The organism is Spirosoma gilvum, from assembly GCF_054776815.1.
This window is the reverse complement of sequence record NZ_BAAHBH010000001.1, coordinates 1-115,343: the sequence shown is the minus strand read 5'-3', so window position 1 is coordinate 115,343 and position 115,343 is coordinate 1. Positions and strand designations below refer to the sequence as shown.

General features: G+C 48.5%; 91 protein-coding genes (1 of these 91 running past the window's edge). 37 read left to right on the top strand and 54 right to left on the bottom strand.

Going from position 1 to position 115,343, the window contains the following annotated elements; genetic code table 11:
• The 16 genes from tssD (ACYVFD_RS00455) to ACYVFD_RS00380 form a co-directional block, all read right to left on the bottom strand.
• Positions 1-434 carry the 5' portion of a type VI secretion system tube protein TssD gene (gene tssD / locus ACYVFD_RS00455; protein WP_461087419.1) on the bottom strand. It extends 70 nt beyond the left edge of the window, so only the first 434 of its 504 coding nucleotides appear in the window; it begins with the start codon at positions 432-434; the stop codon falls past the left edge of the window.
• A gap of 25 nt (positions 435-459) precedes the next feature.
• The gene (gene tssD / locus ACYVFD_RS00450; RefSeq protein WP_461087417.1) at positions 460-831 is read right to left on the bottom strand and encodes a type VI secretion system tube protein TssD; all 372 of its coding nucleotides are present in this window, start codon (positions 829-831) and stop codon (positions 460-462) included.
• An 18-nt stretch (positions 832-849) separates the two neighbouring features.
• The gene (gene tssD / locus ACYVFD_RS00445) at positions 850-1,401 is read right to left on the bottom strand and encodes a type VI secretion system tube protein TssD (protein ID WP_461087414.1); all 552 of its coding nucleotides are present in this window, start codon (positions 1,399-1,401) and stop codon (positions 850-852) included.
• A gap of 32 nt (positions 1,402-1,433) precedes the next feature.
• Positions 1,434-1,835, bottom strand: coding sequence for a type VI secretion system tube protein TssD (gene tssD / locus ACYVFD_RS00440; RefSeq protein ID WP_461087412.1), 402 nt, complete (start codon positions 1,833-1,835; stop codon positions 1,434-1,436).
• Between the two features lie 45 nt (positions 1,836-1,880).
• Complete coding sequence (tssD, locus tag ACYVFD_RS00435; RefSeq protein ID WP_461087410.1) at positions 1,881-2,438, bottom strand: type VI secretion system tube protein TssD; 558 nt, start codon at positions 2,436-2,438, stop codon at positions 1,881-1,883.
• A 30-nt stretch (positions 2,439-2,468) separates the two neighbouring features.
• A complete protein-coding gene (gene tssD, locus ACYVFD_RS00430) occupies positions 2,469-2,843 on the bottom strand; it encodes a type VI secretion system tube protein TssD (RefSeq protein WP_461087408.1) in 375 nt (124 codons plus the stop codon).
• Positions 2,844-2,883: 40 nt separating this feature from the next.
• Positions 2,884-4,245 carry a DUF5458 family protein gene (locus ACYVFD_RS00425; protein ID WP_461087406.1) on the bottom strand — a complete coding sequence of 454 codons (1,362 nt, stop codon included), beginning with the start codon at positions 4,243-4,245 and terminating at the stop codon, positions 2,884-2,886.
• Between the two features lie 88 nt (positions 4,246-4,333).
• Positions 4,334-4,780 (bottom strand): hypothetical protein, encoded by a 447-nt coding sequence (locus tag ACYVFD_RS00420; protein ID WP_461087404.1) that lies wholly within the window; start codon positions 4,778-4,780, stop codon positions 4,334-4,336.
• 69 nt (positions 4,781-4,849) lie between these two features.
• Positions 4,850-5,152 carry a PAAR domain-containing protein gene (locus tag ACYVFD_RS00415; RefSeq protein ID WP_461087402.1) on the bottom strand — a complete coding sequence of 101 codons (303 nt, stop codon included), beginning with the start codon at positions 5,150-5,152 and terminating at the stop codon, positions 4,850-4,852.
• A 70-nt stretch (positions 5,153-5,222) separates the two neighbouring features.
• On the bottom strand, positions 5,223-7,793 hold the full coding sequence (locus ACYVFD_RS00410; RefSeq protein ID WP_461087400.1) for an ATP-dependent Clp protease ATP-binding subunit: 2,571 nt from the start codon (positions 7,791-7,793) through the stop codon (positions 5,223-5,225).
• Positions 7,794-7,962: 169 nt separating this feature from the next.
• Positions 7,963-8,886, bottom strand: coding sequence for a hypothetical protein (locus ACYVFD_RS00405; RefSeq protein WP_461087398.1), 924 nt, complete (start codon positions 8,884-8,886; stop codon positions 7,963-7,965).
• A 213-nt stretch (positions 8,887-9,099) separates the two neighbouring features.
• Positions 9,100-10,257 (bottom strand): hypothetical protein, encoded by a 1,158-nt coding sequence (locus tag ACYVFD_RS00400; RefSeq protein WP_461087396.1) that lies wholly within the window; start codon positions 10,255-10,257, stop codon positions 9,100-9,102.
• 101 nt (positions 10,258-10,358) lie between these two features.
• Positions 10,359-11,294, bottom strand: a complete 936-nt coding sequence (locus ACYVFD_RS00395) for a hypothetical protein (protein ID WP_461087394.1) — start codon at positions 11,292-11,294, stop codon at positions 10,359-10,361.
• 67 nt (positions 11,295-11,361) lie between these two features.
• Positions 11,362-13,224: a type VI secretion system baseplate subunit TssF gene (locus ACYVFD_RS00390; protein WP_461087392.1), complete on the bottom strand. Its 1,863-nt coding sequence runs from the start codon at positions 13,222-13,224 to the stop codon at positions 11,362-11,364.
• 117 nt (positions 13,225-13,341) lie between these two features.
• Entirely contained in the window at positions 13,342-13,773 is a 432-nt protein-coding gene (locus ACYVFD_RS00385) for a GPW/gp25 family protein (RefSeq protein ID WP_461087390.1), read from the bottom strand.
• Positions 13,774-13,785: 12 nt separating this feature from the next.
• Positions 13,786-14,730 (bottom strand): hypothetical protein, encoded by a 945-nt coding sequence (locus ACYVFD_RS00380; RefSeq protein ID WP_461087388.1) that lies wholly within the window; start codon positions 14,728-14,730, stop codon positions 13,786-13,788.
• A gap of 468 nt (positions 14,731-15,198) precedes the next feature.
• Between ACYVFD_RS00380 and ACYVFD_RS00375 the strand changes: the two genes are divergently transcribed.
• Positions 15,199-16,182, top strand: a complete 984-nt coding sequence (locus ACYVFD_RS00375; protein ID WP_461087386.1) for a hypothetical protein — start codon at positions 15,199-15,201, stop codon at positions 16,180-16,182.
• Position 16,183: 1 nt separating this feature from the next.
• On the opposite strand, the gene ACYVFD_RS00370 is transcribed toward ACYVFD_RS00375, so the two are convergent.
• The 4 genes from ACYVFD_RS00370 to ACYVFD_RS00355 all read right to left on the bottom strand — a co-directional run bounded on the left by ACYVFD_RS00370 (position 16,184) and on the right by ACYVFD_RS00355 (position 22,219).
• Positions 16,184-17,506 (bottom strand): MFS transporter, encoded by a 1,323-nt coding sequence (locus tag ACYVFD_RS00370; RefSeq protein WP_461087384.1) that lies wholly within the window; start codon positions 17,504-17,506, stop codon positions 16,184-16,186.
• Between the two features lie 39 nt (positions 17,507-17,545).
• A complete protein-coding gene (locus ACYVFD_RS00365) occupies positions 17,546-18,331 on the bottom strand; it encodes an SDR family NAD(P)-dependent oxidoreductase (RefSeq protein WP_461087382.1) in 786 nt (261 codons plus the stop codon).
• 110 nt (positions 18,332-18,441) lie between these two features.
• Entirely contained in the window at positions 18,442-19,500 is a 1,059-nt protein-coding gene (locus tag ACYVFD_RS00360) for a sugar phosphate isomerase/epimerase family protein (protein ID WP_461087380.1), read from the bottom strand.
• A 157-nt stretch (positions 19,501-19,657) separates the two neighbouring features.
• A complete protein-coding gene (locus tag ACYVFD_RS00355; protein ID WP_461087378.1) occupies positions 19,658-22,219 on the bottom strand; it encodes a DUF7133 domain-containing protein in 2,562 nt (853 codons plus the stop codon).
• A gap of 178 nt (positions 22,220-22,397) precedes the next feature.
• Here ACYVFD_RS00355 and ACYVFD_RS00350 point away from each other — a divergent pair, with 178 nt between their 5' ends.
• Positions 22,398-22,979: a Uma2 family endonuclease gene (locus tag ACYVFD_RS00350; RefSeq protein WP_461087376.1), complete on the top strand. Its 582-nt coding sequence runs from the start codon at positions 22,398-22,400 to the stop codon at positions 22,977-22,979.
• 137 nt (positions 22,980-23,116) lie between these two features.
• On the opposite strand, the gene ACYVFD_RS00345 is transcribed toward ACYVFD_RS00350, so the two are convergent.
• From ACYVFD_RS00345 to ACYVFD_RS00335, 3 genes are all read right to left on the bottom strand, one after another.
• Positions 23,117-23,572 (bottom strand): hypothetical protein, encoded by a 456-nt coding sequence (locus ACYVFD_RS00345; protein ID WP_461087374.1) that lies wholly within the window; start codon positions 23,570-23,572, stop codon positions 23,117-23,119.
• 36 nt (positions 23,573-23,608) lie between these two features.
• Positions 23,609-24,058 (bottom strand): hypothetical protein, encoded by a 450-nt coding sequence (locus ACYVFD_RS00340; RefSeq protein ID WP_461087372.1) that lies wholly within the window; start codon positions 24,056-24,058, stop codon positions 23,609-23,611.
• A gap of 338 nt (positions 24,059-24,396) precedes the next feature.
• Positions 24,397-26,169 (bottom strand): ABC transporter ATP-binding protein, encoded by a 1,773-nt coding sequence (locus ACYVFD_RS00335; RefSeq protein WP_461087370.1) that lies wholly within the window; start codon positions 26,167-26,169, stop codon positions 24,397-24,399.
• A gap of 202 nt (positions 26,170-26,371) precedes the next feature.
• On the opposite strand from ACYVFD_RS00335, the gene ACYVFD_RS00330 reads away from it, so the two are divergent.
• A complete protein-coding gene (locus ACYVFD_RS00330) occupies positions 26,372-26,899 on the top strand; it encodes a hypothetical protein (protein WP_461087368.1) in 528 nt (175 codons plus the stop codon).
• Between the two features lie 490 nt (positions 26,900-27,389).
• Here ACYVFD_RS00330 and acs read toward each other — a convergent pair whose 3' ends face one another.
• Positions 27,390-29,285 (bottom strand): acetate--CoA ligase, encoded by a 1,896-nt coding sequence (acs, locus tag ACYVFD_RS00325; RefSeq protein ID WP_461087366.1) that lies wholly within the window; start codon positions 29,283-29,285, stop codon positions 27,390-27,392.
• A 213-nt stretch (positions 29,286-29,498) separates the two neighbouring features.
• Between acs and ACYVFD_RS00320 the strand changes: the two genes are divergently transcribed.
• The gene (locus ACYVFD_RS00320; protein WP_461087365.1) at positions 29,499-30,392 is read left to right on the top strand and encodes a sterol desaturase family protein; all 894 of its coding nucleotides are present in this window, start codon (positions 29,499-29,501) and stop codon (positions 30,390-30,392) included.
• A gap of 217 nt (positions 30,393-30,609) precedes the next feature.
• On the top strand, positions 30,610-30,909 hold the full coding sequence (locus tag ACYVFD_RS00315) for a hypothetical protein (RefSeq protein ID WP_461087363.1): 300 nt from the start codon (positions 30,610-30,612) through the stop codon (positions 30,907-30,909).
• A 137-nt stretch (positions 30,910-31,046) separates the two neighbouring features.
• On the opposite strand, the gene ACYVFD_RS00310 is transcribed toward ACYVFD_RS00315, so the two are convergent.
• A complete protein-coding gene (locus tag ACYVFD_RS00310) occupies positions 31,047-32,369 on the bottom strand; it encodes a TolC family protein (RefSeq protein ID WP_461087362.1) in 1,323 nt (440 codons plus the stop codon).
• Positions 32,370-32,589: 220 nt separating this feature from the next.
• Here ACYVFD_RS00310 and ACYVFD_RS00305 point away from each other — a divergent pair, with 220 nt between their 5' ends.
• Together ACYVFD_RS00305 and ACYVFD_RS00300 are read left to right on the top strand one after the other, a co-directional pair.
• A complete protein-coding gene (locus tag ACYVFD_RS00305; protein ID WP_461087360.1) occupies positions 32,590-33,291 on the top strand; it encodes a hypothetical protein in 702 nt (233 codons plus the stop codon).
• An 81-nt stretch (positions 33,292-33,372) separates the two neighbouring features.
• A complete protein-coding gene (locus ACYVFD_RS00300) occupies positions 33,373-33,480 on the top strand; it encodes a hypothetical protein (protein WP_461087358.1) in 108 nt (35 codons plus the stop codon).
• A gap of 249 nt (positions 33,481-33,729) precedes the next feature.
• Here ACYVFD_RS00300 and ACYVFD_RS00295 read toward each other — a convergent pair whose 3' ends face one another.
• Both ACYVFD_RS00295 and ACYVFD_RS00290 read right to left on the bottom strand, forming a co-directional pair.
• Positions 33,730-34,344 (bottom strand): polysaccharide deacetylase family protein, encoded by a 615-nt coding sequence (locus ACYVFD_RS00295; RefSeq protein ID WP_461087356.1) that lies wholly within the window; start codon positions 34,342-34,344, stop codon positions 33,730-33,732.
• A gap of 2 nt (positions 34,345-34,346) precedes the next feature.
• A complete protein-coding gene (locus ACYVFD_RS00290) occupies positions 34,347-34,646 on the bottom strand; it encodes a GNAT family N-acetyltransferase (RefSeq protein ID WP_461087354.1) in 300 nt (99 codons plus the stop codon).
• Positions 34,647-34,819: 173 nt separating this feature from the next.
• Between ACYVFD_RS00290 and ACYVFD_RS00285 the strand changes: the two genes are divergently transcribed.
• The 3 genes from ACYVFD_RS00285 to ACYVFD_RS00275 all read left to right on the top strand — a co-directional run bounded on the left by ACYVFD_RS00285 (position 34,820) and on the right by ACYVFD_RS00275 (position 37,148).
• Positions 34,820-35,779 (top strand): helix-turn-helix transcriptional regulator, encoded by a 960-nt coding sequence (locus tag ACYVFD_RS00285; protein ID WP_461087352.1) that lies wholly within the window; start codon positions 34,820-34,822, stop codon positions 35,777-35,779.
• Positions 35,780-35,822: 43 nt separating this feature from the next.
• Entirely contained in the window at positions 35,823-36,566 is a 744-nt protein-coding gene (locus tag ACYVFD_RS00280; protein WP_461087350.1) for a hypothetical protein, read from the top strand.
• Between the two features lie 144 nt (positions 36,567-36,710).
• Positions 36,711-37,148 (top strand): SRPBCC family protein, encoded by a 438-nt coding sequence (locus ACYVFD_RS00275; protein WP_461087348.1) that lies wholly within the window; start codon positions 36,711-36,713, stop codon positions 37,146-37,148.
• A gap of 98 nt (positions 37,149-37,246) precedes the next feature.
• Here ACYVFD_RS00275 and ACYVFD_RS00270 read toward each other — a convergent pair whose 3' ends face one another.
• The gene (locus tag ACYVFD_RS00270; RefSeq protein ID WP_461087346.1) at positions 37,247-38,455 is read right to left on the bottom strand and encodes an acyl-CoA dehydrogenase family protein; all 1,209 of its coding nucleotides are present in this window, start codon (positions 38,453-38,455) and stop codon (positions 37,247-37,249) included.
• A 125-nt stretch (positions 38,456-38,580) separates the two neighbouring features.
• On the opposite strand from ACYVFD_RS00270, the gene ACYVFD_RS00265 reads away from it, so the two are divergent.
• The gene (locus ACYVFD_RS00265; RefSeq protein WP_461087344.1) at positions 38,581-39,129 is read left to right on the top strand and encodes a P-loop NTPase family protein; all 549 of its coding nucleotides are present in this window, start codon (positions 38,581-38,583) and stop codon (positions 39,127-39,129) included.
• 28 nt (positions 39,130-39,157) lie between these two features.
• Positions 39,158-40,870: a GMC oxidoreductase gene (locus ACYVFD_RS00260; protein WP_461087343.1), complete on the top strand. Its 1,713-nt coding sequence runs from the start codon at positions 39,158-39,160 to the stop codon at positions 40,868-40,870.
• 101 nt (positions 40,871-40,971) lie between these two features.
• On the opposite strand, the gene ACYVFD_RS00255 is transcribed toward ACYVFD_RS00260, so the two are convergent.
• Positions 40,972-42,936, bottom strand: a complete 1,965-nt coding sequence (locus tag ACYVFD_RS00255) for a glycoside hydrolase family 88 protein (RefSeq protein WP_461087341.1) — start codon at positions 42,934-42,936, stop codon at positions 40,972-40,974.
• 199 nt (positions 42,937-43,135) lie between these two features.
• On the opposite strand from ACYVFD_RS00255, the gene ACYVFD_RS00250 reads away from it, so the two are divergent.
• From ACYVFD_RS00250 to ACYVFD_RS00240, 3 genes are read left to right on the top strand one after another with little or no spacing between them, the layout of a single operon-like run.
• Entirely contained in the window at positions 43,136-44,719 is a 1,584-nt protein-coding gene (locus ACYVFD_RS00250; protein WP_461087339.1) for an NAD(P)/FAD-dependent oxidoreductase, read from the top strand.
• 9 nt (positions 44,720-44,728) lie between these two features.
• Positions 44,729-45,922, top strand: coding sequence for a hypothetical protein (locus ACYVFD_RS00245; RefSeq protein ID WP_461087337.1), 1,194 nt, complete (start codon positions 44,729-44,731; stop codon positions 45,920-45,922).
• A gap of 14 nt (positions 45,923-45,936) precedes the next feature.
• Positions 45,937-46,566, top strand: coding sequence for an NUDIX hydrolase (locus ACYVFD_RS00240; RefSeq protein WP_461087335.1), 630 nt, complete (start codon positions 45,937-45,939; stop codon positions 46,564-46,566).
• Here ACYVFD_RS00240 and ACYVFD_RS00235 read toward each other — a convergent pair.
• The 7 genes from ACYVFD_RS00235 to ACYVFD_RS00205 form a co-directional block, all read right to left on the bottom strand.
• Positions 46,561-48,048 (bottom strand): reverse transcriptase family protein, encoded by a 1,488-nt coding sequence (locus ACYVFD_RS00235; RefSeq protein ID WP_461087333.1) that lies wholly within the window; start codon positions 48,046-48,048, stop codon positions 46,561-46,563. The genes ACYVFD_RS00240 and ACYVFD_RS00235 overlap by 6 nt on opposite strands.
• A 411-nt stretch (positions 48,049-48,459) precedes the next feature.
• Positions 48,460-50,097, bottom strand: coding sequence for an SWIM zinc finger family protein (locus ACYVFD_RS00230; RefSeq protein WP_461087331.1), 1,638 nt, complete (start codon positions 50,095-50,097; stop codon positions 48,460-48,462).
• Positions 50,098-50,110: 13 nt separating this feature from the next.
• Positions 50,111-51,553, bottom strand: a complete 1,443-nt coding sequence (locus ACYVFD_RS00225; RefSeq protein ID WP_461087329.1) for a WGR domain-containing protein — start codon at positions 51,551-51,553, stop codon at positions 50,111-50,113.
• A gap of 30 nt (positions 51,554-51,583) precedes the next feature.
• Complete coding sequence (locus tag ACYVFD_RS00220) at positions 51,584-54,748, bottom strand: hypothetical protein (RefSeq protein ID WP_461087327.1); 3,165 nt, start codon at positions 54,746-54,748, stop codon at positions 51,584-51,586.
• A gap of 333 nt (positions 54,749-55,081) precedes the next feature.
• Entirely contained in the window at positions 55,082-56,515 is a 1,434-nt protein-coding gene (locus ACYVFD_RS00215) for a TolC family protein (protein ID WP_461087325.1), read from the bottom strand.
• Complete coding sequence (locus ACYVFD_RS00210) at positions 56,512-57,870, bottom strand: HlyD family secretion protein (RefSeq protein ID WP_461087323.1); 1,359 nt, start codon at positions 57,868-57,870, stop codon at positions 56,512-56,514. The genes ACYVFD_RS00215 and ACYVFD_RS00210 overlap by 4 nt, the downstream gene beginning before the upstream one ends.
• A 13-nt stretch (positions 57,871-57,883) precedes the next feature.
• Positions 57,884-58,882 carry an ABC transporter transmembrane domain-containing protein gene (locus tag ACYVFD_RS00205; protein ID WP_461087321.1) on the bottom strand — a complete coding sequence of 333 codons (999 nt, stop codon included), beginning with the start codon at positions 58,880-58,882 and terminating at the stop codon, positions 57,884-57,886.
• 143 nt (positions 58,883-59,025) lie between these two features.
• On the opposite strand from ACYVFD_RS00205, the gene ACYVFD_RS00200 reads away from it, so the two are divergent.
• Complete coding sequence (locus tag ACYVFD_RS00200) at positions 59,026-59,703, top strand: TetR/AcrR family transcriptional regulator (protein ID WP_461087319.1); 678 nt, start codon at positions 59,026-59,028, stop codon at positions 59,701-59,703.
• Positions 59,704-59,858: 155 nt separating this feature from the next.
• On the opposite strand, the gene ACYVFD_RS00195 is transcribed toward ACYVFD_RS00200, so the two are convergent.
• Positions 59,859-62,027: a hypothetical protein gene (locus ACYVFD_RS00195; RefSeq protein WP_461087318.1), complete on the bottom strand. Its 2,169-nt coding sequence runs from the start codon at positions 62,025-62,027 to the stop codon at positions 59,859-59,861.
• Between the two features lie 463 nt (positions 62,028-62,490).
• Between ACYVFD_RS00195 and ACYVFD_RS00190 the strand changes: the two genes are divergently transcribed.
• The 3 genes from ACYVFD_RS00190 to ACYVFD_RS00180 all read left to right on the top strand — a co-directional run bounded on the left by ACYVFD_RS00190 (position 62,491) and on the right by ACYVFD_RS00180 (position 68,249).
• On the top strand, positions 62,491-63,657 hold the full coding sequence (locus ACYVFD_RS00190) for an efflux RND transporter periplasmic adaptor subunit (RefSeq protein ID WP_461087316.1): 1,167 nt from the start codon (positions 62,491-62,493) through the stop codon (positions 63,655-63,657).
• A 112-nt stretch (positions 63,658-63,769) separates the two neighbouring features.
• A complete protein-coding gene (locus ACYVFD_RS00185) occupies positions 63,770-66,883 on the top strand; it encodes an efflux RND transporter permease subunit (protein ID WP_461087314.1) in 3,114 nt (1,037 codons plus the stop codon).
• Positions 66,884-67,067: 184 nt separating this feature from the next.
• Positions 67,068-68,249, top strand: a complete 1,182-nt coding sequence (locus ACYVFD_RS00180) for a glycoside hydrolase family 88 protein (RefSeq protein WP_461087312.1) — start codon at positions 67,068-67,070, stop codon at positions 68,247-68,249.
• A gap of 171 nt (positions 68,250-68,420) precedes the next feature.
• Here ACYVFD_RS00180 and ACYVFD_RS00175 read toward each other — a convergent pair whose 3' ends face one another.
• Positions 68,421-69,125, bottom strand: coding sequence for an SGNH/GDSL hydrolase family protein (locus tag ACYVFD_RS00175; protein ID WP_461087310.1), 705 nt, complete (start codon positions 69,123-69,125; stop codon positions 68,421-68,423).
• Between the two features lie 307 nt (positions 69,126-69,432).
• On the opposite strand from ACYVFD_RS00175, the gene ACYVFD_RS00170 reads away from it, so the two are divergent.
• The gene (locus tag ACYVFD_RS00170) at positions 69,433-70,041 is read left to right on the top strand and encodes an RNA polymerase sigma factor (protein WP_020595710.1); all 609 of its coding nucleotides are present in this window, start codon (positions 69,433-69,435) and stop codon (positions 70,039-70,041) included.
• The gene (locus ACYVFD_RS00165; protein ID WP_461087307.1) at positions 70,031-71,740 is read left to right on the top strand and encodes a hypothetical protein; all 1,710 of its coding nucleotides are present in this window, start codon (positions 70,031-70,033) and stop codon (positions 71,738-71,740) included. Before ACYVFD_RS00170 ends, ACYVFD_RS00165 begins: the two co-directional genes overlap by 11 nt.
• A 73-nt stretch (positions 71,741-71,813) precedes the next feature.
• Here ACYVFD_RS00165 and ACYVFD_RS00160 read toward each other — a convergent pair whose 3' ends face one another.
• From ACYVFD_RS00160 to ACYVFD_RS00150, 3 genes are all read right to left on the bottom strand, one after another.
• On the bottom strand, positions 71,814-73,130 hold the full coding sequence (locus tag ACYVFD_RS00160; protein WP_461087305.1) for a PQQ-dependent sugar dehydrogenase: 1,317 nt from the start codon (positions 73,128-73,130) through the stop codon (positions 71,814-71,816).
• Positions 73,131-73,197: 67 nt separating this feature from the next.
• Entirely contained in the window at positions 73,198-73,554 is a 357-nt protein-coding gene (locus tag ACYVFD_RS00155; RefSeq protein WP_461087303.1) for a DUF3471 domain-containing protein, read from the bottom strand.
• A gap of 79 nt (positions 73,555-73,633) precedes the next feature.
• On the bottom strand, positions 73,634-74,080 hold the full coding sequence (locus ACYVFD_RS00150; RefSeq protein ID WP_461087301.1) for a GNAT family N-acetyltransferase: 447 nt from the start codon (positions 74,078-74,080) through the stop codon (positions 73,634-73,636).
• Positions 74,081-74,315: 235 nt separating this feature from the next.
• Between ACYVFD_RS00150 and ACYVFD_RS00145 the strand changes: the two genes are divergently transcribed.
• Together ACYVFD_RS00145 and ACYVFD_RS00140 are read left to right on the top strand one after the other, a co-directional pair.
• On the top strand, positions 74,316-75,653 hold the full coding sequence (locus tag ACYVFD_RS00145; protein ID WP_461087299.1) for a Gfo/Idh/MocA family protein: 1,338 nt from the start codon (positions 74,316-74,318) through the stop codon (positions 75,651-75,653).
• A gap of 176 nt (positions 75,654-75,829) precedes the next feature.
• Positions 75,830-78,487, top strand: a complete 2,658-nt coding sequence (locus ACYVFD_RS00140; RefSeq protein WP_461087297.1) for a DUF7133 domain-containing protein — start codon at positions 75,830-75,832, stop codon at positions 78,485-78,487.
• A gap of 85 nt (positions 78,488-78,572) precedes the next feature.
• Here the strand turns inward: ACYVFD_RS00140 and ACYVFD_RS00135 are convergent, their stop codons facing one another.
• Entirely contained in the window at positions 78,573-80,048 is a 1,476-nt protein-coding gene (locus tag ACYVFD_RS00135; RefSeq protein WP_461087295.1) for a sigma-54-dependent transcriptional regulator, read from the bottom strand.
• 84 nt (positions 80,049-80,132) lie between these two features.
• Positions 80,133-80,507 carry a response regulator transcription factor gene (locus tag ACYVFD_RS00130; protein ID WP_461087293.1) on the bottom strand — a complete coding sequence of 125 codons (375 nt, stop codon included), beginning with the start codon at positions 80,505-80,507 and terminating at the stop codon, positions 80,133-80,135.
• A gap of 467 nt (positions 80,508-80,974) precedes the next feature.
• Between ACYVFD_RS00130 and ACYVFD_RS00125 the strand changes: the two genes are divergently transcribed.
• The 4 genes from ACYVFD_RS00125 (at position 80,975) to ACYVFD_RS00110 (ending at position 83,659) form a co-directional block, all read left to right on the top strand.
• Positions 80,975-81,142 carry a lmo0937 family membrane protein gene (locus tag ACYVFD_RS00125; protein ID WP_420149484.1) on the top strand — a complete coding sequence of 56 codons (168 nt, stop codon included), beginning with the start codon at positions 80,975-80,977 and terminating at the stop codon, positions 81,140-81,142.
• 428 nt (positions 81,143-81,570) lie between these two features.
• Positions 81,571-81,822 (top strand): YtxH domain-containing protein, encoded by a 252-nt coding sequence (locus ACYVFD_RS00120; protein ID WP_461087291.1) that lies wholly within the window; start codon positions 81,571-81,573, stop codon positions 81,820-81,822.
• Between the two features lie 55 nt (positions 81,823-81,877).
• Positions 81,878-82,219 carry a YtxH domain-containing protein gene (locus ACYVFD_RS00115; protein WP_461087289.1) on the top strand — a complete coding sequence of 114 codons (342 nt, stop codon included), beginning with the start codon at positions 81,878-81,880 and terminating at the stop codon, positions 82,217-82,219.
• 204 nt (positions 82,220-82,423) lie between these two features.
• Positions 82,424-83,659, top strand: coding sequence for an efflux RND transporter periplasmic adaptor subunit (locus ACYVFD_RS00110; protein ID WP_461087287.1), 1,236 nt, complete (start codon positions 82,424-82,426; stop codon positions 83,657-83,659).
• A 287-nt stretch (positions 83,660-83,946) separates the two neighbouring features.
• Here ACYVFD_RS00110 and ACYVFD_RS00105 read toward each other — a convergent pair whose 3' ends face one another.
• Entirely contained in the window at positions 83,947-86,625 is a 2,679-nt protein-coding gene (locus ACYVFD_RS00105; RefSeq protein ID WP_461087285.1) for a sodium-translocating pyrophosphatase, read from the bottom strand.
• 505 nt (positions 86,626-87,130) lie between these two features.
• On the opposite strand from ACYVFD_RS00105, the gene ACYVFD_RS00100 reads away from it, so the two are divergent.
• Positions 87,131-87,493 (top strand): hypothetical protein, encoded by a 363-nt coding sequence (locus tag ACYVFD_RS00100; RefSeq protein ID WP_461087283.1) that lies wholly within the window; start codon positions 87,131-87,133, stop codon positions 87,491-87,493.
• Positions 87,494-87,603: 110 nt separating this feature from the next.
• Positions 87,604-90,156, top strand: a complete 2,553-nt coding sequence (locus ACYVFD_RS00095) for a PIG-L family deacetylase (RefSeq protein WP_461088598.1) — start codon at positions 87,604-87,606, stop codon at positions 90,154-90,156.
• A gap of 152 nt (positions 90,157-90,308) precedes the next feature.
• Here ACYVFD_RS00095 and ACYVFD_RS00090 read toward each other — a convergent pair whose 3' ends face one another.
• Both ACYVFD_RS00090 and nudK read right to left on the bottom strand, forming a co-directional pair.
• The gene (locus tag ACYVFD_RS00090; protein WP_461087281.1) at positions 90,309-90,656 is read right to left on the bottom strand and encodes a DUF4406 domain-containing protein; all 348 of its coding nucleotides are present in this window, start codon (positions 90,654-90,656) and stop codon (positions 90,309-90,311) included.
• 1 nt (position 90,657) lies between these two features.
• Positions 90,658-91,245 carry a GDP-mannose pyrophosphatase NudK gene (gene nudK / locus ACYVFD_RS00085; RefSeq protein WP_461087279.1) on the bottom strand — a complete coding sequence of 196 codons (588 nt, stop codon included), beginning with the start codon at positions 91,243-91,245 and terminating at the stop codon, positions 90,658-90,660.
• 54 nt (positions 91,246-91,299) lie between these two features.
• On the opposite strand from nudK, the gene ACYVFD_RS00080 reads away from it, so the two are divergent.
• The 3 genes from ACYVFD_RS00080 to ACYVFD_RS00070 all read left to right on the top strand — a co-directional run bounded on the left by ACYVFD_RS00080 (position 91,300) and on the right by ACYVFD_RS00070 (position 97,455).
• Complete coding sequence (locus ACYVFD_RS00080; RefSeq protein WP_461087277.1) at positions 91,300-92,052, top strand: DeoR/GlpR family DNA-binding transcription regulator; 753 nt, start codon at positions 91,300-91,302, stop codon at positions 92,050-92,052.
• Positions 92,053-92,207: 155 nt separating this feature from the next.
• Positions 92,208-96,044, top strand: a complete 3,837-nt coding sequence (locus ACYVFD_RS00075; RefSeq protein WP_461087275.1) for a hydantoinase B/oxoprolinase family protein — start codon at positions 92,208-92,210, stop codon at positions 96,042-96,044.
• Positions 96,045-96,222: 178 nt separating this feature from the next.
• Complete coding sequence (locus ACYVFD_RS00070; RefSeq protein ID WP_461087274.1) at positions 96,223-97,455, top strand: ROK family protein; 1,233 nt, start codon at positions 96,223-96,225, stop codon at positions 97,453-97,455.
• A gap of 72 nt (positions 97,456-97,527) precedes the next feature.
• Here the strand turns inward: ACYVFD_RS00070 and porX are convergent, their stop codons facing one another.
• From porX to ACYVFD_RS00050, 4 genes are all read right to left on the bottom strand, one after another.
• Positions 97,528-99,093 (bottom strand): T9SS response regulator signal transducer PorX, encoded by a 1,566-nt coding sequence (gene porX / locus ACYVFD_RS00065; protein WP_461087272.1) that lies wholly within the window; start codon positions 99,091-99,093, stop codon positions 97,528-97,530.
• A gap of 1,348 nt (positions 99,094-100,441) precedes the next feature.
• Positions 100,442-100,960 carry a DUF1735 domain-containing protein gene (locus ACYVFD_RS00060; RefSeq protein ID WP_461087270.1) on the bottom strand — a complete coding sequence of 173 codons (519 nt, stop codon included), beginning with the start codon at positions 100,958-100,960 and terminating at the stop codon, positions 100,442-100,444.
• A 55-nt stretch (positions 100,961-101,015) separates the two neighbouring features.
• Complete coding sequence (locus ACYVFD_RS00055) at positions 101,016-102,521, bottom strand: SusD/RagB family nutrient-binding outer membrane lipoprotein (protein WP_461087268.1); 1,506 nt, start codon at positions 102,519-102,521, stop codon at positions 101,016-101,018.
• 21 nt (positions 102,522-102,542) lie between these two features.
• Positions 102,543-105,836 carry a SusC/RagA family TonB-linked outer membrane protein gene (locus tag ACYVFD_RS00050; protein ID WP_461087266.1) on the bottom strand — a complete coding sequence of 1,098 codons (3,294 nt, stop codon included), beginning with the start codon at positions 105,834-105,836 and terminating at the stop codon, positions 102,543-102,545.
• Positions 105,837-106,252: 416 nt separating this feature from the next.
• Between ACYVFD_RS00050 and ACYVFD_RS00045 the strand changes: the two genes are divergently transcribed.
• From ACYVFD_RS00045 to ACYVFD_RS00025, 5 genes are all read left to right on the top strand, one after another.
• The gene (locus ACYVFD_RS00045) at positions 106,253-107,278 is read left to right on the top strand and encodes a ScyD/ScyE family protein (RefSeq protein WP_461087264.1); all 1,026 of its coding nucleotides are present in this window, start codon (positions 106,253-106,255) and stop codon (positions 107,276-107,278) included.
• Positions 107,279-107,536: 258 nt separating this feature from the next.
• On the top strand, positions 107,537-108,703 hold the full coding sequence (locus ACYVFD_RS00040; protein ID WP_461087262.1) for a LysM peptidoglycan-binding domain-containing protein: 1,167 nt from the start codon (positions 107,537-107,539) through the stop codon (positions 108,701-108,703).
• 7 nt (positions 108,704-108,710) lie between these two features.
• Positions 108,711-108,923: a hypothetical protein gene (locus ACYVFD_RS00035; RefSeq protein ID WP_461087260.1), complete on the top strand. Its 213-nt coding sequence runs from the start codon at positions 108,711-108,713 to the stop codon at positions 108,921-108,923.
• Positions 108,923-109,747, top strand: coding sequence for a TIGR02757 family protein (locus ACYVFD_RS00030; RefSeq protein ID WP_461087258.1), 825 nt, complete (start codon positions 108,923-108,925; stop codon positions 109,745-109,747). Before ACYVFD_RS00035 ends, ACYVFD_RS00030 begins: the two co-directional genes overlap by 1 nt.
• Positions 109,748-109,872: 125 nt before the next feature.
• Positions 109,873-110,922 carry an aldose epimerase family protein gene (locus ACYVFD_RS00025; RefSeq protein WP_461087256.1) on the top strand — a complete coding sequence of 350 codons (1,050 nt, stop codon included), beginning with the start codon at positions 109,873-109,875 and terminating at the stop codon, positions 110,920-110,922.
• A 185-nt stretch (positions 110,923-111,107) separates the two neighbouring features.
• Here the strand turns inward: ACYVFD_RS00025 and ACYVFD_RS00020 are convergent, their stop codons facing one another.
• From ACYVFD_RS00020 to ACYVFD_RS00005, 4 genes are all read right to left on the bottom strand, one after another.
• Positions 111,108-111,569 carry a DUF3828 domain-containing protein gene (locus tag ACYVFD_RS00020; protein WP_461087254.1) on the bottom strand — a complete coding sequence of 154 codons (462 nt, stop codon included), beginning with the start codon at positions 111,567-111,569 and terminating at the stop codon, positions 111,108-111,110.
• Positions 111,570-111,661: 92 nt separating this feature from the next.
• Complete coding sequence (locus ACYVFD_RS00015; RefSeq protein WP_461087252.1) at positions 111,662-112,054, bottom strand: hypothetical protein; 393 nt, start codon at positions 112,052-112,054, stop codon at positions 111,662-111,664.
• 928 nt (positions 112,055-112,982) lie between these two features.
• The gene (locus tag ACYVFD_RS00010; protein ID WP_461087250.1) at positions 112,983-113,756 is read right to left on the bottom strand and encodes an alpha/beta hydrolase family protein; all 774 of its coding nucleotides are present in this window, start codon (positions 113,754-113,756) and stop codon (positions 112,983-112,985) included.
• A 625-nt stretch (positions 113,757-114,381) separates the two neighbouring features.
• Positions 114,382-114,930, bottom strand: a complete 549-nt coding sequence (locus ACYVFD_RS00005; RefSeq protein ID WP_461087248.1) for a hypothetical protein — start codon at positions 114,928-114,930, stop codon at positions 114,382-114,384.
• Between the last annotated feature and the right edge of the window lie 413 nt (positions 114,931-115,343).

Below are 115,343 nucleotides of genomic sequence, written 5' to 3'. Positions count from 1 at the left end.
CTGATTCGTGTACGTTCGGCAAATTTGACCAGGGCTCTCCTATTGACTATAACTCGTCGCTCATCCTCACTTTCCGTTGATATATCCAGAATGAAATAATCTTCAATAGCGGTTAAAACACTATCAGTACTAACATGGCTGGATGTCATAAACTCGAAGTACTGAGTCAGGTACGCTTCCTGAAATTCCAGTTTTTGCAACGAAGACTGCTGGTCGACCCGATCAAAGACAATCTCGCCATCTTTTTTAACCGTAGGACCAGTTGCCCAGCTACCCAGCAGGGGGTCATCGCTGCTATCCAGAATGACAATAATACGACCGCCTAACACCCCTGATGTGGCCCTACCCTTCTTATACTTTTGATCCATAAGATGGGTGCATTGCAACACATTGAATTCTTTACCTTCGACTGTTAATGTGGCTTTAAAGGACATCTGACCTATGGTTTAAAAAATGAAACTAAACCCGAAGTGTAGCGTCATTGATCATAACCTCGCCACCCGTAATGTTGATGATGGTGTTGAGGTATTCAACGTCAGCGAAAAATTCATCTATATAACTGGTGCAGATGGCCTGTTTAAACTCGATTTCTTTGAAGGTAGCGTCTTCATCAATCCGATTCAGAACAATCTTCCCGTCTTTTTGCATATTCGGATCAATCATCCAGCTTTTAATGGTACTATCGTCCATAGCATCTAAGCTGATCACGATGCTCCATTCGGGCCGAGATGCCGGTATGCCTTTCTTGTCCTCATTACGCGCTATCTGCATGAGCATCCAATTGATAGCGAAGTCTGTACCATCTACGCTGAGTTTGCCTTCGTACGCCATAGCTAACTAGATATAAGGTTATTCGAGTTTACCATTCCATTTATTTTCAAACTGAGTGTCCTGGATTTTCAGCTTTTCGCACGACATGGTGACGAATAGACAATAGGGGTTGTTGGTTCGCTCCTGAAATTTCCGTACCCGGCTCCACATATTTTGCAACAGGGTATTATCCTTTCGACCTAATCGAAACCCTCTATACTGATAATCGATCACATCATCACTCAAATCCTCGCCCGAACTAACCCGCTTGTAACTCACGTTTGGGTTCCCTACATTTTCATAAAAGCTTTCCGAAACATCCGTCACAAACGCATTCTCAAATTCATAGGTCAGCATAACCGAATCCTGATCGTCGCGGTAGGTTTTAATGGTACCGCTCTCAAAGCGGGTTTTATCGATCATCCATTCAAAAAACAGATCCGTTCCGCCTTCCATAATCAGGTAGAAATCGCCAAGCTTCACGCCAGAAGCAGGCTTACCCTGATCATCGCGGGACTGCTTGAACGCCACGGAGAACTCAAGAACTGGAATATCTTCACCGGAAACACTTAAAATTGCTTTATGAGCCATGATACTAATTCGTTAATGTTCAGAGTAACATTTTATTCTAAGTCCCATTCGTGCTCCATCGTCGCATTGCCGTTGGATACTTCTTTGCCCGTAAAGAAAAGATTGGTTGTCTGGTAGGAAGCATCTCCCGCAAACATCTCCAGCATACCAACACAGAAGGTGCCGTTATACGACCACTCCTTCAGTTTGGTTTCGCCTTCTCCTTCATCGTCAGTTTTGTAAAAGGTAACAACAACGTCTTTTTGCATCGATTCATCGAACATCCATTCGCTGAAGGTAAATTGCTCCTGCACATCAATCGAGGCAAATAACAGCCAATTCACTCCAGAAGACGGTTTCCCTTTCGAGTCTCGACTGCGGGAAGCGGTAAAAAAGATTCGGCGCAGTGGTAATTCGGTATTATCTACAGTTAGAGAAGTGCGATACGAGGCCATTCGCAAAAAAGATTAAAAGTGAAAAACATAGATCAGCCAATAAGTTTACCGTCCCCACTGATTTTTGTGGTCCACATCGCGAATGGTAATTTGCATGCAGGACATCGAAATCATTAGCACGTAGGATATACCGGTTCGTTTCTGAAACGTCCGGGTTTTTGCAATCGAATTTCCCAGCACGTGTGCACCGATATCGGACTCGCCATTATCCCGCTGGAACGTGACGGCATTAATCCATAGCTCAAAATCTTCACCATCGCTTTCGATATCACTGACCGTATTGAAGGAGTTTTGCATGTCCGCCGTGTAGTAATAGTTTTCCAGTATAGACGAGAGAAAACCCTGCACGAATGAGTACTCAACAAACGGAGTATTATCCTGGTCGGCTCGGAAGGTTTTCAACACACCACTTTCCATCCGGGTCGGTTCGCTGATCCACTCGAAGAAGGTGTCATTCCCCCCGCGAATGATCATGAAGAAATCACCAAAAAAAACGCCAGAAGCTGGTTTGCCCTCATTGTTAGTCTGCTGATAAAGCGACACTTTAAATTCAAGCACATTGAAGTCTCTTCCGCAGACGGATAAGATTGCTTTGTTTGCCATAGTAATAAAGGAGTTAGCTTGACTAGACGGTTAGGTCGTCCAGTTGTTATTTATGGTGGCATTTCCATTTTCAACGGTCGTACCCGAAATGATAAGCTGAGTCTCCATCACACCGGCGTCGGCCACAAAGTTTTCCTGGAATCCAACACAATATGCTTTGGCGAATTGCCATTCTTTTTTAGTATCACCGCCTTCGTAGAACTTGAGCGATACGTCTTTCTTCTTAGTCGGATCTACCATCCATTCGGTAAAAAGTGACTCATCGGTGGTATCCATGTGGATATTTACCGTCCAGGCAGATTCCGAGATCGGGCGACCATTTTTATCTGACTTTCGGGCCACATAGAAGTTGACCCGATTCAGAATATATTCCATATCGTCAATCTTTAGCGTAACTACGTACATAAGCTTAAGAGTAAAGAGTGAACAGATAATCGACAACAGACTATTGCTGATCGTAGTCAGCTTTCCATTCCGCCGAATCTGGATCATCGCCTTTCTGCCCGTCGAGTTTAAGCAGGAAGGTTTTGGCGGGGAAATACGGTACCATGTGAATGTCGAGCAGGATACGATCTTTCTGTTTAGGGTCTCGCTCGAAACGTAGTAGCTTGAACTTCTCGATGAGCTTACCCGGCCCCGTTACACTATCCAGAAACTTCACAATCTGCTTCTGAATGTCCATCCGGGTATTCGTATTGAAATTTTCGAACGCCCGACGATTCAGGAAATCAATCAGCACTTTGGTGATGTAATCGAATACCCGAACGACTGAATACGTTTGCAGACCGAGGTTATCACCGTTGAAAAGCGTTTTGGCCGAGAACGGCATTACTTTCCCGTACTCGTTCACCATTGGAATGAGGCCCATCTTTTCCAGTGTCGAAATCTCGCTTTTCTTCAGCGGGAACCGTACGCCGTCAGCCTCGTTCAGGGCACCATGCTTCCGGCCAGCCGATACCTGCGACATAACGGTTGCGTACAGCTTACCGGCCAGCGCTGCCGACCCAGGCACATACAGGTCTTCTTCTTCGCCCACATCCTGGTGCTTTCCTCGTCCGGCCAGCCAGTTGCAGGTCATCATCACATTGGAGAGATACGCATCGCCCCCCGTCAGATCGGCCGACTCAAACAGGTCGATCACATCGTCGGGAGCGTCCAGGTGCTGGAAATCCGTGACGAGCATCACCTTATTTTTATGAGCGATCTGCGCCCACTTGTCCACAACTTTTTTCGATCCTAGGTAACCAGGCAGGACGAGCAGTGAGTAACTATCCCGTAAGTCAAGGCGGTCGAAGGTACGGGCAAACTCTTCGGCCACGGCATCAATAAATGTCGTATTGTCGAGGTCCGTAAGTTGATCAGGCTCGGCGTTCATAATGTTGACATTCTTCGCCTTATCCTGCTCCGTATTGGCATAGAAACTAGCTACCGACCGATACGACTGCTCCAGCCCTCGGTTTGCTTCGTAGGCCCGTAATAAGTTTTGGGCAAGGAGTTCCTGGGCTGATTCAGCCTTGTTCTGAGCCGTTTCAGCCAGTTCGCCTACGGTGTCGGCACTTCCCAGCAAATCCAGCATCAGTTCCAGCCGTTTTTTCAACTCAGTTCGCTCAGTAGCCTTTGACTGCTCGGTCAGAAAGATTTTTTTGCGGGCTTTTTTATCCGGGTTCATATTCTGAACACCTTCGATGGTGGTTTCCAGGATAGAAAAGCCGCCGTACTTAGCCAATTTGGCTGAACTGCTCTCAAGTGAGGGTATATCTTCGGCGAGTTTTTCGCCTGTTTTAAGTGGTTTATTCTGTGCTTCCATGTTGTGAGTTTTCTGTTTACAGTTTTCTGTTTTTAGTTGGCTGACGCGTCAGCAACTGAAAACAGAAAACAGAGGACTGTAAACTATTTTATTGCGCTTCTTCCAGTTCGCGAATCATAGCCTGAATAGCCGCGACATAGGCTGCTTTTCCGTCAGGATTTTCGAGCATGGCTTTCAAAATCTTGTTCGACTTCAATTGCTTCACATACCGCTGAAAATCTTCGAACGTCATGTTCAGTTGCTGTAGGTACTCGCTCTGGGCAACGATCCCTTTCTTACCAAAATCGGCCAGGGAGTTAAAGCGAAGCGTTTCGCTGATGGAGCTGCCATCTTCGGTCGTAAACTCGACCTCCTGCTCCGGTTTGAAATAGGCAAATACTTCTCCTACCGTTTTAAGCCCTTCAACCACCTGCGGGGTAAACGATGGATCGGCCGTCAACTTCTCAACAAGGAGGGTTTTATTCTGTGGGATGTCGACAATACTCTCGCTGACGTTGAGCTTTCGCTCCTGCCCACCAATTCCGTAATCGAACATAATGTATACTCAGTTAAACGGTTAGAATTCAACTCTTTCAGTTTACAGTCTTGTAGATTCAACTTACACCTATCCCCCAATCAGTACGGTTGGGCAACCGACTACAATGCTCCCTCCGTGAGCGGTTGTATCCCCCATGCGGGCAGCCGGTTTTCCACCAATGAGCACCGATGTAGATCCCATGGCGATCACGTCAGGAGGGCCGACACAGACACACATATCACCTACAACAGCAGCGGGTTGTCCGCCAATCAATACGGTTGGCATACCTGGTCCGGTGATAGGTCCCCCAACGTGCGGAATCGGTACTACGGCTGGGGTTTGCATCGGGCAAACGTGCATATCGGCTAAGCGTGCGGCTGGTTGTCCCATAATTAGATCGTCAGATTGGGTCAGAACTTGTCAGGGTTGGTCAGATAGGGTCAGGAGTAGTCAAGGTTGGTTAGGAAAGGTCTTTTGCTACCAATTCCTGACCATCCTTGACCGTATTTGACGGTACCTGGCTAGTTGTTTCTTCGTGTGTAATGGTCCATTGCAACTCTTCGTCTTTCACATCGACATGAATGGTGGAACCTTTGGTCACTTCACCGGCAATAATCATCCGGGAAATGGGTCGACGAAGCTGATTCCGAATTACTCCTTTCAGTTGCCGGGCTCCATACTGCGGTGTAAATCCTGATAACGCCAGATGCTTACGTGCTTCCGGTGTCAGATCGAGCGAAATACCCTGCTTGGCCAACTGCTCAGTCAGGCTACGAAGATGGAGCGTAAAAATCCGAATGGCGTTCTCCTCGGAGATTGGCGCAAAGGGGACAATTTCGGTCAGGCGAGCCAAAAACTCCGGCCGGAAGTGGCGGCTCATGGTCTCCATCAACTCGGTGTTGGTTGGAATCTGCCCCTCGCCAAATCGCTGGATAACCAACTGACTGCCAATATTTGAGGTGAACAGTACGACAGCATCTGAGAAATCACCTTCTTTGCCCAATCGGTCATGCAGTCGGCCTTCGTCCAGAATTTGCAGGAAGATGTCGAACACCGACGGGTGAGCTTTCTCAATTTCATCGAACAGGACCACCGAATAGGGTTTTTCGCGGATCTTATTCACCAGCAATCCCCCCTCTTCGTAGCCCACATAGCCCGGAGGAGCCCCGTAGAGCAAAGCTGCCGAATGCTCTTCCTTGAACTCCGACATATCGAACCGGATCAGGAAGGACTCATCATTGAACAGGAAATCAGCCAGGGATTTAGCCAGCTCCGTTTTTCCGGTTCCGGTTGGTCCCAGCAAAAAGAAAGAGCCGATGGGTTGACCTGCTTTGGTCAGGCCGGAGCGCGACTCCAGAATAGCATCGGCAACGGCTTTGACGGCATGATCCTGCCCGATAACGCGCTGCTTCAATACCTCATCCATCGCCAGCAGTTTGTCCCGCTCTTTGCTTTGGATTTTACCCAGTGGAATCCCCGTTTTATGCGAGATCACAGCCGCTACATCATGCCGATCGACAGTTGTTTTTTGAACATCGGTCAATGTCGAGAGTCGGGTCAGTTTCTGTTGAATGTGCTCTGCCAGCGTCGAGACGGATTCAAATGGGTCTTCTGCCGACTCATCTTCTCCTTCAGTTTCTGCAGCCAGGTTAGCCAGCAGAATCGGGCTGATCTTCGCTTCCAGTTCCTGATGCAGGTAGCGTAAATTGCTCAACGAGCCGCTACCATCAAACGAATTGGCCAATTGATTCAGTTGTTCAGTCAATTGGGCTACTTCAGCGGGAGTCCGCTCGCTGATCATCCGAACCGCCGACAGGGTTCGGTCGAGCAGGTCGACGGCGGCATCGGGCAACCGACGATTGCGGCTATAGCGCTTGGCAAGCGTAACGGCTTCCGAAACGGCATCGACCCCAACCGTAAGCTGGTGATGACTCTCATAAAACGGCACCAAACGTTGTACCATTCGAATGGCCATTTCGACCGAAGGTTCTTCTACCCGTAACACATCGAACCGACGGCTAAACGCTTCGTCCGTTTCAATGTATTTTCGGTATTCATCCAGCGTGGTAGCCCCAATCACGGTCAGATTCCCCTTAGCCAGTTCGGGCTTGAGCAGATTGGCAACTCCCGTACCGAGTGGTCCCCGGCTGTCCAGTAGTTGGTGGATTTCGTCGATGAACAGAATGATTTTGGCATCCTGTTTTAACTCTTTCAGAATGCTTTTCAGCCGATCTTCAACCTCGCCTTTATAGGATGCACCCGCTACCAATGCTCCCAGATCGAGTTCGAGCAATCGGGCATTTTTCAGGTGGCCCGGTACATCACCCGCAATAATATTGAGCGCAAAGCCATCGGCCAATGCCGTTTTACCAACCCCCGGCTCGCCGACCAGAATTACATTGGGTTTGGTTCGTCGCCCCAACGTCTCGGTCATCATCCTTACTTCGCGGTCCCGGCCCAAAATCGGGTCTAGACGACCTTCGATGGCCATAGCGGTTTTATCAACACAATACCGCAACAACGCCTGTTCCGGTGCCGGTTTAGTAGCTCCTGCCGGTCGTGACCCCGTCTCCGAACCGGCTGTTGGCGCTACGGCCGTTTGCACATCGGCATCAGCCAGTGCTGCCTGCATCAGTTCAGCCTGTGTCAGCGGGAAGCTTTTTAGTTGCTCTACCGTAAAAGCCACACCCGGTTTTAGCAAAGCCGCCAATACGCAAACCGGATCCGTCTGTACTTTTCCTAACTGAATGGCAACCAGATCGGCCAGCTCCATGGTAGCTTTCACCTGTTCATCGCCCGGTGGATTAGTCGATAGACGGCTGGCTTTGGGGCTGGCTTCAATCCGAACCTCTGCCCACTCCCGCAGGTAAGGCACATCCTGCCCCAGCACACCCAGCCAGGAAGCCAGTCCAACTTCATTGTGGAGCAAGCCCATTAGGAGATGCGCTGGAGCGAACATCTCATTCTGATACTCCTTCGAAAGGGCCTGGGCAATCTGTATAGCCCGTTTTACTTCTTCAGTGTATGCCATCAGAATCGGGGTTTAAGAAAATGTGGCAAGGGTAGCCAGGTATTGTCAAGAGTGGTCAGGCTTCGTCAAGTGTAGTCAGAGGTGGTCAAGGGTAGTAAGTCTGATGCTTATAAGTATACCAGACAACGCTTAACCACACCTGACCACATTTGACAATGCTTGACCTTCTTCAATCGGACCCCAATCGGCGCAGCTTGGCATTGATTGCGGTAATACGCTGCTGCGCATCGGGCCGGGTATTTTTTTCCAATGTTTCTACCGCAAATTCATACAGCGGTCGACGCCAGAGAGGTGGGCGATTGGTAGCATCCGCTTTTTTCTCGCACCGATCAACAATATCCATTTCTACATCAGCCCGCGATACACCCGCTGACGTTGGAGCCGATACGGTAGGCGCTGGAGCACTACCAGCCGCTTTCAATTGGGCCGTTAACTCATTAATTCGATTTTTGGCCGTAACCAGATCACTGGTGCACTGCTGAAACTGCGACAGGTAGTTCGGCCCTCCACCACCCGATGGAGCTGGAGCGGCTGCAGGGGCAGAAGATTTGGCTGCCAGTAGTTTCAGCATTTCGTTTTCCTGACGAGCCTGAGTCAGTGCGGCCGTTAGCTTGTCAATCTGGCTGGCATCAATGCCCTTCTTGTCCAGCAGATCACGTAAGTAACTAATGCTATTACGGTAGGTCAGCACGGCATCATAGGCATTGATGACCCCATGCGACAGTTGCTTATTGACAGGCTGTAATTGCACCGTATCGGCTTTCAGGCTATTTACCTGCTGCTGAATACCACTTTCCAGACCAGAGAGTTGCGTTTTTAAACTACCCCTTTCGATATCAGTTGCTTTCAAATAGGCCTGATCAGTGATTTGTAGCGTTTTCAGGTTAGCCGTTACACCATCCATTGGCTTCATCAGCTTTTGGGTTTGCTCATTCAGCGTTTCGGTCAGTCGGGCGTTTTCCTGCTTCAGCACATAGTTTGGCGCACTGAACAACAGATATACAGCCAGTAAGGGTACACTGAGCGAAAGACAATACACCCCAAGGAAGCGGCTGAAGGCTTGCTGGCGTTCGGGTTTATTGAGAGGTTCCATCGATTATATAGAGAGGATTTTTTTATTTGCCAGGTGTTTCAGGTTTAATGTTTCAAGTTAACTGATGCAAGAGATAATAAGGCATTCGTAATTCTTGCGTCAGCCAGCTGCTACAACAATTCGTTTGAAACCTGAACCATTAAACTTGACACGTATCTTAGTCAATGTTAACTTATTTTCAGACAGTTACTTAGAACGACTTATTTAGCGGTCCTACCCAAGCGGACTCCAACGCGAACGGGGTTTTTCGGGGGGTGTTTCCTTCACTTCATGTTCGATGATGAATACGTTTTGCCCCTTGCGTTTTCCGATAAAATCTAGTTGAGCCAGCTTGTAGAACACATTCGAGATGGTTCGGTAAAAGGTATCCAGTTCGGCCAGCAGATTGGTCAGTTCGGTGTGCTCATACGGGAGTTGCAGCACAGCATTGAGTTGGGCTTCCAACGCTCCAGGCGTCAGGTCGGCCCATTCGCTGATGTAGCCAATAAACTCTTCCCGCTCGCGTCCGCTAAGCATGGTCATGACTACCCGCATGGCCTGAATGGGGCGTAAAAGCGTTTCAGCCATGTATACCGGTGGTTCATAGGGAACAATCCAGCTATAGCGCGTACTGATATCGCCAAGGGTAAATGCAATGCGCTCGGCCATGAGTAAGGTGCTGGTTTGCAGTGCATTTCGTGGGTCCCGCTCTTTGGTACGCTGCAAAATTTTATACGCATTCGTTTCCAGCGATTCCAGGTGTTTACCAAACTGCTGGTGCCACTGCTGGAGCCGAGGTAAGCTGTAGACCGACGTGCAGGCCGGAATGTAATCGGGGTCCTGCTGCACCTCGCCATTACCGTACCGTAGCCGCCCAATAATCAACTGGTAACTTAGTTCACCGGGCCGTACCTGCAATGAAGGAACCACATCGAGCCGGTACTCAGGACGGGTATGCGGATGTCGAGGTGGGGTTTCGGTCAGGATGGGTTCGCCAGCAGGTACCCGTTTGAACGGATCTACTGTCAGCAAGACATCGAAGGTTTGTGGCTTACCCGTCTGTAGGCCGTACGTAGCTGCCAGCGTCGAAAACGAGGTCGTACACGTCAGTGAATCGGAGGGGTTATGATAGTCGATTCGCCCCCCATGCGGACTGACGGCCCGACAGGTACGAAGCTGGACCTTTATATTCTGATTGTAATCGCATTGAATTTGCATGTCGAGGGCGTTCGTAGCGGGCAGAATGCCATAGCGAAACCGCGACAGACCCATTGCATTGTTATCCCGCAACTGGTCGTGCATGAAATTTTCCCACTCTGTAAAATGGCGCCGGGCGATCTTCATGCCATCGACCCAGTTTACAGGAAGATACGAGAGTTCTGGTATTGTCATAGTAGAGAGGGTTAAATCAATGATGAATGATAAATGATAAGCTTCTTATTAGAGAAAACTGGCTACGCTAATTCATCATTCATCATTTATAATTCATCATTCTATACGTTTGTTGTAAAGTCAAGTCGGCCAAATACCTCATCTTCAGTCAGTAAAAAAGTATCTTTTAAAGCGGATGTATCCAGTTCAATACCTATTGCCGCATCCAGAGGCACCAGATACCCTGTCAGCCATTCGATCATCCGACGACCATTGTTGCCCGGCAGGTAATAGGATACCCGCTCTGGGCGATCAAGATGTACGGTAATTCGCAGCAAGGGTTCTTCATCGCGCAACCAACCATCAAACACGGAGCTTTCGCCTAGCTGCCATTCACCCAGTGGCGCGGTATCAGCCTCTATCAGGGTCATACCAGCCGGGTCAAGCTGTAGACTCACCCGCTCTTCCAGCAATTGTTCGAAACAGGCCATCATGGCAGTCAGGTCGCCGACCATCTGATGGACTACGGGTAAGATGTACAACAGGCGTTTTACCTGCAACGACGTGAGGAAATTGGGGAGGTTCCAGAACCAGCTTAATACCTCATTCGGTTGATCAGTATCGGTATGAATCGGATACGCTCGTTGCTCCTGTTCAAGGCGAAGCCGTTGTCGGAAAAACTCCTGTTCAAAGGGTAGGAAAAACTTCCGGGCCTCCTGTTCACGCTGACGCTGAATGCTTATCTCGTTCAGGATAACTTCTTTGGAAGTTGCCACCTCATTGGCCGTTGGCTGATGGAAAACGCCTTCGGGCAAGAGATCGTAAAGGCTGCTGCGATTCAGGTCGATCTGCAACCATCGCTTCGACATGTGCTGGGCTTCTTTCCATTCGGTTTGGCTAATGTCGCGTCCAAACGCCCGCCTGGCCAATCCGACCGGATTCAGAATCAGTTCATCGAGCGAAATCCCATCTTCGAGCATATCCGCCAGTATTACCTCAGCCTTCAGGTCGATGGGCAGATGTTTAATTCGTTCGGCGTAGATAGGAAGCAGATCCATAAAGCACTGAAATACAATCGGTTCAACTGATTTTGTTTACTGGATGCTGGGCTGGTCTACCTCGCTGTTAGCCCGACAGTACAACGACCTCATACGGTAATGCCGAAACGGATTGTGCTTCGAGCTTTCGCTGTAACAATATGGCCTGCTGTTGCCAATCGGCAGGCGAATAGCTGCTTCGGCCAGCGGGTTGTAAACCGACCCGAATGCACCGCTGAAAGCCATTGGTGGGTAGTGGGTCGATCCGAAACGCTCGTTCGATCCGTACCGATTGGAGGTGAGTTCCAAATTCAGCCTGACAGGCAGCCCGCACATCCTCCAGCGTTACGATCCGATTGCGGGTCAGCAACGCCCGTTTATACTGGGTTATTTTTTCCGACTCTTTCGGCCGTTCGCGTCCACCTGTCGTAGTTGTGATCAAAAAGCCACCATCTTTTCGAAGATTATTGTCGGCATACGGAGTCAGGCGGCTACCTACCGGAAGTCGATTAGCAGCTTCTCCGTCGCAGGTCCAGTATTCAATGAAAACTGTGTCGCCAGTCTGTTTCGGTTTGATGATCAGGTAGGGAATCGAATCTCGTTTCTGGGTTTTCTGATCAACTTTTGCTTCGAGCCGGGCCAGTGCCTGATTCAATTCGCGAATCACTGACGTCAGGAAATCCTCACCCAGAGCGGCAAAGGAAGCACTTTCATCGCGCAATAAGTCCTGCAAATTGGTCAGTGTTTGTCGTGCATCCCGATCATCGAAACGACTTACCCCATATTGTATCGTGTAGGTTTCGGCTTCAACGTCGGACATGGTTCCCAGGGGAATTGCCGTTAACTGACGATTCTGGCTGGTTCGCACGTCACGTACGGCTAAAAAACACCGATCCGTTTCAAGCGGGATAATATTAAAATTCTGCTGGAGTCGATACGTAATTTTGTGCAGCCGTCGGTTGACTACTGGGAAACAATTGATCCCGCAAACTACACCTGCCAGCGCCTGCAAGCTAACTGTATGGGGCAATCGGACTTCAACCCACCAGCAAGACTCCCGAATGGTCCGTAATTCGCGATCCGAGAACCACTGGGCAAAATCAGGTGGGAAAGATTGGCGATGCTCAGAAATCGCTTTGAACAGCGGAGCCGTCTCAACGGTCACAAAATGGCGTTCGTAGGTATGAATCGCCTGTTTCTCCACCTTATACATAACATTGAATTCGGCCTCCAGCAACGATCCCGACGTATCGGTACTACTAGCCGACGGTAACCCCGCCCGTACTGGTAGGGGTTGACCAGCCAGCCGCCAGGAACCCATTGTCAGAATAGCCAGATGCTCCTGCCGGTCGGCCTCGGTAGGCCAGTCAAAAAAGAACGAGACACCTTCCAGCGATGTGACATCCTCATCCAGTTCTAAGCCTAGCCAAAGGGATTGATAGGGCAATACAGCCGCTGCCCCCTGTCGCTGAGCAACCGGGGTTTTCTGGATTGCCTCCTCGACTCGAAACAGGGTTTCCGTCGTAGCGATATACCGGACAGCCCCATCCACAATCGGGAACGTTCCGACTGGTGAAAAAAAGGCTTCAGTTGCATTAGTTGAATCGGTACGGGTGGTTCCGGTTCGTTTAAAACTAAGCTGCGTTGCGACCGTCAGAGGGAACCTGGGCTCCACCGGACGGGCCTGGGCAATGGCAAAAGCAGGTCGGGCCACATCAGGCTCGGGGTGCAGTACCTGCGCCAGCCGATCGAGCAGTCGGGTTTGGGTATTTCCGATCTCAGCCGATATCCGTTCAAATTCCATGGCACAGGCTTCGATCAGCAAGGCCACTAATGGATCAAAGCTATCCAGATCTGTTTCGGCATACCCCCATAACTCAGCCGCCCGGCGTAGCATCCGGGATTTGACTCGCTCTCGGGAAAAGCCTTCAGAAACAAGATCGATAGCCATTTTTATAGGTTAGTTGAGTTTCCTGGTTGCGGTTTCAGGTTTGATGTTTCACGTTCCAGGCTGACGAATGCCCAGTTGCTTTCGCGTCTGCCAACCTGAAACATTAAACCTGAAACATTATTCGGTGGACAGCGGAGCCAGAAATAGGCTCCGCTGAAACGAAAACTGTTCATTCGTACGGACCAGCAGGCCGTCGATCCAGACGGTCAGTCGCCGTTTTATTCGTTTGTTTACTCGTCCAAGCTGCATCTCCTGATCGTTCAGATCAACCCGTACCCGCACCTGCGTGAGCCGCTTTTCGTGTTCGGCAACGGAAGCTTCAATGGATTGCCGAACCTCCTCTTTCCAGCGGCTATTGGCCTGATTCGTAAAATCTTCGTCCCACAGACTACAGCCAAACGTTTCATCGAAACGCGACTCGGCAAAGTGCGTTGTCAGCATCAGATACAAGTTTTGGGCAATTGACTGCGGCAACGAACAGGTTGGATGCGATTTATGTTGCAATACCTCATCAAACCGCAGAGGTAACGCGTAATAAGGTTGTGACATGTCGGCCGTAACTTAAAACCGGAATAATATACCAGCACCTACACCAATGCTGTTCATCACTACATTATAGCTGTTGTTTTGGTAAACATCCAGACCATCCTGCTTGGTTGTTGTATATTCACCTTCGCTCTTATACTGATAGATGTACGAAGATTTACTAGTTACTACACCCGTTTTTGTATTTGTAGTGGTCGATGAATACATGGACTCTTTTGGCCGGAACGACTGGTTATAGGCAACGATTTCAGCAAATCCCCGCAAACTCTCACCTATCCGGAATTGAATACCTAACGCAGCCTGATAGCCAATAGCCAGTGAGTTCTCGCGGTAGTCAGTTCCACTGATGGTTGTAGTACCCGTACCCGTGGTTGGTGTATATACACTGTTGGAGCTCGTCTTATACTCCATAATAATTCCACCGACGAGGCCCAGCCGGTTGTAGATATAATAAGCTGGACGCGAAAGTGCCTTGAAGGTAATATTTGGCACTATCGACAAGACCCTTAGGGTTGTGGTCGTAGTACCCGTAGATGTATAGGTCGTATTTTTATAGTTGTTCTCTGTCGTTAAATCTGAGCCAAACAACATATCGGCATCAATTCCCAGGTTAATAAAATCACTGACAATCACCCCAACTCCGATACCAGCCCGTGGGCCAGCTCCAAGTCCGGCTGAATTGTTTTTAAAGCCCGTATTTGTCATACCTGACAAGCCCGACGTGTAACTGGTAGTCACTTGCGAGCCCGGTGTCAGCAAACCATAAAATCCATAGAGTTTTACGTAGAAAGGAGCTTCAACAGTCGCCTTGGTTGCCTTAGGTCTACTCGGCGCATTTTCGGTAAAGACTGACTCCGAGGGTCGACTTACTGTATTCAGCGAAGCTATTGTCTGAGCCTGCGTGGTGGCAATACTGACAACCAGACAGGTGAGTAGGAAAAGGTGGCGATGAGTAGTCATTGGGCATGTTATTTAGCGAGGTAAAACTGACACACGATTAGCCGTCTACACGGCCTGGCAACGAACTGTTCACCGATGAAGTGAAAGGCAAAATAAATCGTTTAACAGACAGCGTCATAGCGTATAACTACGTGTCTGAACGGGCAAAAATCCGGTTTTTACAGTCTGACGGCCCGATTGCTGTATATGTGAGCCTTGCCTACCAAAACCTGAGCATATGCCTGTGCTTATACTGGAATCCAGCTCATACTTAAAATAAAGGATAAACTCCTGATTTACAAGAGACATTGTGGGGCTTTGATGATAACTATACGTATATAACCCTTTTATATATTTAAAAATATTCTTATTTTAATATATATTAGCTCGAGCGTCTATTTATTGCCGTTTACGTACTCTATACTCAATTGATTCAATAGGGGGATTATCTTTAGAAGAGACGCAACGTAATGTGTCTCTATCTAAGGTATGTGGCAACAGTTTTTTAAAACAGTAGGTAGTATCTACAACTTCCTGATAGCGGTTCTACTTTCGGTCGTTTTAGGGGTTGTTACATGGGGTTGCTGGCAATTGTATCAGGAGGCACGTCTCCAGAGCGAGTTTGTCCGGGAAGGCAAATCAATTTCGGTAAAGGTCGATGAGGCACAGCACGACCAGCGATCCTGGCAGGATATACTGGGCAACAGTGCTTATCTGGCATTTAGGTATCAGGGCAAATCCTATACAACCCGTTATAGTATGGCCGACAACTATGTGGGTACGGGTGATCAGGTGGTCTTACTTTACCACCCTTCCTACGACACCTTCCGGCAACCGGAGCGCGTCGCCCCAGCCCATCAATCCATAAAGCAGTCGGCGCTGGTTAACTGGAGTTCGCTTCGGTCGGTAAGCAAGGAGAATCAGTTGCTGCTCTTTTGTATTATTCTGGCAACGGCATTCCTGTTTATGGCTTCAGGAGTGATTCTTTCGATTCTACCGCTCGATTCTCTACGGTATATTATCCAATCGGTATTGGTGATCGAGTTGTTAATAGCTGCCGTTTTTTTCACCTACGACATCTGGACGTATTTTCAATATTATCAGGCACTTAAAGCGAAAGGGCACCCTGAAACCGCTGTTGTCGTTTCAACGAACCGTCATGCCTTCCCGCGCAGCAACTCAAGTGACTGGGATGACTGGTATGATTATGATGCCACAGTGAATTTTCAGCACCAGAAACGGGTGATTCCGATAAGTGAAGATGATTACGACAGCCTGAAACCCAACGACTCGATCCGGGTGATTTACGACCCGTCGGTCGATGATGTTATGTCGGCCGACTATGCTGCGGATTATAAACAGATTCTAGTCCCTGTTGCCTTTTGGGTTATTGCGCTCGTCCTGCTCCGCTCGTGGATTTCAAAGATTTTTCCTCACCCCAGCCGACGCGTTGGCTGGGGTGAGGAAAAATAGGTCACAACACCAATTCTTCCTTCGCGTCGGTCGTCGTCGCGATGCGTTCGGCCTTCCCGACCATAAATATGTAGGCACAGGCGCCTATAAATTCGACAATACCAATAAATACGATGGCGGGTTTAAAATCGGTACCCGTAATCAAATGGCCAATGGTGATGGGGACGACAATCGAGGCCAGATTCCCCATGAAATTAAATACGCCCCCCGTTAAGCCAATCAGATGTTTAGGTGATAAAATCGACACGAATACCCACGAGATCAACGCCATACCTACACCGAAAAAGGCTAGGGACATGAAAAAGATAATCATGGCGACATCATCAGTATAGTTGGCGCCGATAATAACTACCGACAAGAGTAAACCTACAATAATCGGCGTTTTTCGGGCGACACTCACGGACGTTCCCTGTTTGACTAATCGATCCGATACAAAACCCGACAGGAGCAATCCGGCACAAGCTGCCAGAAAGGGAATCGATGCCAGATAGCCCGACTGTCTGAAATCGATGCCACGGTATTTGACAAGGTAGGTTGGAAACCAGGTTAGAAAGAACCAGAGTGTTGCATTAACCGAAAACTGCCCGATGTACACACCCCATAAGGTCCGTTTCGAAAAGATCAGTTTGAAGTTCTCCCAGCGCCATAGCGATGGGTTATCCGTCCCTGATTTCTTGCCATGAAATAGCCCCCCTCCTTCTTCAATGTAGTCCAGTTCGCTCTGGTTCACACGCGGATGATCCAAGGGATCGCGATAGAACAAGTACCAGACAATTCCCCAAATCAGTCCGACCAGCCCCGTAACGATAAACAGCCCTTTCCAGCCTGCATAATATTGAACCGTTACGAGAACCGGCGTCAGAAAAGCCAAGCCAATGAACTGCCCGGATACATACATGGAAATAGCCGAAGCCCGTTCGTTATCTGGAAACCAACTGGTTACGACCCGGTTATTGATCGGATAGGACGGCGCTTCAAACGTACCGGTCGCCAGGCGAAGCGAAAATAGGCTCAGAAATCCGCTGGCAATGGATTGCGCCATGGTAGCGATCGACCAGGTGACCAGACAAAAGGCGTATAAGATTCGTGGCCCAAACCGGTCGGCAATGATCCCACCCGGAATCTGTAGAGCAGCATAGGCCCACCCAAACGCCGAAAATATATTCCCTAACTCAACGGTCGATAATTGCAGATCTTTCCCAAGCTCGGTAGCCGCTACTGAAAGGTTAGCGCGGTCCAGGTAGTTGATCGCGACGTTGACAAAGACGAGCGCCAACATACCATAGCGCACACGGGTGGGCTTTTTATCTGTCGAGTGGTTCATTCGTTCGGGTAAGAGTTTATAAGTTTCGGTATACCGTGTTTATCTGGCTGTCCAGCCACCATCGACCGTAAGCATGGAACCAACCATGTAAGTACCGGCATCGCTGGCCAGAAAAATAGCGGCTCCCTGAATCTCCCGCAGTTCGCCCCAGCGGCCTAAGGCAGTCGCGCCTACAACAAACTTTTTGCCTTCTTCGGTATCGGCAATGGGCACATTCATAGCGGTTAAAAATGGACCGGGACAAATGGCGTTGACATTGATGTTGAACGGAGCCAGTTCAAGCGCTAAGGCTCGCGTCATTTGTACAACCGCCCCTTTGCTGGCAGTGTAGGGTGTGCGATTCGATAGCCCAACCAGACCAAGTGTACTGGCCAGATTGATAATCTTGCCCTGACCGGCCTGCTTCATATAAGGGGTAACCGCTTTGGAACTTAGCCAGGTGCCCGTCACATTGATGTCCATCACGCTGGTAAACTCGTCGAGCGTTAATTCGTCGATAGGCCCCCGGATGTTGATACCGGCACTATTGATGAGAATATCGATCCGGCCGAAGGTGTCGATGGCCGTTTTAGCCATGGCTTCGGTTTGTTCCTGTTTGGTAATGTCGGCGGCAAAGGCGATGGCTTTTACACCAAAATCCTGCGCTAACTCCTGAGCGGCTTTTTCGCATTCGTCGGCGTTCCGGCTCACCAGCACGAGGTTGGCTCCTGCTGATGCTAATCCAGCGGCCATGGCCAGCCCTAACCCTTTTGAGCCCCCCGTAACGATGGCTACTTTTCCTGTAAGATCAAACTGTTTTACTCCCGGTAATACGTCTTTTGTCATACTATTCTAAAAGATTATCAATTCATCTAGAACACAGATTTTTATGATTGATATGATTCTTTACGATCTGCGTAAATCATAGGGATCATAAAAATCTGCGTTCTATGCCTCTAAACCATTCCTAATTTTCCTTTGCTATAATTGATGCAGGCAACAATATTTTCTTCTTCAAGCGCCAGTTTCTCTTCGGCACTCAACTGCGATACTCTGGGCAGTCCACCGGGATATTTATGCTGCCGAACCATACGAAGGGAACGAGCGAGATCAGAACCGGGCAACGTCGGGAAGGTTTCCCAGTAGGCTTCGGTCAGGCAGGGGATTTCCAGCGGATCGCGTGTGATCATTTCCAGGCTAAAGGTGCCCGATGGATTAGACTTCTTGCAGAGGTCAACCATTTTTTGCAGGTCCAGAATACCCTTGCCCATAGGCACTTCCGACAGCAAAAACCCATTGGGATACTCTTCAACGGCCATGTCTTTCACATGCGTACTGAAGGTATAAGGAGCCAGCGTCTGCACAACCTCCATTGGGTCTTCAAGCAGGGAAATGCTGTTGCCAAAATCCAGCGTAACGCCTATCCATTCGCTGTTGACCTGCTTCAACAAATTGACCAGATCCGGAGCCCGCCAGTCTTTATGGTTTTCGACACCCAGTTTGACTTTATGTTTACGCAAGACAGGCTCGGCCAATTGCAGGGAAGCCAGAGCGTTCTTTTTCAGCTCGTCAAAGGCAGCAACTGAATGGTAGGTTTCGTACCGACGACCGCTTGAACAGACTGTCCGTAACACCTGCGCTCCAGCTTCTCTTGCCCCGATCACATCCTGTTCAAACTTGGCGACATCCTCCGCTTTTTTGGGGAGCCCAATTGAACCCTCCAGGTACAACCCCAGCTTCTCGCGTTTATCCCGCACCTGTTTGGCAAAATCGCTCGTCCAGCCATTGACAATCACCTGTACTCCCCCGGCACCCAGTTGATGACAGTGATCCAGCAGTTGAAGGGCGTTGGTAAAGGACGGATATTTCTTGCTATCCACTTTTGAATTCCACCGACTCCAGTACGAATGAACCACAATACCCATGCGTTTATCGGCCAAAAACTCAGGAAATTCGAGCAGCGACAAGGCCATTGCCCCTACCGAAGCACGTTGTAAAAAATCTCGTCTATCCATTTGGTTAAGGAATTTAATCTATTGTCATTCGGTAGTCATTCACGGTCATTTAATAGTCATTAAGTGGTCATTGATTGTCAGGCATAGTCATCGTCTTTGTGTGCCCTATGACTACTTAATGACTGTGTCTGACTATTAAATGACCACATAATGACCCTTAATTTCCATTCGCTGGCGCTTTGGCTTCGAGTATGTACTTGTTCAGTTCCTTAGCTGTCCAGGGCACTACTCTACCCTGCGAGAGTACCCGAGTCATGCCTACAGTCCGTCGCCCCATTGGCCCCGCATTGTTTCCCCATTCATTTCGGATGTAGGTCAGGATCGCCGTAATGGCTCCATCGTCCATGGTTGAATGCGAAGGCATTACGGGCAGAATCTCAGGGGCGTCGTAGACTTTTTTGCTGACTTCAATAGGCCCCTCAATACCGTGGAGTACAATGAGCGCCAGTCGTTTTTCGTCGCCCAGGACCCAATCGGAGCCAATGAGTGGCGGAGCAAATCGGGCCAGGCCAGCCCCATCGGTTCCGTGGCACCCCGAACAGGTGCTCAGGTAATGCTGGCGACCTAACACAAATAGTTTTTGCTCTTCGTCGTTCAGCAGGCTCTTTTTCTGCGCCACCGCTTTACTAGCCACGTGGCCGGGCCATTCAAACATCGTATTGAGCGTAGCCAGTCGCGATGGATCTACCTTCGATGCCGAACGGGTGAGCAGGCTGGGGGCCGCTGTCAGTTTAACAGGCTTCATTTTACTGCTGCTCCCACCCATCGACAAGCCGGTCAGAACGGCTTTCTGCTGCCAGCCTAACGGTTCTTTACCGGTATCTAGTTTGGCCAGTAGCGTAGCCAATTGAGCCGAGTTCCGGTTGCGGGCGATAGCCGTTGCCAGCATTTCGAGGAAAATCTCTTTCGTTGGCTCGTGAGCCTGCCATTGCGAAGACGCCAGCAGACGCTGTAAAAACCCAGCTTCCTGATCAGAAAGGCTACTCATCACCGCATCCCGGATGAGCGGAGAGTCACTATAGCGTTGCACAATGTTTGCCAGCAAGGGCTGGGCATCGGCTGGGTCAAGTACACTTGCAGAGAGTGCCATCTGGAGAATCTGCTCAATAGGTGCCTGTTCCCAGATACTGAGTAGTTGCTTACCGAGTTTTGCCCGAACGGTTTTATCGGCTTTGGCAAATGGCTCCAGCAATCGAATAGCGGTTGTTTCGACAAGCGTATTTGGATCAGCCAATAAGCCCAGCAGCATATCAGGCTTGCTCAACTTTAAGCCATCGATTGTCCATAAGGCATGAAAACGACCTAACGGCTGCCCGCCTTTTAGCACAACATCGGTCAATGCAGCGCCCACCTGTTTATCGGCCCGGTCGATCAGTAATCCCTGCGCCATATCCCGGTGCCAGCCATCCGGGCTCGACAATTCGGCCACCAATTCATCCGTTGATGCCTTCGAAAGTTTTTTTACGTTCGCTGCTTTCCAATTTTGGGGTACTATTCGCCAGATTCGTCCCCGATTGATGGGCAGAACCAGGTCACGGGCCAGGGTTTGTTCGCGTAAATACGGAGTCACATAAGCCTTATGCTGAATCAGCCCCCGGTACATATCGGCAATGTACAAAGCCCCATCAGGCCCCGTTGCCATATGAACCGGCCGGAAACGCTCATCGGTCGACGCTAAAAATTCGTTGCCAGGATGTGGATCATGAGCGGTCAGTGAAAGCCCTTTCGATTCGGTCACATTACGTTTAACCAGATTGCCTGCCGGTTCGCAGACGAATACATTGCCGTAATAGGCCGATGGCAGGGCCGTACCCCGGTAAAAAAGGGGCGAACAGGCAGCCGTAAACTCCAGCAAATGCCCTTCCTTATCTAACGTTCCCGGAATATAGCCCCGATTAACGGCCGGATTTGGCCGTATCGGATACACGCGCCGGTCGATGGTCAGGCCATGATCGATACCGGTTGTGGGTTTATGGTTTTTATTCCGCGACAGGTAGTTCGGCGGTACCAGATCGGCATGGAGCTGCGACCAGTTGTAGTTATAGTATAGCCGTCCCTGATCATCGTGGCTGATGCCCCACTGCCCACGAAACTCCGTGCTGTCGCGTATCCATTTATCTCCGGCCAGTTTATAGCGTACCCGTGCTTTGGCGTTGTAATACCAGTTATCCATGCTACGCCAAAGGCCATTGGGTGCGTGTTCGGGCAGACCGGTAGCGGCATACTGATCGTCGATGAGTGTTTTTGTATCGGCCTTCAGATCACCATTCGTGTCTTTGGTCAACCAGAGCGCACCGTTTTCAGCGATGAGTGCACCATTCGGTATCAGCGCAATAGCACGGGGCATTACCAGGCTATCGATATACACTTTACTGACATCCATACGGCCATCGCCGTTTGTATCTTCCAGTATCGATACCCGGCCCACCTTTTTTTCTTCGCCCGCTCCATCGATGTTCATCATGAAACCGCGCATTTCAACTACCCATAGCAGACCATCTTCATCGAAGGTCATCGCGACGGGATCTTCGACCATAGGCTCGGCCGCTACGAGCTGAATTTCCAGGCCGGGTTCGAGCTGAAACGTGCTGAGTTCTTCGGCGGGTGTTTTTGCGGGTGACGGCCCTTCGCCGGGCTCCGTTCGAACATTTGTTTTAAAACTGAGCAGACACAAAAAACCAAGACAAATCAGGCAGAAAAAATACGCAGGCTTAACCATGAGGCATAACGTAGCATTATTACCAGAAAAAGCATTATTAGCTAGATACTACTTGTGTAGCAACAGGGTTTATCGCTGTTCTACTGGTTAATTCAGTAGGTTCATTGGCATAAAGCAACGATTTTGATTAGTAAGTATCGTTTTGTAGATTTGTCAGTAGCTGAAGACATACTCAATTATGCAATTGCCTCTGAACATTCCCAAAATCGACCGCTTCACCGACGAAGAGTTAGTACAGTTCTGTCTGGCTAACCCGGACATGAAAATCGAGCGCGATGAAAATGGCACCGTATATATTGATATGTCTCCTACCCATCTATTGACCAGCGCGAATAATAGTGAATTGAATACCGAAATAGGTATTTGGAACCGAAAGACGAAAGCCGGTAAAGTAATCGATTCGAATGGCGGTTTCTTCCTGAGTGACCAATCAATGAAAGCACCAGATGTTGCCTGGATTCGGCGTGAACGCTGGGAAGCGCTTAGCAAAAACGAAAAGCATTCGTTTCCACATCTGGCTCCTGATTTCGTGCTGGAATTGGTAAGCGATTCCGATCACCTCGACACTGTTAAAGCGAAAATGGAGAAGTGGTTGACCAACGGCGTTCGACTAGCCTGGCTTGTTTCGCCCGATGAAAAGCTCACCTACATTTACCGACCCAATCAGTCTGTTGAAACAAAATCATTTTCTGAAACGCTGTTGGGCGACGATGTGCTGGTAGGATTTAAAACCATACTGTCCGAAATTCTGGAAGACTAATTTCCGGGCAGGAAAACGTTCAGTAAATTAAAAGTATAGTGCTGGCTACAAGCCTACACAAATCTATATCAACAAAAATCGCCAGTCGTTCATACTGGCGATTTTTGATATCCTGATAACTAGTCAACTGCAAGCTATTAATTGTTGCAGACGTACGTTTCGGCAACGGCGTTACTATTGCTATCGGTATATTTGATCAGCAATGAAGTTGGACTCAGAAACGATAAGGTTTGACTAATAGGGCCAATGGGATTGAACCCGCCAAACGTAACCGTTTTAGAAAGCGTTACAGTACCGTTGTTACACGTATATGGTCCTCCTCCTGAGCCACCTGTGCTGCAATACTCAGGATCTTTTAACAGAATAAACTGCTGCCCGAGCCTTCCTCCAGGAAAGGTAAGAATCAACCCTTGCTGACAAGCCGTAATGGCTTCAACGTTATTAATCGTTCGGCTCGTTAATCGCCAATTCACGCAAGTAGAAAGTCGGGTCGCGACATCATCGCAGGATATAGCAGGGGGGACACGGTGGTCGGCACATGACCAAATGGCAACTAAAAATGCGTAAAGCGAAAGGCGGAATAGAGTTTTCATTCTGTTTAGATAAGTAGGTGAGACAATTATAGTAAATCAGCAAGCAGCGACATAAGTTTCTGCCACAGCATTTCCCTTAGAGTCAGTATAGGTTAATAAAAATGAAGTGGGACTCAGAAAATTAAGGGTTTCAGTGAAAGGACCAGCAGAACTGAAACCACCAAAATCTACCGTTTTCGAAAGCGTAATTGTACCATTACTACAGGAATATCCCCCCTGTGCTATTCCCCCACAAAATTCGGGATCTACAGTTGAGATAGCCAACTGGCCGAATTTTCCTCCTGGAAAGTTCAGCGTTATCCCTCTCTGACAGGCTTGAATAGCTTCAACATTATTAACCGTCCGGCTGGTTAATCGCCAGGTAATACAAGTAGTAATCCGGCGGGTAAATTCTTCACAGGTAATGCCAGCCGGAATACGGTGATCGGTACACGACCAGATAAAGATTAAAAACGCGTAAAGCGAAAGGCGGAGTAGTATTTTCATATAATGGATGTGTTAAGAGGCTTAACCTACTCATACGTAGGTACTTACAAAACTAACTGTAAGTTTTAAACTTCCAACATATTATAATAAAATAAAAATAGAATTGTATTTAATCAATAAGAATAGTCATATTTAACCATAAAGAGCCACTATGATATGACTATAAAAAGCTATGAATCTAGTCCTAACCTATCAATATTGAATTTTTACAACTTCGCCTATAGCAAAACAAAAACGCCAGGTCTCACAACCCAGCGTTTTATCAATTATATGTAGTCTCCAGGAACAGCCTAAATCTGCGGCTGCTCAGCCAACACGTTTACGATTTCACGTATAGATTAAACCGCAGCCAGAGCCTTACGCTCGCCGATCTGCTGCCGCCACATGGCATAATACAATCCTTTCTGCGTGAGTAACTCCTCATGACAACCTTGTTCAACGATTTGCCCCTGCTCCAGCACAAAAATCCGGTCGGCATGTAGGATCGTACTCAGGCGATGGGCAATCAAAATCGTAATCTGTTGGTTCATAGCCGATACCGTCCGTACGGTATCAGTAATTTCCTCTTCTGTAAGCGAATCCAGCGCCGACGTGGCTTCATCAAATACGAGTAGGGCAGGTTTACGAAGCAAGGCACGGGCAATACTAAGCCGCTGCTTTTCACCGCCAGATACCTTAACACCGCCTTCGCCTATGACGGTATCGAGTCCTTGTGGAGCACGAGCCAGCAATGAGTCGGCAGCCGCCTGATGCAGGGCCGTCAGACATTCTTCATCGGTGGCATTGGGCGCTACAAAACGAAGGTTTTCGCGAATGGTTCCGGCAAACAACTGCGTATCCTGGGTAACAAAGCCGATTTGTTCCCGAAGTTCATCCAGATTGACGTCTGAGCCCGGAATACCATTGTACAGAATCTGCCCATTTAGCGGTCTGTATAAACCAACCAGCAGTTTAACGAGTGTCGTTTTTCCGGAGCCACTCGGTCCAACAAATGCCAGTGTTTCGCCCACCTTAGCGTCAAACGAAATACCATCCAGCGCTGGTTTAGCTGCGGTGAGGTGTTTGAAATGGACATCGTCAAAGGCCAATGTTCGTAGCGAATGAACTGGTTGTGGAAGGGCGGGCTGCACATCGCGGGGGGTATTCAGAATCTGCTGGAAATTGGCCAGTGACGCTTCCGTTTCCCGATATACGTTGATAATGTTGCCTAGTTCCTGCAACGGTCCGAAGATGGCGAAGGAGTAAATGAACAGCGAGAAAAACTCACCCACCGTAATGCGTTCCTGCACCACCAGAAACAGCATAAACAGCATGATTGCATTGCGAAGCAGGTTTACGAATGTGCCCTGCACAAACGACAATGACCGAATGTAGCGAACCTTTTTGAGTTCCAGCTTCAGAATCTTCTCGGTCGTAGCATTCAGCCGCTCGGTTTCCTGTTGGGCCAGACCAAGGCTTTTCACCAGTTCGATATTGCGCAGGCTTTCCGTCGTTGACCCCGCCAGGGCCGTTGTTTCGGCGACAATGGTTTTCTGAACGACCTTGATCTTTTTGCTCAGCAACGAACTCAGAATACCCAACAACGGAATGGTTAGGAAGTACACCGGAGCGATCGGCCAGTAGACCGTGGAGGCATACCACATCACAAACACGATGCCTACGACCGACGTAAAGAGCACGTTTACAAACGATTGAATAAGCTTTTCGACATCGGCCCGTACTTTCTGGAGCTTACCCAACGTTTCGCCGGAGCGCTGATCTTCAAACACCTGATACGGTAATTCGAGCGAGTGCCTAAGCCCATCTGTATAGAGCTTTGCTCCCAGTCGCTGGGTGATTACATTGACGTAATAGTCCTGAAAGTTTTTGGCGATCCGACTTACCATCGCTACGCCCAGTGCCTGTAAAATCAGCAGGCCAGCGCCATTTTTGAGAAAACCCCAGAAACTTAACGGGCGAAGGGCACCACCGGGCTTAACAACATACTGGTCAATAATTTTCCGAAAAATATACGGATCGAGCAGGGAGAAAATCTGGTTGATTGCGGCCAGAAACAGAGCAAGCGCCAATAGTCCCCAATAACGGCGTAAATAGCTGTAGAGAAGTTGCATATGTATTTGTGTAGGAGGTAAACAAGCAGCTAGGGCATGAAAGGCTGCTTTTAATACAACACAAAACGGATCATTTTAGATCATCTGTTTAAACGCAAAGGCGCAAAGATTTCGCAAAGCGAACAGGTTATTAGTCGCTTTTATCCTGCTGCGTTCTTGGCGAAATCTTTGCGCCTTTGCGTTTAAACCCGAACTTTACCACATGAAAAACGCCTTTTTACTTGCCCTTACCTTTAGTCTGTTAGTTGCCTGTGGTCGTTCCGAAAAAACGACGGAAAGCACGACGGTGTCAAAAGCTGACTCAATAGCCACCGAATCACCTACACCCAAAAACTGCAAAACCGTCATTGATGCAGATAAACTGGGCAAATCGGACGTGTATCAGGAATCAGCCAAGTCGATCAAAGTGGCCTTAACCCTAACTCAGGACACTAGCTCGACAGAAACGTCGGCTGGGTGTTATTTCAATAATGCCATTACCGTACTGGCAACAAAAAAATCAGGTAGTCAGCTCTTTAAACGTACGTTACTCAAAGATGACCTACTCTATTTTATCAAAAGCGATGATGTGGTAGAGCGCTCGGTTCTGAAAACTGTCACGTACAAACCGACCTTCAACAGCCAGCGATACATCAACCTCGTTATGCGCGTGATCGATCCTGTCAGCCAGAAAACATCCGACTACACCCTGTTTATGAATTACTTCGGGGAGATTGTGAAAGTGAAGTAAAACCCATAGAGATTAGCGATAAGCCTTATATAACCTCTCAGCAAGATCAAAAATATCTTGCTTTCTGGCGATAACGTCCACCCATGATTTTGGTATTGCGCCTAAGCCATAATACAACCCAACAAGTCCTCCCGTTATACCATAAACCGAGTATTTATAGACGGTCCTACTGCTATGACTGGAATTTTTGAAACGCCTGGTGTTATTACATCTACGAATCGGCGGATAGACCTTCCTTAGCTTCATCAACTACAAAGTCTGTATCTGGATGATCAACAACGTCTGTACCTTGCAGGCACTGATGCGGTTTGTGGCCGAGGACATTCGGGCGAAGCGTTTAGCTTTTGCAACAGCCAGAATAGTCGCGGAGTAGTTTATATTTCCAAAAAGCCACTACCCTAGCCTATCGCCACCCAGCCAATAACACTAGTAGCGGGTTACAACCAATTCGTTGTTATAACCCGCTACTAGTGAGAAACTCAGTAAAATCCTACAATGCTCCGGCCTTGATTTCTTCTACTACGGCAGGATCTAGAAGCGTTGTTGTATCACCGAGGTTACCTGTATCACCTTCGGCAATCTTGCGCAGGATACGACGCATGATTTTGCCCGAACGGGTCTTGGGAAGGCCTGTTACAAACTGAATCTTATCGGGTTTCGCAATGGGGCCAATCACCCGGCTTACGGTTGCCAGAATGTCGCGCTTGGTCAGATCAGCATCGTGTCCGCCAGGTTCCTGATCGGTGATTACGTACGCATAAATACCCTGCCCTTTAATGTCGTGCGGATAACCTACTACGGCACTTTCCACCACGCCCGTATGCATGTTGATGGCGTTTTCGACCTCGGCTGTACCAATCCTGTGGCCCGATACGTTCAGTACATCATCGACCCTGCCCGTAATTCGGTAGTAGCCATCTTCATCACGCAGGCAGCCATCGCCTGTGAAGTATAGGCCTGGATACGTGGCAAAATAAGTCTGGCGGCAGCGTTCGTGGTCACCGTAGGTCGTCCGTAAAATACCCGGCCAGGGGAATTTCATGCACAGGTTGCCACTTACGCCATTCCCTTCGATTTCCTTGCCATTTTCATCGACCAGAATCGGTTGAACGCCGGGTAAGGGGAGCGTGGCATAGGTCGGTTTGGTTTTCGTAATACCCGCCAGTGGAGAGATCAAAATACCACCCGTTTCGGTCTGCCACCAGGTATCGACAATCGGGCAACGGCCTTTACCAATATGTTCGTCGTACCAGTGCCAGGCCTCTTCGTTGATCGGTTCACCAACAGAGCCTAATACCTGCAAGCTACTCAAGTCATGATTTTCTACTTTGTCAAGACCAAATCCCATCAGCGACCGAATAGCCGTTGGAGCCGTATAGAGAATATCGACCTTATATTTATCAACAATATCCCAGAATCGACCGGCGTCGGGATACGTAGGAACACCCTCAAAAATAATCGACGTTGCCCCACAGGCCAGTGGACCATACACGATGTAGCTGTGTCCCGTAATCCAGCCAATATCAGCCGTACAAAAATGAGTCTGCCCTGGCTCATATTGAAACACATTCTGGAATGTATAAGCAGCATACACCATATAACCACCACAGGTATGAACCACCCCTTTGGGTTTACCCGTTGAACCCGAAGTGTATAGAATGAAGAGCATATCTTCGGCGTCCATTTCTTCGGCAGGGCATTCGGCAGTCACCTGCTTCAGCTCCTGTTCCCACCACACATCGCGCCCTTTCAGCATCGAAACCGGTGTTCGGGTACGAGTCAGCACAATAACTTTTTCGACACTTGGGCAACCAATAAGCGCATCGTCGACCGTACTCTTCAGCGGAATTTCTTTATTGCCCCGGTACGCACCGTCAGCCGTTACGACTACTTTACACTGCGCGTCATTGATCCGATCTGCAATGGATTGGGCCGAAAACCCACCGAACACAACGGAATGTATAGCTCCGATACGAGCGCAGGCCAGCACAGCGATGGCTAGCTCGGGTACCATCGGCATATAAATACAAACCCGGTCGCCTTTTTGTACGCCATTGCGTTTCAGCACATTGGCAAACCGACAAACCTGATCGTACAACATTTTGTAGGTCAGCGTAACGCCCGCTTCGGCCGGATCGTTCGGCTCCCAGATGATAGCGGGCTGGTCACCCCGCTCCGCCAGATGACGGTCAAGACAGTTTTCCGTAATGTTGAGTTTACCACCAATGAACCACTTTACATTGGGCTCTGTAAAATTCCATTGCAGGGTTTTGGTCCAGGGTTTACGCCAATGGAAATTCTGAGCAATTTCGGCCCAGAACTCCTCAGGGTCTTCTACGCTTTTCTGATAAGCAGCCTGGTACTCGTCAAAGGTTCGGATACGCATAATCAATTAGTGATTGAGCGAATGAGTGATTAAGTGAAAAGAACTTCGCGAACAAAGCTATTCACTCCTTTAGTCTTTCACTAATTCAGTCGCTAGATTTATATATCTGCCAGCCTATAGATTCAGTAAGTGAGAGAGTTGTCATTGGGTGTTTTTCGTAAAGGTTGACAACTACCTCATCAGGTTGTAACTTGCATAAAAGTAAGAATGAATATGAGAGATTTAATCCAGCTCGCTATTCCGGGATTCGTTATTCTGCTGGTTGCCGAAGTTATTGTGACAGCAGTTCAGCAGAAAGACTATTACGTTACCAAGGATACTGCCAGCAGCCTGTCGATGGGCATCGGGAACGTCATTATCAGTGCATTGATTGGGAAAGCGATGGTTTTTGGCGCTTTTACATTGGTGTATCAGTTTCGGTTGTTCACCGTTGACATGACAAAATGGTGGGCCTGGATGATTCTGTTCTTTGCTGAAGATTTTAGTTATTACTGGTTTCACCGTATCAGTCATAGCAGCCGCTATTTCTGGGCATCGCATGTGGTGCACCATTCATCCATGAAATACAATCTGGGAACAGCATTGCGGCAAACCTGGACCGGAAACGTTTCAGGAGCCTTTGTTTTCTGGCTATGGCTACCACTACTTGGCTTTCCGCCCATTGCCATTATGACCATGCAGTCGATCAGTTTATTGTATCAATTCTGGATTCATACTGAATTGGTCAATAAGTTCCCAGCACCCATCGAAGCCATTTTCAATACCCCTTCGCACCATCGGGTACATCATGGCTCCGACCTGGAGTATCTCGACAAAAATCACGCGGGTATTCTCATCATCTGGGATCGGCTATTTGGTACGTTTCAGAAAGAGCATCACCGGCCAACCTATGGACTAACCACCAATATCGATACCCATAATCCGGTTAGAATCGCCTTTCACGAGTGGGTTTCTATCGGACGCGACCTCCAACGAGCCCGATCAATCCGGGAAGCATTGGGCTATGTTTTTGGCCCGCCCGGCTGGAGTCACGATGGCTCCCGCAAAACGACGAAACAGTTACGGGCGCAGCAAAAAAAGGTTGTTGAACAGCAGGTTAATGCCTGACTATTGCCATTAAAAAGGTTGAGGTTGGTGTAGGCAAAAACGCTTTTTGCCACACCAACCTCAACCTTTTTAATGGCACAGGCCAAATCCTTTTAAACCTGTTCCGGGTTATTTATTCTAATGGACAAATAGAGTAAACAACCCGTTGATGTCGGTCTGAATGGCTCAACGTTCATGAATGCCTTTAGGCCTACGTCGACCTTAACTTAAATTCGTTATGAAAGTCGCCTTAAAAAGTCTGCTAGTTACGGCTCTGTTCATGAGCACTTTATCGTATGCAGATGCTCAGATTTACGTTCGTCGTCGACCGGCGCCCCCTCGCGTTATCATTGCTCGTCCACCGGCGCCATCTCCCCGCCATATATGGGTTCGTAATAACTGGGTTCCGAATGGTCAACAGTATCGCTGGCAAGGTGGCTACTGGGCCACTCCTCCCCGCCATCGGGCGGTGTGGGTTCCAGGTCACTGGGTTGCGCGCCCTCGTGGCTACGTCTGGATGCCCGGCTACTGGCGATAAGTTTAACTAGTCAAAAATGGTCAGGAGGGGTCAAGTTTAGTCAAGCGTGGTCAAAGGTTGTCAGAAATGGTAACTCATAGAAATCTGACAATCCTTGACCACTCCTGACCATTTTTGACAATCCCTGACTATTGCCTTTAAAAGAACTTCGTATTAGTCACATAGTTGATCAACTGCTGCGACTGGAAGACGTTGTTCATCAGGTCGATGTTATTCAACTGCGCCTGTTGGTACGTCTTTATTTTATCCAGATAATCGAGCAGACCAATCATACGAGCATTATAGGCTTTTGTGGCTTCAACCGAGATGTTACGAATCCGATCCAGATAGCCATCAGGACGTTCATTTAGTTGACTATAATACGTATTCAGCTTGTCGTAAGCGTTCAGCACATCGCTTTGTACCACTACCTGCTGATTCTCCAATCCACTCGTCACGGCCTTCAGGTTCGTCTCGGCCGACCGGATCGCTCCCTGATTTCGATTATGAAAAGGCAAATCCATTGACGCCTGAAAACCCAGAAAATTCACATAGGCGTTCCCATATTTCTCATACAGCAAACCCGTTGTCAGATCAGGCGTGCGACGTGCTTTTTCCAGCGTCAGGCTTCGCTGGGCATTGTTGATCTGCTCCTGCGAAATAGCAACATCGGGCCGGTGGGTTTGGGCAGAATCTAACGCCGTTGCCAGGGGCGGAACTGTTGTGCGAAGAGCAGGCAATTCGGTTGGCAGAATAAACGATTGAGCAGGCTGACGCAGCAATACCCGCAAGGTAGCCTGTTCATCAGCAATCTGGGTACGGTAATTGGCTCCATTCGCCTGAAGATCACGGATGGCCACCTCAAGTCGGGTAACTTCATAAGGGGCCACCCCACCCGACTGAAGCGCAATCCGATAGGATACGAGCAGTCGCTGTTGCCGCGCGAGTTCATCTTCGAACAGATGCAGTGCCTGCAAATCGTAATACAGGTTTGCGTAGGTCGAATAGAGTTGATAGTGCAGCGTCCGCATCAGATCCCGGAACGCTAGCTGAGTCAGCGATTTGTTACTCTCGGCCAGAGCCACCAGTTTGCTACGCTTGCCAGCCAGTTGAACAACCTGTTGCAGTTGCACCGCATAATAGCCGCTGTTATAAATTCCGGCAGCCATATCTGCCTGTGAGGGTCGACCAAAAGGGAGTACTTTATGCGTCTGTGGATTGTATAAATTACCCTGAAACCACAGGTTTGGGTTAGGACGTAAACCGGCCTGCGTGATGGCAGCATCGGCCATATCAACTTGATAGCGTTGGGCCAGCAACTGAAAATTCCGCTCCAGAAACAACTGCTCAAGCTGCGGTAAACTTTGCCGAATAGTATCGGATGGCGTACTAATTGTTTGCGCCAATGAGTGTGAACCTACGCCCAGTCCTAGCAAAAAACAAGTAAGTAAGCAGGCGTAGTGGAATCGAAAACGAAACATACTTGAAAGCGGATTAATTTTACCCGACTGATTAGGGGAGCAAATACCACTTTGCCTGTTAAGGGGTTGTTAAAGCCTTATTAATTCTTGCTTAAAAAGGGAAGTCAGAGCTGGTAGTTTATACGTATGCATAGGCTGGTAAAAACGCTTATGCCTGCTTTGGAGCTATCAGCCCGTGATTTGTGTAACCACAGCCGCCGTTTTTAGGTTAGAACACATTATGATTGCAGCTTTTCTTGTAGCGTGTTCATTGTGCCTGCCACCGGCCGATTCATCGGCAAGGTCGGATACCCTACAGCCTCGTCGACCGCGTATCCGGCCCGCTTTTAACGTCGATTTTCGCGATTCGTTTCTGGAACAGCAACATGTTAATGTTTGGGGAGTGAATGCCGGTATCGAATACGGAAAGAAGCGCCATCAACTGACTCTAGGCTATTACTGGATCAGCTACGCCACTTACCTGAGCCTGATCGACTGGCGACGTAATGCCGCCCGACGCATCAACCTGGCCTACTACACCCGTACCGATATGTGGTTTATGAGTATGATGTACTGGTTCAATATCACCAAAACCCCACAGTGGACCGTTAGCATTCCAATTGAACTAGGGGGCGGTGTAGCCTACGCGCTTCCGCTCGATCTGACGAAAGAAATGCCCGTGGATCGAAACCACCGGGACTTTTTGGTTCCGCTTCAGGCAGGTGTTTATGGCCAATGGAAAGCCACCCGCTGGTTCGGTCTGAGCGCACAAATTGGCTATCGAATATCGGTCTTCCAAACGGCTATCAATCAGAATTTCAACGGGAGTTATTACAGTATTGGCCTCAATATTTATCCAGCCCTCGCAACGGATGTCTGGCGATGGATCAGGAAGAAAGAGCGAATTTCGCCTTTACACCCTCCTTTGCCACCAAAACCATGACTGAGCCTCCCAAATCGTCTTTACCGAAACTCAGTTGGCTACAGCGACCGGTTTCCCATTACAACCGCCGGTCGGCTGATTTTGGCAATCCTCATGATTGTTGGCGTTGGGCTGTTTGGCCCCTTTACGGGATACGTCGCAAATTTCCTTGTCGAAGATGAGCAGGAACAGACCGATAATGACATTTAAAACGCTAATCAGTGAGGTCAGGCAACTGCGGGAGAAGATTGAGGAAATGGAGAATCGAGGGCGATAAAATTCTATCTTTATTAGTGGTGACCGATACGGGAATCGAACCCGTGTTACCACCGTGAAAAGGCGCTGTTCTACTTATATCAATCTCACTTTTACTTTCCAACTACCTCTCCTTGGCCACACTGGCTGATAAATCATACAACAACCAGGCTTTATTTTCGATGGATGCCGATTTTTTTCGGATCAGATTATAAAATCGGTGATCCCAACTGGTTCGTTGCCATTAGCATGAATTAGTACCAGACTTCCTTGTTTAGGCTGTTGGTTTTTGGCCAGCCAGGCATCGCTCCCGATTGGCAATAGCCCGAATGCCAGGATTCGATTAAAAACGGACTTGTCGGATACCAGTCCCGGAAATCGGAAGAAAATGGAAGGCGTCAATCCGTTTTGGAGCATAGCCTGCTCATTCAACAATACCTCCGCGTTGAGGTCAGTTGACGCTTCTAGCAGAAAATTGGTTTGAAGGGGTAAGCGAGGGTCATACCGATGATGGTACGAATGATTGACCCAGGTAATAGTCAGCTCACCCCGACTTACCAGATTTTTCAGATAGGCTAAATCTTGGGCATGATTCGCCATCCATAGCCCCATAATGGTAATCGTAACCGGTATAGGTTTTTCTTCCGGCTCAAACACCCGAATGAGTTGCTCAAAAACCGGGCGAGTCAGCGGCTTGGTCGACGGGCACAGGTCAATAGTCAGGCCAATCCACATTCTATAATCGGTAAGCTGGCCGAATGCAGACCAGCTTACCAGAATGAACAAAGCGCCTGCCAGGAGCAAACGAATAGGCGGCATACTTAAAAACCTGTAGCCGTGTACGAAGTCGATACTACCCGATTCCAGTCGGGATGACGTTTCAGGTAAGCACTGACAAACGGGCAAAGTGGCACAATTTTCAGATCATGTTGTTCCGTATATTCTAAAACGCCCTCTACTAATTTAGAACCGATACCATGGCCTTCCAGACTAGGATCGACCTCGGTATGGACCAGTGCAATCGTTTCGCCATCGACTTTCTGATATTCGACTATGGATAATTTACCATCGGTTTCCAGTTCGAACCGATGGAGATGGGTATTGTTATGGATGTTATTCATGAAATTGGGGGCCCTGTTGTCTTACTATTTTCGCGACGAATGTCGGCTTTTTGCCAACCTCTCGGTTTGTATCTGCAAAAGAACCAAAAGAAACAATAGAATCCTCAGAATTGGTAGAAACACTATTTAACTCATCCATCGTAATTTGCGCCTATCATTCCAATTGCTGCTTTATGAACCGTCTTGACCGACTGACTGCCATTCTGATTCACCTGCAAACCAAACGGGTTGTCCGCGCTCAGGAGCTGGCCGACCGTTTTGGCATTAGCCTGCGAACTGTATATCGGGATGTGCGATCACTGGAAGAAGCCGGTGTTCCGATTGGTGCCGAAGCGGGCGTCGGCTATTTTCTGACCGATTATCATTTACCGCCCGTGATGTTTACCAGTGCCGAAGCCAGTGCGCTACTCATGGGAAGTAAGCTCATTGAACGGTGGGCCGATGCTTCGGTTCGGGCTGAGTTTGAATCGGCCTTATATAAGATCAAATCGGTCCTGAAACGTACCGACCAGGAACGACTGGACGATCTGGACGCGCATATCGCTGTCGCCAAGCCGAGACATCGCCAACCGTATTCCGACGGATTACTGACTCATATTCAGCATGCCATTGCCCAAAACAATGTGCTGCTGCTGCGGTATCATTCACAGTATAACGATGCCGAAACGGAGCGGGAAGTAGAGCCTGTCGGCCTTCACCACTACCGAATGGGCTGGCATCTGATCGCTTTTTGTCGAACGCGTCAGGACTATCGCGATTTCCGGGTCGATCGAATCCGGGAGCTTACCAACACAGGCCAGCGATTCGCCCGGCCAGAACGACTATCGTTGCAGGAATACCTTAACCGAATGGGCAAAGACTGGGCTATTTTTGAGGCTACCGTTGTCTTCCCTAAGTCGATGATTCGTTACCTTCAGGAAGAGCGGTATGCCTACGGTTTCCAGCACGAAGAAGACTTAGGCGATCAGGTTCGCATGGTTTTCCAAACACCTTATCTGGAAGGCCTGGCTCGCTGGCTACTGATGTATGGTAATGCCGTAACCATTGAACAATCAGAATCGCTTCGGGCACTGGTCCAAAAATTGGTCGATGAACTACAGACACACTATTTAGCTCATCCAGTTGCGGGATAATATGAATTACAAACTGTTAACCTACCTACTCCTGCTTTACTTTATGTTAACAGGAGTTTGGTCCTGTCGGCCAGAAAAAGAATTAATTGGAATGCCAGCCGGTAAGACGCCAATTACGCTTCAAGAGGCCAAAGGCTGGTATACTGGTCGATTGAACGACAAAGCACGAGACAACATAACTGACAATCGCTTAATCTATTGGGACGGAGCCCAGAACACACGATTGGCAAATGGAACTCCCGCTGTTAGTGTCCCCTTGTACTACAATTATCGAAAGCCCTTAGTTATTGCACAGGGCTCTTCTTTCCAGGCTCAAAAAGATAAACTGCCTACTTTGGATCAGCCAATAGTCGATTTTCAAAAACGTTTGATCATTAGTAAGGATGAACGGGGTGAATATCGTTGCTGTATTCTGGTCGTACTTCCAACGGATGCTTACCGAATGAATCATAAAGGCCTTTCACCTAGCAACTTTTCAGGCAGTCTACTATATTATAATGAGAAGGAGACCGATTTTTGGGTTGGTATGCAGTATAACGAGGGACGGCTGGAGCAAGTTTTTCGGGATAATCCAGGTAAACAGGCTCAATCTGGCTGTTATAAAGCGCTCTATCAATCACAGGCCCCTACCAGAGTCGAAGGGCTTAAACTTAGGTTAGCTGCCAAGACCAAGCAACTCAATATTCCTATGATTTTTCAGGATAAGTCAGGCGTGGTTTACAGCCTCTTTGAGATTGTACATACAGATTGTCGTACCGGGCAGATCGGGGCGCCCCTTGCTAACTAGGATTAATTTATTGCGTTATGCTGCTTCGGTAAAACCCTGTCAGTTATTTCATTCAGCATAATACAAAAAACCTCAGGTTACAACCTACTGACATAGGGTTGTCAGTCAGGGAGTAGAACTTTGTCGAAGATCAACAGAAAAGCCATGCGCCAAGACTTAATCGTATCCCAATCCATCGCCATCAGCGCCAGCCCAGCTCGTGTTTGGGAAGTACTAACCAATCCAGCCCTTATTCAGGAATATTTGTTCGGTACCCAAACCCTGACCGACTGGAACGTTGGCAGTGAAATTGTTTTTCAGGGTGAATATGAAAATCAATCCTATCGCGACAAGGGTGTCATTCTGGAAAATGTGCCCAATCAATTACTCAGCTATAGCTACTGGAGCGGCTTTTCGGGCCTGGAAGACAAGCCCGAAAACTACTCAACAGTTACCTATCGGATCGTTGCAAAGGAGCCGAACCAGACTGAATTTACCTGGACTCAGCAAGGTTTTGGCACAGAGGACGGCTACAACCATTCCTTAAATGGCATGGATGACTTTCTGAAGCAGATCAAGGAGATAGCGGAACGAGAAAAATAGTAGTTAGGGATAGTCAAGTGTGGTCAGAAGTAGTCAAGGATGGCAATACGTTAGTAAACAATACCTGACCACTCCTGACTACGCTTGACAATTCTTGACTATTTAAACGCCGGAATGCCGGTAATTTCGGCCCCCAGAATCAGCAACTGAATATCGTGAGTACCTTCGTAGGTGCTCACCGATTCGAGGTTCATCAAGTGCCGCATGATTGGGTATTCGCCCGAAATACCCATCGCCCCCAGAATTTGTCGGGCTTCCCGAGCGGTTTTTAAGGCCATTTCAACATTGTTGCGCTTGGCCAGCGAAATCTGAGCGACCGTAGCCCGATCCTCATTCTTCAACATACCCAGCCGCCAGCAAAGCAGTTGTGCCTGGGTAATATCGGTCAGCATTTCGGCCAGTTTCTTCTGAATAAGCTGAAAACTGGCGATGGGCTTATTGAACTGAATGCGCTCAAGAGCATATCTCCGGGCCACTTCGTAACACTCCATGGCTGCCCCGACAGCCCCCCAACAAATGCCATAGCGGGCCTGTTCCAGGCATTTTAGGGCGCTTTTTAGTCCATACGCATCAGGCAAAATATTCTCCTTAGGCACCTGTACATCCCGAAATACCAGCTCACCTGTACTGCTCGCCCGTAGCGACCATTTGTTTTTGATTTCGGCCGTTGTAAACCCTTCCATGCCCCGCTCCAGAATCAATCCCCGAACCTTTCCCTGATCGTTCCGAGCCCAGACGATGGCTATATCGGCAATGTTGGCGTTGGTAATCCAGAGCTTCGAGCCGTTGAGCAGGTAATAATCGCTGCGCTCGATGAAGTTCGATTCCATACCGCCCGGATCAGAACCGTGATTGGGTTCTGTGAGTCCAAAGCAACCCAGCATTTCACCCTTTGCCAGTTTGGGCAGGTATTTCTTTTTCTGCTTTTCTGAGCCAAACGTTAGAATGGGATACATTACCAGCGAGTTTTGCACGGATACGCATGAACGCATACCCGAATCGCCCCGCTCAATCTCCTGGGTCATCATACCATACGAAATCTGATCCAGTCCACCACCCCCATACTCGGTCGGGATGGTAGCGCCGAACACCCCAATCTGGCCGAATTTTCGAACCAGATGTTGCGGAAATTCCGCTCGCTGGGCATACTCTTCGGCAATGGGTGTTATCTCGCGCTTCACAAAATCACGCACAGCCGAGCGAACCAGTTTATGTTCGGCCGTAAACAGATCATCGAGGTTGTAGAAATCCGGCGATTCAAACGTATCGACCTTGTTTCTGGGGGGAGTTATGGATTGCGATTGCATAGTGGGTTAACCGAAAAAAACGGGGCTTGTTGTAGGAATAGGGGATTTTTTGCCAATTTACAAGAAGAATTCCTTATCCGTTCAGGCCAATAGTTTCTGGCTGACCGATAGGCCAAAACATTTCTATGAAAATCCACATTTTCGGAGCTTCAGGTGCCGGTGTAACCACGCTTGGTAAAGCACTGTCGGAGCAAACAGGCATTCCCTATTTCGATACTGACGATTTTTACTGGATACCCTCGAATCCACCCTACATCACCCGCAGAGACCCCATTGAGCGTACTACTTTACTGGTCGAGGGGCTGAGTCAGTCAACAAGATGGATTGTTGGAGGATCACTCTTAAACTGGGGTGACCAATGGCCTTCATCGTTTGATCTGGCGGTGTTTCTCTGGGTTCCTCCTGCTTTACGATTGGAGCGGTTGAAAAAACGTGAGTTTCAGCGGTATGGCGATGTGATTTTTACCGACAAAGATCGTAACCAACAATACGAAGAATTCATCGACTGGGCGTCGGGCTACGATACCAATGTAGCGCATGGACGAACGCTACAGGCTCATGAAAACTGGATGCAGAAACTCACTTGTCCGCTTGTCGAACTGCGGGGAGAACATTCCGTAGACGAACGGTTGACCATCGTTATGAAACAAATGGCGTTGCAGCAGTATAGTTAAGAATGGAGCCCTATGTACTTTACCAAACATGGCAAATTTCCTTATCGATAGCCGCAAAACGCAAACCTACGACGCTATTGTTGTGGGGTCTGGAATCAGTGGTGGCTGGGCCGCCAAAGAACTTACGCAACTGGGCCTTCGAACACTGCTTCTGGAACGTGGTCGTCCCGTTAATCACGTAACCGACTACCCGACCGCAACACTGAATCCGTGGGAGCTGGAACATCGGGGGCAAGTACCACTGGCCATCCGAAAAGAGTATTCTATCGCCAGCCGGAATTACGCCTTTCATGAGGATACCATGCATTTTTTCGCTAAAGACAGCGAGCAGCCTTACGTACAGGAAAAGCCTTACGACTGGATGCATGGCTATCAGGTAGGTGGGCGTTCGCTCACCTGGGGGCGGCAAACCCAGCGCTGGAGCGATTTCGATTTTACAGGTCCTGCGCGTGACGGGTACGCAGTCGACTGGCCAATCCGCTACACCGATATAGCCCCCTGGTACAGTCATGTCGAACGATTTGTGGGAATTACCGGCCACAAAGACGGTCTGGCCACATTACCCGATGGCGAGTTTTTACCCCCGCACGAGATGTCTTGCGTCGAAAGCTATTTCAAACAGCAGGTATCGACTCGCTATCCCGATCGGCATGTGATTATTGGTCGGGCGGCTCATATTACCGATCCTAAACCTATCCATCTCCAGCAAGGCCGAACCCGATGCCAACACCGAACTCTTTGCGAGCGAGGCTGTCCGTACGGCGGTTATTTTAGCAGCAATGCCTCGACTATTCCCTGGGCCATGCGTACCGGGAAACTAACCTTACGGCCCCATTCGGTAGTTCATTCCATTATTTATGATGAGCAGAAAGGCCGGGCAACGGGCGTGCGCGTTATCGACACTCAAACGCATCAGATGACGGAATACTACGCCCGAATTATTTTTCTCAATGCGTCGGCGCTGCACACTAACCTGATTCTGCTCAACTCCACGTCGCATCGTTTTCCGAATGGTTTAGGCAATGATTCTGGTTTGCTGGGTACACATATGGCTTTTCATAGCTATCGGGGCCGCGTTACGGCTACGTACGATGGTTTGCTGGACTCCACAACCGACGGACGCCGACCGAATAGCAGCTACATTCCCCGATTTCGAAACGTTTTTAAACAGGAAACAGACTTTCTGCGCGGGTACGCGGCCACATTTTATTCGTCGCGGGGACCTGTTGAGAATCAGGAAGGGGTCGGCGCAGCTCTAAAGCAAAATCTGCTCAACACTAATCTGGGCGAATGGCAGGTTGGCTCGGCGATGATGGCCGAAACCATTCCGAAAGCCAGTAGCACCGTCCGGCTTGATCCTACACTGAAAGATAATTTCGGGATTCCACAATTGCGCGTGTCAGTAGACTACGATGACAACGACCGGAAGATTCTGAAAGATTTTTTTGAGCAGCTTACCGAAATGTTTACCCAAGCCGGTTTCAAAAACATTCGGACGATTGACACGGGTCGATTACCCGGCAGCGAAAACCACGAAATGGGCGGTGTACGTATGGGTCGTGATCCGAAAACATCGCTGCTCAACCGCTGGAATCAACTGCATCACTGCCCAAACGTGTTCGTTACCGATGGCGCCTGCATGACTTCCACCAGTACCCAGAATCCATCACTGACCTATATGGCCCTTACAGCCAGAGCGGCCAATTACGCTGTTAAACAGATGAAAGCGTTGCGGTTGTAGTGTAATGCAAAGACTATTTTTGTAATTCTGAGGAACGAAGAATCGTAAAGCTTCCATCAGGAAATCTTAAGATTCTTTGTTCCTCAGAATGACAAAATACTCTACCGCTTACTCGTTGCTGAACCGGGAGCAGCTGCTGCTCCTTGCTTCAACAACCAGCTTGCCAGATCTTTAGCTGCCTTATAATTTTCAAATTGAGCCGGAATTTTCCGACCATCTACGTATTCGTTATACAACCAAGGGTCGCCAACGGCAAAAACGGTTCCTTTACCCACTTTGGCAACACCCATAATCACATCACCACCATCGGTCACAGCGGCTTTAGCCGGAGCTTTCACACTCAGTGGAGATAATTCTTTAATGTAAACCGTGCGTGTATTCGGAAAAATCATATTACCAACCGGAATACTGATTTTACCCTGCTCAAACTTATCTCCCTGCACCATATTTCGATTTTTAGGCAGGAACTGCATGCCAAACCGGCCGGCTAACTGATTGAAATGTTTGTGTTCACAGTTCGAGGTATCATTGGCCATCAGCACCAGCGTACCACCGGCCTCTACCCAGCTGGCAATGGCGTTGATGTCGCTTTCGCTTACATAGTTTGGCTTAGGCGTTTCCTTTGGCGTATCGGGATCAACAATGATGTACACGTCAACGCCTTTTAGTGATGCAGCCGTAGGAGCCCCGGTAATAGTTGCCGTTTTCGCACCCAGTTTGCGGAAAATGCCGCCCCACCAGAAGAATCCCGAATGCTGTTGATCGTCCCAGGTGTAATGGAAAGGCTCCTGTTCACCGGTATAGCCTTTGCGGGATTCGTGGTTAAAATAAGTATCGACGGCTACGGTTTTGCCCTTACCGAGTGCATCTTCGGCGGCAATCTCCATTTCGACACTGGCCATAATGAACGGGCCAACGCCTTTCAGATCATCCTGCCGAATGGGTTCGCTGAGGTAGTATTCATAGCTGCCATCCCGGTAGGGTGTACCACCCAAACCACCTACCACAACGGTTTTCTCTAAGTGAATAAGTCCTTTTTCATCGGTGGTAATGAACTGCTTCAGTATGCCTTCGTAGCCTTTTCGGGCCGATGCCATCATCGATGCAGGCAGATAGCCCATCCGAACACCTTTGGCCAGTGCATACACAAACATGCAGGAGCCCGACGCTTCGAGGTAATTGCCTTTGTCGCCCATACGGTCGGTTACCTGCCACCAGCAGCCCGTTTTAGGATCCTGAAACTTCACCAACGCTGGCATATACCGATTCAGAATGGCAACTAATTCACCCCGGCGCGGATGATTCTGAGGAATGTAGTCCAATACATCAACCAGCGCCATTGCATACCAGCCCATAGCCCGACTCCAGAAGTTCGGCGAGTTTCCCGTTTCTTTGTTGGCCCACTTTTGTTCGCGGCTTTCGTCCCAGCCATGATAAATCAGCCCGGTTTTAGGATCGCGAGCGTGTTTTTCCATCCAGACGAACTCATTGATGACATCGTCGAAATGCTTCGCATCGCCAAACAGGGCTGTATACTCCGCATAGAACGGTTCGGCCATGTATAACCCGTCGAGCCACATCTGATACGGATACCGCTTCTTATGCCAGTAGCCACCCTCTTTTGTGCGAGGTTGTTCAGCCAGTTGTTTTCGAAGCAGGTCAGCGGCTTTCCGGTACTTTTCTTTACCCGGCAACGATTGCTGATACAACAGGAGCAACGAGCGACCTGGTGTAATGAAATCGAGGTTATAGTCTTCGAGTTTATAGGTACGGATATCGCCATCAGCTTTCACATAGCGATCCATGTTTTTCTGGATGTAATTGAAATACCGATCATCAGCCGTGCGATACCACACCTGCTTCACGCCTTCCAGCAACACACCCGTTTCATATTCCCAATGGGCAACTCCCTTCGTTCCATTCTCCCGTTTATACGAAATTGAATCAGGGTTATTGGCCATAATGGAGGCCACCATACGCTGCGACCAGGGAAGGGTTGTGGTTGACTGAGCCCATACGAACTGGCTTACGACCATTAGACAACCAAAAAGGCTAAACTTCATCATTTTTTGCAGACTACCATCAGATAGTCGATTTAGAGCAAGTACTTGTCTTAATCCTAAGTAAGAAAATAGTCATAAATATCCGTCAAATACTCTCTGATTGGCAGAAAAAATGTTACTTAGTAGCCAAGCGAACCCAAACCCAAGGTCACCTGTTACTTAAATAATGTTTTTTGCCAGATAAGTACTGGCCATCCTCACTATGATTCATCAACTTTCGTTAACGCTTGCGCCCGAACTGGCTTTAGATGATGACGCGTTTCGAATGCAGGTATTAAACCAACTCAAATTACCTGATACAGAAGACGTAATCATCCGCAAACGACGGCAGTCGATTGATGCCCGTAATCGTCAGGTACGCGTACAGGTCGAAGCCGATGTTTTTGCCGGAGACCCACCTCCCCCACTGATCCAATACCGAAAACCACAGACCGATAGAAGCAAAGCGCCACAAGCCATTGTGGTGGGCGCTGGTCCGGCCGGGTTATTTGCGGCTCTACGGCTCATTGAACTGGGCATCAAACCGATCGTTGTCGAACGAGGCAGCGACGTTCGTACCCGCCGACGCGATTTAGCCGCTATCAATAAGGATCACGTTGTCAATCCCGAATCGAACTACTGTTTTGGTGAGGGCGGAGCTGGAACCTATTCCGATGGCAAGCTATACACCCGTTCGACCAAGCGGGGGGATGTTCGCCGGATTCTGGAGATTTTCGTTGCTCACGGGGCTACTGAGCAGATTCTGGTCGACGCTCACCCACACATCGGCACCAATAAGCTTCCTAATGTGGTCGCTGATCTTCGGAACAGTATTCTGCATGCCGGGGGCGAAGTCCGGTTCGATACCAAAGTGACTGACCTGCTGCTCGATGGTAATGAGCTAAATGGTGTGGTGCTGGCGAACGGCGAAACACTAACCGGCATTGGTGTCATTCTGGCAACGGGTCACTCGGCACGTGACATTTTTTACCTGCTCCACGACCGAAAGGTTCGGGTCGAAGCGAAACCCTTTGCCATGGGCGTTCGGATTGAACACCAACAACGTCTGATCGACCAGTTTCAGTACCACCGCCCAGACCGGGGTGATTATCTGCCCGCTGCTTCCTATAGTTTGGTTACTCAAACGCGCTATCAAGGGGTAGAACGGGGCGTTTTTTCGTTTTGTATGTGTCCGGGCGGGTTTATCGTTCCGGCGGCAACGGCACCCGGCGAGCTGGTTGTTAATGGTATGTCGCCTTCGCGTCGGGATTCGCAGTATGCCAATTCGGGGCTGGTGGTAGCCATTACCAACAATGACCTACGTCCTTATGCCGACGAAGGTCCATTGGCTGGACTTGCGCTACAGCAGGAACTGGAGCGCTGGGCCTGCCGAATGGGAGCCACACAGTCTGACCGACCTTCGCAAACGGCTCCTGCCCAGCGTATTGCTGATTTTGTCGATGGTCGGATCTCCGGCGATCTGTTGCCAACTTCCTACCAACCGGGCCTCGCTTCGGTCGATATGGCCGACGTATTACCCGATCATATTGCCCAACCATTACGGCAGGGCCTGCGGGAGTTTGGTCGAAAAATGCGAGGTTATCTGAGCAACGAGGGGCAGTTGATTGGTGTAGAAAGCCGAACATCCTCCCCCGTACGCATTCCCCGTGACCGCGATACGTGTGAGCATGTCGACATCCGACGGTTGTTCCCCTGTGGTGAAGGGGCTGGATATGCAGGTGGCATTGTCTCAGCAGCCATGGACGGTGAACGTTGTGCGGAAGAATTAGTTAAGTTGTATAAGTAGGTTTCCAGTATGAAGTATCTACTCTATATAGTTCTTATCGTTTTGACATTAATTCCTTCCACGTCCCAAGCGCAAGCACAAATCCGGGCCTATTGGGGCTCAGCGATTCCTGTTGCCAAAAAGCATGACTTGAAAGGCAATGTTAAAACGATTACTCAGGCTCAATCACCAATTACCAATAAACCAGCCGACTGGCTCGACGGCTATTCTGGAAAGAACTACACGGAAGAATACAACAAGCAGGGATTTCTTCAAAAAAGAACCTCCTCCGACGATTACAATAAGCCGCAGGTGGCTACCCATTATGCGTATAGTTCCAGAGGGCATATCAGCGCTATTTGGGACGAAATTTTAGCCCAGAAATCGAGAATGCCACTTTCCGAAGGTCGTATTAGCTATGAATTTAATCCAACCCGCAAACTCTACATTATTCGGGATAAACGGATCATTGGAGGGATTCCCCTGAATACTCGAACGGAGATGCGGATGGATTCTGTCAGCCGGATTGCGGTAAAACGTACCTATAAACAGGATACACTGCTTATTACGGAGGAACGTTATACATGGGATAAGCCAGGTTATTTGACAGGACAGATCGTACGACGACGGAAACAGGTTTTCAAAATGCCCAAGGTCGACCAGGCAGAGCTTGACGCATTTATGGGTGAAATAACCAGTAATCTTTCCGAGGCCGAAAAGGCGGCTTACAAAGCCGAAGTAGCAAAGGGAAGAATCCAGATGATGAATCGGGAAGATAGTCTTAAGCGTGTAGAAGACAGTTTATATGCACTTCAGCCAGAATGGTCAGTCGATACAACACTTTACCAGAATCAATATGATAATCAGTCTAGATTACTCCGGCAGAAAACCTATAACCATCATCAACTAACGGATGTATATAGTTTTAGTTACACCCCAGAGACTACCCGCAGAGTAGTTCAATCCTATGATCGCTCAGGAAATCTAGTATCTGAAACCATTAGTCTTCAGCATCCTGTCAAGGGCTATATTCTATCGGATACGTCCCGATATAACTACACCGGAAAATGGGAGGAACATGTATTTGACTATACCAACATGACCAAACCCATTTACCAGTACCAATATGATAAGCATGGCAACTGGGTCGAACAAAAACAGGTTGATGCCAATGGCATGCAGATTGGCAGCGCGCTAGTCCGTAAAATCGAGTATTACCCTTAACTGGTTCCGGTCGAATGTTACAAACCTCGTTTAATGCTTTTACCGAACACCTTCAGCAACGGCTACAACAACCGCTGCCGGGGGAAGCCGCGCACCAGAAAATGGCATCGGCAGCTCGGTATCGGCTGGGTATCAAACCCAACGAGCGTACGCGCCGGAGTGCCGTACTGATTTGTTTTTATCCTTTCCAGAATTCAATTTATTTACCCCTTATCCTTCGGCCTCAGTACGATGGCGTTCATGCCGGGCAGATGGCCTTTCCCGGTGGGCGCATGGAACGATTCGATGAAAACCTAACCCGAACCGCCCTCCGCGAAGCCCAGGAAGAAGTTGGCATTCGGGTATCGGATGTAAAGGTGTTGGGATTACTCACTGAGCTATTTATTCCACCCAGTAATTTCTATGTACAACCCGTTGTGGGCGTACTCCCCTACCGCCCTGATTTTTACCCCGACCCTCGCGAAGTAGAAGCCGTCGTGGAAGTTGATTTGAATACCTTACTCGACGAAACTATTGTCGGCGACAGCCAGATTGAAGTACGGGGAATATTGGTCGATGCGCCGTTTTATCAGATTCAGGGCCATCGGGTTTGGGGTGCTACGGCCATGATGATCAGTGAATTGCTGATGTTGCTGGACTCATAACACATCCCACCAATCGACAGAGGTGTTGGGCATTTGCGGTTTTTGTAAGGTTTCTTTATCGCTCTTTGACTCTCTTTCTGGCCGTACTGTAGTAGCATTTGGGGCCGTTAACAAGAGCACTTTCACCTTTTCTCGCATGGCTTCGCCCTGTTCGGGTTTAACCATCGCTACGAAATTGGCATAACCCAAAACGGTATTCTGAATCTGACCTTTACCCCAGGTTTTATTGGCCCATCCAGTTTGTTCAATCTGATGAAGCAAAGCCCGAAATTTGCGTAATGTAGCTCGATCAATGCCCAACTGATCATTCACAATCAGCCCTGTTACACGTTGCTGGGCGCCTTTTCGCATCACCTGTAACTTGTCTGGGTGCAATGTAAAGCCTTCGCTATTAATCACCTGCCGAATTGACCAGAGCAATTGTCCCACCCGCCCGGCGGCTTCACCCGAAGCTGAAAATGTCAGATCGTCGGCATAACGGGTGTATGCAAAGCCAAACTTGTCGGCTATGCCACGGAGTCGGTGGTCAAGCCGATACGCCAGCAGGTTGGTCAGCCCTGGGCTGGTTGGCGCCCCCTGTGGCAATATGCGTTCGCCTTTGGCGACGTAATATCGTTTCCCATCCAGTTCAACTTCATCGATGGCTGGCTCAGTACAGAGTAGTGCCAACAGTGTCGCGATAGTTTCGGCATAGCCAAAGGCAACGAACAGCCCTTTGATCCGACGATAGCTGATGCTCGGAAAGAAATCTTTCAAGTCCAGATTCACGACTACATCCTGCCCAATGTGTGGCTGCGCGTTGGTTACAATAGAGCGGTTGGTCACAAAACCGTGAGCCTCTTCGGTTGGCTGAATGGGTTGTAGAATATGCGCCAGAACCCAGTACTGCGCTTTTTTCAGGTACGGCATTGGTGCCGAAATCAGGCGTTTACCCCCCGATTTTTTGGACAGGAAGAACCGTTTGTAGTGCGATACAGTTGATACCGGGCGGTTGAAAGTCAGAAAACGCAAACGACCAAGCGTCATATCCAATGCCTGAGCCAACGCCAGTGGACTTTCGAAATCAGGAACACCAAATCGTGCCAATCGCTCTTTATCGGAAACAGTCGGCTGTAATCCAGCCGAAACGCCTTCGCCTATGTATGTAATGGCTTGCTGCTGTTGAGCTTTCCAGCGCGCAGCTCGCTCCTGACGCTTCTGCTCGTTGCGCTGCTTGGTTTCCTGCTGTTTTCGTTTGGATTCTACCATGCGGGCTTTCCGCATTTCGGCGAGCATGGCCTTCCGGTTTTCGTATCGACGTTGCTTATCAAGCAGGTTGTTCAATTCACGTTGAAGCTGAGCTTCATGCTCGATAAACTGCTCTGATACAGCGGGCATACTGGCCGAGCGCTCCCAAAATCCCAAGCGCTTCATTTCGGCCAGCACAAACGAATCTTTTGAACCCAGCGAGCGGATTCGGTCGTAGATTTCCTGACGGGTCATGATACCAGATTATGCTGATCAATCCAGTGCAGACAATAGTGTAACAGGCAGAAAAACAGCGGGAAGCTAAAAAAACGGTCAGGCACGGCCTTCGAATAATCTTAGGACTACGTCAATCAACTCCCGGGGGGCCGTACCTATGCAGTATTTCGCTCCATAGGAGCCGCACCGGAAATACTGCATAGGTACGAAGCCCCCCACAGTAACGATTGCACGTAGTGACGCGTGTGAAGTCATGTAGCATGAACGACGAAACATCGTTCTTTTCCCGAAGGAAACGCAAGGTCTAAATGCGTGCCTGACCGTTTTATTGCTTCTGCAAGTTAACAATTAATGCGCTGTCATGCAATGAATAAATCAAAAAACAATTAAAATTTATTTATAAATAAACTTCTTTTCAACAACTTGCACCTAGCGGTTGCTATACGCAATCCGTAAAGCTAACATGTGTTCGCAAGGGCCTTTGTGAAGCTTATGCTGACTATAAAATCCACAATCGCAGGTAGCCTGCGTCAGGCGTTCGTCCCTATCGATAAACAAGCTGGTATTGTATGCCCGGTTAGGCGTTTTGACTGTGCCAGTCAACCAAACTCCATTCAACTCCGGTGTGGCCTTAAGCTCCACCTGTTTATCCTCAGCTAGCTGATGCGCTTCGGCCTCTCTCGGATTGTCGAACCGTAGTTTCTCCATGGGTAGCGGCTCCTGGGTTAACTCGCGAACTCGATATACGCCCTGGTGTAAATCGAAAATGGCCCGGCCAGCCTGCGTATACGTTCCCAATGCACCCAATACCGTTTTGGTATCCAGCCCCATGCGCTTTGCCAACGTTACGGGCTTTTCGTACCAGTTCTGTTTGAGCGTATCGAAAATCAACCGCGCCGTAGCTGGTGGTACATTGGCCCGGGGCGCCATCAGATCAAAGTTTCCCAATCGTGACCAGTCATTCGCCGACCAGCCCGATAGCCCCAGCGTAAACGTCATATCGCCCAGATCAGCCACATAGAACGAGGGCAGTCCTGACCCCAGCAGATGAATCGTGAATCGACGTGTAACCGGAATAAGTCGTTCCAGAATGAGCAACCGACGACGACCCCAAATTCGAATCTCCTTAGTCTCGGTGCCGTTATACATTGATCGACTGCAAATCAGTTCTTTACCCCACGGATCAAAAACCAGCTTAATGGGTTCGTTGGGCGTCAGTTTAAATCGAATGGAACGCGGTCCCACTTTCTCCTTGAATCGACGCAGAAGTGAACAAATGCCATAGACATCCATTGGGTGAAGTTCGAGCGTTGTGGCTGGCAGTGTCATGGCCGAACTCACTTGGAGAAAGCCGCGCACCCAACTGTCGGGCAGGTCGATCTTTACTTCCTTATAGGTGTCTTCGTTGGTCGTTTGTACTTCAAATCCGCTCGGATCGATTTGGAAGTCTGTTTCTTTATAGTCCCGGATCTTCTGAAACTCATTATAAAGTGCCGACGAATAGTCGATGTTGGTGGTCCCACAGGCGAATTCGCTGATGTGCTTAAAGACATTGTAGTTGGCCGACAGTTTGCCATACGACGATTCGTCTTGCGAAAAACACTCGAAAAACACCTCATCGGGATGTACCGTAATCACCGGGTCAAGCACAAACCAGGCATCGCGGTCACGCTCATACAGGTATTTATAGTAACGCTGTCGGGCATCGTAAAATGGTTTCATAACCCGCTCGCGGTCGCGGTACAACGTGTTGAGTTCCGTTCGTAACGTCGCAATTCGGTCGGTCATATCACCCAGGTTCTGACCAGCCATAAACTCGGACAGCCAGATGGTTTCCTGTTGAGCCGCCCATTCTTTATAAGCCGTTTTGTCGCGGGGCACAAACCGCATGTCTGAAACAACCACGTCATGAAGAGCCGAGATAGCTTCGCGAAAAGCCAGTTTCCGGTGCAATTTTCCGACAAAAAACGTAGGGGTTCGGTTCGTGTCTGGAGCAAACGACATCCCCACCGAATTGGCATTGCTGACGACGGACGTACTCCCTCCGAATTTATAGTTAAAGAGCATGATCGGTTAGGAATCAGTTTGGTTTATACTTTAGAATATTGCCAAATACGCGATAAAAACCACCCTGCGCGGCTTCTTTCAATTCGTCAACAACATAGATGATATTTTCCTGACGAAGGTTTTTGGGAAATTGCACGTGCCAATCTTTATGGAACCCGTCGGAAAGTGGCCGAACCCGTAGCTTTCCGCCTTCTTTCGTGCATTGCACGCGTACACCATGACTCGTATCGGAAGTCGTTTCCAAAATGGCCGTATCGGTCGACGTGATAGCTACCGAAAGATCAGCAGCGGCAATTTTAACGTCTTTGACAACGGGCGTGATTCCGTTTTGGGCATTCGTAATGGCTTCCTGTTTGGCGTCAATACATGCCAATGAACCATCGGTCGTAACGATATACAGCTTTTCGTCGAAATACTGCATCGACAGTGCCGATCCGCATCCCGTAGCTAATTTCCAAAGTCTATTTCCTTCGGCATCAAAGCAATAGATAGCAGAATAATTATCGCCTGCAAAGACAAATTCACCGTTTGGAGAAGTAGCACATGAATAAACCGTTGCATCTGTACGATAATTCTTTACATGCTCACCTCTTTTTGTAAACGCCTGAACTAAATTTCGGCCTGTAGCGGCATAAATTTTATCGCTTTCGGCCCAGCCAAATAAAACAGCACCATCAGTATTTACTTTCCATTCAAATTGACCATCGGGTCCATTATAGCAGACGATTCCTACCGAATCGCCACAAAAAACTTTGCCTCGGTCATCACAACGAATCATCCACGCCGATTGTCCGTCCTGCTGTTTGTTCCATTGCTCTTCATCCTCATAATTGATGATCGTTGCTTTGCCTTTTGCATCCGAAACGCCTAATAATCCATCATTAATATCGAGCCAGTAAATTTCGATTTTGTCATTAATTTCATACGACAAACGAGGGCGTTTACCGGTTAAATCATACACATTTCCATCATCGCAACCGACATAAATCCACTCATTATCCGCTACAATACATTTTACGCCATCAGGCAATCGATAATGTAGGCCAACTTCGCCATCGTGGTTCAGCCGAAACACATCTCCACGTTCGTTGCCTGCCCAGCAATTTTCCGCATTTACATAAATTCCAAAAGCAGCCGAATTGGTATTGAAACGCCAGATAATGGGTAAGCTTTGTTTAATAGCAGCCGGTCTGCTTTCAATTGCACGCCTTGTTACATCACGTTTTTGGCGTTGTCCCTGAATGGCTAGTGCGTAGCCCTTCTTTTCTTTTTCTTTAATTTTTTTCTCAGCAAATTTTGTGGCTTCGGCCGTATCGCCAAATGAGCTTGTTTGGCTTTGCCCATGATCCCCAATTCGACCAAAGCGAATAATCACGGTTGATTCATCGACCGTAACCTCATAAAATTTATGGGCAGATCCCTGATCTTCTGAGAGTTCCAAATAGTTTTTTACCATCTTAAAGGGAGTTCATTAGTCAATAATGAGTTATCGGATTTCCGACTGATGCACCTGAATGGGCAAGGATAAATCGTTGAATTGTTGTTGCAAATCGCGCATGATAGAGATGCACCTAGCCTTATCACCAATGGCAGCCGTAGCCGAAACATCGGTCAGTAACCGGGCCACAAAACGGGCGTTTTCTTCCGATTTGAGTCCTTCCCGCTGCAAAAACGCAAACACGCGGGTTTTGGCCGTTCGACTCTGATGGACACGTAACAGCACCGAGCGGAAATAAAAAGCTAGTGCTCGGAGTCGTTCAGGCTGGTCGGTTGCATAGCGTTCCAGGTAATTGGTGGTGAATACCTGAACAGCCGCATCTGGGTGCTGGCTCAGTTTCAGAAGATATTCGGGCCCTGCTTCGTCGGTGAAGAATCGGGTAATGAGTTCGCGTCCAAACGCCTGAATGTCGGGCCGTACCGAATCGGCAATACCAACCAGCGTTTCGGGTGTCCAATCGTCGGCAGAAAAATGATCGCGGAAAAACTGCATGGCCGCCTGTCGCGTATCGTCCCAGGAAGCATCTAATAATCGAATAGCCTCATCCCGTTCGTAGCGAATGCGGGGCAGGTGTTGCTGGAAATACTGCCAGCACCATTGCCGAACAGCCAGCAACTCATGATTGCCCAGCGCAATAATTTGCCGGATGGTCAAATCGTCCGGATTCAGATATTGATCGAGTACCAACAGACCTAGTTCCTGCGCGGGGCGGAAATGGGCATAGATTAACCGTAGGGTTGTGGTCCGATCGAGTTTCGGCAACGAATTGGCCAAGGGTCCGCGCAACAAAGCCGCAATATCGTCGTGCATACCTTCGGCGGTTTCTTTCCGGATCAGTGCCTGAATCAATTGATTGGTCAGGTTATCAGCAAAGGCTGCGTCATTGGTCAGGCGGGCTTGCAAACTCACATATAAATCCTGTCCAGCCCGACGAACATCTGTATAGGCACTTGTCAGCAATGCTCCCAGCACAGCAGCTGATGGCTGACTATTTTTTAGAATCAATAGCCTGACCGCAAATGCTTGTGTAGACTCGACCGGGATTTGAAGCAACTCAGCTACAATCTGCTGGTCCAGTGCAGGCAACGCGTCGGTGGCATGACGGAGCAAACTGCTGGTTGCTTCAGAGATAATCGCATTGTTTGTGGCTGTATTATCGGTTATGGTTTGCAGCATGACCACTACCCGGCCAATCAACAATTGCTGCTGCACCAGGCTCAACGCCATTTTAGCAAGTAGCTGATCAATCCACAGCCGCTGCTCGGTATAGGACGAAAAAAGCATACTCAACACAAAAGCCGAGTCATCTGTATAGATCTGGCTATTCTGTTCAACCCACTCCTGCCCCAACTGACGAGCTTCGGCTACCGAGCTATTTAGCAACAATAGGACCAGCGAGCGGTCGGCTCCCTGCCGAAGTCGCTTCCGCAGTATATCAATCCCCCAGCGAGTTGGAATCTCAAATGATGAGCTTACCAACTGACGCAGCAGCGACTCATCTATTTTCGCTTCAATGGACGGATAATCAGGATGTTGCAGAAGATTCTGATAAGCAAATGCATGCACTTCATCGACCTTCGCCTGCAGGAGCAGTTGCACATACGCTTGGGGCATCTGATCCCATAATTCCGGAAAATGCTCCTCGCGCAATGAAACAGGTTGCGCCGGTACGCTTTCTGAATCTGGCTCACCAAGTTTTGCCGTTTTGTTCAGAAACGATGCCACCCGGCTAAACAGTTGATTAAATAGACCCTGTTCATCAACGTTTCGGGCCGACGGTGCAGAAGCTGTTTCCCGATACTGCCAAAGACCCATCGCATTGACTTCCAGCTTATTGCCAGCACCGTATAAAATCCAGTTCAATAAATAGGCATTGTCGTAGGCTGGATAATGCCGAACAAAACTGATCCATCGCCCCTGGTTGTAATCCCAGTGTCCTTCCGATGCATCATGAGCCGGTTTATAGTCCGTAGCTTTATTATAGGCCAGCAGGATACCCGTTGCCAGTCGAACATAGCTGACATTCTTTTGCTTACCCAGTTGATTCAGCGAACGGAACAATCGGGTTTTCAAATAATTCCGGGTACGATTCGAATACGCCAGACGACTATCGGGTTTACGAAGTTCCGCCTTTACCCGAACGCGTTGATCCAGGGCAGCTACATATCTGGATGGGTCACCTCCCCCTTCATCGTAGTAATAATCGGGTTTTCGGAAAAAAGCGGCTGTTTTTTCGAAACGATAGGCCAATAGCCCCTGTAACTCAAAGTCATCGCGCAATTCAGCCACTTTCAATATATGCCGGACAGACCGAAACCAAGCGGGTTGCAGTTTGATCTGTCGTAAAACCGTTAGCAGTGGTTTCCGAACAACCGGATGTTTGACCGCTAGCGTATATACGTCATCAAGCAACTCATACTCAGCCTGTACTTCATTGACTATCAGATCGATGAGCAGTGTTGTCAATACCTCAGTGTTTTTGTCCAGAATCGCCTGCCAGACAGGGGCAGGCAAACGGTTTTCAACGGCCTGATAGTGTGTCTGCAACTCATCTCCCTGCAATACATGCACTAGCGCTTCAGCGGCTATGCGACGAGTTTTATCGGAGTACTTCTGATTGGTAAAATAAACCTGGAGCGTACGGGCAGCTTGTGGGTCTGCGCAACGGCCTAAGGCCCAAAGCGTGGCGTATCGCTGCATTTCTTCCCCCCGATCAACGAGTCGAATCAGGAAAGGTACCGCCTGCTTCATCCGAAGTACACCCGCCTGCCAGATTACTCGTGAGGGTTTCCAGGCCGTGCGAAACTCAGTTTTTCCGTTAGCCAATGCACTCAGGCGTTGCAGGATAGCTTCTTCGCGTGTTTTAGGCTTTGTTGTGTCAACCGGTAGCGTAGGCATGGGCTGAAACATTTCAGCCTCCGACTGATACCCTTTTTTGCGCTTCTCGACCTCCAACCCATTAAAGAGTGTTTCGGCCATTGCCATCGACACGGGCGTGGGTGTTTTGGTTCCGTCTTTCAACGTAGCTCCCCGCTTGCCAAACCGAAAATTAACTACATACTGCCCGACTCCGACTTCACATAAATCAACTTCATAGACCTTATCGGAGTTACCTTCTTTGAAAAAGAGTTTGATCTGCTTAATCAACTTCATGCGACATAAGCGATTCTGGAGGCTGGAATTTCACACTTTAAACAGCCTCTTCAGGTGGTTCTATTACATACAATATTATAAAATTTTTCTTAGAATATATAATCTATTCGCGTGTTTTTATATCCTTTTTAAGTAAAAAATATAACAAACAGACACCCAGTTAGTTAAGATACCACTCTGTTCTGACCCAAATTTACTGGTCTTATTTAGTATACTGTAATATACGTTTTCTGTCATTCCGACGCAGGACCGGGCCGCCGGAATGACAGAAAAACAATCAAAGACTTAAATTACAGTCTATCTAGCAGCTTTTACATCAAACCCATACTACTACTACTGGCTTGTACCGGCGACATAATACAATTCGGCAATGGCTTTCTGGTATTTCGTTTTCAACTCCTCTCCTTTAATTCGTAAATCGATCAGCTTGGTTTCACGGGAATTGACCAGAAACAGTGAGCTTTCGCCGATCTCGAATTTTTGTTGTTCGGCCTGTAATAGCCGTTGCTGGTTCTGAATAACTTGCTGTTGTACACTCACTTGCCGAGCCAACGCCTGGAGTTGATTATAAGACGCCTGAACGGTATTTGTGATGTCCCGATTGGTCTGTTGACGCTCCAGGGTCACCTGCTGGTTTTTCACCTGAACCTCGCGCAGCTTGCCTCGTTCTTTCCGAAGAAACAACGGAAATACTACGTCCAGGCCAATTTTATGATTCTGTGGGCGAAACGAATAATAATCGCTCCAATCATAAGGTACATCGACCGTTGGTGTTTGACTCAGCACACTGGCACTCAGCGTAATTTGCGGCTGAACCATAGCCCGTCTAAACTGCTCTTCTATCGTTAGCTGCTGCGCTTTTGCCGCCAGCTTCAGCAAGTCAGGGTGCTTCTCAGTAGCCTGGTTCATCAAGTCCTGTAGGGTATCGGCCGTATAGGTTGTTAGCGGAGCCTGTTGCGGCATGGCGGAGGCAGGCAATTCAACCGGTTGCCCCTGTTCGTTCCATAGGAACGTGCTTACCCTTAGCCGGGCGTTTTGCTCATCAAGGTCTGCCTGCTGCCGCTGTACCAGTCGGTCCTGTACGGTGATCAGGGCTTCAGTCGTATCGATAACAGCCGCGTCGCCCAACAAAGTCCGTTCCCGCAAGGCCCGAAAACGTCGGTCGGCCAATTCGTACCCTTCTGCCAGTAACCTACGCTGCTGATACGCCAAAAACCACTCCCAATACGATTTTGCCGCATCGAAAAGTGTCTTGTTGACGAGCTTCAGCCGGTCGGCTTCGGCCAGGTTTAAAGCTAGGCGTGCCTGTCGTACGGCTGATCGTCGGGCATCAATACCAATCGTTCGTCCAATCGGTACACTCAGGCCGATTCCGGCCAGACCGGATGAGGGTGTTCGTTCGGCTGGGTTAATGTATTGCCCCGCATTCTGGTCATAAGAGGCATTCAAATCGACACCAGCCCACCACAGGGGTACTACCAGTTTATTTTGCCAGTGATTGTAATAGAGGGTATTGCCAAACTCTTTACGGTCATAGCTCGAAGCCAGTTTCGGATCGAAAGCCCCTCGTGCCTGCATCACTACCTGTTTGGCTTCTTCACCAAATAATCCGGCCTGTTTGATGATGGGATGGTTTGCCCGGATCAACTCGAAGAATACATCAGCCGTAAATACACTAGTATCTACCGGGGCATTCAACGACTGAGCTGACACGCTTCCTATCAGCATCCCTATTCCGCAAAGGCATAACGCTATGAATCGCTTCATTTCTTCGCTCCTTTTTCTTCCTTGGGTTCTTCGTTTAAGCTGGCCGGGAAGCCATTGAGCTGCCGCCACAGTTCATACCAGACCGGTACATCGTCGAGCATAACCCAGCCATATACGCCCGATCCGACCCGCAACTGGGTAGGCCAGGGCTGATCGCCTTTTTCCTGTATGGGCTGTACCAATAACCGATATTTCCCGCCTACACTACTGACAGCATCAATGACCGCTACTCGCCCGCCAAACGTACCGACCGATACTGACGGCCAGCCCGAAAACTGGATCGCTGGCCAGCCATCAAACTGCAAACGGACCGTTCGCCCACGTTGAATCAGGGGAACATCCATTGCCCGAACATATAACTCTACGGCAAGCTGTGGATTAGCCGGCTGAAGGGTGGCAATAGGTTCCCCCTCTTTGATGGTTTCGCCAATGCCCGCTTTTGATGGCCGCACGACATACCCAGCCTGCGGTGCCCGAACAATGTAAAGTCCCCGTCGAACATCCACACTGGTCATCTTATTCCGAAGTTTAGAAATTTCGCCATCAATATCAGCCAGATACGAAACTGCCGAACTTCGATCCGACTGGGCTTTGGCCAGTTTCTCCTGAAAATCGGCCCGGAGAGTCCCCAATTCAAGTTTGGCGTTCACCAGTTCCTGCCGCGATACATTGAGCTTATTCTCCTGCGAAATCACTTTGGCGTTGTCTTCCTGCACTTTGAGCCGTCGGGATTCCAGGTCCGTTAGCGAAAACAGTCCGTTGGTATAACCTTTCTCATAGCGAGCTAACCGGTCGAGGGCAATCTGGTAGTTCTTCCGAATGGCAGTCAGGTCAGCCTCGTCGGCCGATACTTTGTATTCGCTCTGACGAACCTTATTTCGCGCTGCCTCAAGTTTTACTGTAATACCGGTTTGTAGGGCCACAATTTGTCCATCCAGGGCCTTTATTTTAGCATTGGTAGCCTGTAAACTTCCTTGTTTTGCGGCCAGTTGTTCGTCTAATCGCTGGGGCAAATTGGGGTCAAAATAATCGTCTTTGATGTCGGAGATAACCAATAAGGTGTCGCCTTTTTTTACATAGTCACCATCTTTCACGGTCCATCGTTCAATTCGACCGGCGATGGCATTCTGAATGGTCTGTGGGCGGTCCTGGGGTGTCAGGGCCGTGATCGTTCCTTCGCCGTTGATGTTCTGTTGCCAGGGTAAAAACATAACCAGGACACCGACTACCAGAAAGAAAAGCATCCAACGCCCAAGTCTCCGGCCACCATCCGACTGAGGAAGTGCGTGAAGCGTTTTAAGCGGGTATTTGGCGAATAATTCTTCGTTGACCCGCTGATTGGATAAGTTAAGCATCTTACTATCGGGTTTATTGTTGGTCAATCAGGGGCATATCGGTTACGGTACCAATTTTTTCGACTGCCGTAACCAGGTCAAATACGGTATCGATACCCGAAATGAGCTTATCGACCGAGCCCGTAATTAAGACAATGACCAGTTCGGCAGCGACGAACTGCCCCAGGGACATTTCCCGGCCCACAACCAGGGTAGTGCCCAAAATCAGCAGGCCACCCGTTACAATGGTTTTGAAGGCTACTCCTCCATAGAAAAATTGACGAAGCACCTTAAAATGCTCATTACGGTATTTTACGTAGTTCGCCACCAGGTCATCCATTTTATTGATAGGCTCCTGATCAGTATCCTTCGTCCGGTTACGGTACATGGGTAAGTCGCCGGCTATTTCTTCGAGCCAGGCGACCACTTTATATTTATATTTTGACTCGTTCAGGCTTGTTCTTACACCACTTGGGCCATACAACCGACTTATGAGCCAGATGATCAGGACCGTGAATATCCCGAAAGCAACGAAAATTGGGTGGTATGCGGATAAGAGTATCAGCCCGAAAACGATCTGAACGGTTGCGGCTGTCAGATCGATCAATAGCTTGGGCAACCCCTTCTGAATCGTCAGCACATCGAAGAAGCGGTTCATTAATTCGGGTGGGTAATACCCGTCCAGGGCTTCGGGTTCAATACGAGGTAGTCGGTACGTAAATTCAAAAGCGGCCTTGGCAAAGATTCGTTGCTGTAACACTTCAACCAGGGCCATCTGCCCTACCAGTAACATGCCGGCTGCCAGTACACCCAGAATAACTACCCCAATCAGCACATATACTGAACTAAACACTAGCCCGCCTGATACCAAGTTAAAAACAGCCTGGATGCCTAAGGGTAAGGAAAGGCTAATAATGCCAGTCACCAACGCATACAAATAGATATACCCTATATCCTTTTTTTCACTTACCAGAAGCCGCATCAATCGCTGCCAGGGCGAAGGTGGCAATTCGATAGGTCTTACACTATACATGATAGCTATATAATATTTTATGATAGTTTTACTAACTTTAATGCAAATATAATGCGTACATTTTAATCTCTTTTTAATTTGCGCCTTCTGTTTCGATTATTGGTTATATATCAGGATAAATGGAGTATTCTGTACATGTGCGCATGAATGAACGCCTGTTTCTGCGCGACCCCGAAAGCTCAGAATTAGGCCGACGCATCGTTCGGCAAGGCATTTTATTGGTCAATGAGATCGGCTTTGAGGAAACTACGTTCCGAAAATTAGCCGACCGAATGGGGACGAAAGAAGCCAGTATATACCGCTATTTTGAAAACAAGCATCGGTTGCTGGTTTACCTGGTAGCCTGGTACTGGCAATGGCTTGAATTTCAACTGGTGTTTCAAACGAACAACCTGACCGATCCCCGGCAAAAACTGGAGCGATTAGTTCGTTTACTTCTGTTTGCCGACCTCGATGAATCGCATAGTAAAGACATTGATTTGCGGGCCTTACATAACATTGTTGTCCATGAATCCAGCAAAGCCTACCTTACGCATCATGTAACCGAAGACAATCGGCAGCAGCTTTTCAAACCGTACAAAGACCTTTGCCGTCGTATTGCCGACATTATTCTGGTGTATAACCCGGCCTATCCGTATGCCCGATCGCTTGCCAGTTCGCTGATCGAAACGGCACACTATCAAGCTTTTTTCATGGAAAACCTACCCACCTTAACGGATTTTAGTGCTAAGGATACAGACCGGTCCGAAGCTTTGGGTAAACTTCTGGCTTTTATGCACCACCTGCTATTTTCCTCGCTCGATGCCAGTATAGACAAATAAGTCAGCTTGTCGTCCATTTCGTAGGCGAGTTGACGTAACAAAAGTTGCCGCTGCCGACGCTGTTCAGGGGGCTGTTTTTTGGAGCTTGCTTTTCTCCTCAACCGGTATCATGACATCGTTCGTTTGTTGCAATATAGGGATAAACCAGACAAACTTTACGGCATAGGTTTCAGCCCCTCCCACTTCACAGTCCAGGTGCCGTCTTTAGGAAATCCGGGGTTTGGCTCCCCTTTATAACCATCCCAACCTGCACACATCATCGAAATAGCCATTAGCAAACCACCGTTGCCGGGAAGATATATACGCAGGTTATTTCGCTGATAATTATGCCCGTTAGGCAGGTAGGTATTCTTTGTAACCTTCATCAGCAGGGCATCGACGGCCTGTTTGGGAGTACCTAATCGGGCGGCCGTCATGGCGACTAATGGATAATCCCATCCCCAGGTTTCTTCCCAATGCCAGACGTTCATGACCTTGTCGAACGTTCGCTGCATGGTCGGTACATCGAGTTGAGGGGAGGCTGGCAGAAATCCGTAAGCCCCCAGCACAGCCGGGTGATCAGTCATGTAGGTACGGAATGTGTACGAGTCAGGAGCACTTTCAGCCGCCAAATACAACCCATCCTGTACAGGCAATGGCGAAAGCTTTGCGATTACATCGTCCCATTGTGGATTTCGGGGCAACCCTAGTCGTTGACGCCACTGCTGAGCCACGTTTAATCCCCAGCGCCAATAGGCTAGTTCGTAAGTTGGATTGATCGTTGTTTCGGCTTTGAAGCGCTCCTGCGCCGGAATCAGGCCAGGGCCAAGAACATACGCTTTTTTTGCCGGATCATAATAGGCATAGGAAGCCATGAAGTCGGCCGTTTCAAACACCAGATCTTTGTATTTATCCAGAACAGCTTTATTGTGATGATGGCGATAGCACAGTTCAGCAAAATACAGAAAGTGCGGTTGCTGCCAGATCAGAAACGGTGCAATGGGTGAAGGACTTTCGTTACCCTTCTGATCGACCATTTTAGGCCATCGAATTCCTTTAAATCCCTGACGCTCAGCAATAGAGTGCGCTTTCTCCCGAACAGCCTTATACCAGCCAAGGCTGCGTTCGAGCAGATCGATTCGATTCCACTGGGCAAAATGAGCCGCATGCCACCAGTGCATTTCGAGGTGTGGTTTACCGTACCAGCTATTGTAGGTCAGGCCGGTTTCCTGCGGAGGTGCTGAGCCTGCGCATTGGATTTTAGTCAGGTATTGCGACAAAACAATTCGCCGTTCGAGTTCGGCAGCTCGTGGGTCTGTACTACCCGCCAGGTCAACAACCCCGCCCGATTGCCAGAACTGTTCCCAAGTTTGACGACTGCTGGCCAGTGCTTCCGTAAATGAAGGCGGAGTCTGACGGGCGGCCTCTTTCGAGTGGTCTGTAAACCGGCAGCTCATGTCAAAGGAATCGCCTTTTCCGGTTGGTTTTAGCACAAAATGATGCTTAACGGGCTGCATAAACGATCCCGTTCCACTCCACCCGATTCGAACAGCATAGCGGGTGGTATCCAGTGTTCGTTCAATATAGGCGCTATGCCCGGTAGTAGTCATCAGTTGCGAGGTATGTCGCTGAGGGCTGTTCCAGTCAATTGCATTTTCCCAATCGCCGGAACCGTAGGGAAACCGGAAGCTAATGGTGATTCGGCCCGTTTTCAGCAACGGCGATCGTACCTGTACGCCCATCTGGTCCTGCGTTTGGTGGCCAACCGTTAGTACATCGACCGGCTGGCCTTCCAGCTCGAAATGGCTGTGAATTTCACCCGTCCACAGGTCCAGTTCCTGATGGACGTTACGAAGGTCTTTAGTTGTAACTGCTGAACCATCGGCTTTCTTCATCTCGAAGCCAATCTGGCCCAGGTGCAGCCGGTGGGGATTCTCGCGAAACCAGTCGGAAGCTTCCTTCTTGCGTTCGGGTTCGGCATAGGTATAGGTGTACGAAACCTGCCGCCCGTACGATTCGTAATTTTTATAAACCTCTTCGATTTTGAACTGCTTCGTATTCGGAAAGCTGTGCCACCCCCACTGCGACTGGGTACCCAGTGATACGCCTTGCTGATAAATAGCTGGAAATGTCTGTAAACCAGTTGGGTCAACAGTAAACGCAAACTCACCATTACCTACCGAAACAGACTGCATAGAGTCGAAACGGGTTACGATGACAGTATGCCGTTTCACAACCGCTTTCCGGTCGATGCGGGTTGGAGACAGCTTACGCGGTTGATTTGGGAGATTGGTCAGGCTTACCAGTAGGGCAGCTCCTGTAACGAGGAAGAGACGATTTAGCATACAATACCAGCAGGCGTATTCAAGAAGAATAAAGGAAGGTTCACTACCCTAACTGGCGGCTAATTTACAGGCTAAGCGCCTTTATTGCCGACGAATGTATTTTGAGAGTAAAAAATAATATTTTTTTTCAGGTCAATATGTCAAACAAACACTAAGTACTTCCTGAAAACGCAGTAAATAACATCTTTTCATGGCTTATGGTATATGTTAGTAGCCAGCCTGTTCATTTCTCGGGACATATAGCTCATTTGCGCTAGAAATTGTCAACCAAATTGCAGGCGCTAGTAAGCATTTTTACGGATGATTCAGTTCATCTTCCAAGACAAATCAGGCAACAAAAAATCATTCAGGGTCAGGCATCTACCGATTGTTATAGTCGCCAAGGTTGATAGCTTTGCAAATTGTAACAAATACGGACTCTGAACCGTTAAAATCTTCGTTCTTTCTTGCAAATTATTACTCTGTGAAAAGGTGGATTGCTATCGGCCTCGTCGTTCTGGTTCTCGGCGGGATTATTGTGTATAATAAGATTTTACATCCGGCTCCGGGAGCCGCTGGCGGTGGTCCCGGCGGTGGAGGGGGCGGTGGTGGCCGGGGGGCTGCTGAAGGTGGCAAAGGAGGAGGCCCCGGCGGCAAGGGAGGTCAAGGTGGCGGTGGCCCAGCCACTATTCAGGGCTTTGTAGTAGTACAGCAACGATTACAGGAGGACGTTGTTTCGAGTGGTTCGCTGCTGGCAGCCGAACAAGTTGATATCTACCCCGAAATATCGGCCCGTATCACGCAGCTTAACATTCAGGAAGGCCAACCCGTAGCCAAAGGTGCTCTGCTGGTAAAGCTTTTTGATGCTGACCTGAAAGCCCAGCTCCAGAAACTCCAGGCACAGGCCGAAAATGCCCGTCGTACTGAAGAGCGGAACAAACAACTGCTGTCGCGAGGGGGCATTAGCCAACAGGAATATGATATTGCTACGACCAACCTGCAATCATCCATAGCCGACATCGACCTGGTGAAAGCCAACCTGCAACGCACCGAAATTCGGGCTCCTTTTTCGGGGGTAATCGGTCTTCGTAATGTCAGTTCCGGTGCGGTCGTTTCACCAAACACCCTGATTGCCCGCCTGCAACAGATATCGTCGCTGAAACTCGACTTTTCAATCCCCGAAAAATACGGCCCTTATGTGCATAATGGTAGTACGATTTCGTTTTTAGTAGACGGGGCTGTCAAACCTAGCTCGGGTGTCGTATATGCCATTGAGCCGGGGGTAGAGGAACAAACGCGCAACCTCCGTATTCGGGCGCGGGTCAACAATTCATCGGCCCGGTTCCGGCCCGGTACGTTTGCCCGAGTGACCTTAACTGTACAAAACGAGCAAAGTCTGGTTGTACCTACACAGGCCGTTATTCCACAAACACGTACCAATCAGGTGATTGTGGTAAAAAATGGCAAGGCGGTCTTTAAAGATGTAAAAACTGGATTACGGACAGCTGGAGTTATTCAGATCTTATCGGGTCTGTCGGTGGGAGATACAGTAGCCACAACCGGCTTATTGTTCCTGAAACCGGATGCGCCGGTCAAAGTGGGTAAAGTTATTCCAATGCCGGGTAATGGTCCGAAAGTAGCAAGTAATTAAAAAGTTGTAGCGTTGTAAAGTTATAGGGTTGTAAAGGTGTTATTACGCTCCATCAACCACTCCAATAATTTTATGACGCTACAACCCTATAACTTTACAACTTCATACAGCAATGAGTCTCCCCGAACTAAGCTTAAATCGGCCCGTTTTTGCGATGGTAATGTCCATCGTGATCGTGCTGTTCGGTATTATCGGCTTTACGTTCCTTGGTGTGCGGGAGTACCCGGCTATTGATCCGCCCGTCATTTCGGTTCGGACCAATTATACCGGTGCCAACCCCGAAATCATTGAGTCGCAGATTACTGAACCCATCGAAAAATCGCTGAACAGTATCGAAGGGATTCGTACGATTTCGTCGAATAGCGCTTTAGGGGCCAGTACAATTACCGTTGAGTTCAATCTTGATGCTAACCTCGAACAAGCGGCCAATGACGTACGCGATAAGGTTGCCCAGGCTCAACGGCAGCTGCCACAGGACATCGACGCTCCGCCGGTTGTTACCAAAGCCGATGCCAACTCGGACCCAATTATTTTCATGAACGTTCAGAGTACAACCCGTAGCGCTACGCAACTGTCGGACTACGCGGAGAACGTACTTCAGGAACGACTACAAACCATTCCGGGCGTTAGCCAGGCTAATATTTTCGGTCTGAAACGCCAGGCGATGCGTCTCTGGATCGACCCGATCAAACTGTCGGCATATCGGTTAACCTCGCAGGATATTCAGACCGCTCTGACCGCCCAAAACGTAGAATTGCCCGGTGGTAAAGTTTATGGGAACAATACGGAGTTGACCGTAAAAGCGGTTGGTCGACTGACCAGCGAGGATGATTTCAACAACCTGATTCTGCGCCAGACAAGCAACCAGATTATCCGTTTCAAAGATGTAGGCTACGCTACGCTGGGGGCCGAAAATGAAGAAACTTCTTCTAAACAAAATGGAACCGTTGGGGTCATTCTGGCCCTGACTCCCCAACCAGGTGCCAACTACGTCAACATTGCGGATGAATTCTATAAACGCTTCGATCAGCTTAAGAAAGATTTGCCGCCTGATATCATTGTCTATGTAGGGACTGACCGCAGTATCTTTATTCGTAAGGCTATTGAGGAAGTTGGTGAAACCCTCCTGATCTCGTTCATACTGGTTGTACTGGTTATTTACTTGTTCTTCCGCGACTGGCTGATTGCTTTCCGACCACTGATCGATATTCCGGTATCGTTGATTGGCGCATTCTTCATCATGTATGTAGCCGACTTCAGTATCAATGTATTGACACTGCTGGGAATCGTGTTGGCAACGGGTCTTGTAGTAGACGATGGGATTGTGGTCACGGAAAACATCTTTAAGAAGATCGAGGATGGTATGGACACCGAGAGAGCCGCCCGAGAAGGATCGAATGAGATCTTCTTTGCGGTTATCTCTACCTCCATTACTCTGGCCATTGTATTCCTGCCAATTATCTTCCTGCAAGGGTTCGTCGGTCGACTATTCCGCGAATTTGGTATCGTAGTTGCTGGAGCGGTGTTGATTTCAGCCTTTGTATCGCTCACACTGACACCTGTATTGAGCGTAAAACTTACCAGTAAAAATCACGGTCGTTCCTGGTTTTACCGAAAAACTGAACCTTTTTTCGAATGGCTCGACGAATCCTACCGCGACTCGCTCAATGGGTTTATGAAGAAGCGTGGCTGGGCATTTGGTATGATTGCCGTGTGTTTACTCCTGATTTTTGGTGTTGGTTCACAATTAAAATCGGAGTTGGCTCCACTGGAAGACCGTGGCCGCACGCGGATTGCCATTACTTCGCCCGAAGGAACCAGCTTCGAAGTTCAGTCAGCTATTACGGACAAGGTACTGCAATTTGTGCTCGACTCGATTCCAGAAAACAAACTGGCATTTAGTGTGGTTGCACCGGGTTTCTCGGGCGCAGGTGCTGTGAACTCGTCATTTGTGATGGTGAACATGGTCGATCCCGCTGACCGGAAACGATCGCAGCAGGACATTGTCGATTACCTGACGAAAAACCTTCGGAAATTCAGTGAGGCCCGTATGTTTGCCACCCAGGACCAGACGATTCAGGTGGGTCGTCAGGGTGGTGGTCTGCCAGTTCAGTTCGTTATTCAAAACCTGAACTTTGAGAAGCTGAGGGAAAAGCTACCAGCCTTTCTGGATGAGGTGCAGAAAGACCCGACCTTCCTCAACTCAGACGTTGACCTGAAATTCAACAAACCGGAACTGAACATCACCATCGAACGCGAAAAAGCCACCAACCTGGGCGTTTCAGTTCAGGACGTAGCACAAACCCTGCAACTCGCTCTCAGTAACCGTCGATTGGCTTACTTTCTGATGAATGGAAAGCAGTATCAGGTTATTGGACAGGTAGACCGGCATGATCGCGATGAACCCGTCGATCTGGCGTCGTTCTATGTTCGGTCGAATCAGGGGCAGTTAATTCAGTTGGACAATCTGGTGAAATTCCAGGAGGTGAGTAGCCCTCCGCAGGTGTATCACTACAACCGTTTTAAATCGGCAACGGTATCGGCGGGGTTGGCTCCTGGCAAGACCATCGGCGATGGGGTTGAGGCCATGCGTGCCATTGCTGCCCGGACCCTCGACGATACATTCCAGACGGCCCTATCTGGTCCCTCCCGCGACTATGCTGAAAGCTCTTCCAATACGTTGTTCGCGTTTGGTCTGGCATTGGTGCTGATCTATCTGGTCCTGGCCGCTCAGTTCGACTCCTTCATCGATCCATTCATCATCATGATGACAGTACCGCTGGCGCTTGCCGGAGCCGTCTTCTCCCTCTGGATGTTTAATCAGACACTGAATATTTTCAGCCAGATCGGGATTATCATGCTGGTAGGGCTGGTCACGAAAAACGGGATTCTGATTGTGGAATTCGCCAATGAACAGCGACTGCTTGGCAAGAACAAATTTGAAGCCGCTGCGGAGTCGGCTGCGCTTCGCCTTCGTCCGATTCTGATGACGACGCTGGTAGCGGCCTTTGGTGCACTGCCGCTGGCGCTTGCTTTAGGCTCAGCATCAAAGAGCCGGGTACCGCTGGGGATTGTTATCGTAGGTGGACTGCTGTTCTCACTGGTTCTGACGTTGTATGTAGTGCCCGTTATTTACACATACATGACTCGACGGAAAGATGTAAAACCGGCAGAACCACAAGCCGATGAAACGCCCAAACCAGCCAAGGTGCAAGCACATGCATAGCAAATAAATAAACCGCATACAGTCTTTCGCATTAGGGGCGAATCTGAACTAATCAGATTCGCCCCTAATGTTTTTTATAGATTCTCATTTCAATTCAGTTGGGGAAAGGTTATAAACAACTGCATTTTTACTTCTTTCTTTTTAGGCCATCCTTCACCAACCCTGGCCTCCGCTGATAAAACGAATGAAATCCTCCTTCTCCTTTTTATTGGTGCTACTGGTTAGCACAGCGTTTGCCCAATCATCACTTAATGTCAATAAAGAATTTGCATTTGCTGCTCAGCAGTATCAGGGTATGCTAAAAAGTCACCCCGATACGACCAAATTTCCGCAATCGACCAAACCCGACGGTTCGCCCGACGATCGGAAATCAGACTGGTGGTGTAGTGGTTTCTTCGGTGGTTCGCTGTGGCACATTTATGAGCGAACCAAAGCGCCCATGTGGAAAGAAGCAGCCAATAAATGGACGATGGCCGTAGCGAAGGAACAGTACAACACTGGTACGCACGACCTGGGCTTTATGATCTACTGCCCATTTGGCAATGGCTATCGGCTAACCAAAAATGAAACCTACCCACCTATCATGCTTACGGGCGCCAAGTCGCTCTCGACCCGGTTCAATCCAAAAGTGGGTGTAATAAAATCCTGGAATAAGTTTCAGAGCTACGACTACCCGGTTATCATCGATAACATGATGAATCTGGAATTTTTGTTCTGGGCCGCCAAACGATCAGGCAATAAAGAGTTTTACAACATCTGTATCACTCATGCCGACAATACCATCAAGAATCACTACCGGCCCGACTACAGTAGCTACCATGTTGTCTGTTATAATCCCGATGGAACAGTAGCCGCCAAGAAAACAGCACAGGGCTATGCCGACAACTCGGCCTGGGCTCGTGGGCAGGCCTGGGGACTTTATGGCTTTACTGTAATGTACCGCGAAACCAAAGACAAAAAATACTTAGACTTTGCCCGGCATATTGCTGATTTCTACCTGAATCACCCAAACTTACCCGCCGATAAAGTTCCTTATTGGGATTTCAACGCGCCCAATATTCCAAACGAAGAGCGTGATGCATCGGCGGCCGCCATTACAGCGTCTGCCCTGCTTGAACTGTGTACGTATGGTGGACCATCGGCCAAAATCTATTATCAGTCAGCGATAAAGATGCTGGAAAGCCTGTCGAGCCCGGCATATAAGGCTAATCTAGGAGAGAATAACCACTTTATCCTGAAACATAGTGTTGGCCACAAGCCTGCCAAGAGTGAAGTCGACACCCCGATCATTTACGCGGATTATTACTATCTGGAAGCTCTGCTCCGCTACGGCGCGCTTTCGAAAAAGCCGGGGTTTAAATTGTAGATTGTTTTATCAGCCTGTTTAAGCATTTTAAAATAGGCTTTAATACGTTTTTTGTCATTCCGTCGAAGGAGAAATCTCAAAGTTGGCTACTAAGCGACTTTTAGATTCCTCCTATCGTCGGAATGACAAAATCAGTCCAATTTTTGGCTCGAAAACAAATGGTAAACATTTTTATTCTTCCCGCTTGATTGTCTGAACGGTAACGATTGTTGGGGCCGACAGATAGAAATCGAATAGTGAACGTCCCAAAATCTCGTGGCTAATGGCATTCAAATGCTCTCCATCGCCATTCTGAAAATATTCTTCTTTAGGAAGGACGACCGAATCTGTATCAAAAACGCTGAACAACTGATCATCGGCCTCGTCGAGTACGATGGTCCGGCTTCGTTGCTGCAACCACTGATCAACACGGTTCAGGCGCGGAAACGGAGTCAACAGCAAAACATTATGCCGATAGGGTTTCAACTTCTTTAATAACGGGTCTACTATCAACGAACGGTTAGGCCTCACGAACGATAAGAGGGCATCACAAAGCGCGCTCAGGCGACTCCCAAAAGTCGAGCGTTTAGTCTGCCTGAACCGCACCGACGAATAAGGCAATATGGGCGTTGCTAATCCGGAAGCATTGGTAAGGCTTTTTTTAACCGGCTGGAGCAATGAATTATCAAGTTGTAGGATGATGAGATCGTAGCGATTGAGTGGCAATTGTGATAATGTAGCCACAATCTGCGGAATAGTCAGATGAGCGTAGGCCTCCACAGAGACAGTCTGCCCAGCCCGACTGATTTGCCGGATAAAATGCCCAATATAATTTAACTTTCCTCCTGGCAAGCCATACCCATAGGTATGTTCATCGCCAATAACCAGAACGTTCATTAGGTGATGTCAATGGGCTGAATAAACCCATTTGTTACCGTTACGTAATTGGCTAAGGAACTGTGGCAAAAAAGAAAAATTTATTATCAACTTAAACAATAATTGCAACGTTATTAGGTTTAAGAGCGTAGTTGTAAATAATCGTTTTTGCGGGTTCTATCGATCAGTCAGATTCTACGATTTCCTCAGCTTGTTCAATTGATTTTCAATTGGTTGAGAAAAAGAATCTGCTACATCGACACAATCAATAGGAACTGAATGAGTTAAGTATTTACAATCAGGGCGTTTACGTAAATCTGACAGAACTTTGTTTTTTCGCAAATCATCTTCGTTCTCCGAAAATGACCTGCTAAGCGTCATACGGGCCTGTCGTACCAACGACCCGCGTGCCCAGCGAACGCTGTTTAAGCAGTTTTTTGGGTACGCCAAAAGTATCTGTCTACGGTACACCTCCAACGTCGAAGAGGCCGAAGATGTCCTCAATGAAGGGTTCCTCAAAGCCTTTCAGCACCTGGATAGCTACGACGAAACTTTACCGTTTAAAGCCTGGCTACGTACGATTCTGGTCAACACGGCCATTAGCCACTACCGAAAAAATCACCGATTTGATCAGCACACCTCCCTCGAAACCGGAGAGCAGGTAGCTTTCGACGAAAACGTAGTGGATCAGATTGCCGCCGAGGAAATTCTGGCATTAGTTCAACAATTAACCCCAACCTACCGTACTGTATTTATGATGCATGTGGTGGATGGCTACAGCCTACACGAAATTGCAGGAATATTAAACCATAACGAAGCCACGGTGCGATCCAATTACGCCCGCGCCCGGCAAAAACTACAACTACTCATCAAACAAGCGTATCCTTTTTACGAAAAGGCTGGCCCTGGCGCCAGCTTTCCATATCATGAGCACTGACCGATTTTCCGATATTATCCGGCGAAAACTGGAAAGTATTCGGCCGGAATTTACTGAAAAAGACTGGACCCGAATGCAGGCAACCCTGCAACAGGCCGGTCCTCCTCAGGCTGACCCGACCGCTACCGGTAAGCCCTTTAGCGGGGGTGTCTGGACAGGGCACCCCTGGTTGCTGGCGGCTGCAAGCGTTAGTACGGCTTTGCTGATTGCCTATAGTGTCTGGCAGCATAATGAAATCAACCACCTGCAGGAAACCATCGGGCAACTGAAAAAACAGCCTGCCACCAACCAGACTGCTCCCAAATCTGTGGAAACAGATCGCCCTATGGTATCCCAGACTGAAGGAGCCCATCAACCAGCACAACGGCACGAGTCGCTGACTACGTCCACCCCAAAAGAGGAGTTGGCCACCCGTCACGACACGGTTTACATTACCCGCTACATAACGATTCCGTCGCAACCGCGTCTGGAACCTATGCGCGATCGATTGAAACAACCAACCGAAACGCCCCCTGAACAACGCTACGCCACAGCGAGTCGTGAGCCCGCTGTAGGTAGTCCATCGCGTCAGGAGCGTAACCTAAACAAGAACCTTAAAACCAATCCATATGGCGTTTCCTCTACTCCGTTAACGAATGACATTACCTCTACTACGCGCAACCAGACGGTCGCAGGCAATGAACCGTCGGCTCTTACGGGACTGAATCAGCCAGAGGAACGTTTGGTAAATAGTCGGGGGCGCGATAATAAGTCTGGCGACAACAGCCTGCGAAACGCTCCATCCGAAACGAAAGGAAATTATCCACGTACGAGGGATAATGGATCGGTCAATGTACCAACGAATCAGGGCAATTCAGTTGTCGATAATCAGGGGACAGTAGCCATAGACCAATCCCAGTCGACTGCGACCGAAAGCGCTCAATCTGCACCGGCTGGCAACTTTGACCTGCTGGCAAGCCGTCCCTTATCAACCGAAAGTGCGAACTGGAATGTGTTGCTGACGCAACGGGCACGACGGATGCGCCCCGCGCGAACAACCGTGGTTATGGGACAACCTCAGGCCCCCGAAAGCCAACGGATTGAACCGGCCATTGCAAAGTTCCGGGCCGGTGTAGGTGGTGAGGTGAGCGCTCATTTATGGAGTACGGGCATTTTTGCCGAAATACCGATTGCCAAACATGTGATGGTTGGCGTTGGCCTAAGTCGCGCCGTTTATCTGGGCGGTACTTTCCTAACGGCCGACGATTTTGACATTCGTACACGTCGGAACTTCAAGCAGGAATTTGGCCGTCAGCTTCCTCCAACGGTTAATTTTGACAGCGATATTCTGGATATCGACACAAGGGTTATTCGTGTCCAGGTCCCTATTACGCTGGGCTTTCGGGTGCCACTTTCCCGATCACTTACATTCCAGCCTACGATGGGTACATTCATGAACTTGAGTAGTAAGGAGAAACTGACGTATTATTACCGGGTTCCACAGCGTGGCTTTAACCAGATTGACTTCAGTACGGATTGTGGCACTGAGCTGTTTAGTGGATTTACGTTTAGTACTGGCCTTGAATGGCAACGCAATCGGTGGGTGGTTCAGGGAATTCCGACGCTTACCCTGCCTACGTCGGTTTCTACACTCCCTGGACCCGGCTGGGAAAATAATACAACTGTTGGTCTACGAGCCCGGTTGATGTACCAGTTTTAGCGATCGTTACTTGTAGTCGCTTTTTAACTTCCCGAACATTATAAAATGTTCGGGAAGTTCTGTTTTAGGTCTCTTACTTCGCGGCCGAAACTCGCCAGATTCGTCCACCCGCATCATCGGCTACAAGCAGTGTTCCATCAGTGAGTACGGTAACTCCTACCGGCCGACCGTAAGCTTCGTTGTCATTACCAGTCAGGAAGCCGGTCAAAAAATCTTCTTGTTTGCCCGGTTTTCCGTTTTGGAAGGGCACAAAAGCAACTTTATACCCAACAAGCTGCGAGCGATTCCAGGAACCATGCTGGCCAATAAAGGCTCCGTCGTGGTAATGCGCTGGAAACTGTGTTTTGTCGTAAAACGCTAATCCAAGTGAAGCCGTATGGGAGCCCAGTGGCACGTCGGGCACAATCGTTTTTTTCACTAAATCGGGCCGCTCCCCTTTCCGACGAGGATCTTCATGTTGCCCGAAATAGGCATACGGCCAGCCATAAAACGCCCCTTCTTTCACACTGGTCAGGTAATCCGGCACCAAATCGTCACCGAGTTCATCACGTTCATTCACAGAAGTATACAGTGTTTTAGACGTTGGTTCCCAATCCATGCCAACCGGATTTCGTAAACCAGCCGCAAAAATGCGTTCGCCCGTGCCATCGGGGTTAACTTCCAGAATATTGGCCCTACGGATTTCATTTTCGGGTCCATGTTCGCCCACGTTGCTCCCCGATCCGACGGAGATATAAATTTTCTTTCCGTCGGGGCTGGCCAGCAGATTACGGGTCCAGTGATTGTTGTAACCACCGGCTGGTAAATCCACAATTTTCTTACCGGGTGTTTTTATTGTTGTTTGCCCTGCCTTATACTCGTAGCGCAGTAGACCATCCGTATTGGCAACATAGAACGAATTGCCCAGCACCAACATCCCAAACGGCTGATTCAAGCCTGTCAGAAAAGTCTCTTTCAGATCGGGTTTCCCATCCTTGTTCGTATCCCGAAAGAGCGTGATTCGATTGGCGCTGGTCCCTGTCTCCTGCGATTTCGCTTTACCCGAAACGGCATTGACAACCTTTGTTTTCAGACTAGCCGGTTCTGTATTTGCTTCAGCGACGAAGATATCGCCATTGGGAGCTTCATAAATCCAACGGGGACTTTTCAGATCGCGGGCAAACTCGGTGACAGTAAAGCCAGCAGGCGCCTTTGGCATTTTACCTTCCGGCCAGCCAACTACATTACTGAATTTAGTTGACGATTTGGTAGCATTCGGAGCAGGCAAGTCGATGGTTGTATCGGCCATAGCAACCGAATCGCTGGCCTGATCGGCATCTTTCTTCTGACTACACGCCAGAAAAGCGGCTGAGAGTACAGCCGTAGTGAAGAGATACGGTATTGTTTTCATCGTTGAGTTGAGTCGTATGCAATAAGCTGCATACGATTCAACTCTCTATACAACCGTTTGGTTATGGTTAATCCTTCTTTGCGGTCAACGTCGATCCCTGAATAGCCATCGAAAAGCCCGTAACAGCTTTAGAAGAAGCATCCCGATTGAAGGTGATTACAGAGCCATACGAGCTGGTTGATTTAAACGTGTCGGTTTTATCCTGTTTCAGCAGTTTGTTTTTGCCATAACCGTCGACTTCCCCAAACAGCTCCCCTTTGTCGATTGTCACGATAAATTTTTGGATAGGGTTTCCACTCTCAAATGTGTACGAACCCGCATAGGCTTTGAGTGCCGTTGAATCGGTGCCCGTCGTTTGAGCAAATGCGGTGGTCGTCAGAGCCAGCAAACTACTACTAAGCAGAAGTGTCAGGATTGTTTTCATAAATCAGTCAGGAGGAGGGGATAATAGATAATGAAAAATGGATAATGAAGAATGAATATCCAGACTCATTATCCATTATTCATTCTACATTATTCTTCAACAAGGTACGCGAAAATTTGGCATATGGGATTGGACCTTTGTAAAATGTATCACTGACAGCCTCCATCCCGAAACGCCGATAAAAGTCAGCGGCATCCAGCCGGGCATCGCACCAGAGAATGGTAGCTCCCAACCGACGAGCCTCGGCAATAACATGGTTTAGTAATCGGGTACCAATGCCGCGTCGTTGACAGTCGGGCCGGGCGGCAAATTTTCGAAAACGAGCGGTTTCTCCATCGATAAACAATGAAATAACAGCGACCAGATCGTCTGCCAGAAAGGCACCAAAATGGTATCCTTCAGAATCGTTTTCTACTTTCACATAATCGAACGGTTTCTCTGGCCAGAGCACCGTGTGGCGAAGTGGATAGGTTTGTTCGGGCGTAATGGATCGGATACTGATCGTAGGCTGAAGTGAGTCGGTCATTAGGCTATTGGGCAAAATCGAACAAGGATTACAAACATAACACGATCGTTTTGAAATGTCGGAGAGTATGCCCATCGTCACCTTTACTATTAGTTAATGCACAACCAACTCCTGCTGACCGTGCATTGCCAATTCCTTATTTTAGGCCGCAACGGGTAGAATTTTCCGTCAGCATTCATTTATTGATAATCGAATAGACGAAAACAGTACATACGCATATTTACTCCTGAATAGAATGGACAATTCCAGAAGAGAATTTATTAAAAAGGCCGCCTTAGGAACGGCGGGTTTATCAATTGGTGGCCTGGGTATGTCGGCAAAAAGTTATGCCAAAATTATCGGAGCCAACGAACGAATACATGTCGCCATTGCTGGACTTGGCCGACGGCTGGGTGCTTATTATGAACCTATTTCCAGAAAAGAAAGCAATGTCGAACTGATGTACCTGTGCGACGTTATGCAAAAGCAGCGGGAGTCGGCTCTTCAGAAATTTTCGAAATACATCGACTACAAACCGAAGCTGGAGAATGACATTCGTAAAGTGATTGCCGATAAAAACGTGGATGTGCTGATCAATGCCACGCCCGACCATTGGCATACACCCGGCACCTGTCTGGCCGTTCAGGGAGGCAAGCACGTGTATGTCGAAAAGCCATGCAGCCATAACCCACGAGAAGGTGAAATTCTGGTCGAATACCAGAAAAAATATGGCAAAGTTATTCAAATGGGCAACCAGCAGCGTTCAGCCGTCGAGTCCATCGACATCATCAAACAGATTCATAATGGCGTTATCGGTACGGCTTACAAAGCGGTTGCTTTTTACGTAGCAAACCGGGGCGAAGTACCCTTGCCCAAAGCTGCGCCCGTTCCGCAAGGGCTCGACTGGGAGTTGTTTCAGGGCCCTGCTCCACGCAAAGACTACACGCACGATACCTGGGATTACAACTGGCATTGGTATGGCTGGCTGTATGGCACGGCCGAAGCGGGTAATAACGCCACGCATGAGCTGGACGTAGCCCGCTGGGCATTACAGGTCGAATTTCCTGAACATGTTTCGGTCGAAGCCGCCAAACGGCATTTCCTGACCGATGGGTGGGTGATGTACGACACCATGGACGCCACCTATCGTTTTCCGGGTGATAAAATCATCAAGTGGGATGGTAAGAGCCGGAATGGCTATAAAACTTATGGCAGCGACCGGGGTACCATTATTTATGGCACGAATGGCAGCGTATACGTCGACCGGAATGGGTATAAGCTCTTTGATCGGGATGGAAAAGAAGTGAAGAGTAGCAAATCGCAGGGCAACGAAGCCGGAACGGCTTTAGGGGGCGGTGGCGATATGACGACCCGGCACGTGGTAAATTTCTTTGAAGCTGTTCGTGGAAAAGAAAAGCAGGCATCTACCATCGAAGAAGGAGCCAGAAGCACGCTCCTTTGCCACTTGGCCAACATCGCTTTCCGGACCAATAAATCGCTCGACATTGATCCTAAAAATGGTCATATCCACGATAAGGACGCCATGAAACTTTGGAGTCGGGAGTATGCCAAAGGCTGGGAGCTAATTGTTTAGGAAACGCTCGTCCGCGATTGCATCGCGGATGCTTGAGGCCCGCGTCTATGACGCAACAGTAAACTATTGTTTCGTCTATTTGCAGGATTATTTGTCTAAAGCGTCGCAGATGCGGACCTCAGGTATCCGCGACGCAATCGCGGACAAGCTATAACCTTATCAGTCAATACATATAAATGCTAAAATTCAGCCTTTCTCTTTTTTCAACGCTTCTATTTCTTTTTTGGAATAGTGTCTTAAATGGTTTTGAACCGAAGCAAAGCCAGACTCTGACGAAACGAAACCCATTGGTTCGAGCCGACTCTCTGCCCAATGCATCCAGTTGGCCGGGCGAATTAAGCGTCACTCACTTTGCCGGACCAGATCTGACGCCTAGTCCAGCCTGCCTGGCTGTAGCGCCAACGGGCGAAGTCTATGTAGGGGTCGATATGATTGGCTCACTTGGAAAAAAGCCCGGTCAGGGAAAAATTGTCCGGCTGGTGGATACCAACAACGATGGGAAAGTAGATCAGCATATCACCTTTGCCATGGCCGATAATCCGCGTGGTATACTGCCCGTTGGCGATCAGGTATTCGTATTGCATACTGTCTTTTCGAAAGAAACCGGCATCGCAACGGGCATGGACCTGGTTGTTTTTGACGACAAAGATCAGAACGGCGTTGCCGATGGACCTTCCCGCCCATTGATCGAACATATCAGTTCACCGAAGTTTCTGCAAAGCCGGGGTACCGACCACGCGACCAATGGCATTCGGATGGGTATTGATGGCTGGATTTATATTGCTGTGGGCGATTTTGGTTTTCATAATGCGACCGATCGGAGCGGCAAAAAATTAACCATGTTGGGCGGTGGCATCGTCCGGGTTCGGCCCGATGGTACCGAAATGGAAATCTATTCACACGGCCTGCGCAACATTTACGATGTAGCCATCGACCCGTACATGAATACGTTTACCCGCGACAATACGAACGATGGCGGGGGCTGGAACATCCGATTTAGTCACCAGATACAGTCGGGCGAATATGGCTATCCGGTGCTGTTCAAGCATTTTACCGACGAAATTATTCCTGCACTGGTCGATGTAGGCGGTGGCTCAGGTACTGGTTCTTTTTTTATGGATGATGATACCTGGCCAGCGCAATACAACCATGTACCGATGATGGCCGATTGGGGTAGGAATCAACTCTATATTCACCGGGTCACACCCGACGCGAGTAGCTTTACCCAAAAGGAAGAGGAGTTCATCAAACTGTCGCAGATTACCGATGTCGATGTTGATGCTTCAGGACGCATGTACCTGTCGGCCTGGGCTGGAGCCGGTTATTCAGGAAATCCCAGCAAAGGGTTTGTGGTGCGGGTAGTGCCAAAAAACTGGATCTACAAGTCATTCCCAGACCTCAAAAAAGCGTCAGAAAAGAAACTTGCTTCCTGGTTAACATCGGGGAGTGCCGTAGCACGACTAGCCGCTCAGCAGGAGCTATTGGCACGTCCGGCCAAAAAGACGACGAAGCTAGCCTGGGAAACAGCGACCAATAAAAAGCTCCCTCTTTACGCTCAAGTTGCGGGAATCTACACCTACGCCCAGATTGCGGGTGCCAGCGGAATTCCAAATCTGATAGAGCTCTCAACCGATGAAACGATTCGAGAGTTTGCTTTACGCGCATTGGCAGACCGAAAACCAATCCTCGCTCAGGTTCCAGTTGAGCCGTTTCTGCAAGGGCTCAACGATCCATCCGTTCGAGTGCAACAGGCTTCCATCATTGGCCTTGGCCGTTTGGGCCGAACAGAAGCTGCTCCTTCCCTACTCCAGATGAAAGTCCCCGCTTCATTTGTAGCGCCTGCATTGGGCACAGAAGGCCCTCATGCCACGCCAAACTCAGCCATTGTGTTGCCGCATCTTGCTGTTCGGTCGTTAGTTCGTTTGCATGCAGTTGATGCCTGTTTAAACGCTATTGGTACAGCTCAATCAACGTTGGCGCTATGGGCCTTGCGCTATATGCACGATACTAAAGCCGTAACTGGCCTGATTGCAGCCTACAAGCGTACAAATGATGCGACCCTGAAAACGCAGATTCTGACCACGCTGGCACGGCTTTACAGGCAGGAAGCCGACTACGACGGTTCCTGGTGGTGGAGTACCCGGCCCGACACGCATGGACCTTATTACAAAGCCGTCACCTGGGAATCGTCGCCTGCGATTAAAACGTTGCTGGTCGATGAATGGAAGCAATCGAGCAACAAGTCCTTTTTTGTTGACCTGAATAGTCGGCTACGGATGGAAATACCCGAATTTGGCGTAGAAGAGCCTGTTGTGGCGAAAGAGGAAACCAAAGTCGATCTGGAAAAAATCAGGAATAAAAAAGGACAGGTTGGTGAGGCATCCATTGAAGATGTGATGCTGGCAATGGCTAAACTAGATGGGAATGCTGCGCTAGGTAAAACCTTATTCACCCAGCAGGGCTGCATAGCTTGCCACAGCCTGAGCAAAACTGAGCCGATGAAAGGACCATTCATGGGTCAGATTGGGTCGATCATGACGCGTGAACAGATTGCTGAGTCGATTCTCAAGCCTAATGCATCTATCTCTCAAGGTTTTGCGACGGTACTCATTACAGCCAAAGGCGGTAAGAGTTATACAGGCTTCGTTACGGAAGAATCCTCTGCACGAGTCGTTTTACGTGATATTACCGGACAGGTCTATACGATAAAAGCGTCGGATATACTTAGCCGGAAGGAAATGGAGACATCCATGATGCCGACGGGTCTGGTAAACGCCCTCTCCTACGAAGAATTTGCCTCGCTGATCACCTTCCTGTCGCAGCAGAAGAAATAAAAAGAGCGAAAGCGATAAAGAGTGAAAGAGCGAAAATAGCTTGCGTCAGCTTTTCGCTCTTTCACTCTTTATCGCTTTCGCTCTTTTACAGATGTATATCGTACGCTTTGAGTTTATTGTAAAGCGTTTTGCGGTCGATGTTAAGGACTTCAGCAGCCTTGGTTTTGTTGTACCCTGTTTTCTCCAGCACTTTCAGAATAGCGGCCCGTTCCGCATTTTCCGATACCGACTTCAGATTGCCTCCCGATTGCGTAAAGACAGGGATTCCTGGCCGGGCTGGATCGTAGTTGATCTGAATATTGGCAGGAACTGCTTCTTCGGGTGTGAAATACTGCGGAGAGATGATTTCCTGTGGCAATACATCGGCTTCGATATAATCGCCGGGCGTTAATAGCACAGCTCGCTTCACTACATTTTGTAGCTCTCGCAGATTGCCATGCCAGTAATATTCTTTGAGCTTTTCCTTAGCCTCTTCCTCAAAGCCCAAAATATCTTTTTCCAGTTGCTGATTGGCCACTTCCAGAAAATGATCAGCAAAAATCATAATATCGGACTTGCGCTCTCGTAAGGGCGATAAATGCATCTCAAATTCGGCAATCCGGTGGTAGATATCCTCCCGGAATTTACCTTGTCGAACGGCCTCCCGCAGGTCTTCGTTTGTCGCTACAATAATCCTGACATCGACCGGTATATCCTGATTGCTGCCAATACGACGGATTTTACGTTCCTGCAACACGCGCAACAATTTAATCTGGTTGTCGTACGAGAGGTTACCGATTTCATCGAGGAAAATGGTGCCCCCGTTGGCATATTCGAAGCTACCGGCCTTATCGGCCATAGCACCGGTAAATGAGCCTTTCACGTGGCCAAACAGTTCGCTACCGGCTAGTTCTTTGCCCAGCGCCCCACAGTCGATGGCCACAAATGGCTTATCGGCCCGTTTGCTTTTCAGGTGAATAGCATTGGCAACAAATTCTTTCCCAGTACCCGTTTCGCCGGTAATGATTACCGACATATCTGTCGGTGCAATGAGGTCTATGTGCTTTTGAAGTTGTTCGGCAGCCCGGCTTTTCCCAAAAATGAACCGTTTTCCGTCAGGGGCTAAAGCGATCTTGGCCGGAGCAGGTTTTGTACCAGCCGTTTTAATGGATGATGAACCATTTGAAACGGGCGTGCTTTTAGCCTGACTCAGCGATTGGGCTCGTCGCTCAAGAGCGGCTTTGATGGTGTACAGAATTTCGTCAGGGTAGAGCGGCTTGGTTACGTAATCGTAGGCACCGTGTTTGACAGTTTGCACTGCCATTCGAACGTCGGAGTAGCCTGTGATGATAATGACGGCAGTGGTAGGATGCATGACCTTGATTCGGCGAAGCATTTCAAGGCCATCAATATCAGGAAGTTTAAAATCGCAAATGACTAGTTCAAATGCTTCTTTTCTCAACAGGACTAACCCATCATCCCCACGCTGTACCGACGCAGTTTTATATCCTTGTTTGCTGAGGAAACGCTCGAGCAACAGGCATATGTCATTGTTATCGTCAATAATCAGAATTTTTTCCATGAAGAGGCATTGAACTTGTTCAGACAGACCCTGTCCATTTATGAACAACGAAAAAATCTATCCAAGCTGTATGAACAAAGTTACTCAAACCTGAATGGTTTGCAAAGCCATCTCGACCGAACGACGAGTAAACGGCTTCCCAATAAAGTAATCGGCACCCTGTTCAGTAGCTCGTCGACGTTCAGCTTGCCCGTCGAAGGCGCTGATCATTATCACCTTCGCTTCGTTCTGATCTTCCTTGATCGATGGCAACAGGTCGAAACCCAATCCATCAGGCAGGTTTAAATCCAAAAAGATTGCATCAAACTTTTGCGAATGCAGACATTGCCGACCTTCTTCAATAAAGTGCGCACAAGTAGGCTGATAGCCTAACCTCCTTAACAAACCCGACAACAACAAGCAGATATCAGCTTCATCATCGACAATTAAAACACGCTTTGCCTGAGATGCTGTATTCATCACGATTGGTCTGAATTGTTGTCCTGTATTTACCCTTGTTACCATACTAAGCAAGACTCATCCTGTTTCATAAACGTCCGTTAACTTTTAACTTAATAAAATATGTGCCGAAAATGTTTGAATATCCTAAATATAAGTAGCAACATGCATTAATCGCTGGTAGACTAATTATTTACACTTCAATTGTTAACTATTTATGATCATCACTTTACCTGTTATTACCCCAAAACCGCGCCTTTTTTCCACGCTTATTCTACATGTGTAGAACTATTTCCACAGTTTTCCCATGGCTTCATTTTGCATATAAACGTTCCTTTGAAACCGTAAACATTAATTAAAACCTCATTTCCAAGCCCATACGGCATTTAGTTAGAATAAATCCAATCTCCCTGGATTCTTGGCACAACTTTTTCTAATCAACTAATCGATTACAAGGTGGCTATTCTGATTTACTCAAGGGAAATGACATGGGAAACCTTCTTTACACCATTGCCGTCATTTTAATCATTATCTGGTTGCTAGGCTTCTTAGGAGTTCTCGGAACAGGTATTGGTAGCAGCAATTTGATTCATATTCTGCTAGTGATTGCGGTGATTGCCATTATTCTGCGCCTAATTCAAGGGCGGGGCGTGTAAGGAAGGGAGTACAATTGATGAGAAATAGTAAAAAGCAGTTCGCTGCAAAAACGATATTCCTATGTTATAGGCGCGGTTTAGTCCGCAACAACTCATTTTAGGTTAAGTACAAGTTACGGTGGGTACGGAATCCCTGCGCCAAGTTGAGCGCGGGGATTTTTTTTGGCAGTATATCAATTTCGAGTATAACGTAAAGCATAGGCTTGCTAATATAATTAATTACCAAGCCAATAAACCTATGGGACTCCACAATAAATTGCGTAAAACATGGACGCCCTTGTAGAAAAAAATCCTCAGTAATAAAAATAGCCCTTTTCACTAAACTACTAATTACCAGCCAATTGCCTATGCGATTTAATCAGTGGTACAGTATTTTCTAATACCTTCACATTATTGGAACCATAAGTCATTCACAAAAGTTAGAAACCATGAAATCATTACCAGGAGTTTTAGTAGGATTAGCGGTAGGCGCAGTGATAGGTGTTCTGCTGGCTCCCGAAAGCGGCAAAAAGACTCGTAAGCTCATTTCGTCGGAAACGGATACGTTTTTTAAGGACTTGCAGGACCAGCTTCAGTCAGGTATAGACAGCATTAAGAAGCAGTATAACGACTATGTTGATTCGGCAGCCGATAAAACGCACGAGTTGACTGCTCAGGCAAAGCGGAAAGCCAAACAATAAGCGACGTGACGCTTGTCAACTAAAACGAAACTCACCTAAAACACACAATAAAATTATGAGAAGCTCAAGAGATTTTCTGGCCGGAATTATTACAGGCGTTGTTATTGGCATTCTGACAGCACCTCGCAGTGGGAAAGAAACACGCGATAAACTAACTGAGGAAGCTAATAAACGTACCGGCGACCTGAAAGATCAATGGGAAAAAGGCGTTACTCAAGTTAAAGAAGGATACGAGCAGGCCAAGAGTCAGGTAAACCAGTACGCTGATAAAGCTAAAGATCAGTATAACCAATATAAAGATCAGGCTCAGGCGGCACTTAACAAAAATAAAGAGGACGCTAAAGATCAGTACAATGACAAAGTCGACCAACTGGCCGATAATGCGAAATTGAACTAATCAATTGTTTGGATTTACTCAACGTTTTTGAAAATAAGAGACACCCCGTCTGGTTCGCCAGGTGGGGTGTCTGCCTTTTAAGGGGTTTAATAACCTTTTAATATGGCCTTAAGAACCATTTAATTAGCAAATAGGACTTTTGTTTTACCATCTTAATCCGGTCAATCAGGTAATTAACTAGAGGGTTAATGGTGAAACAATCTCATGAAAAAGTACCTGCTTACGTTAGTTCAATCCTGGTTTGGCCTAAAGCCGGAACCTGTACTGATAAAAATCGTATCTGGCGTGGAACCTTTAAAAGCCGGTCGCCCAACCCAGCCTGGTTCCCCTGATCAGTTAGTTTCACATCGTCGTTGGTTGATGATCGTAAGCGCCAGCTTGCTACTGATCAATGGCCTAAGTAGTTGCAATAGCTCAACACCACCCACATCGGCTGTGGATGAATCTAAAGCCAGCCAGGAAAAAAACCTGCTGGCCACGGCTGCTTTAGACACTGCCAGGCTGGAAAACGCCCGCAATGAACTGAATCTGACGGGCAAAATCACCTTCAACCAGGACCAGGTCGTTAAAGTCTTTCCGCTGGTTGGCGGTCATATTGAAACCCTGAAAGCCGACCTGGGCGATTATGTCAAAAAAGGGCAAACCTTAGCCGTTATTCGCTCGGGTGATCTGGCCGACCTCGAACAACAGGCCGTAGCTGCCCGAAGTCAGCTTTCGTTAGCTCAGAAAAACATGCAGGTTACGGAAGATATGACCAAAGCCGGATTAAGTTCGCAGAAAGATCTGGTGGCTAGCAAAGAACAGTTGGAAGCGGCTAAGGGCGAAGTAAACCGGGTAAATGAGCGCCGACGGATTGTAGGTGGCAACGGCTCCGTTTATATTGTTAAAGCACCTGTAAGTGGGTTTATTGTCGAAAAAACAGCCGCTCAAGGTATGGAACTTCGCTCCGATGACCCTGAGAACTTATTCACCATCTCTAATCTTGATCATGTGTGGGTTATGGCCAATGTGTATGAGTCCGATCTGGCCAATGTAAAAGAAGGTGATCAGGCTACCATTACAACACTCTCCTACCCCGACAAAATCTTCCATGGTCGTATCGACAAAATATTCAATGTGCTCGACCCTGAAAGCAAAACCCTGAAGGTTCGGGTTACCCTCGAAAATGCCGATTACCGACTCAAGCCCGAAATGTTTGCCAATGTGAGTGTCACCTATGCGGGTCACGATCAGCGAATTGCTATTCCGGCCAAGGCGGTCGTTTTCGACAAGAACCGCAACTTCGTGGTGATGGTCAATAAAAAGAATCAGCCACTAGTCCGTGAAGTAGACATTTATAAGTCAATCGGCCCTAAAACGTATCTGGCGGGCGGTCTGGCCCCCGGCGACCGGGTTGTTACTGCCAATAACTTACTGATCTATAACGCACTGGGAAATTAATAACTGTAGACTCCTTCAACTTCTAGTAAGTTCAAAACTTTCGGGGAGTTGAAGGAAGTACATAATCTTACAAATAAAAAGATCGGCTTACGTAAGCCGATCTTTTTATTTGTAGAAGCTGTTTAAACTTTCCTTGAAAAGCTTTTTGTCATTCCGACGAAGGAGGAATCCCAATGTTTTTTAGTTATTGATTTGGAAAACTTGAGATTCCTCCTTCGTCGGAATGACAAAAGCGTTCATTTTAAGATTATTCTCAGAAGTTTAAACCGTCTCATTATCTACAATATTTATTTCTTCGTCACCCGAATGGAAATCCGGCGGTTTTGAGCGCGGCCTTCTTCGGTGTCGTTAGAAGCAACGGGGTGCTCCTGACCATAACCTTCAGCTTCCAGACGATCTTTCGAAATATCCATTTTCTCCAGTTCAGTCCGAACCGAATTGGCCCGATCCTGCGAAAGCTTGAAGTTGGCCGCAGCATTTCCTGTGTTGTCAGTATAGCCTCCTAGCTTAATGTTCACGCCAGGATACGCTTTCAGGATTTCGGCAATGTTCTTCAACTGCTCCTGCGACTGTGGCTCCAGCGTAGCACTGCCCGTCTGAAACAGCAGCCGGTCGAAATCGAACCAGGTGGTTTTGTCAACAGGCTTGTCACTTTTGATGAATGCCAGCAGTTTATTTTCGACCCCAAACTCAGGGATGTTTAGCTCAACGCCACTGGTCAGTTTCTGTATACTGAACTCACCCAGCTGGGCATTGGGCGTACTTACTTTATCATTGTCGGCTGCCGTCGATTCTTCGAGGGGCACTTCGGTGCCAGCCGCTACTTTGCCTTCCCGGTTATAGCCCGGTGTTTCGGATGATTGGACCGCAATATAAGGCGCAATGACCAGCGAAACGATCGACATCAGTTTGATCAGGATGTTCATCGAAGGACCCGACGTATCTTTGAAAGGGTCACCCACTGTATCGCCCGTTACCGATGCTTTGTGTGGCTCCGATTTCTTATAATAGGTTTGTCCGTTGATTTCGACACCCTTCTCAAACGATTTCTTGGCATTATCCCAAGCCCCCCCAGCGTTGTTCTGGAAAATCCCCATCAGTACGCCCGAAACCGTTACCCCAGCCAACAGGCCACCGAGTACTTCTGGCCCGAAAATAAACCCAACAATAACGGGAACCGTTAAGGCTATAGCGCCGGGCAGAACCATCTCGCGGATGGAAGCCTGGGTTGAGATCGCTACGCATTTTTCGTATTCAGGTTTGCCCGTACCTTCCAGAATACCCGGAATTTCGCGGAACTGACGACGAACCTCTTCCACCATTTTCATAGCGGCACGGCCTACTGCCGCAATCGCCAGCGACGAGAAGATAAACGGAATCATGGCCCCGACAAACAACCCAGCCAGTACGTCGGCTTTATAAATGTCGATGGCCGAAATACCCGAAATACCCACGAAAGCCGCAAACAAGGCAAGTGCGGTCAATGCTGCCGATGCAATAGCAAAACCCTTACCTGTAGCGGCCGTCGTGTTACCCACAGCATCCAGAATATCGGTACGACCACGAACCTCTTCGGGCAGGTAACTCATTTCGGCAATACCACCCGCGTTATCAGCAATCGGTCCGAAGGCATCAATCGCCAACTGCATAGCTGTTGTCGCCATCATACCGGCCGCTGAAATAGCAACACCGTACAGACCAGCAAAATGATAAGACGTGTAAATACCGGCTGCCAGCACCAGAATTGGTATTACAGTCGATTCCATACCCACTGACAAACCGCCTATGATGTTCGTAGCCGCCCCCGTAGCTGATTGCCGGATGATGGACAATACCGGACGACGACCCATAGCTGTGTAATATTCGGTAACGGTACTCATTAATGCCCCAACTATCAGCCCCGTAACAATAGCGTAGAATACGTCCATCCGCGTAAACTCCACACCCCGAATTTCCATATTCCCGGTGGGTAGCATTGCATTCACCAGGAAATAAGAGGCAATCAATGTGATGATAATCGACGCCCAGTTGCCTAAGTTTAGTGCCCCCTGTACGTTTCCATTCTCATCTTTCACGCGAACAAAATAGGTAGCAATGATAGAGAAAATAAGCCCCAGACCAGCAATGACCATTGGCAATACAATAGGAGCATGGCCAATAATTGGATCACCCGGAATTTTGATTTCGCGACCCAGCACCATCGTAGCTAGAATCGTTGCCACATAGGAACCGAAGAGGTCAGCACCCATACCTGCTACGTCGCCTACGTTATCACCTACGTTATCGGCAATGGTAGCTGGATTACGCGGGTCATCTTCCGGAATACCAGCTTCCACTTTACCAACCAGGTCAGCACCTACGTCTGCCGCTTTTGTATAAATACCGCCACCTACCCGAGCAAACAACGCAATTGATTCTGCACCAAGCGAGAAACCTGCCAGCACTTCAAGTGCTTTCTCCATCGGTAAACCATTAACATCACCCGATGGCTCAACATATAATTTGTAGAGAACAATAAATAGGCTTCCTAGACCCAGAACAGCAATACCGGCTACCCCAATACCCATCACGGAACCACCCGTAAACGATACATCTAAAGCACGGGCCAAACTGGTACGGGCAGCATGAGCGGTACGAACATTGGCTTTGGTGGCAATATTCATCCCGATGTATCCGGCCAGGGCCGACAGGAAAGCGCCCAGTACAAACGACAGGCCAATAACGGGACTGGAATTTTCAACTAAGGTACCTGAATAGGCCAGCAGAAGAGCCACCACGATACCGAAATAAGTAAGAACGCGCCATTCTGCTTTCAAAAAGGCGATGGCACCATTGGCAATATACGACGCGATTTCCTGCATCCGGTCATCGCCAGCTTCCTGTTTGGAGACCCACAGGAATTTGGTGTACATAATCACCAATCCGACAAGACCCAGTACGGGAACCAGATAAACACTGTAATTCATGCGACTAAGTATAGGTTTGAGAAATAATTGCCCCCAAAGATATGATTTGAGGGGGATAACCCAACGCCCAAAACAGCGTTTGTTGACTTTTTTTGAGGTTTATTACGTTTTTTTTAGGAACAAAAACGACTAGAAATCGGATTCTCTGGGCTATACTCCTTACTATCAGAGCAGTACTGCTCATACATACCTAACTACTTACGCCCTCTCCAATCATTAAGTAATAAAGCCTAAGCATTTGCAGACAAGGCGTTAAACTCGCAGCTTTATAGTCAGCTAATTACCCATTCATACTGCCTATAGCAAGCTTATAAAGCTAGCTTCGGTCAATTACCTCTAGTTATAGGTAATTGACCAATTACAGCCGTACAGATTAAAGCACGATTAAATTTCAGTTTATTTCGCCTATAATTCCAATTGTAAAATATAATTCCAAATATAATTTTACTAATAAAATAAAATTTCATTATCATTGAATTAATCTTGCTGTCCCAATAGGCAAAATTTGCTTTTTCTTAACTTAACTAATCTCTATGAAGAAATCTTTACTGCTGAGCAAACTCAGCGTAAACTTGCACTGCTTTTTGATATGGGAGCAGAGGCCCTTTCCACCAAACTGGCTACACCTCAAACTACGCTATTGTATGAGCTTATCGCCCAACGCTATAGCTGCCTGCTAATTCAGCCGAAGCGTTTAACGAATCCGTCGGCTGGCGAAGGCAACACCCGTGGTTTAAGTGATCATTTCTCTACAGTCGGGTATGCAGAAGTTCCAGCGGTTCATTTATCCGCAGGGCGAAATCAGTATGAGCCGAATGTGTCCAAATCATTGTCCGATCCGTTGCAGAAATTTCCGATCTTCCAATAAATACGTTTAGTTGTTAGGTAATACGGGTTAAAAGGCTATCCTTTTAGGGTAGCCTTTTCTATGCTTTCGTTGTAAATTTGTCAATTCCATCTTAACTGCTGCTGACTGTGTTGCTCCCAAAACGCCTACCCGTTCTACTTTTTGGTTTATTATTCAGTATCTCTTTATCTGCTCAGGTTCCTTACGGCCCTATCAAACCGGCCCCTGCTGGCGAAATTCTGTCGAACCTGAAAAAACTAAACATTCTCGGCACGGTACTTTATGTAGCCGCCCATCCCGACGACGAAAACACGTTGTTTCTGGCTTATATGGCTAAAGGACGGCTCGTACGGACGGGCTATCTGGCACTGACGCGGGGCGATGGTGGGCAAAACCTGATCGGTGCAGAACAGGGCGAAAACATTGGCGTGATTCGTACACAGGAGCTACTAGCCGCCCGGCGCGTCGATGGTCCCGATCAGTTTTTCAGCCGTGCCTACGATTTTGGCTTTTCCAAATCGACCAACGAAGCGGTGCGAACCTGGGGTCAAGATAAAGTCCTGGCCGATGTGGTCTGGATCATTCGTAAATACCAGCCCGATGTGATCATCACCCGTTTCCCACCCGATGCTCGTGCAGGTCATGGTCACCACAGCGCATCAGGGTACCTGGGCGAAGAAGCGTTCAAAATCTCGAATGACCCGACCAAATTTCCGGAACAACTGGCCTATGTAAAACCCTGGCAGGCCAGGCGGATTCTCTGGAACGTATTCATTCCGGGTGCCTTCATGAGTAACAAGAAACCCGACGAAGCGGGTAACCTGATCGGTATTGAAACAGGCTTGTATAACTCCTTACTAGGCAAATCGTATGGCGAAATAGCCTCTGAGAGCCGTAGTCAGCATAAAAGCCAGGGATTTGGTGTAGCACCCAACCGAAATGCCCGTATCGATTACCTGCTGCTGAAAGGTGGTGATCCTGTTGAAAAAGATCCATTTGATGGGATTGATGTAAGCTGGAAGCGGGTCAAAAACAGCGACGCCGTTCAGACACAGGTTACACAGCTCATTTCGTCGTTCCGTCCCGATCAGCCGTCGGCTTCGGTTCCGGCACTGGTGCAGTTGTATGGGGCACTTGGTAAGCTGGATACGACGAATAACTATGTGAAAGCGAAACGGCAGGAGGTCCAAACCCTGATCCAGCAATGCCTGGGCCTGTGGATGGAGACCAACCCAACCGATTTTGCCGCTACGCCGGGCGAAACAATCAAAATATCGACCAATGTGGTCAATCGGGAAGAGTTTCCGGTCAAGCTGGTCAGTGTTCATTACTCGACAGGAAAGGATACAACCCTCAATCTGGCGCTGAAACCGAACGAAGTGGTCCAGTACCCTACCCTACTCATAATTCCGAAAACACAGACGATTTCGCAACCCTACTGGCTCGAAAAACCGATTGATAAAGGCTTGTTTCAGGTCGATAATCAGCACTTGATCGGCCTGCCCGAAAATCCACCCGCTGTAGCGGCTAGTTATACCGTTGAAATCAATGGTCAACGCTTTGTATACACACGGCCCGTCGTTTACAAATCAACGGATCCGGTCGATGGTGAAATTTACCGGCCATTTATCGTTCAGCCTGAGGTAACGGCCAACTTGACCGAGCGGGTATTTACTTTCAGCGATAACACCCCCAAGACATCCGATCTGATCCTGAAGGCTGGCCGTGCCAATGTGTCGGGCACGCTAACACTTACAGCACCGACTGGCTGGAAAGTTGAGCCTGCTTCAGTTCCATTCTCGCTGACGTACAAAGGTGATGAGCAACGGGTAACGTTTACGCTGGCACCAAACGGACAAGCCAAAGATGGAAAACTACAGGCTACCATGACTACCGGGACAGGCACCTTCAGCACTGGCCTACGACAGATTGCCTATAAACATATTCCGACGCAAACGCTGTTTCCACCAGCCGAAGCCAAACTGGTAAAACTGGACATCAAAGTAACCGCGAAAAACATTGGCTACATTGTGGGAGCTGGCGACGAAGTTCCGGCTGCCCTTCAACAAATGGGTTGCAAAGTCACGATTCTTGGAGCCGCTGAACTCAACGGGAACCTGTCTGGCTACGATGCCATTGTGGTTGGGGTTCGGGCGTACAATACCAATCAGTGGCTAGCTCGCTACCAACCTAAACTACTGGATTATGTAAAGAACGGAGGCAATATGATTGTCCAATACGTAACACCCGGTAGCTCATTCCTGCGTAATGACCCGGCTTTGCCGCAACTCGGGCCCTACCCATTCTCAATTGGGGCTGAGCGCGTTACGGAAGAGGATGCCAAAATGACGTTCATTAATCCTCAGCATCCATTGCTCAATTACCCGAACAAAATCACGGAGGCCGATTTTAATGGCTGGGTTCAGGAACGTGGTATTTACTTCGCGAAAGAGTGGGACAAAGCCTACGAACCCATTTTCTCGGCCAATGACCAGAACGAAGCGCCCAAACAGGGCAGTTTGCTGTATGCTACCTACGGCAAAGGTCATTTTATGTATACCGGACTCGTTTTCTTCCGTGAACTCCCTGCCGGTGTGCCCGGTGCGTATCGCCTGTTTGCCAACATGATTTCAGCGACAGGTAGCCCGGCTGCTTCGGTATCAGGTTCGCAAACCCGCCACTAACCAGCTATAAGTCAGCACACTGTGCTGTCGGGTTCTTAAACCCGACAGCGTGAGGTTTCTCAAAACCGAACGAACAAGCTACACTCGGTTTTGAGAAACCTCGCTGAGTCAAGTTTGAGAACCTGACTCCACTACAAAACCTGACTCCACAGTTATTCTATTTCTTCCAGCGTCCAGAATAGCCGTTTGCCTTTCAACCCAGCCTGGCGCATCATTTCGTCGGCTCCGGCTGATGGACCGCCGATGCGTACAACACCATCGCAATGGTCAATTAGACGAACAGCTACAGGATGAAAGATCTCATTGAAAATGGCATCACCCAGTTGGGTTGAACCAGCGGTTTTAATCAGAGGCAATGCCAGCCATTCACCACAGATAGGTGTATGTCCTTTTCGGTAGACAGCTAGCGCGGCCTCTTCCATCCGATGCATATTCTCGGCAATCAGAGCAGGAGCATCATTCGTGCCGGAGCGATACGGACCAGCAATCAGGATCAGCATATCAGTTTAGGGAGTTGGTTAGCTGCTGTAGGCGAAGGTATTGCAGCAGCATAATGGTTTTACCGTCCATTATCTCACCCCGTGCTACCATGTCCATTGCCTGACCGACCGGCAGTTCCAGAATATCGATCTCTTCTTCGTCGATTCCCCCACCGGCTGCCCGCTCGGTATCGGCAGTGTAGTGTGCGAGATAAAAAAACAGCTTTTCGGTCACTGAGCCGGGACTCATATAGGCTTCCATCACCTTTTGAACCGACTGAATCCGGTAGCCCGTTTCCTCTTCGGTCTCGCGTCGGATGGCATCATCCGGGTGTTCATCATCCAGCAAACCGGCACAGGCTTCGATAAGCATACCTGTCGGGTTGCCATTCACGAAGGTGGGTAACCGGAACTGACGTGTCAGAATCACCGTGTTGGCTTGTGGGTTGTAGAGCAGAATCGTAGCACCATTGCCCCGATCGTAGGCTTCCCGCTGCTGCGTTGTCCACTGGCCGTTTTTACCCAGATAGTTAAATGTAAATCGTTTCAGAATGTACCAATTGTCGGAGAGTAGTTTCTCCTCCGTTATTTGTATGCGATCGACAAGCATTTGTTCTTTTTTGTTTTATTTTGTTTATTTTTGTTCAAAACAAATCATTTGCGCATGAATTTCCAAGAGCGGAAGGGCTTAATTGTACAAACGGTCGAAGAACGAGGCTCCATTGATGTTCGTGAACTGGCCGAATTGCTTCAAACATCTGAAATGACCGTCCGTCGGGATTTGACTCAACTGGCGGCTTCGGGGCTTATCTATCGGACGCATGGAGGGGCGATGAAGGTAAGTCTGGCCACGGATACCCACCGTTTTGCCAACAAAACCGCCGTCAATGCCGAACGCAAAGACTACATCTGCCAGTTAGCTGCCAGCGAGATTCAGGAAGGGGATGTCATTTTTATGGATTGCGGCAGTACAGTTTTTCGGCTGTGTCCATTTATCCGTAACAAACGTATTACGGTCATTACGAACTCACTGCCCGTAGTGGCCGAACTCATGAGTTCAGAGGTTACAGTCAATCTGATTGGGGGCGAATTGGATAAAGAACGGCAGGCGGTTCATGGTTTGATTGCCGAAGAACACATGGCCCGCTATCGAGCTAACCGTGCCTTTATCGGTGTCGATGGCATTTCGCTGGCAAATGGATTGAGTGCCAATAGCGAAAAAGAAGCCAGTACAGCCGTAGCAATGGCCCGACAATCGGAACAGGTCTACCTACTGTGTGACTCCTCGAAGCTCGAAACAACCAAATACCTCCAGTTTGCTCCGTTAAGCCTGTTCGATGTATTGATTACCGACAACGACGCATCACCCGACCTTCTAGCAGCGTATCAACAGGCCGGTGTTAAGTTGCTGCATTGATCCTTTGCCAAAAACTGTCAGGCAAAGGAGACTGGTTAATTCGAATTAGCGGTTACGGTTCATATTTCATCTCTATTTGCCCTTTTGAGCGTATCAAGGTTTAGTTTTGCCTTTCGAACTTCTTACGGCTTTCTGACGTAGTGCGTCAACGATATATGTACCAAATCTGGATTGATACCGGCGGCACCTTCACCGATGGACTCGCTCTTGATCCACAGGGGAATTTACACCGAACTAAAGTACTAAGCAGCAGCCGTTTGCGCGGGCAGTTGGTTGATGGCAAACTAATAGCGCCCTGGTTAACAGCTCCCATTTTCGACGGTTACCAGCTTCGTATCCTGGAAACCGATGAGGTATTCACTATTGAATCGCTAGCAGTCGATGGGAAGCTGGTGCTGCGTAACGCGGACATCTTGTCCGCATTGTCACCTGCGGACAAGATGTCCGCGTTACGCACCGTCGAAATCTATACAGGTGAAGAAGCTCCAGTTTTAGCCGCGCGGCTGTTAACCCAAACGCCTTTAAACAAACCGTTTCCGGCTTTGGAAATGCGACTGGGTACCACGAAAGGAACCAATGCGCTGCTGGAACGAAAAGGCGGACGTATAGCCCTGTTGGTGACTAAAGGGTTTAAGGACCTGCTAAAAATCGGAACCCAGCAACGGCCAAACTTATTCCAGTTAGCGATTCCCCCTGCTGAAGTACTTTACGATTCTGTTCTTGAAGTCGATGAGCGGATAGCGGCCGATGGTCAGTTAGTAACCGCCCTATCTGCACAAACCTGTACGTATCTGATTGAGGAACTTCGGCAACTACAACCCGATGCTATTGCCATCTCGTTTCTGAATGCCTACCGCAACCCTACGCATGAGCAGCAACTTCGCGAAGCTTTAAGCGCAGCCGGTTTCACGCATATAACACTCTCTACCGATACCTCCGTAACGCCCCAGTACGTATCACGTACCCAAACAGCAGTGGTAGATGCCTATCTGACGCCCGTAATGCGGTCGTATCTGGATAATGTACAGCAGCAACTGGGGGGTAATCCGGTTCGCATTATGACTAGCTCCGGTGGTCTGGTTCGGGGGGATCTGTTCCAGCCGAAAGATAGTTTGCTTAGCGGGCCTGCGGGGGGCGTCATTGGCGCATCTGAAATTGGTAATCAACTGCAATCGGCCCAATCAAGCACCGGAATCCTAACCCTCGACATGGGTGGTACCAGTACCGATGTAGCCCGCATCCAGAACGGATTAGATTACCGGTTTTCTACCAAAATTGGCTCATTTGATTTACAACTTCCTTCACTTGCCATCGAAACGGTAGCGGCTGGGGGCGGGTCAATCTGCTGGTTTGAAAGCCACGGAGCCACATTGGGCCAGCTACGGGTCGGGCCACACAGTGCCGGTGCCAATCCCGGACCGGCCTGTTATGGAGCGGGTGGTCCGTTGACCATCACCGATGTCAACTTGCTGCTAGGCAAACTCCATCCAAAGCAGTTTGGGATTCCGGTTTTCCTTGAAAAAGCACAAACTGCATTAGAAGAGGTCTTACAGCAAGTGGAAAGCAAAACGGGAAATCGAACAGATGCCTTGAGCTTACTTCGTGGATTCGAGCAAATTGCCAACGAAACGATGGCGGGGGCCATTCGTAAGATTTCTGTATCGCGCGGCTTCGATCCGAACGAGTATAGTTTACTAGTATTCGGTGGCGCTGGCGGATTGCACGGCTGTGCCATTGCCCGATTGCTGGGTATGGAACAACTCATTTTACCCTTCGATGGTGGTCTGTTGAGTGCCTATGGCATTGGGCAGGCCCAGATTGAGCGACTGGCATCAAAATCTATCTTAAAACCGCTAGCGGATCTTGGCAGTGACCTATCTGGCATTAGTAGCAGCCTGATTGATACAGCAACCGCAACACTACGACAGGATGTCGGCCAGGATGTACCTATCGAAACAAAAAACATTTCGGTATTTCTTCGCCTGCTCGGCCAGGAAGCCACTGTCGATGTTCCATTCAGCCATCATCTTGAGGAGAATTTCCGACAAAAATACCAGCATCTTTATGGTCATTTCCCCGAAAATCGCCCCATTGAGGTTGAGAGCATCCGTGTGATGGTCAGCACAACAAACGTTGAGCCATCTATTACTGGCAATCCTGTAAGTCATCGCCATGCCGTACCGGCCTTTATGACCGATACGTATCCGGCTTACGACTGGATGCAATTGCAGGAGGGTGATACCTTCCGTGGGCCCGCCTTACTGCTCAACACAACCTCCTCTGCCTTTATCGAACCCGGCTGGCGGCTCATCGTTCAGGCCAATAAAAATGCCCTTGTTGATTACATCGCAGACCTCGAAGAAGAGCCACACTCCGCTACTGTTTTTCAGGAATGGGAAACGAGCGAGGAGGTCATCCAACTTGAATTGTACACACAACGTTTCCGGGCTATTGCCGAAGAAATGGGTGCCCAGTTGCAGCGAACCGCTTTTTCGGTGAATGTCAAAGAACGGCTCGATTTCTCCTGCGCCCTGCTCAATGCCCAGGCCGAACTGGTTGCCAATGCCCCCCACATTCCGGTCCATCTGGGTAGTCTCGGCATCTGTGCCCGACTGGTGCTGGAAGCGCTGCCTCCTCTCGAACCCGGCGATGTAGTCATTACCAATCACCCAAAGTATGGCGGCTCGCACCTTCCTGACCTGACCCTGCTAAGTGGAGTTTTCACCGACGATAATCAACTGATTGGCTATGTAATTAACCGGGCGCACCATGCCGAAATTGGGGGTAAAGTTCCCGGATCGATGCCACCCGATGCTGTATCGCTGGTTGAAGAAGGGGTTATACTGGAACCGACCTATGTCGTCAAAAATGGTCAGTTTATGTGGGATTCAGGGCTAGCGGCCCGATTTACGGATTGCCCCTACCCTACCCGTGCGTTAGCCGAAAATAAAGCCGACATTGAAGCGGCACTGGCTTCGCTACGGGCAGGTGAACAAGCGCTACAAACCCTTGTCCGGCAACATGGACTGGCAACAATTCATCAGTATATGAACCGCCTTCAGCAATCGGCTACGGATGCCATTACAGCGGTTTTACACCCCATGAGCGGACAGATTTTTGAAGCCGAAGAATCGCTGGACGACGGGCATCTGATCAGGCTAAGCATTTCTATTTGGGCCAATGATGTAGCCGCTCCGAATCAGGTTCAGCCACGTATTCGCTTTGACTTTACCGGCACATCGGGCACGCATCCCAACAACCTCAACGCCAATATATCCATTCTCTACAGTGCAGTTCTGTATGTACTTCGGTTGTGGTGCGGACGCGATATTCCGCTGAATGAAGGGCTGATGGCTCCCGTTGAGTTAATCCTGCCAGAATCCTCTTTTCTGAACCCAATTTTTCCCGCTGACCATAACAAATGTCCGGCTGTGGTTGGGGGCAATACGGAAGTCAGTCAGCGTCTTGTCGATACGTTGTTGAAGGCATTGGGGTTAGCCGCCTGTAGCCAAGGTACGATGAACAACTTCCTCTTTGGCAAGTCGTCCGCGACCCCGGAACCCTTTGGTTATTACGAAACCATTGGTGGGGGTGCAGGTGCTACGGATGGTGCTGACGGGCGATCGGCGGTGCATCAGCACATGACCAACACCAAACTTACCGACCCCGAAGAACTGGAACGGCGCTACCCTGTCCGACTGCATCAATTCAGTATTCGTACCGGCTCCGGTGGTAATGGCCGATGGCGGGGTGGCGATGGTATCATCCGCGACATCGAATTTTTAGAACCTGTTCAGGCTACTCTACTGAGTCAGCATCGGATAGCATCTCCTTACGGAATCCAGGGTGGCGATGCCGGACAGCCAGGCCGTCAGTGGGTGAGGTCGTTGACTGGCGAGGAAGAACCGTTACCGGGTATTTTTACCCGAGCCATGCAACCGGGCGAACGCATCCACATCGAAACTCCGGGCGGAGGTGGTGTTGGGAAATGAACAGAGTTAGCAATAATGTCTATTCTGGCACGAATGCTCTAAAACTTTACTATCTTTATTGCTCTCCTATCTAAACCGATATAGAAAGAATAACTCAACCCATTTGATTTCTTTGGGTTCAAAAACGACGTATGAATCACTTTTTGATCTGTTCTAACGTCTTATTAGTCTGTAGTCAATGAATCCTGCCGTTATGTCCGACAACGACTCACTGGGTCAACAGTCGGTGGTTGATTATAAAAAAAAACAAAAACAGCGTAAAGCACTGGCCTATCTCTATGCCGAGGGAAACAGTACACTCGCTCAATTGACGAAGGTGCTGCACGGTAGTGTTCCGTCGGTTACCGGTTTAGTTGAAGAACTTATTGAGGATAAATGGGTTGCCCCCATCGGCATTGGCATTGGCAGCAATGGCCGACGGCCGGTTCTGTTTGGGCTAAACACCAAACAGAATTATATAGCCATTCTGGACGTCAGTACGCACGACACCAAAATCCTGTTTATGGATACCCGGCGCAATGTGGTTTCGCGCGAAAACTATTCACTACGCATAGCGGACAACCCAACGTTTATGCCATCGCTGGCCCAGTGTTTTACAAACGCCCTGGCCGCTTCCGGCCTCAATAGCAGCGATGTATTGGCTATCGGGATGTCAATGCCGGGGTTAATTGACGCCCACCGGGGATTGAATCTAACGTATAAAAGCCTGAATCCCGCCGACACATCGTTAACCAACTGGCTCTCCGAACAAACGGGCAAACCTGTCTACCTTATCAACGATACCAAAGCCACGGTATTGGGCGAAAGTCGGTTTGGGCGGGCCAAAGGCAAAAAACAGGTACTGGCCATCAACATCGACTGGGGAGTCGGGCTGGGTATTGTCATCAATGGTGAAGTATTTCAGGGAGCCAGCGGCTTTGCGGGTGAACTCGGGCATATTCAGGTCGACCCATCCGGTGAGCGATGCCACTGTGGTAAGATTGGCTGTCTGAATACAATTACTTCCGCTTCGGCACTGGTCAGTCGGGCGCAGCGCGATATTCTGGCCGGACAACCGACCAAGCTGGCCGCCTTTCGCGATCATGTAGACCAGATCGATATTGACGATCTCATTCAGGCAGCTCAACAGGCCGACTCATACGCCATTAAAATTCTGAACGAAGTAGGGTTTCAACTCGGAAAAGGCCTATCAGTTGCCATCAGCCTGCTTAACCCCGAAATAATTATCGTCGATGGGGTCCTGGCCAAAGCCGCTTCATTTATTTTGACCAGCATAGAAGAAGCCATCGGCCAGTACTGCCTGGGCGATTTTCAGAATGACCTCCGAATCGAAGTAACACAACTTGAGGGAGCCGCCAACTGGTTAGGCACTCATGCGTATGTGATGGAAGATATTTTAGCTACCTATTGATTTGGTCGATTAGTTGAATAGTGCAATTGCACTATTCAACTAATCGACCCGCTAACCAATTAATCCAGACACCTATTTCGCTCTCAGGTACGCAAAGGGAATAATCATTTCTTCGAGCGATACCCCACCGTGCTGGAAGGTATTCCGATAATGATTCACGTAATAGTTGTAATTATTGGGGTACGCAAAAAAGTAATCCTCCAGCGTGAAAACATAGGCCGTTGATACGTGAGGCTTCGGTAGGAATAAACGTTCGGGCTTACGGCCGACAAACAGGTGGTCTTCATCAAAACCAAGATTTTTGCCCTGCTTGTAGCGTAAGTTTGTATTCGTTTCGCGGTAGCCCACAATTTTAGCCGGTTTTTGTACCCGAATCATGCCGTGGTCAGTGGTCACGATGAGTCGCCCGCCTTTGGCCGCAATCCTTTGGACAAACTCCAGCAATGGCGAGTGCAGGAACCACGAACGGGTGATTGACCGATAGGCCGATTCGTCGGGAGCCAGTTCCTTGATCATGGCCATATCGGTGCGGGCATGCGAGAGCATATCCACGAAGTTGTAGACGACTACATTCAACTGGTTCTGAAACAAGTTATTGAAGTTATCGACTAGTGCCTTTCCCTGGTTCACATTCAAAATCTTGTTGTACGACATCTTGAGGTTCAGGCGACTCTGGTCGAGCTGCCGACGGAGAAACTCTTCTTCGTGGTTGTTCAGCCCTTCATCTTCACTGTCGTCGTTTACCCAAAGGTCGGGGTGTTTGCGCTCCATCTCGCTAGGCATCATGCCTGAGAAAATGGCATTACGGGCAAAGCCGGTGGTTGTCGGCAAAATCGAATAATAGGAGGATTCTTCTTCCAGCGTAAAGTATTCACCCAGTATCGGTTCGATCACTTTCCACTGATCGTAGCGGAGGTTATCGATCAGGATAAAAAACAAAGGGGGCTGACTTCCACCCTGATTCAACAGCGGAAACACCTTTTTTCGCATTAATTGATGCGACATGACGGGACTGCTCATTTTCGGATCATTGAGCCAGTCTTCATAATTATCCATCACAAACTTGCAGAATTCAGCATTGGCCTCACTTTTCTGCATGTTCATCACTTCCGACATACTCCGGTCCTGCGAGCTATCCAACTCTAGTTCCCAGTAAATCAACTTCTTATAGACATCGGCCCATTCCTCAAAATCCATCCGGTCGTTGTACTGCATGGATATATTCCGAAAATCCTGCTGATACCCAATGTTTGTTCGTTCGGTAACGAGCCGCTTGTTATCCAGGATTTTTTTAACCGACAGCAGAATCTGATTGGGGTTGAGCGGCTTTATGAGGTAATCGGCAATTTTCGAACCGATGGCTTCTTCCATGATATGCTCCTCCTCACTCTTCGTAATCATCACGACGGGCAGATTAGGACGCATTTGTTTGATTTGCGAAAGGGTTTCCAGACCAGTCATCCCTGGCATCATTTCGTCAAGGAATACGACATCGTAGTTATTATGTTCTACTTCGTCCAGTGCGTCTGCACCACTATTTACGGAGGTAACGTCATAGCCCTTGTTTTTCAAAAACAGGATATGGGGTTTCAGCAAATCAATTTCATCGTCGGCCCAAAGTATCGTGTAATTTTGCATGTGTTCAACTGGTGGTTTATTCGTATGGATTCCGTTCTGTTCTTTACATTATCAGAAACGAAACTGTATCATTTAGTTTAACTGGAAACGTCCAGTTGTGTTTTACCGGTTCATAATTAAGGTTTTTTAAGAAAAAGGCATACTACTGTCTGTCCGACGGCCGAACAGCCGATTTGTCACTGCGTATAACGGACATCAAGTAACGTTAAAACACACGCATCGGCCGCGTTTTCGACATTTTATGATCACTATTTATAGAAATCATTTCGGCATAGACCAATGGTCTATTAGGCTTTCTGAAAATATTCATAAAAATCAGCCATTACCTTTTCCCTGGTTCAGTATCTAATTCATTGCGATTGTCTTACTGTAAGGTAAGCACAGTTACGGTGAATACACAAACGCCCGGTCAGTTGAATCGGGCGTTTTTATTTGCGCGCAACCCTAATTTGATAGAGTACCTAAGCAGAATTAACAGATTAATCTTTATGGAAAGGCCAGGTTAAAGCCAATATGTCGGAGAACAGGGTCTATTCTCTAACGCCGATCACCACTCGAAACATATAATTTTGAACTTGTTTAAACTTTCCCACCTTCGATATAAGAAGATCGATTTTTGTCATTCCGACCGGAGGGAGGAATCTCAAGCTTGACTAATAAACGACGTTGAGATTCCTCCCTCCGGTCGGAATGACAAAAAAGAGTCTTACATTTTCTACAAAGGGAAGTTTAAACAGCCTCTTTATTAAATTCTGATTATAATCGACTGGAACACAAAACCTTTCCCTCAATAGTCTGTACCTGTACATAGAGGAATAGTTTCGTGTGATTATAGTAAATGAAGCGTAAGCCCGGAATCAATCTCGAATCCGGGCTTATTTTTTGTCAGGCCATTCAGAAGGAGAGTCAAGAGCTGCATCTAAAAAAATTATCCCAACTGAAATGGACGAAATAAGTACAGTGTAAACTAAGTTTTATAGTATTTTTCTGTCATTCCGACGAAGGAGGAATCTTCGGATCAGTACAGTCGTTTCTCCCTTATCCGAAGATTCCTCCTTCGTCGGAATGACAGAAAACTTAAATTACAGTCTAATAAGCTTCAGAAAGAAATCTGCAGGGTTGGTAAGAAATAGTAAATATTCATATATCATTGGCAGCAATCTTGCGCCGTTTAAAACATATTCTTTATCCAGCGTTTTTACCCTTGATGAAATCAGAATAGACTACGTTAGCTCGGTGTAGTCTATTTTTTATGCGCAAAAAACCAATGAGTATTCACTTCCGAAAACGATAGAACCTTCCCGAATAGATGGACCCATCTATTCGGGAAGGTTCTATCGTTTTCGGTCTACTTCGTCCGGGATATGACCAGAATCTGCGTATGATTATTGGCACTGATTACTACGTTACTTGGAACTGTGGTAATGCTGACAGGAATCGCGTAGGGGCCACCGGTAGCAGGTACCTGCGTCCCTACCAAATTGACATTAACCGTCGCAATACGCTGACCAGCCGCCACCGTCACTGCCGGATTTGTCAATTGATAAGCCGTTGTGGGTAGCAGGGTATACGATGTTTTATTGGCTGTATTATAAGCAGTCAAGGCCGCCTGATCAATGGCTACGGTAATCGGCAAATCCTGCGTAGGCGGATTAGGTGAGGCAATGTTGACATCAACGGGGGCAACGGTCGAGGCACTACTGGCTGATACCGATACCGTTTTCAGGATGCTCCGGTTAGCCGCGTAGGGAATTTCGGCTACATAGCCCGATCCGGCAAAGTCAACGAAATGTTCGTCATCGTTCAGGCACGAAGTCAGACCGAGCGTAACGCTTACTGCCACGAATATGTTAAATACCTTGTTCATAGTTATGATTAAGTTGAAAGCCCGTTGCAACGCTTTACGGCAACGGGCTATTTCGTTATTTCATCCAGAAAATCTTGCTATTAAACTGACTGATCGTCCCCAGCGTAGCCACATTGGAGGCATTGTTGCTATACTCGGTGGTGGGATAAAGCAGTCGAACCGGAATCTGGCGAACGGTGGTGCTGGGGTCCTGCGAAATGGGCACGTTGGTAGGTAAGCCCAACCGACGATAATCCGACCAGGCTTCGAAAGGTGCCGTTCCGTTTTCTGACGCCCATTTCTGGGTGATGATGGCTTCGATTTTATTTGGTGAAGCCTCCCAATTCACATCATTCACTCCCGTTTGCGAATAGTAAGCTGTCGCTTCAGCGGCTGTCCGGCCAACATTAATGAACGACTCAGTAATAGCCGATTGATACAATGTTTTAGGATCGCCGGTGATCCAGCCCCGTTGAGCCGCTTCAGCCTGCATAAACAGACTTTCGTGTGATTGCAGAATGGGCGACGACTGACCAACGTTTTTCAATACCCCCGGCCCTATATCCGACACCTGACTGTTGACCAACGGATCAATCGTACCGAAATAAGTCCCGTTAAACGTATTGGCCGTTCCGGCAACGGGTCGATAGTACGCACCCAGTCGTGGATCATTCGTCTGTTTATAGAACGTAATTCCATAAAGGTTACCCTTCAACTGGTTGTTGAGCGTAGTCGGGTTTCCATTGATGGCATAAAATGCCCCATAGAGCGGGCTCTGCTGATTCTGGGAATTAGTATAACCTGGATTCACACTCGCATTTTCGCCCGGCCCCAGAAACCCATAGCCTGATGCTTTAATGGTTGCCAACTGAGTCTGAATGAACGACGCCCGGTCGGCCCGCTCCGACTGCCGCAACAGCATCCGTAGCTTAAGCGTATTACCGAATTTGAGCCATTTACTGATATCCCCTCCGAACATGATGTCGTTGGTACCCGGATTCACCGTTCCAGTCCCGCTGTTCAGCAACACCATCGCCGTATCGATCTGCCGGAACAGGTCTTCATAAATAGCCTGACCGCTCTGGTAGGTCGGCAGAATATTGGAAGTTCCCTGCAAAGCTGAGGTATAGGGCACATCGCCATACGTATCGACCAGTAACTGAAAATGCAGCGCTTTCATGATCTTGGCCATCCCGCGCAGAATCGGCTCATTCAGCGTAGCACCCTGAACATCAATGTAGTTGTAGTTCTTCAGATTCAGGTAAGCGCTGGACCAGATGCTGTTGTTGAACGATTGGGTAAACTGGTAGTTTTTGTCCGAAGTGGCAATGGAGTAGTTACCACTCCAGTTCCAGTAGCCCATCCAAAGATTCAAAAAATAGAAGCTACCGGTATTTCCACCGGGTGCGTTACCGGTCAGGTACCAGCCTGTAGCCGCCAGCGCGTCGGGCAGCACCAGCTCGGGCGTGGCGGCCGTAACCTGGTTCGGGTTGTTATTTACCTCCAGGTAGTCTTTACAGCCCACCACAATGATGGACAGGCCAATCAGAAGGCCCATCAGGAGTTGCTTTATCGATTTCATAGTTGTTTGCTGAGACAGGGATTAAAAACCAAAACTGAACCGGAACCCATAGAACCGCGTGGGGGGTGTCTGATACTCCGTCGTTGTGCCCACGGCATTGCTGGTGTCATTGGCGTTGCTGCCTCCCGAAAATTCAGGGTCGGTAAACACGTTGGTTTTGGGGCGCAGCATGATCAGGTTACGGCCCGTAACGGCCACATTCAACGACTTGATGAAGCGGGTATAATTCAGGATTTTGGCTGGAATGTTGTAGCTCAGGACTACCTCACGCAGTTTCCAGAAATCGGCGCTGGTCACGTAACTATAGCCTGCGTTGTGATAACCCGAATTTGTCCAGAACACCAGATTACCATCTTTGGTCGTCACGTTGGTATTGTTGGCATATTGCGGTTTATTATCTGAAGTTTGCCCGGTTACGATGACTGAATTAGGGAACACAAAATTCTGCCGCCCCGCATAGGTTGACCGAATGCCTGCCCCTGTAAATTCGAGCGCATTGCCAATAGCATTGTAGATGACAGCCCCACCCCGATACTCGACCACGGCCGACAGGGTAATTCCTTTGTATTTAAAGGTATTGGTCAACCCAAACCGGTATTTAGGCTGGGTAGTACCGGCATAGCGAAGCGTTGGGTCCAGAATGGGGTAACCTGTAGCATCAACGATGGCCCGACCGGCAAACTGACCCGTCGGATCATAGTTGGCTCCGTTTGGGTCGGTCGTTTGAACGCGTTGAATATCACTCACAAACAAAGCCGGATAAGCGAAGCCTTTGGCCGCAAACACGTTCGATGCTGTAGGTGTCAGGGTTGGCCGGTAGGGGTCGGTGCCATACGGAATATTGATCCGGGCCAGATCTTGATACACATCCGTAACCAGGCTTTCGAGGTAGGTAAAGTTGGCGTTCAGATCCCAGGTGAAGTTTCCCGCGTTGACCAGTGGGCGGATAGTTCGTATATCCAGCTCAATACCCTTATTTTTCATGCTGCCCGTATTGACCAGCGCCGACGAATACCCTGTTGCCCGCGACACATCGATGGGTACGGTCTGGTTGGTAGTCAGGGTATTGTAGTAAACGGCTTCGAGGTTGAAGCGGTCAAACAGGCCAATTTCCAGCCCTACTTCTGCACTATTTGTAAACTCCGGTTTCAGATTGGGGTCGTTTTGTTGGTTACTTTGCTCAAAGCCAGCCTGTGATCCAAATGGGAAACCCGTTCCGGGGTTAAACACGTTCTGGAGTTGGTAGGGCGCTACGTTGACCTGACCCACCCGTGATACACCCCCCCGAATTTTGGCATAACTAATTGCCGAACTGTTCTTCAATGATGGAATAGCTTCTGTCAACACGACCGACGCATCGACACTGGGGTAAAAGAACGAGCGATTGCTTGGAGCCAGCAATGATGTCCAGTCGTTTCGTCCGGTCGCATGAATGAACACAAAATCCTTATAGCCAACCGTCAAATCGCCAAACGCGCCCAGCAGCCGGTTCTGACTGCTATACTCAGCCACGGTAGGGTTACCCAGCCGGTTCGAGATATTATAGGTACCAGGAACCACAAGTGCACCGGCATAATCGTAGGTCGAGCGGCTGTACTCCTGCCGGGTTTGCTGACCCAGAATCAACCGGGTCGTAAAATCGCCAAACTTTGGATTCAGCGTAATCAGCAGGTCGCCGGTGAAGCGGGTCCGAAGCTGGCTGGCATCCTGCACAGTAGCGTTGGTATGTCCCCCCGCCGACGATGCAATGTTTCCTGCTTCCCAGGGGTCGCCCGTGGCATACTCCGAGAAGCTCACATCGGCTATATGGGCTTTTAGTTGGGAGTTATACACCTGCCCGCCAAGGCGATACAGTACACTCAGCCATTTCGTAACCTGATACGATGCATCGGCCGATCCTTGTATCGTGTATAAGTTCGTGATCCGACGCGAGTTATCGCCCGTTATCTGCCAGTATGGATTTGGGTAGTAGGCATTATAATAGCCATTGACATCGCCATATGGCGAAGTTATGTCGTTTAATGGATAGCTGTTTATGGGCGCATGTGCCTGCTGATTCAGCACATTCCAGTACACGGGTCGGTTCTGGTTAAAGTCGCCATTTTCGGTATTGGTATTCTGATACGAAAACTGAACACCCGCGTTGGTCGTAAACTTATCGACCGACCGGCCACCCCGAACACTAATGTTTGTCCGCTTGTAACGATCATTGGGCACTACACCCGTCTGACTGACATTCTGTAAGCTCAGACCAAAGTAGTTCTGCGTATCGCCTATCCGGTACGACACATCATTCTGTTCCGTAACGCCCGTGTTGAAAAACGCCCGACGCGGGTCCTTGGCAGGTGCCGAATACGGAACCATCAGCGTATCGATCCGTATGTTTCCATTGGCGTCCCGCACCTGTACGCCATAGCCCAGCGGCTGCATAGACCCATCGTAGGGAGTTCCAAACTGCTGATTTTCGTAAGGCACGTAGGTACGGGCGTAATTGCGATCGTAAAACGGAACGCCTTCACCCCCGTTTCCGCCGAACTGGGTTTGCAGGCCGGGCATGTATGAAATGCGCTCAAACTGCGTGTTGTTCGTATAGGTTATCTGTGGTTTGTTGTTTTGTGTACCTCGCTTTGTGGTAATAATGAGCGCGCCATTTGAGGCATCGGAACCATACAGCGCAGCCGCGCTGGGTCCTTTCAGCACCGTCGTATTTTCAATATCGTTCGGGTTGATTGAGGTTAGAAAACCAATATCGGAAATAACCCCATCGACAATAAGCAACGCCTGGTTATTTCCCAGAAAGGATCGATTACCGCGTAAGGTAAGCCGTACTCCGGCACCCACGCCGTTGTTGGTCGTATTGATCTGAAGGCCCGATACTTTCGCTGTCAGGCCATTGGCAACGTTGACCGGAGCGGCCTGGTTAATCTGAGCACTATTGATTCGGGCTACCGATGTACCGATTTCACGCTCCGTCCGCTGAATTCCAAATCCGGTTACGACCACTTCATTGAGCGTTGAAGCATCGGCCACCAGCACCACATTGAGTGTTGTCCGATTCCCAACGGCAACATCCTGCGACTTAAAACCTACAAACGAAAACGTGAGCGTTGAATTAGCCCCCACGCTGACCTGATAGCTCCCGTTAACATCGGTGGTTGTTCCCCGAGTCGTTCCTTTGACAACGACGCTCACGCCTGGCAGACCAGATCCATCATCGGAAGATGTAACCCGCCCGCTTAAGGTAACATCCTGTGCCAGAAGCGGACTCGATCCCAGAAGCACCAATAGTACATACACAATTAGAGCTTTTCTCATAACTGTTGAAGAAGAGGTTAAATGAACGTTAAGAATACCCCAAAAACGCTTTGGGCAATCGGTCACTTTATTATCTATTTAATTTAAAAAAAGTAACCTTGGCCTATTCAACTGCCTGGACTGAAAATGGATTATTAGGAATTGATTAAAAAAAGGGAACGGACCACCATCCACTGTTGAAGGCAACTTGCCTGTTCGTTCCGGCTCAGTAGTGAACTACTTCCCGGTGCCTACGACCGTTTACTCAAAATATTCTCAATATCCGACCGTATACTCAAGTCTTACAGATACTTGTAACACCCCGTTTACTTTCCTTTTTACTTTGTAAACTTTCCATTGATTAGCTGTTAACCTCTAATCTCAATCTCTCTTATCGCCCTCTGATTATGTTACTGAAACGTTACTCTTTACCTTCCATGCTAACCCTATTGATCGTTAGCAGTATTCTGGCCGTTGTTATCAGTTGCCAGGATCACCGGATTCCCAGCCCATCGGGGCTAACTGCTGTACAGGGACCACCTTTCGCTACGGGTCTAAAATCGCCGATTGGCCTTACCGACGATCCCAAGGGGAACCTCTGGGTGACCGAAGCCGGTAGTGGTACGGTCAACAACGGCCAGGTAACGGTCATCACGCCAGCAGGAGCTATGTACCCCGCTATCACCGGTTTTGTTTCGGCAATCAGCCCCGAAAACTCACCAGAAGGACTTAACCACCTACTTTACAAAGACGGCAAACTGTACATCCTGCACGGTGTGGAAGAAAAATTGTACATCGTCGATATTTCGGGCTTTGTTCCTGGTGTGAGTGCTCCAATTCCTGCCAGTTCCCTCACCGGAATTGATATTGGCACCTTTGTTCGTACGGCGCGCCCGAATGCACCCGATGCCCCTGATTCGAACCCGTATAACCTTACGTTTGGCCCCAACGGCGATCTGTTCATAACGGATGCGGGTGGCAATGCTATTATTCGTCGGGATAAAACAACGGGAGCGTTGAGCGTCTTCGCCATTTTCCCGGATACTCCAAACCCCGGCTTCCCGGCTTCACCCGGCCCTCCTACGCTTGACCCTGTGCCAACGGGCATTGTGTTTGATGGCACCAATTTCTTCGTTACTACGCTTATCGGATTCCCGTTCCCTGCCGGACAGGCTAAGATTTATCAGGTTGCTGGCACAGGAACGGCCCCAATAACCCCGTCGGTTTATAAATCAGGCTTTTCGGGTTTAACCGACTTAACGTTCACGCCAGGTGGTAAACTGCTGGTTACGGAGTTTGGCTTTTCAACGACAGGTCGGGTAGCCAGTGGCGAAGATGCGACGAAGACGTTGTTTACACCGGCTATCACACCGGTCGACATATTGCTGAGCACCGCAATCCCCGACACCTACTATGTGCTGTATTATGGTCCAGGCATCATTGTAAAAATGACAGCCAACTGATCTGTCAGCCTAGCTACTTAACCGATAAGCCTGCTACCAGCTAAAGTGGCAGGCTTATTGTTTTAAATAGCTATCAATTGCCGCCCTATACCTGTTTATTAGAAGTGCCTTGGAGGGCTTGTCTACAGCGACTATTTAACCTAATCTTCAACTTTGTAGCTCATTTCTGGTAAATTCAGACGTACATTTACCTATATTTCACCAAATAAACCGTTTATATAGCGGATTGCCGGTTGCTTTTTGGCTGCGTATAAACCCATGAAAACGATTTCGTTCTGTTCCGCTCTGCTCGTTCTGGGTGGATTTAGTTACCTGCACCTTCCATCGGCTCAGGCCAATACGACTGCCCTCTCCCACACTCTGGTCATTGATTCGCTTCGTATCGAGAAAAAAGACGGAAAGCGGTTTATCGTGCACCGTGTAGATGAAGGGCAAACCCTTTTTGCCATTTCCCGGAAATACAAACGATCGGTGGCAGACATCAAAGCGGCCAATCCCGATATGAAAGATGCCGTTCGCTACGACCAGCTCATTCTGATTCCAATTGCTGACGGTGCGCTGAGCCGGAAAGAAGAAAAGGCTATCAATAAGGCTATCCGCAAGCAGGAAAAAGAAGCGAAGCGCGAAGCGCGTGAACAAGAAAAGGAAGCCCAGAAAACGGAAGACGTGAAACCCGTTGCTAAAGCGGAAAAAGCTCTTGAAAAAGAAGCTAAAAAAGCTGACGACCCAGCTTCGGGCATTCATGTTGTCGAAACAGGACAAACGCTGTATAGTCTGGCCAATCGGTACGGTGTCTCACAGGCAGATATTCGCAAATGGAATAATCTGTCGGGCAATAACGTACTCATTGGGCAGGCATTGATTGTTTCGGAAAAAGCTTATCTGGCCCGTACACCTTCCAATTCGGTAGCCACCACAACAAAAACGACCAGTGCTCCTTCCCGCCCGGCTCAATCGCATCCGGTCGATAGCAATACCAACGAACCCCGCGCCCACGAGACTCGCCCTACTCCCCGTACGGAGCCTAAGTCGCCCCCCAAGAGCGAAGAGGACCTACCTGCCCACCCGTCGGGAACCAGTCCATCAAAGCCCTCCGAACCCGAACCAGAGCCCCCACGCCCCGGCAATGACGCGCCCATGCCAACTCAGGGACGGCGACTATCGGCCAGTGGTGTTGCCGAAATGATCGAAGGTACCGACGGTTCTGGCAAGTACCTGGCCCTACACCGCACAGCACCAATAGGTACGCTGGTACAGGTCCGCAATGAGTTTAACAATCAGAGCTTATGGGTAAAAGTAATTGGACGGCTACCCAACACGGGTATCAACGATAAGATCCTGATTAAGTTATCAAGTCAGGCGTTTGCGAAACTTTCGCCCGAGGATCGGCGTTTTCGAGCAGAGGTAAGTTATATTGTGAGATAAGTAGTGTATGGAGACTAAAGAAGAACGGATTGCCCGTAGGCATCGGGAGCGGGATGAGGAAATGAAATCCTCACCGGGTTATGTTACGTTCAGCATTATGTTTACCCTGGCCTATCCGTTTATTGCCGTCTTTACCTTTATGATGTCTACCCTCTTGGCAATCTTTTCAGGCATTTCGCGCGCATTAGCCTGGGTTGTCAGCGGTGGAAAAAGTAAATAATGCTAGTCAATACAGAATCAGAGACCCGTTTTTCGTCTATAAAGGATTTTTTAGATGCGAAGGCCGATCAATACAATCGGCCTTCGTTCATTGAACGCGACCCCGTTAGCATACCCCATCGGTTCAGTCAGAAGCAGGACATTGAAATCATGGGCTTCTGGGCGGCCGTGCTGGCCTGGGGGCAACGACCGGTAATTCTGAGAAAATCAGCTGAACTGGTCGAACTCATGGATGGCGCTCCCTACGATTTCATCCGTAATCATCAGGAAAGCGACCTAAAGCGTTTTCTTGCGTTCAAACATCGTACGTTCAACGCTACCGATGCGCTGTATTTTCTCCACTTTTTCCGCCAGTATTATCAGCAACATGATTCACTGGAGGAGGCCTTTCTACCAGATACAGCTAGCTTGTCGGGGCCAGGTCAAACCGTCGAAGCAGGTCTCATTGCGTTTCATGATCGATTTTGTGGTCTCACAGATTTCTTTCCTGAGCGCACTCGTAAGCACATTGCCACACCAGCCCGGAATTCATCCTGTAAGCGCCTGCTGATGTTTTTGCGCTGGATGGTTCGTCACGACGACCGGGGGGTTGACTTTGGCTTGTGGACTCGCATTCGTCCCGATCAGCTAGTGATTCCCATTGATGTCCATGTCAACCGGGTAGCGCGTCAGATAGGTCTGCTTACCCGCCGGAATGCCGTACCACCCCAACCCGATTGGAAAGCTGCTTTGGAACTGACCGAAACACTCCGCCAATTCGACGCATCGGACCCCGTTCGCTATGATTTTGCCCTGTTTGGACTGGGTGTCGAGGGCGAAATGTAAACCGTGTGGCCACAACATCTACCTTTACACAATCCATCACTTTTAAGAGGGATTAAAAAAGGTTAATAAATAAACAAACATTGGCCTAAACGGATTACCAAAATACCAACTGTCAAACGCATAGGATGCCTTTTCAGATTACTACCCAACCATTCGGCCCTCTACCGACGGGCAGTACCCCTCTCACCGAATACCTGCTCGAACATACTGAAACAGGGGAATTCATTTCGGTGATTCCAGAATTTGGAGCAGTTCTGCGTCGATTAGTACTTCGTAAAGGCCGTAATCTGTTTGCCCTGATCCAGGCTCCCGAATCCCCTCAGGCCCTGCTGGCCGACGAAAGTTATGCCAGCGCATTTCTTTATCCGTTTGTCAGTCGGATCAGGCATGGCGTTTACCGGTTCGATGGAGCTGACTATGCCGTAAAAATGAACGAAGTGCATCGCGACAATGCCATTCATGGCTTTGTTCATGGACGCCCGTTTACAGTTGTTAGCCAGGAGGCCACCTCAACGCATGCTCAGCTAGTACTCCGTTACTCGTACCCGGGCGATACGTTCGGTTATCCGTTTCCCTTTGCGCTAACCATTGCTTACGAATTAACGCAGGCTAATTTGCTCACTCATGGCAGCAACCCAGACAAAGACCGGATGTGTGCCCTGAAGATCAGCTATACAGCCCAAAATACAGGCACAACGCGAGCCCCTGCTGCCTTTGGCTGGCACCCTTATTTTACATTTACTGAAGACATCGAGCGGACGGCTGAGTTTGTCGACGGAATGACCCTATCGTTGCCAGGTCGGACTGCCATCGTGCTCGACGATCACATGATACCGGTCAGCCACTATCCGTTTCAGCCTGCCGAAGTGATTGACCTCTACAAGCGCCAGTTGGATACTCCTTTCCTGATTGAGCCAACCAGCCTCCCCACCGACAGCGAATCCTTTGCTGAAACTATTTTAACTTCTGGTGAAACCGGTGCCCGCTTAATTGTAGGTCAACAAACCGGTGAGGGTAAACTAAATTACTTGGTCTGCTATACTCCACCCCGACGCGACAGTATTGCGATTGAGCCTCAAACGGCCAATGTAAACGCTTTCAACAACGGCGAAGGGCTAGCGGTTCTGGCTCCCGGCGACACCCTCTCCGGCACCATCTGGGTGCGGCTGGATTAGAGGAAGTGGTTGGTTCAGCAGTCTCCAGCCATCTTTTCCCATATCGAAAACCCTTTAAGTTCTTGCGCACGTAGGTCTATAAACGTAATACAAATACCTATAATCTGGTAGTTAAACAGACAATCATAATCAGGGAATCAGTGCATCGTATATAGCGATGCGCTTATTATCTGGCATTCTCTACGTTAACGTAACGGTTGTAGAATTTTCAACAATGAATAGCCATCGGCATAACCAATATTTTCAATCCTCCACCCTTTTGGCTCCTGTATTAATGAAAATACAACCTTCTGTTTTTGACCGAAATTCTCGAAGGTAACAGGCACTGTCGCTTTGGTGCCTTGAACTCTGGCTGGCTGAATTACAAACTTTTTAATCTCCATATCCTGCGCATTGTAAAGTGGGTCGCCATCTATTGCTCCCACTTCGTCTTTTGGCCCATGAGCATCTTTCCAAATCAGATCGGCAAGTTTTTTTGTAAAATACGTATCCAGCAACGCTCGATTTTTTGTCTGAAAGAATGGGCTTTGTTTCGCATGTTGCTGGTACAAATTGGCCACAACCTTATCTGGCGAAAGCACTGGATTCTGACTTAAACAGGGGCTAAACAAATTGATTGTCAGGATCAGGAGAATAAGTTGTTTCATACTGTCTACTAATAGCGAGCGGGCATAGTCTTTAGATCAACTACTTCTAAATTAAGCAAATTTAGTATAACATACCTCCAGACTTCATAAACTCAAGCTACTATCCGGTCTGTTTGCCGAAAAAGTATTCCTGACCAAATCACAAAGACGAGCGAAAGTAAAACCTGCCCCCACCCAATTGCTTTTTCAACACCGTTCAAAACAGCCATCGTGTGAACGAGGACAAGGGCCAGATTTGACAACAAGATAGATAAAAGCATTACTTTTCCGCCAGATGAGGAGCCATCGTTGCGTATATACCAGCACGCTATGGCATATGCTATTAGGTGAGTACCATACAGTTGCGCTACCAGTTTAATCCCATCATTCATCCAGGTGGGTTCTGTCAGGTATTGCCCTGCCATAAATTCAGGGGCAAAAGTAAGTCCCAGCCCGAAAAGCAAAACGACGACAGCTATGAATGTAAATAGATTCTTGGCATTCATTGTAGATATGTTTAGGAGTTCCGAATAATAATTCTTTGAATCAACCTGCCCAGCAGGGGTTGCTAAAAAGCCAAACTGTCAAACTCAGCCAAGCGAGACGATTGCCCTATCAGCTGAAACGTAAAATACACGCCAAAGCCGCTCTGTCACGGGATGGCGAGACTGCTACTTATAGCATGAAATTTACTATATTGAAAGACTGCTGAGTAGGGTATTTTTCCCGTATTTTATAGATTAACCTGTCCAACAACGACTTGCACCTTCACACATCAGCTTTCGTTAAGCGGCCCGCTTTCCTACGAGACAAGATTTCTGTCAGTACACGCATCCGCTTTAGGGACCCACGCCAAGTCTTTGTCGGGCTTCCTGCCGGAGCATTTCTTGTGTCGCAAGGGACCTGCCGAAGCCACTTTCAAAGCCTGTCTGTGGAGGAACATGCGCTTGCCGACCGAAACCCGAATAACGTGCTTTAAACCGCTCCTTTACTCACCGCAAGATACATGCCTTGACTTTTTCAGTCTTGTCTTTTAGGGCTACCTTGAACTACCCAACCACTTTCCTGTCCGAGGTAAGTAGGGCCGCAGAGCTAACCATAAACACACAAAACCAAGCAATCCGAGAGTACCCGTAAACTTGTACTATCCCCCGCGAATGCCCCCGTAGAGCTGATAAACACTCCACCCAACTGAACAAATTGAGAGAGCCGTCCCACGTCCGGCCCCACGCATATCAAGCGGTGGCACTCAGGTACGTTACTCTATCGATCATGAATTGACTGCCCAAGTACAAAACTTTTTTAGGGCAAGACAACCTGTCAAACCAAAGCGTTTCCTCTTCGTTTGTTTATACCCAATCGCCTAATTTCACCACTTTCGGCACATTACACTTATATAATAATAGGCGATTTTTAGCAATTCTACAGCATGAATTAGTGTAGATGTGTAAGCAAAAATTGATCCCATGAATCAACTTCCGACTTTGGAATCCCTGTATGTCCACCAGAATTAATGTGCATAGATTTCTCGCGACTTCCAAATGCATCAAAGAGTGCCAATCCATAATTTCGATCACGAATTGAATCGTCCCACTGGAACACAAATCGGAGAGGTATAGTAATTTTTTGGGCGGCCAATCCTAAACTGATATGATTCGGATGTAAATGAGCAAGCCCCAATATTGCGCAACAGAACCGCTTATCGGTTGCAAGTAAAGGGATTCCGATACTGCTTCCTTGGGAAACGCCACAATAAGCTACCGGAGCATGCATTCCAATCAGGTTTGACTCCAAAACAAGGTCTAACGCTGCCTGCCATTCTGGGACGGCCTGTGTTGTGAGATCATCCAGGTACTTGATTTTTTCTTCTATGCTCATAGACGGTACAATTGGCTTGCCTTGGAGCCGGGCCAAAGTACTAGCCCGTGCAAATTCAGCTTCTTCGGGTCCTATGCGGTTACCATGTTTCGGAGCATCAATTGCCAGAGTCGCCCAACCAAAATCTTTTGCATAGCGTATGGCTCGTGTACGGATATTCGCACTTTTTTTATGCTGAGAGCCCCCATGCCCCATAGCAATAAGTGCTGATGAATCTGTGCTTCGCTCAGGTGTCCAGAGAACACTTGGAACTGTTTCACCCGCTACACAAATGTCAAAATCATGCTGAACAACTCCGACCTCTATTTCCTCAATATTTTTGAACTCCATAGTACTAGCTTATAGTCTATCCAATGTCGCATAACGTTTGGGCTTGCTGCTTTTGGGGAGCAACAAACGTCACCCTATCGGTCGAAACACATTGTATAGCGTTCTGCCCGCGGTTGATTGACCGGTCCAACCAGACATGAAACTAGCGTTGACGGACTGTCTAACAGACTTAGTTGAGCGTTTTCTCTATTGTTAAGAGTCTGACTTAGCAGCTCAACCTAACCGGGGCGTCTGCCATGTCAACCGGAAGTTGGCATACGAACCCAAAGCGATCCTATTGAAACGGGCAGCCTGTCGCCCGAAACCGCTCAACGAACATAAGCCGCCTTGTTTATAGGAAGTGCAAGTTGTCGCACACAACCCGGAAATAGAAGCCTAAAAGTCCGCCTGTCGCCCACAAACCCACCACTACGTTACGGCCTGTTCCATCCACCCAACGCCAACAGGGGTTGATGGATGATAACGCTACGTACCTGAACAACAAGGATTTCCAACCTTTACACCCCTGTTTGGTTGGGCTGCAAAGTTTCCCTCGGGACGTGCTCCCTGTCGCAAGACAGCTTGCCCATAGTGCAACTAACCAACTCTGTTAACCGATGCTAGCTCAAGCCAACAACCAAAATCGCTAACCACTCCAATAGTTACTATAATGACCAGCAAAATCCAAAAATTCAAGAGGTTCGTCAATCTTGTTTTTTGCCTTATAGGAATCAATCTCAGAAGAATACTTCAAAAACGCTACCTCATCCGTTTGTAAATCCCAAACTATTACCTCACCGCGTTGTTCCCAGGTGTCTCTTGGGGCTTTGGCAAACAGAAAACTGTCTGTGACTGCATACTTTTTAATCTCTAACATTTCGTGGTCATAGCCACTAGGAGTGATGTAAGTCTGAGCGCCGTTAATCTGGCCTACAGATTTACCGTGTCCAATCGGAATTCTTGCGTTATCCCCTAAACCGTGGTCACCCCAATACGAAAACAGATTAACAAAAAGAAAGAGAGAAACAATCAGCCCACTTCTCAACCAGAGCTTCGCCTTCGGAACTCTTCCAAACCAACTGTCAGGGTTAATTTTCCCAGTCAGATAGACTGTTAACCACACGACTGTCGCATACAGGGATGCGAGAATAGCGATTTTAAATAGAGTAAAAATAAAGTGGAACAGAACATCCATCAATGCTTCATTTACAGTATGACTCCCCTCACAAGGGGCTGATGTCAACGACTAACTTCTGTTTCCTTTGTCACACGTAGTTGGCAGACGAACCTCAAAGCTGCCCCGCCAGGTCGCTTCTCATGTCGAACGCAACGTGGCGAACACACTTTTTGGTTAACCCAATTGGGGTGTTTCTTGTGTCGACCAAAGCCACCCAACTAGCCTAAAACTGACTGCTGAGACGGCCCCTTTGTCGCACGCGACACGGCCACTATGTTATTAGCTGTTTGCTCCACCCAACGCCCATACCTTCGCCTTTAGGTTTTGTTATTAAAAAAAGTGCAACTTCGGCAAAGCCATTGGTGAGTAGAAAAAGCGCGAACCCAACACAAATGCGTTCTGCTGGAACGACATAGCTTGTGTGGCTTGGC

Bases quoted from the DNA above. Each gene is read 5' to 3' on its own strand.
- tssD (WP_461087417.1), bottom strand. From the start codon at position 831: ATGGCGTACGAAGGCAAACTCAGCGTAGATGGTACAGACTTCGCTATC.
- tssD (WP_461087414.1), bottom strand. From the start codon at position 1,401: ATGGCTCATAAAGCAATTTTAAGTGTTTCCGGTGAAGATATTCCAGTT.
- tssD (WP_461087412.1), bottom strand. From the start codon at position 1,835: ATGGCCTCGTATCGCACTTCTCTAACTGTAGATAATACCGAATTACCA.
- tssD (WP_461087410.1), bottom strand. From the start codon at position 2,438: ATGGCAAACAAAGCAATCTTATCCGTCTGCGGAAGAGACTTCAATGTG.
- tssD (WP_461087408.1), bottom strand. From the start codon at position 2,843: ATGTACGTAGTTACGCTAAAGATTGACGATATGGAATATATTCTGAAT.
- ACYVFD_RS00425 (WP_461087406.1), bottom strand. From the start codon at position 4,245: ATGGAAGCACAGAATAAACCACTTAAAACAGGCGAAAAACTCGCCGAA.
- ACYVFD_RS00420 (WP_461087404.1), bottom strand. From the start codon at position 4,780: ATGTTCGATTACGGAATTGGTGGGCAGGAGCGAAAGCTCAACGTCAGC.
- ACYVFD_RS00415 (WP_461087402.1), bottom strand. From the start codon at position 5,152: ATGGGACAACCAGCCGCACGCTTAGCCGATATGCACGTTTGCCCGATG.
- ACYVFD_RS00410 (WP_461087400.1), bottom strand. From the start codon at position 7,793: ATGGCATACACTGAAGAAGTAAAACGGGCTATACAGATTGCCCAGGCC.
- ACYVFD_RS00405 (WP_461087398.1), bottom strand. From the start codon at position 8,886: ATGGAACCTCTCAATAAACCCGAACGCCAGCAAGCCTTCAGCCGCTTC.
- ACYVFD_RS00400 (WP_461087396.1), bottom strand. From the start codon at position 10,257: ATGACAATACCAGAACTCTCGTATCTTCCTGTAAACTGGGTCGATGGC.
- ACYVFD_RS00395 (WP_461087394.1), bottom strand. From the start codon at position 11,294: ATGGATCTGCTTCCTATCTACGCCGAACGAATTAAACATCTGCCCATC.
- ACYVFD_RS00390 (WP_461087392.1), bottom strand. From the start codon at position 13,224: ATGGCTATCGATCTTGTTTCTGAAGGCTTTTCCCGAGAGCGAGTCAAA.
- ACYVFD_RS00385 (WP_461087390.1), bottom strand. From the start codon at position 13,773: ATGTCACAACCTTATTACGCGTTACCTCTGCGGTTTGATGAGGTATTG.
- ACYVFD_RS00380 (WP_461087388.1), bottom strand. From the start codon at position 14,730: ATGACTACTCATCGCCACCTTTTCCTACTCACCTGTCTGGTTGTCAGT.
- ACYVFD_RS00375 (WP_461087386.1), top strand. From the start codon at position 15,199: ATGTGGCAACAGTTTTTTAAAACAGTAGGTAGTATCTACAACTTCCTG.
- ACYVFD_RS00370 (WP_461087384.1), bottom strand. From the start codon at position 17,506: ATGAACCACTCGACAGATAAAAAGCCCACCCGTGTGCGCTATGGTATG.
- ACYVFD_RS00365 (WP_461087382.1), bottom strand. From the start codon at position 18,331: ATGACAAAAGACGTATTACCGGGAGTAAAACAGTTTGATCTTACAGGA.
- ACYVFD_RS00360 (WP_461087380.1), bottom strand. From the start codon at position 19,500: ATGGATAGACGAGATTTTTTACAACGTGCTTCGGTAGGGGCAATGGCC.
- ACYVFD_RS00355 (WP_461087378.1), bottom strand. From the start codon at position 22,219: ATGGTTAAGCCTGCGTATTTTTTCTGCCTGATTTGTCTTGGTTTTTTG.
- ACYVFD_RS00350 (WP_461087376.1), top strand. From the start codon at position 22,398: ATGCAATTGCCTCTGAACATTCCCAAAATCGACCGCTTCACCGACGAA.
- ACYVFD_RS00345 (WP_461087374.1), bottom strand. From the start codon at position 23,572: ATGAAAACTCTATTCCGCCTTTCGCTTTACGCATTTTTAGTTGCCATT.
- ACYVFD_RS00340 (WP_461087372.1), bottom strand. From the start codon at position 24,058: ATGAAAATACTACTCCGCCTTTCGCTTTACGCGTTTTTAATCTTTATC.
- ACYVFD_RS00335 (WP_461087370.1), bottom strand. From the start codon at position 26,169: ATGCAACTTCTCTACAGCTATTTACGCCGTTATTGGGGACTATTGGCG.
- ACYVFD_RS00330 (WP_461087368.1), top strand. From the start codon at position 26,372: ATGAAAAACGCCTTTTTACTTGCCCTTACCTTTAGTCTGTTAGTTGCC.
- acs (WP_461087366.1), bottom strand. From the start codon at position 29,285: ATGCGTATCCGAACCTTTGACGAGTACCAGGCTGCTTATCAGAAAAGC.
- ACYVFD_RS00320 (WP_461087365.1), top strand. From the start codon at position 29,499: ATGAGAGATTTAATCCAGCTCGCTATTCCGGGATTCGTTATTCTGCTG.
- ACYVFD_RS00315 (WP_461087363.1), top strand. From the start codon at position 30,610: ATGAAAGTCGCCTTAAAAAGTCTGCTAGTTACGGCTCTGTTCATGAGC.
- ACYVFD_RS00310 (WP_461087362.1), bottom strand. From the start codon at position 32,369: ATGTTTCGTTTTCGATTCCACTACGCCTGCTTACTTACTTGTTTTTTG.
- ACYVFD_RS00305 (WP_461087360.1), top strand. From the start codon at position 32,590: ATGATTGCAGCTTTTCTTGTAGCGTGTTCATTGTGCCTGCCACCGGCC.
- ACYVFD_RS00295 (WP_461087356.1), bottom strand. From the start codon at position 34,344: ATGCCGCCTATTCGTTTGCTCCTGGCAGGCGCTTTGTTCATTCTGGTA.
- ACYVFD_RS00290 (WP_461087354.1), bottom strand. From the start codon at position 34,646: ATGAATAACATCCATAACAATACCCATCTCCATCGGTTCGAACTGGAA.
- ACYVFD_RS00285 (WP_461087352.1), top strand. From the start codon at position 34,820: ATGAACCGTCTTGACCGACTGACTGCCATTCTGATTCACCTGCAAACC.
- ACYVFD_RS00280 (WP_461087350.1), top strand. From the start codon at position 35,823: ATGTTAACAGGAGTTTGGTCCTGTCGGCCAGAAAAAGAATTAATTGGA.
- ACYVFD_RS00275 (WP_461087348.1), top strand. From the start codon at position 36,711: ATGCGCCAAGACTTAATCGTATCCCAATCCATCGCCATCAGCGCCAGC.
- ACYVFD_RS00270 (WP_461087346.1), bottom strand. From the start codon at position 38,455: ATGCAATCGCAATCCATAACTCCCCCCAGAAACAAGGTCGATACGTTT.
- ACYVFD_RS00265 (WP_461087344.1), top strand. From the start codon at position 38,581: ATGAAAATCCACATTTTCGGAGCTTCAGGTGCCGGTGTAACCACGCTT.
- ACYVFD_RS00260 (WP_461087343.1), top strand. From the start codon at position 39,158: ATGGCAAATTTCCTTATCGATAGCCGCAAAACGCAAACCTACGACGCT.
- ACYVFD_RS00255 (WP_461087341.1), bottom strand. From the start codon at position 42,936: ATGATGAAGTTTAGCCTTTTTGGTTGTCTAATGGTCGTAAGCCAGTTC.
- ACYVFD_RS00250 (WP_461087339.1), top strand. From the start codon at position 43,136: ATGATTCATCAACTTTCGTTAACGCTTGCGCCCGAACTGGCTTTAGAT.
- ACYVFD_RS00245 (WP_461087337.1), top strand. From the start codon at position 44,729: ATGAAGTATCTACTCTATATAGTTCTTATCGTTTTGACATTAATTCCT.
- ACYVFD_RS00240 (WP_461087335.1), top strand. From the start codon at position 45,937: ATGTTACAAACCTCGTTTAATGCTTTTACCGAACACCTTCAGCAACGG.
- ACYVFD_RS00235 (WP_461087333.1), bottom strand. From the start codon at position 48,048: ATGACCCGTCAGGAAATCTACGACCGAATCCGCTCGCTGGGTTCAAAA.
- ACYVFD_RS00230 (WP_461087331.1), bottom strand. From the start codon at position 50,097: ATGCTCTTTAACTATAAATTCGGAGGGAGTACGTCCGTCGTCAGCAAT.
- ACYVFD_RS00225 (WP_461087329.1), bottom strand. From the start codon at position 51,553: ATGGTAAAAAACTATTTGGAACTCTCAGAAGATCAGGGATCTGCCCAT.
- ACYVFD_RS00220 (WP_461087327.1), bottom strand. From the start codon at position 54,748: ATGAAGTTGATTAAGCAGATCAAACTCTTTTTCAAAGAAGGTAACTCC.
- ACYVFD_RS00215 (WP_461087325.1), bottom strand. From the start codon at position 56,515: ATGAAGCGATTCATAGCGTTATGCCTTTGCGGAATAGGGATGCTGATA.
- ACYVFD_RS00210 (WP_461087323.1), bottom strand. From the start codon at position 57,870: ATGCTTAACTTATCCAATCAGCGGGTCAACGAAGAATTATTCGCCAAA.
- ACYVFD_RS00205 (WP_461087321.1), bottom strand. From the start codon at position 58,882: ATGTATAGTGTAAGACCTATCGAATTGCCACCTTCGCCCTGGCAGCGA.
- ACYVFD_RS00200 (WP_461087319.1), top strand. From the start codon at position 59,026: ATGAATGAACGCCTGTTTCTGCGCGACCCCGAAAGCTCAGAATTAGGC.
- ACYVFD_RS00195 (WP_461087318.1), bottom strand. From the start codon at position 62,027: ATGCTAAATCGTCTCTTCCTCGTTACAGGAGCTGCCCTACTGGTAAGC.
- ACYVFD_RS00185 (WP_461087314.1), top strand. From the start codon at position 63,770: ATGAGTCTCCCCGAACTAAGCTTAAATCGGCCCGTTTTTGCGATGGTA.
- ACYVFD_RS00180 (WP_461087312.1), top strand. From the start codon at position 67,068: ATGAAATCCTCCTTCTCCTTTTTATTGGTGCTACTGGTTAGCACAGCG.
- ACYVFD_RS00175 (WP_461087310.1), bottom strand. From the start codon at position 69,125: ATGAACGTTCTGGTTATTGGCGATGAACATACCTATGGGTATGGCTTG.
- ACYVFD_RS00165 (WP_461087307.1), top strand. From the start codon at position 70,031: ATGAGCACTGACCGATTTTCCGATATTATCCGGCGAAAACTGGAAAGT.
- ACYVFD_RS00160 (WP_461087305.1), bottom strand. From the start codon at position 73,130: ATGAAAACAATACCGTATCTCTTCACTACGGCTGTACTCTCAGCCGCT.
- ACYVFD_RS00155 (WP_461087303.1), bottom strand. From the start codon at position 73,554: ATGAAAACAATCCTGACACTTCTGCTTAGTAGTAGTTTGCTGGCTCTG.
- ACYVFD_RS00150 (WP_461087301.1), bottom strand. From the start codon at position 74,080: ATGACCGACTCACTTCAGCCTACGATCAGTATCCGATCCATTACGCCC.
- ACYVFD_RS00145 (WP_461087299.1), top strand. From the start codon at position 74,316: ATGGACAATTCCAGAAGAGAATTTATTAAAAAGGCCGCCTTAGGAACG.
- ACYVFD_RS00140 (WP_461087297.1), top strand. From the start codon at position 75,830: ATGCTAAAATTCAGCCTTTCTCTTTTTTCAACGCTTCTATTTCTTTTT.
- ACYVFD_RS00135 (WP_461087295.1), bottom strand. From the start codon at position 80,048: ATGGAAAAAATTCTGATTATTGACGATAACAATGACATATGCCTGTTG.
- ACYVFD_RS00130 (WP_461087293.1), bottom strand. From the start codon at position 80,507: ATGAATACAGCATCTCAGGCAAAGCGTGTTTTAATTGTCGATGATGAA.
- ACYVFD_RS00125 (WP_420149484.1), top strand. From the start codon at position 80,975: ATGGGAAACCTTCTTTACACCATTGCCGTCATTTTAATCATTATCTGG.
- ACYVFD_RS00120 (WP_461087291.1), top strand. From the start codon at position 81,571: ATGAAATCATTACCAGGAGTTTTAGTAGGATTAGCGGTAGGCGCAGTG.
- ACYVFD_RS00115 (WP_461087289.1), top strand. From the start codon at position 81,878: ATGAGAAGCTCAAGAGATTTTCTGGCCGGAATTATTACAGGCGTTGTT.
- ACYVFD_RS00110 (WP_461087287.1), top strand. From the start codon at position 82,424: ATGAAAAAGTACCTGCTTACGTTAGTTCAATCCTGGTTTGGCCTAAAG.
- ACYVFD_RS00105 (WP_461087285.1), bottom strand. From the start codon at position 86,625: ATGAATTACAGTGTTTATCTGGTTCCCGTACTGGGTCTTGTCGGATTG.
- ACYVFD_RS00090 (WP_461087281.1), bottom strand. From the start codon at position 90,656: ATGCTGATCCTGATTGCTGGTCCGTATCGCTCCGGCACGAATGATGCT.
- nudK (WP_461087279.1), bottom strand. From the start codon at position 91,245: ATGCTTGTCGATCGCATACAAATAACGGAGGAGAAACTACTCTCCGAC.
- ACYVFD_RS00080 (WP_461087277.1), top strand. From the start codon at position 91,300: ATGAATTTCCAAGAGCGGAAGGGCTTAATTGTACAAACGGTCGAAGAA.
- ACYVFD_RS00075 (WP_461087275.1), top strand. From the start codon at position 92,208: ATGTACCAAATCTGGATTGATACCGGCGGCACCTTCACCGATGGACTC.
- ACYVFD_RS00070 (WP_461087274.1), top strand. From the start codon at position 96,223: ATGAATCCTGCCGTTATGTCCGACAACGACTCACTGGGTCAACAGTCG.
- porX (WP_461087272.1), bottom strand. From the start codon at position 99,093: ATGCAAAATTACACGATACTTTGGGCCGACGATGAAATTGATTTGCTG.
- ACYVFD_RS00060 (WP_461087270.1), bottom strand. From the start codon at position 100,960: ATGAACAAGGTATTTAACATATTCGTGGCAGTAAGCGTTACGCTCGGT.
- ACYVFD_RS00055 (WP_461087268.1), bottom strand. From the start codon at position 102,521: ATGAAATCGATAAAGCAACTCCTGATGGGCCTTCTGATTGGCCTGTCC.
- ACYVFD_RS00050 (WP_461087266.1), bottom strand. From the start codon at position 105,836: ATGAGAAAAGCTCTAATTGTGTATGTACTATTGGTGCTTCTGGGATCG.
- ACYVFD_RS00045 (WP_461087264.1), top strand. From the start codon at position 106,253: ATGCTAACCCTATTGATCGTTAGCAGTATTCTGGCCGTTGTTATCAGT.
- ACYVFD_RS00040 (WP_461087262.1), top strand. From the start codon at position 107,537: ATGAAAACGATTTCGTTCTGTTCCGCTCTGCTCGTTCTGGGTGGATTT.
- ACYVFD_RS00035 (WP_461087260.1), top strand. From the start codon at position 108,711: ATGGAGACTAAAGAAGAACGGATTGCCCGTAGGCATCGGGAGCGGGAT.
- ACYVFD_RS00030 (WP_461087258.1), top strand. From the start codon at position 108,923: ATGCTAGTCAATACAGAATCAGAGACCCGTTTTTCGTCTATAAAGGAT.
- ACYVFD_RS00025 (WP_461087256.1), top strand. From the start codon at position 109,873: ATGCCTTTTCAGATTACTACCCAACCATTCGGCCCTCTACCGACGGGC.
- ACYVFD_RS00020 (WP_461087254.1), bottom strand. From the start codon at position 111,569: ATGAAACAACTTATTCTCCTGATCCTGACAATCAATTTGTTTAGCCCC.
- ACYVFD_RS00015 (WP_461087252.1), bottom strand. From the start codon at position 112,054: ATGAATGCCAAGAATCTATTTACATTCATAGCTGTCGTCGTTTTGCTT.
- ACYVFD_RS00010 (WP_461087250.1), bottom strand. From the start codon at position 113,756: ATGGAGTTCAAAAATATTGAGGAAATAGAGGTCGGAGTTGTTCAGCAT.
- ACYVFD_RS00005 (WP_461087248.1), bottom strand. From the start codon at position 114,930: ATGGATGTTCTGTTCCACTTTATTTTTACTCTATTTAAAATCGCTATT.